The organism is Streptomyces sp. NPDC003042 (genome assembly GCF_053591315.1).
The window spans coordinates 55,456-166,924 of sequence record NZ_JBSFTP010000006.1; the positions used below are offsets into that span (position 1 = coordinate 55,456).

Annotated in this window: 107 protein-coding genes and 2 pseudogenes (2 of these 109 running past the window's edge); 64 read left to right on the plus strand and 45 right to left on the minus strand. The window is 70.8% G+C overall.

Annotated elements, in window-relative coordinates; genetic code table 11:
• Positions 1 to 228, plus strand: partial view of an OmpA family protein gene (locus tag ACWDYJ_RS05160; RefSeq protein WP_451564092.1) — the final stretch only. 405 nt of this gene lie to the left of the window's left edge; the window shows 228 of its 633 coding nt (coding positions 406-633); the start codon falls outside the window, past its left edge; its stop codon occupies positions 226 to 228.
• On the opposite strand, the gene ACWDYJ_RS05165 is transcribed toward ACWDYJ_RS05160, so the two are convergent.
• Positions 225 to 770, minus strand: a complete 546-nt coding sequence (locus tag ACWDYJ_RS05165) for a TetR/AcrR family transcriptional regulator (RefSeq protein ID WP_451564093.1) — start codon at positions 768 to 770, stop codon at positions 225 to 227. The two genes, ACWDYJ_RS05160 and ACWDYJ_RS05165, sit on opposite strands and share 4 nt — an antisense overlap.
• Before the next feature lie 111 nt (positions 771 to 881).
• Here ACWDYJ_RS05165 and ACWDYJ_RS05170 point away from each other — a divergent pair, with 111 nt between their 5' ends.
• Complete coding sequence (locus ACWDYJ_RS05170; RefSeq protein WP_451564094.1) at positions 882 to 1,310, plus strand: nuclear transport factor 2 family protein; 429 nt, start codon at positions 882 to 884, stop codon at positions 1,308 to 1,310.
• 36 nt (positions 1,311 to 1,346) lie between these two features.
• Here ACWDYJ_RS05170 and ACWDYJ_RS05175 read toward each other — a convergent pair whose 3' ends face one another.
• On the minus strand, positions 1,347 to 1,706 hold the full coding sequence (locus ACWDYJ_RS05175) for a Uma2 family endonuclease (protein WP_451564095.1): 360 nt from the start codon (positions 1,704 to 1,706) through the stop codon (positions 1,347 to 1,349).
• A gap of 833 nt (positions 1,707 to 2,539) precedes the next feature.
• On the opposite strand from ACWDYJ_RS05175, the gene ACWDYJ_RS05180 reads away from it, so the two are divergent.
• The 7 genes from ACWDYJ_RS05180 to ACWDYJ_RS05210 all read left to right on the plus strand — a co-directional run bounded on the left by ACWDYJ_RS05180 (position 2,540) and on the right by ACWDYJ_RS05210 (position 7,780).
• Entirely contained in the window at positions 2,540 to 3,958 is a 1,419-nt protein-coding gene (locus tag ACWDYJ_RS05180) for an endonuclease/exonuclease/phosphatase family protein (RefSeq protein ID WP_451564096.1), read from the plus strand.
• A 473-nt stretch (positions 3,959 to 4,431) separates the two neighbouring features.
• Positions 4,432 to 4,848: a WXG100 family type VII secretion target gene (locus tag ACWDYJ_RS05185; RefSeq protein ID WP_451564097.1), complete on the plus strand. Its 417-nt coding sequence runs from the start codon at positions 4,432 to 4,434 to the stop codon at positions 4,846 to 4,848.
• Positions 4,845 to 5,492: an RNase A-like domain-containing protein gene (locus ACWDYJ_RS05190; RefSeq protein WP_451564098.1), complete on the plus strand. Its 648-nt coding sequence runs from the start codon at positions 4,845 to 4,847 to the stop codon at positions 5,490 to 5,492. The genes ACWDYJ_RS05185 and ACWDYJ_RS05190 overlap by 4 nt, the downstream gene beginning before the upstream one ends.
• A gap of 12 nt (positions 5,493 to 5,504) precedes the next feature.
• Positions 5,505 to 6,074 (plus strand): hypothetical protein, encoded by a 570-nt coding sequence (locus ACWDYJ_RS05195; protein WP_451564099.1) that lies wholly within the window; start codon positions 5,505 to 5,507, stop codon positions 6,072 to 6,074.
• A gap of 22 nt (positions 6,075 to 6,096) precedes the next feature.
• Positions 6,097 to 6,795 carry a hypothetical protein gene (locus ACWDYJ_RS05200; RefSeq protein WP_451564100.1) on the plus strand — a complete coding sequence of 233 codons (699 nt, stop codon included), beginning with the start codon at positions 6,097 to 6,099 and terminating at the stop codon, positions 6,793 to 6,795.
• A gap of 22 nt (positions 6,796 to 6,817) precedes the next feature.
• Positions 6,818 to 7,117: an RNase A-like domain-containing protein gene (locus tag ACWDYJ_RS05205; RefSeq protein WP_451564101.1), complete on the plus strand. Its 300-nt coding sequence runs from the start codon at positions 6,818 to 6,820 to the stop codon at positions 7,115 to 7,117.
• A 12-nt stretch (positions 7,118 to 7,129) separates the two neighbouring features.
• On the plus strand, positions 7,130 to 7,780 hold the full coding sequence (locus tag ACWDYJ_RS05210) for a contact-dependent growth inhibition system immunity protein (protein WP_451564102.1): 651 nt from the start codon (positions 7,130 to 7,132) through the stop codon (positions 7,778 to 7,780).
• On the opposite strand, the gene ACWDYJ_RS05215 is transcribed toward ACWDYJ_RS05210, so the two are convergent.
• Positions 7,777 to 7,974, minus strand: coding sequence for a hypothetical protein (locus ACWDYJ_RS05215; RefSeq protein WP_451564103.1), 198 nt, complete (start codon positions 7,972 to 7,974; stop codon positions 7,777 to 7,779). The two genes, ACWDYJ_RS05210 and ACWDYJ_RS05215, sit on opposite strands and share 4 nt — an antisense overlap.
• 10 nt (positions 7,975 to 7,984) lie before the next feature.
• On the minus strand, positions 7,985 to 8,836 hold the full coding sequence (locus ACWDYJ_RS05220; protein ID WP_451564104.1) for a helix-turn-helix domain-containing protein: 852 nt from the start codon (positions 8,834 to 8,836) through the stop codon (positions 7,985 to 7,987).
• A 271-nt stretch (positions 8,837 to 9,107) separates the two neighbouring features.
• On the opposite strand from ACWDYJ_RS05220, the gene ACWDYJ_RS05225 reads away from it, so the two are divergent.
• Positions 9,108 to 9,602: an ATP-binding protein gene (locus ACWDYJ_RS05225; protein ID WP_451564105.1), complete on the plus strand. Its 495-nt coding sequence runs from the start codon at positions 9,108 to 9,110 to the stop codon at positions 9,600 to 9,602.
• Positions 9,603 to 9,621: 19 nt separating this feature from the next.
• On the opposite strand, the gene ACWDYJ_RS05230 is transcribed toward ACWDYJ_RS05225, so the two are convergent.
• Positions 9,622 to 10,200, minus strand: a complete 579-nt coding sequence (locus ACWDYJ_RS05230; protein ID WP_451564106.1) for a TetR/AcrR family transcriptional regulator — start codon at positions 10,198 to 10,200, stop codon at positions 9,622 to 9,624.
• A gap of 96 nt (positions 10,201 to 10,296) precedes the next feature.
• On the opposite strand from ACWDYJ_RS05230, the gene ACWDYJ_RS05235 reads away from it, so the two are divergent.
• Both ACWDYJ_RS05235 and ACWDYJ_RS05240 read left to right on the plus strand, forming a co-directional pair.
• Positions 10,297 to 11,895 carry an MDR family MFS transporter gene (locus ACWDYJ_RS05235; RefSeq protein ID WP_451564107.1) on the plus strand — a complete coding sequence of 533 codons (1,599 nt, stop codon included), beginning with the start codon at positions 10,297 to 10,299 and terminating at the stop codon, positions 11,893 to 11,895.
• A gap of 159 nt (positions 11,896 to 12,054) precedes the next feature.
• A complete protein-coding gene (locus tag ACWDYJ_RS05240; RefSeq protein WP_451564108.1) occupies positions 12,055 to 12,378 on the plus strand; it encodes a nuclear transport factor 2 family protein in 324 nt (107 codons plus the stop codon).
• Here the strand turns inward: ACWDYJ_RS05240 and ACWDYJ_RS05245 are convergent, their stop codons facing one another.
• On the minus strand, positions 12,379 to 13,542 hold the full coding sequence (locus ACWDYJ_RS05245; RefSeq protein WP_451564109.1) for a serine hydrolase domain-containing protein: 1,164 nt from the start codon (positions 13,540 to 13,542) through the stop codon (positions 12,379 to 12,381).
• A 184-nt stretch (positions 13,543 to 13,726) separates the two neighbouring features.
• On the opposite strand from ACWDYJ_RS05245, the gene ACWDYJ_RS05250 reads away from it, so the two are divergent.
• A complete protein-coding gene (locus ACWDYJ_RS05250; protein WP_451564110.1) occupies positions 13,727 to 14,350 on the plus strand; it encodes a hypothetical protein in 624 nt (207 codons plus the stop codon).
• 186 nt (positions 14,351 to 14,536) lie between these two features.
• Here ACWDYJ_RS05250 and ACWDYJ_RS05255 read toward each other — a convergent pair whose 3' ends face one another.
• The 3 genes from ACWDYJ_RS05255 to ACWDYJ_RS05265 form a co-directional block, all read right to left on the minus strand.
• Entirely contained in the window at positions 14,537 to 15,829 is a 1,293-nt protein-coding gene (locus ACWDYJ_RS05255; protein WP_451564111.1) for an extracellular solute-binding protein, read from the minus strand.
• A gap of 211 nt (positions 15,830 to 16,040) precedes the next feature.
• Positions 16,041 to 16,658, minus strand: coding sequence for an SMI1/KNR4 family protein (locus ACWDYJ_RS05260; protein ID WP_451564112.1), 618 nt, complete (start codon positions 16,656 to 16,658; stop codon positions 16,041 to 16,043).
• A 63-nt stretch (positions 16,659 to 16,721) separates the two neighbouring features.
• Positions 16,722 to 17,066 (minus strand): DUF192 domain-containing protein, encoded by a 345-nt coding sequence (locus tag ACWDYJ_RS05265; RefSeq protein ID WP_451564113.1) that lies wholly within the window; start codon positions 17,064 to 17,066, stop codon positions 16,722 to 16,724.
• Between the two features lie 139 nt (positions 17,067 to 17,205).
• Here ACWDYJ_RS05265 and ACWDYJ_RS05270 point away from each other — a divergent pair, with 139 nt between their 5' ends.
• A complete protein-coding gene (locus ACWDYJ_RS05270; protein WP_451564114.1) occupies positions 17,206 to 17,928 on the plus strand; it encodes a prepilin peptidase in 723 nt (240 codons plus the stop codon).
• Between the two features lie 131 nt (positions 17,929 to 18,059).
• Here ACWDYJ_RS05270 and mgrA read toward each other — a convergent pair whose 3' ends face one another.
• A complete protein-coding gene (gene mgrA, locus ACWDYJ_RS05275; protein ID WP_451564115.1) occupies positions 18,060 to 19,097 on the minus strand; it encodes an L-glyceraldehyde 3-phosphate reductase in 1,038 nt (345 codons plus the stop codon).
• 128 nt (positions 19,098 to 19,225) lie between these two features.
• Here mgrA and ACWDYJ_RS05280 point away from each other — a divergent pair, with 128 nt between their 5' ends.
• The 5 genes from ACWDYJ_RS05280 to ACWDYJ_RS05300 all read left to right on the plus strand — a co-directional run bounded on the left by ACWDYJ_RS05280 (position 19,226) and on the right by ACWDYJ_RS05300 (position 24,899).
• The gene (locus ACWDYJ_RS05280) at positions 19,226 to 19,987 is read left to right on the plus strand and encodes an isoprenyl transferase (RefSeq protein WP_451564116.1); all 762 of its coding nucleotides are present in this window, start codon (positions 19,226 to 19,228) and stop codon (positions 19,985 to 19,987) included.
• A 321-nt stretch (positions 19,988 to 20,308) separates the two neighbouring features.
• Positions 20,309 to 21,625 carry a PhoH family protein gene (locus ACWDYJ_RS05285; RefSeq protein ID WP_451564117.1) on the plus strand — a complete coding sequence of 439 codons (1,317 nt, stop codon included), beginning with the start codon at positions 20,309 to 20,311 and terminating at the stop codon, positions 21,623 to 21,625.
• A gap of 413 nt (positions 21,626 to 22,038) precedes the next feature.
• Positions 22,039 to 22,767, plus strand: a complete 729-nt coding sequence (locus tag ACWDYJ_RS05290) for an aggregation-promoting factor C-terminal-like domain-containing protein (RefSeq protein ID WP_451564118.1) — start codon at positions 22,039 to 22,041, stop codon at positions 22,765 to 22,767.
• A 124-nt stretch (positions 22,768 to 22,891) separates the two neighbouring features.
• Positions 22,892 to 24,247, plus strand: coding sequence for an AI-2E family transporter (locus ACWDYJ_RS05295; protein ID WP_451564119.1), 1,356 nt, complete (start codon positions 22,892 to 22,894; stop codon positions 24,245 to 24,247).
• A complete protein-coding gene (locus ACWDYJ_RS05300) occupies positions 24,231 to 24,899 on the plus strand; it encodes a hypothetical protein (protein WP_451564120.1) in 669 nt (222 codons plus the stop codon). Before ACWDYJ_RS05295 ends, ACWDYJ_RS05300 begins: the two co-directional genes overlap by 17 nt.
• A gap of 57 nt (positions 24,900 to 24,956) precedes the next feature.
• Here ACWDYJ_RS05300 and ACWDYJ_RS05305 read toward each other — a convergent pair whose 3' ends face one another.
• A complete protein-coding gene (locus ACWDYJ_RS05305; RefSeq protein ID WP_451564121.1) occupies positions 24,957 to 25,493 on the minus strand; it encodes an alkyl hydroperoxide reductase in 537 nt (178 codons plus the stop codon).
• Between the two features lie 3 nt (positions 25,494 to 25,496).
• Entirely contained in the window at positions 25,497 to 26,051 is a 555-nt protein-coding gene (locus ACWDYJ_RS05310; protein ID WP_451564122.1) for a peroxiredoxin, read from the minus strand.
• Positions 26,052 to 26,186: 135 nt separating this feature from the next.
• Between ACWDYJ_RS05310 and ACWDYJ_RS05315 the strand changes: the two genes are divergently transcribed.
• Positions 26,187 to 27,134 (plus strand): hydrogen peroxide-inducible genes activator, encoded by a 948-nt coding sequence (locus ACWDYJ_RS05315; RefSeq protein ID WP_451564123.1) that lies wholly within the window; start codon positions 26,187 to 26,189, stop codon positions 27,132 to 27,134.
• 27 nt (positions 27,135 to 27,161) lie between these two features.
• Here the strand turns inward: ACWDYJ_RS05315 and ACWDYJ_RS05320 are convergent, their stop codons facing one another.
• From ACWDYJ_RS05320 to ACWDYJ_RS05330, 3 genes are read right to left on the minus strand one after another with little or no spacing between them, the layout of a single operon-like run.
• Positions 27,162 to 29,534 carry an ABC transporter permease gene (locus ACWDYJ_RS05320; protein ID WP_451564124.1) on the minus strand — a complete coding sequence of 791 codons (2,373 nt, stop codon included), beginning with the start codon at positions 29,532 to 29,534 and terminating at the stop codon, positions 27,162 to 27,164.
• Positions 29,531 to 30,217 carry an ABC transporter ATP-binding protein gene (locus tag ACWDYJ_RS05325; protein ID WP_451564125.1) on the minus strand — a complete coding sequence of 229 codons (687 nt, stop codon included), beginning with the start codon at positions 30,215 to 30,217 and terminating at the stop codon, positions 29,531 to 29,533. The genes ACWDYJ_RS05320 and ACWDYJ_RS05325 overlap by 4 nt, the downstream gene beginning before the upstream one ends.
• Positions 30,214 to 30,738, minus strand: a complete 525-nt coding sequence (locus ACWDYJ_RS05330) for a PadR family transcriptional regulator (protein WP_451564126.1) — start codon at positions 30,736 to 30,738, stop codon at positions 30,214 to 30,216. Before ACWDYJ_RS05330 ends, ACWDYJ_RS05325 begins: the two co-directional genes overlap by 4 nt.
• A gap of 142 nt (positions 30,739 to 30,880) precedes the next feature.
• Here ACWDYJ_RS05330 and ACWDYJ_RS05335 point away from each other — a divergent pair, with 142 nt between their 5' ends.
• On the plus strand, positions 30,881 to 32,374 hold the full coding sequence (locus ACWDYJ_RS05335) for a DUF2079 domain-containing protein (protein ID WP_451564127.1): 1,494 nt from the start codon (positions 30,881 to 30,883) through the stop codon (positions 32,372 to 32,374).
• A 71-nt stretch (positions 32,375 to 32,445) separates the two neighbouring features.
• On the opposite strand, the gene ACWDYJ_RS05340 is transcribed toward ACWDYJ_RS05335, so the two are convergent.
• The 3 genes from ACWDYJ_RS05340 to ACWDYJ_RS05350 form a co-directional block, all read right to left on the minus strand.
• Positions 32,446 to 33,153: a peptidylprolyl isomerase gene (locus ACWDYJ_RS05340; protein WP_451564128.1), complete on the minus strand. Its 708-nt coding sequence runs from the start codon at positions 33,151 to 33,153 to the stop codon at positions 32,446 to 32,448.
• A 102-nt stretch (positions 33,154 to 33,255) separates the two neighbouring features.
• Positions 33,256 to 33,525, minus strand: a complete 270-nt coding sequence (locus ACWDYJ_RS05345; protein ID WP_451564129.1) for a hypothetical protein — start codon at positions 33,523 to 33,525, stop codon at positions 33,256 to 33,258.
• Positions 33,522 to 34,433 (minus strand): SPFH domain-containing protein, encoded by a 912-nt coding sequence (locus tag ACWDYJ_RS05350; RefSeq protein ID WP_451564130.1) that lies wholly within the window; start codon positions 34,431 to 34,433, stop codon positions 33,522 to 33,524. The genes ACWDYJ_RS05345 and ACWDYJ_RS05350 overlap by 4 nt, the downstream gene beginning before the upstream one ends.
• Positions 34,434 to 34,676: 243 nt before the next feature.
• On the opposite strand from ACWDYJ_RS05350, the gene ACWDYJ_RS05355 reads away from it, so the two are divergent.
• Positions 34,677 to 36,968, plus strand: a complete 2,292-nt coding sequence (locus ACWDYJ_RS05355) for a transglycosylase domain-containing protein (RefSeq protein ID WP_451564131.1) — start codon at positions 34,677 to 34,679, stop codon at positions 36,966 to 36,968.
• A gap of 86 nt (positions 36,969 to 37,054) precedes the next feature.
• On the opposite strand, the gene ACWDYJ_RS05360 is transcribed toward ACWDYJ_RS05355, so the two are convergent.
• The 3 genes from ACWDYJ_RS05360 to ACWDYJ_RS05370 form a co-directional block, all read right to left on the minus strand.
• Positions 37,055 to 39,352, minus strand: coding sequence for a SpoIIE family protein phosphatase (locus ACWDYJ_RS05360; RefSeq protein WP_451564132.1), 2,298 nt, complete (start codon positions 39,350 to 39,352; stop codon positions 37,055 to 37,057).
• 261 nt (positions 39,353 to 39,613) lie between these two features.
• Entirely contained in the window at positions 39,614 to 40,321 is a 708-nt protein-coding gene (gene fomD / locus ACWDYJ_RS05365; protein ID WP_451564133.1) for a cytidylyl-2-hydroxypropylphosphonate hydrolase, read from the minus strand.
• Positions 40,322 to 40,424: 103 nt separating this feature from the next.
• Positions 40,425 to 41,828, minus strand: coding sequence for a class II fumarate hydratase (locus ACWDYJ_RS05370; protein WP_451564134.1), 1,404 nt, complete (start codon positions 41,826 to 41,828; stop codon positions 40,425 to 40,427).
• Positions 41,829 to 41,935: 107 nt separating this feature from the next.
• Here ACWDYJ_RS05370 and ACWDYJ_RS05375 point away from each other — a divergent pair, with 107 nt between their 5' ends.
• Positions 41,936 to 43,477: a ricin-type beta-trefoil lectin domain protein gene (locus ACWDYJ_RS05375; RefSeq protein ID WP_451564135.1), complete on the plus strand. Its 1,542-nt coding sequence runs from the start codon at positions 41,936 to 41,938 to the stop codon at positions 43,475 to 43,477.
• Positions 43,478 to 43,602: 125 nt separating this feature from the next.
• Here the strand turns inward: ACWDYJ_RS05375 and ACWDYJ_RS05380 are convergent, their stop codons facing one another.
• Positions 43,603 to 44,376 carry a glycerophosphodiester phosphodiesterase gene (locus ACWDYJ_RS05380; protein WP_451564136.1) on the minus strand — a complete coding sequence of 258 codons (774 nt, stop codon included), beginning with the start codon at positions 44,374 to 44,376 and terminating at the stop codon, positions 43,603 to 43,605.
• A gap of 79 nt (positions 44,377 to 44,455) precedes the next feature.
• Between ACWDYJ_RS05380 and ACWDYJ_RS05385 the strand changes: the two genes are divergently transcribed.
• Both ACWDYJ_RS05385 and ACWDYJ_RS05390 read left to right on the plus strand, forming a co-directional pair.
• On the plus strand, positions 44,456 to 45,235 hold the full coding sequence (locus ACWDYJ_RS05385; RefSeq protein WP_451564137.1) for an SDR family NAD(P)-dependent oxidoreductase: 780 nt from the start codon (positions 44,456 to 44,458) through the stop codon (positions 45,233 to 45,235).
• Positions 45,236 to 45,259: 24 nt separating this feature from the next.
• The gene (locus ACWDYJ_RS05390) at positions 45,260 to 45,646 is read left to right on the plus strand and encodes a hypothetical protein (protein ID WP_451564138.1); all 387 of its coding nucleotides are present in this window, start codon (positions 45,260 to 45,262) and stop codon (positions 45,644 to 45,646) included.
• 27 nt (positions 45,647 to 45,673) lie between these two features.
• Here ACWDYJ_RS05390 and ACWDYJ_RS05395 read toward each other — a convergent pair whose 3' ends face one another.
• Positions 45,674 to 46,273, minus strand: a complete 600-nt coding sequence (locus ACWDYJ_RS05395) for a hypothetical protein (protein ID WP_451564139.1) — start codon at positions 46,271 to 46,273, stop codon at positions 45,674 to 45,676.
• Positions 46,274 to 46,472: 199 nt separating this feature from the next.
• Complete coding sequence (locus ACWDYJ_RS05400; protein ID WP_451564140.1) at positions 46,473 to 48,140, minus strand: fumarate hydratase; 1,668 nt, start codon at positions 48,138 to 48,140, stop codon at positions 46,473 to 46,475.
• 150 nt (positions 48,141 to 48,290) lie between these two features.
• On the opposite strand from ACWDYJ_RS05400, the gene ACWDYJ_RS05405 reads away from it, so the two are divergent.
• A complete protein-coding gene (locus tag ACWDYJ_RS05405) occupies positions 48,291 to 48,956 on the plus strand; it encodes a DUF1707 SHOCT-like domain-containing protein (protein WP_451564141.1) in 666 nt (221 codons plus the stop codon).
• A gap of 162 nt (positions 48,957 to 49,118) precedes the next feature.
• Positions 49,119 to 49,520: a WhiB family transcriptional regulator gene (locus ACWDYJ_RS05410; RefSeq protein ID WP_451564142.1), complete on the plus strand. Its 402-nt coding sequence runs from the start codon at positions 49,119 to 49,121 to the stop codon at positions 49,518 to 49,520.
• 149 nt (positions 49,521 to 49,669) lie between these two features.
• Here the strand turns inward: ACWDYJ_RS05410 and glpX are convergent, their stop codons facing one another.
• Positions 49,670 to 50,701, minus strand: a complete 1,032-nt coding sequence (gene glpX, locus ACWDYJ_RS05415; RefSeq protein ID WP_451564143.1) for a class II fructose-bisphosphatase — start codon at positions 50,699 to 50,701, stop codon at positions 49,670 to 49,672.
• A gap of 224 nt (positions 50,702 to 50,925) precedes the next feature.
• Here glpX and ACWDYJ_RS05420 point away from each other — a divergent pair, with 224 nt between their 5' ends.
• The 3 genes and pseudogenes from ACWDYJ_RS05420 (at position 50,926) to ACWDYJ_RS05430 (ending at position 52,151) form a co-directional block, all read left to right on the plus strand.
• Positions 50,926 to 51,453 (plus strand): DUF4245 domain-containing protein, encoded by a 528-nt coding sequence (locus ACWDYJ_RS05420; RefSeq protein ID WP_451564205.1) that lies wholly within the window; start codon positions 50,926 to 50,928, stop codon positions 51,451 to 51,453.
• A gap of 122 nt (positions 51,454 to 51,575) precedes the next feature.
• Positions 51,576 to 51,656, plus strand: a pseudogene (locus ACWDYJ_RS05425) (zinc-ribbon domain-containing protein); the annotation flags it as partial.
• Positions 51,657 to 51,686: 30 nt separating this feature from the next.
• Positions 51,687 to 52,151 carry a hypothetical protein gene (locus tag ACWDYJ_RS05430; protein WP_451564207.1) on the plus strand — a complete coding sequence of 155 codons (465 nt, stop codon included), beginning with the start codon at positions 51,687 to 51,689 and terminating at the stop codon, positions 52,149 to 52,151.
• Between the two features lie 112 nt (positions 52,152 to 52,263).
• On the opposite strand, the gene ACWDYJ_RS05435 is transcribed toward ACWDYJ_RS05430, so the two are convergent.
• The 4 genes from ACWDYJ_RS05435 to ACWDYJ_RS05450 all read right to left on the minus strand — a co-directional run bounded on the left by ACWDYJ_RS05435 (position 52,264) and on the right by ACWDYJ_RS05450 (position 55,984).
• A complete protein-coding gene (locus ACWDYJ_RS05435) occupies positions 52,264 to 52,854 on the minus strand; it encodes a malonic semialdehyde reductase (protein ID WP_451564144.1) in 591 nt (196 codons plus the stop codon).
• Positions 52,855 to 52,953: 99 nt separating this feature from the next.
• Positions 52,954 to 53,193 carry an exodeoxyribonuclease VII small subunit gene (locus ACWDYJ_RS05440; RefSeq protein WP_451564145.1) on the minus strand — a complete coding sequence of 80 codons (240 nt, stop codon included), beginning with the start codon at positions 53,191 to 53,193 and terminating at the stop codon, positions 52,954 to 52,956.
• A gap of 67 nt (positions 53,194 to 53,260) precedes the next feature.
• The gene (gene xseA / locus ACWDYJ_RS05445; RefSeq protein WP_451564146.1) at positions 53,261 to 54,499 is read right to left on the minus strand and encodes an exodeoxyribonuclease VII large subunit; all 1,239 of its coding nucleotides are present in this window, start codon (positions 54,497 to 54,499) and stop codon (positions 53,261 to 53,263) included.
• A gap of 33 nt (positions 54,500 to 54,532) precedes the next feature.
• On the minus strand, positions 54,533 to 55,984 hold the full coding sequence (locus ACWDYJ_RS05450) for an APC family permease (RefSeq protein ID WP_451564147.1): 1,452 nt from the start codon (positions 55,982 to 55,984) through the stop codon (positions 54,533 to 54,535).
• Between the two features lie 86 nt (positions 55,985 to 56,070).
• On the opposite strand from ACWDYJ_RS05450, the gene ACWDYJ_RS05455 reads away from it, so the two are divergent.
• Positions 56,071 to 57,075, plus strand: a complete 1,005-nt coding sequence (locus ACWDYJ_RS05455) for a 4-hydroxy-3-methylbut-2-enyl diphosphate reductase (protein WP_451564148.1) — start codon at positions 56,071 to 56,073, stop codon at positions 57,073 to 57,075.
• A gap of 21 nt (positions 57,076 to 57,096) precedes the next feature.
• Positions 57,097 to 57,843, plus strand: a complete 747-nt coding sequence (gene ppgK / locus ACWDYJ_RS05460) for a polyphosphate--glucose phosphotransferase (protein WP_451564149.1) — start codon at positions 57,097 to 57,099, stop codon at positions 57,841 to 57,843.
• Positions 57,844 to 57,889: 46 nt separating this feature from the next.
• Here the strand turns inward: ppgK and ACWDYJ_RS05465 are convergent, their stop codons facing one another.
• A complete protein-coding gene (locus tag ACWDYJ_RS05465; RefSeq protein WP_451564150.1) occupies positions 57,890 to 58,285 on the minus strand; it encodes a DUF6542 domain-containing protein in 396 nt (131 codons plus the stop codon).
• Positions 58,286 to 58,551: 266 nt separating this feature from the next.
• Here ACWDYJ_RS05465 and ychF point away from each other — a divergent pair, with 266 nt between their 5' ends.
• Positions 58,552 to 59,640: a redox-regulated ATPase YchF gene (gene ychF, locus ACWDYJ_RS05470; RefSeq protein WP_451564151.1), complete on the plus strand. Its 1,089-nt coding sequence runs from the start codon at positions 58,552 to 58,554 to the stop codon at positions 59,638 to 59,640.
• Positions 59,641 to 59,752: 112 nt separating this feature from the next.
• Here ychF and ACWDYJ_RS05475 read toward each other — a convergent pair whose 3' ends face one another.
• Entirely contained in the window at positions 59,753 to 60,334 is a 582-nt protein-coding gene (locus tag ACWDYJ_RS05475; protein ID WP_451564152.1) for a Uma2 family endonuclease, read from the minus strand.
• Positions 60,335 to 60,398: 64 nt separating this feature from the next.
• Here ACWDYJ_RS05475 and ACWDYJ_RS05480 point away from each other — a divergent pair, with 64 nt between their 5' ends.
• A complete protein-coding gene (locus tag ACWDYJ_RS05480) occupies positions 60,399 to 61,004 on the plus strand; it encodes a hypothetical protein (RefSeq protein WP_451564153.1) in 606 nt (201 codons plus the stop codon).
• 213 nt (positions 61,005 to 61,217) lie between these two features.
• Here the strand turns inward: ACWDYJ_RS05480 and ACWDYJ_RS05485 are convergent, their stop codons facing one another.
• Together ACWDYJ_RS05485 and ACWDYJ_RS05490 are read right to left on the minus strand one after the other, a co-directional pair.
• On the minus strand, positions 61,218 to 61,481 hold the full coding sequence (locus ACWDYJ_RS05485) for a type II toxin-antitoxin system RelE family toxin (protein ID WP_451564154.1): 264 nt from the start codon (positions 61,479 to 61,481) through the stop codon (positions 61,218 to 61,220).
• Entirely contained in the window at positions 61,474 to 61,743 is a 270-nt protein-coding gene (locus ACWDYJ_RS05490) for a type II toxin-antitoxin system Phd/YefM family antitoxin (protein WP_451564155.1), read from the minus strand. The genes ACWDYJ_RS05485 and ACWDYJ_RS05490 overlap by 8 nt, the downstream gene beginning before the upstream one ends.
• A 161-nt stretch (positions 61,744 to 61,904) precedes the next feature.
• Between ACWDYJ_RS05490 and ACWDYJ_RS05495 the strand changes: the two genes are divergently transcribed.
• Positions 61,905 to 62,186 (plus strand): type II toxin-antitoxin system Phd/YefM family antitoxin, encoded by a 282-nt coding sequence (locus ACWDYJ_RS05495; RefSeq protein WP_451564156.1) that lies wholly within the window; start codon positions 61,905 to 61,907, stop codon positions 62,184 to 62,186.
• Complete coding sequence (locus ACWDYJ_RS05500; RefSeq protein WP_451564157.1) at positions 62,183 to 62,437, plus strand: Txe/YoeB family addiction module toxin; 255 nt, start codon at positions 62,183 to 62,185, stop codon at positions 62,435 to 62,437. Before ACWDYJ_RS05495 ends, ACWDYJ_RS05500 begins: the two co-directional genes overlap by 4 nt.
• 136 nt (positions 62,438 to 62,573) lie before the next feature.
• Here ACWDYJ_RS05500 and ACWDYJ_RS05505 read toward each other — a convergent pair.
• A pseudogene (locus tag ACWDYJ_RS05505) lies at positions 62,574 to 62,681 on the minus strand (type II toxin-antitoxin system RelE family toxin); the annotation flags it as partial.
• A gap of 103 nt (positions 62,682 to 62,784) precedes the next feature.
• Here ACWDYJ_RS05505 and ACWDYJ_RS05510 point away from each other — a divergent pair.
• Together ACWDYJ_RS05510 and ACWDYJ_RS05515 are read left to right on the plus strand one after the other, a co-directional pair.
• Positions 62,785 to 64,458: a LuxR C-terminal-related transcriptional regulator gene (locus tag ACWDYJ_RS05510; protein ID WP_451564158.1), complete on the plus strand. Its 1,674-nt coding sequence runs from the start codon at positions 62,785 to 62,787 to the stop codon at positions 64,456 to 64,458.
• A 140-nt stretch (positions 64,459 to 64,598) separates the two neighbouring features.
• The gene (locus ACWDYJ_RS05515; protein WP_451564159.1) at positions 64,599 to 65,993 is read left to right on the plus strand and encodes an FAD-binding oxidoreductase; all 1,395 of its coding nucleotides are present in this window, start codon (positions 64,599 to 64,601) and stop codon (positions 65,991 to 65,993) included.
• A gap of 30 nt (positions 65,994 to 66,023) precedes the next feature.
• Here ACWDYJ_RS05515 and ACWDYJ_RS05520 read toward each other — a convergent pair whose 3' ends face one another.
• Positions 66,024 to 67,007: an SMP-30/gluconolactonase/LRE family protein gene (locus ACWDYJ_RS05520; protein WP_451564160.1), complete on the minus strand. Its 984-nt coding sequence runs from the start codon at positions 67,005 to 67,007 to the stop codon at positions 66,024 to 66,026.
• Between the two features lie 77 nt (positions 67,008 to 67,084).
• Here ACWDYJ_RS05520 and ACWDYJ_RS05525 point away from each other — a divergent pair, with 77 nt between their 5' ends.
• From ACWDYJ_RS05525 to ACWDYJ_RS05540, 4 genes are all read left to right on the plus strand, one after another.
• The gene (locus tag ACWDYJ_RS05525; RefSeq protein ID WP_451564161.1) at positions 67,085 to 67,522 is read left to right on the plus strand and encodes a MarR family winged helix-turn-helix transcriptional regulator; all 438 of its coding nucleotides are present in this window, start codon (positions 67,085 to 67,087) and stop codon (positions 67,520 to 67,522) included.
• 136 nt (positions 67,523 to 67,658) lie between these two features.
• A complete protein-coding gene (locus ACWDYJ_RS05530) occupies positions 67,659 to 68,801 on the plus strand; it encodes an alpha/beta hydrolase-fold protein (RefSeq protein ID WP_451564162.1) in 1,143 nt (380 codons plus the stop codon).
• 149 nt (positions 68,802 to 68,950) lie between these two features.
• The gene (locus ACWDYJ_RS05535) at positions 68,951 to 70,033 is read left to right on the plus strand and encodes an alpha/beta hydrolase (protein ID WP_451564163.1); all 1,083 of its coding nucleotides are present in this window, start codon (positions 68,951 to 68,953) and stop codon (positions 70,031 to 70,033) included.
• Positions 70,030 to 70,818: a trypsin-like serine peptidase gene (locus ACWDYJ_RS05540; RefSeq protein WP_451564164.1), complete on the plus strand. Its 789-nt coding sequence runs from the start codon at positions 70,030 to 70,032 to the stop codon at positions 70,816 to 70,818. The genes ACWDYJ_RS05535 and ACWDYJ_RS05540 overlap by 4 nt, the downstream gene beginning before the upstream one ends.
• A gap of 27 nt (positions 70,819 to 70,845) precedes the next feature.
• On the opposite strand, the gene ACWDYJ_RS05545 is transcribed toward ACWDYJ_RS05540, so the two are convergent.
• From ACWDYJ_RS05545 to ACWDYJ_RS05555, 3 genes are all read right to left on the minus strand, one after another.
• A complete protein-coding gene (locus ACWDYJ_RS05545; RefSeq protein WP_451564165.1) occupies positions 70,846 to 71,781 on the minus strand; it encodes an EamA family transporter in 936 nt (311 codons plus the stop codon).
• Positions 71,782 to 71,833: 52 nt separating this feature from the next.
• Positions 71,834 to 72,652 (minus strand): isocitrate lyase/PEP mutase family protein, encoded by an 819-nt coding sequence (locus tag ACWDYJ_RS05550; protein ID WP_451564166.1) that lies wholly within the window; start codon positions 72,650 to 72,652, stop codon positions 71,834 to 71,836.
• Between the two features lie 207 nt (positions 72,653 to 72,859).
• Positions 72,860 to 73,972 (minus strand): pyridoxal-phosphate dependent enzyme, encoded by a 1,113-nt coding sequence (locus tag ACWDYJ_RS05555; protein ID WP_451564167.1) that lies wholly within the window; start codon positions 73,970 to 73,972, stop codon positions 72,860 to 72,862.
• Positions 73,973 to 74,186: 214 nt separating this feature from the next.
• On the opposite strand from ACWDYJ_RS05555, the gene ACWDYJ_RS05560 reads away from it, so the two are divergent.
• From ACWDYJ_RS05560 to ACWDYJ_RS05590, 7 genes are all read left to right on the plus strand, one after another.
• On the plus strand, positions 74,187 to 75,758 hold the full coding sequence (locus ACWDYJ_RS05560; protein WP_451564168.1) for a S8 family peptidase: 1,572 nt from the start codon (positions 74,187 to 74,189) through the stop codon (positions 75,756 to 75,758).
• A 168-nt stretch (positions 75,759 to 75,926) separates the two neighbouring features.
• Positions 75,927 to 77,087 carry a DUF4190 domain-containing protein gene (locus ACWDYJ_RS05565; RefSeq protein ID WP_451564169.1) on the plus strand — a complete coding sequence of 387 codons (1,161 nt, stop codon included), beginning with the start codon at positions 75,927 to 75,929 and terminating at the stop codon, positions 77,085 to 77,087.
• Positions 77,088 to 77,225: 138 nt separating this feature from the next.
• Positions 77,226 to 77,978, plus strand: a complete 753-nt coding sequence (locus tag ACWDYJ_RS05570; protein ID WP_451564170.1) for a GntR family transcriptional regulator — start codon at positions 77,226 to 77,228, stop codon at positions 77,976 to 77,978.
• 262 nt (positions 77,979 to 78,240) lie between these two features.
• Entirely contained in the window at positions 78,241 to 78,435 is a 195-nt protein-coding gene (locus ACWDYJ_RS05575) for an SPOR domain-containing protein (protein ID WP_451564171.1), read from the plus strand.
• A gap of 39 nt (positions 78,436 to 78,474) precedes the next feature.
• Positions 78,475 to 78,897 (plus strand): (deoxy)nucleoside triphosphate pyrophosphohydrolase, encoded by a 423-nt coding sequence (locus ACWDYJ_RS05580; RefSeq protein ID WP_451564172.1) that lies wholly within the window; start codon positions 78,475 to 78,477, stop codon positions 78,895 to 78,897.
• 154 nt (positions 78,898 to 79,051) lie between these two features.
• Positions 79,052 to 79,480: an ATP-binding protein gene (locus tag ACWDYJ_RS05585; RefSeq protein WP_451564173.1), complete on the plus strand. Its 429-nt coding sequence runs from the start codon at positions 79,052 to 79,054 to the stop codon at positions 79,478 to 79,480.
• A gap of 204 nt (positions 79,481 to 79,684) precedes the next feature.
• Positions 79,685 to 82,267: a SpoIIE family protein phosphatase gene (locus ACWDYJ_RS05590; protein WP_451564206.1), complete on the plus strand. Its 2,583-nt coding sequence runs from the start codon at positions 79,685 to 79,687 to the stop codon at positions 82,265 to 82,267.
• A 20-nt stretch (positions 82,268 to 82,287) separates the two neighbouring features.
• Here ACWDYJ_RS05590 and ACWDYJ_RS05595 read toward each other — a convergent pair whose 3' ends face one another.
• The 7 genes from ACWDYJ_RS05595 to ACWDYJ_RS05625 form a co-directional block, all read right to left on the minus strand.
• Positions 82,288 to 83,007: a PspA/IM30 family protein gene (locus ACWDYJ_RS05595; protein ID WP_451564174.1), complete on the minus strand. Its 720-nt coding sequence runs from the start codon at positions 83,005 to 83,007 to the stop codon at positions 82,288 to 82,290.
• A 59-nt stretch (positions 83,008 to 83,066) separates the two neighbouring features.
• Complete coding sequence (locus ACWDYJ_RS05600; protein ID WP_451564175.1) at positions 83,067 to 85,187, minus strand: TPM domain-containing protein; 2,121 nt, start codon at positions 85,185 to 85,187, stop codon at positions 83,067 to 83,069.
• A gap of 42 nt (positions 85,188 to 85,229) precedes the next feature.
• Positions 85,230 to 88,337, minus strand: a complete 3,108-nt coding sequence (locus ACWDYJ_RS05605) for a protein kinase domain-containing protein (protein WP_451564176.1) — start codon at positions 88,335 to 88,337, stop codon at positions 85,230 to 85,232.
• 48 nt (positions 88,338 to 88,385) lie between these two features.
• The gene (locus ACWDYJ_RS05610) at positions 88,386 to 89,162 is read right to left on the minus strand and encodes a succinate dehydrogenase/fumarate reductase iron-sulfur subunit (RefSeq protein ID WP_451564177.1); all 777 of its coding nucleotides are present in this window, start codon (positions 89,160 to 89,162) and stop codon (positions 88,386 to 88,388) included.
• A complete protein-coding gene (locus tag ACWDYJ_RS05615) occupies positions 89,159 to 91,060 on the minus strand; it encodes a fumarate reductase/succinate dehydrogenase flavoprotein subunit (RefSeq protein WP_451564178.1) in 1,902 nt (633 codons plus the stop codon). The genes ACWDYJ_RS05610 and ACWDYJ_RS05615 overlap by 4 nt, the downstream gene beginning before the upstream one ends.
• 1 nt (position 91,061) lies before the next feature.
• On the minus strand, positions 91,062 to 91,886 hold the full coding sequence (locus tag ACWDYJ_RS05620; RefSeq protein WP_451564179.1) for a hypothetical protein: 825 nt from the start codon (positions 91,884 to 91,886) through the stop codon (positions 91,062 to 91,064).
• Between the two features lie 66 nt (positions 91,887 to 91,952).
• The gene (locus ACWDYJ_RS05625) at positions 91,953 to 92,177 is read right to left on the minus strand and encodes a hypothetical protein (protein ID WP_451564180.1); all 225 of its coding nucleotides are present in this window, start codon (positions 92,175 to 92,177) and stop codon (positions 91,953 to 91,955) included.
• A 363-nt stretch (positions 92,178 to 92,540) separates the two neighbouring features.
• On the opposite strand from ACWDYJ_RS05625, the gene ACWDYJ_RS05630 reads away from it, so the two are divergent.
• The 15 genes from ACWDYJ_RS05630 to mshB all read left to right on the plus strand — a co-directional run.
• Positions 92,541 to 94,877: an ABC transporter substrate-binding protein gene (locus ACWDYJ_RS05630; RefSeq protein ID WP_451564181.1), complete on the plus strand. Its 2,337-nt coding sequence runs from the start codon at positions 92,541 to 92,543 to the stop codon at positions 94,875 to 94,877.
• Between the two features lie 279 nt (positions 94,878 to 95,156).
• Entirely contained in the window at positions 95,157 to 97,061 is a 1,905-nt protein-coding gene (gene typA / locus ACWDYJ_RS05635) for a translational GTPase TypA (RefSeq protein WP_451564182.1), read from the plus strand.
• 415 nt (positions 97,062 to 97,476) lie between these two features.
• The gene (locus ACWDYJ_RS05640) at positions 97,477 to 99,099 is read left to right on the plus strand and encodes a peptide ABC transporter substrate-binding protein (protein ID WP_451564183.1); all 1,623 of its coding nucleotides are present in this window, start codon (positions 97,477 to 97,479) and stop codon (positions 99,097 to 99,099) included.
• A gap of 92 nt (positions 99,100 to 99,191) precedes the next feature.
• A complete protein-coding gene (locus ACWDYJ_RS05645) occupies positions 99,192 to 100,139 on the plus strand; it encodes an ABC transporter permease (protein WP_451564184.1) in 948 nt (315 codons plus the stop codon).
• Positions 100,132 to 101,097 (plus strand): ABC transporter permease, encoded by a 966-nt coding sequence (locus ACWDYJ_RS05650; RefSeq protein ID WP_451564185.1) that lies wholly within the window; start codon positions 100,132 to 100,134, stop codon positions 101,095 to 101,097. Before ACWDYJ_RS05645 ends, ACWDYJ_RS05650 begins: the two co-directional genes overlap by 8 nt.
• A 13-nt stretch (positions 101,098 to 101,110) precedes the next feature.
• Positions 101,111 to 102,166, plus strand: coding sequence for an ABC transporter ATP-binding protein (locus tag ACWDYJ_RS05655; protein WP_451564186.1), 1,056 nt, complete (start codon positions 101,111 to 101,113; stop codon positions 102,164 to 102,166).
• Complete coding sequence (locus ACWDYJ_RS05660; RefSeq protein ID WP_451564187.1) at positions 102,159 to 103,211, plus strand: ABC transporter ATP-binding protein; 1,053 nt, start codon at positions 102,159 to 102,161, stop codon at positions 103,209 to 103,211. The genes ACWDYJ_RS05655 and ACWDYJ_RS05660 overlap by 8 nt, the downstream gene beginning before the upstream one ends.
• A 126-nt stretch (positions 103,212 to 103,337) precedes the next feature.
• A complete protein-coding gene (locus tag ACWDYJ_RS05665; protein WP_451564188.1) occupies positions 103,338 to 104,279 on the plus strand; it encodes a GNAT family N-acetyltransferase in 942 nt (313 codons plus the stop codon).
• Positions 104,280 to 104,386: 107 nt separating this feature from the next.
• Positions 104,387 to 106,015 (plus strand): peptide ABC transporter substrate-binding protein, encoded by a 1,629-nt coding sequence (locus ACWDYJ_RS05670; RefSeq protein ID WP_451564189.1) that lies wholly within the window; start codon positions 104,387 to 104,389, stop codon positions 106,013 to 106,015.
• A gap of 67 nt (positions 106,016 to 106,082) precedes the next feature.
• Complete coding sequence (locus ACWDYJ_RS05675) at positions 106,083 to 107,006, plus strand: ABC transporter permease (protein ID WP_451564190.1); 924 nt, start codon at positions 106,083 to 106,085, stop codon at positions 107,004 to 107,006.
• Positions 106,999 to 108,006, plus strand: a complete 1,008-nt coding sequence (locus ACWDYJ_RS05680; RefSeq protein WP_451564191.1) for an ABC transporter permease — start codon at positions 106,999 to 107,001, stop codon at positions 108,004 to 108,006. The genes ACWDYJ_RS05675 and ACWDYJ_RS05680 overlap by 8 nt, the downstream gene beginning before the upstream one ends.
• 15 nt (positions 108,007 to 108,021) lie before the next feature.
• Positions 108,022 to 109,005 (plus strand): ABC transporter ATP-binding protein, encoded by a 984-nt coding sequence (locus ACWDYJ_RS05685; protein ID WP_451564192.1) that lies wholly within the window; start codon positions 108,022 to 108,024, stop codon positions 109,003 to 109,005.
• Complete coding sequence (locus ACWDYJ_RS05690) at positions 108,998 to 110,062, plus strand: ABC transporter ATP-binding protein (RefSeq protein WP_451564193.1); 1,065 nt, start codon at positions 108,998 to 109,000, stop codon at positions 110,060 to 110,062. The genes ACWDYJ_RS05685 and ACWDYJ_RS05690 overlap by 8 nt, the downstream gene beginning before the upstream one ends.
• A gap of 374 nt (positions 110,063 to 110,436) precedes the next feature.
• Positions 110,437 to 110,631: a hypothetical protein gene (locus ACWDYJ_RS05695; RefSeq protein WP_136213899.1), complete on the plus strand. Its 195-nt coding sequence runs from the start codon at positions 110,437 to 110,439 to the stop codon at positions 110,629 to 110,631.
• A 22-nt stretch (positions 110,632 to 110,653) separates the two neighbouring features.
• On the plus strand, positions 110,654 to 111,469 hold the 5' portion of the coding sequence (gene mshB, locus ACWDYJ_RS05700) for an N-acetyl-1-D-myo-inositol-2-amino-2-deoxy-alpha-D-glucopyranoside deacetylase (RefSeq protein WP_451564194.1). 102 nt of this gene lie beyond the right edge of the window; the window shows 816 of its 918 coding nt (coding positions 1-816); it begins with the start codon at positions 110,654 to 110,656; its stop codon lies off the right edge, out of view.

Sequence of the window (111,469 nt, forward strand, 5' to 3'; positions counted from 1 at the left end):
GTCTTCGGGTTCACCGATGACCAGGGCAGCTACGAGCACGGCAAGGAGCTGTCCAAGCAGCGTGCCGACGCCGTGCAGGCGGAGTTGGCCAAGACCGTTACCAACCCCGGTGTCACCTTCGACGTCCGGGGTTACAGCGAGGACTACCCGATCGCCGACAACGGCACCGAGGAAGGCCGCAAGAAGAACCGCCGCGTCGAGATCACCTTCCCCCGCAGCACGAACTAGGCAGCAGGGGCACGGCCCAAAAGGATCTGCGCCGCCTCGCCGGCGCGGTGGGCCGGGGTCGGGTCCGGGGTGGGGGACAGGGCGGCCACCACCGTCGCGCCCTCGACGAGGATCAGGAGCTGGTCGGCGAGCGCGGGGGTGTCGGTCAGGTCGGCCAGGAGCGCCCGTAGCTCCGCCTTGTGGCGGCGGACCACGTCGAGCACGCCCTCCGGGCCCGCGCCCAGTTCCCCGTAGGCGTTCAGGAACGCGCAGCCCCGGAAGTCCGGCTCCGCGAACCAGCCCGCCAGCCACTCGAAGACGGCCGCGACCGGGTCCGGCGCCCCGGTGACCGCGGTGCGCAGGCCGGCCGTCCAACGCCGGTCGCGCCGTTCCAGGTACGCCGTGAGCAGCGATTCCTTGGCAGGGAAGATCCGGTAGAGCCGCTTGAGGGGGACCCCCGACTCGGTGCGGATGCGGTCCATGCCGACGGCCTGGATGCCGTCGGCGTAGAACAGCGCCTCCGCCGCGTCGAGCAGGCGGGTGCGGGCCTCTTCGTCGTCCATGCGGGGAAGCGTAATCCAGAGTGCCTTGCGGTGAGAACGATCATTCTCTACGTTGAGAACGATCGTTCTCCGTATCGCGATTGCGAGAAGTTGAGGTTCACCATGCCCGCCATGTCCCACGTCGCCGCCGTACGCCCGCCCGTGCCCCCCTTCACCGAGGAGTCCGCCCGCGCCAAGGTGCAGGCCGCCGAGAACGCCTGGAACACCCGCGACCCCGAACGCGTCGCCCTCGCCTACACCGAGGACTCCGTCTGGCGAAACCGCGACCGCTTCCTCACCGGCCGGGCGGAGATACGGGACTTCCTCGCCGAGAAGTGGGAGCGCGAACTCGACTACCGGCTCCGCAAGGAGCTCTGGGCGTACACCGGCAACCGCATCTCGGTGCGCTTCGAGTACGAGTGGCACGACGCCTCGGGCCAGTGGTGGCGCAGCCACGGCAACGAGCAGTGGGAGTTCGACGACGCCGGCCTGATGCGCCGCCGCGAGGCCAGCATCAACGACGTGGCCATCCGTGAGGAAGAGCGGCGGCTCCGGGGATAGGGGCGGCGCCTGCGTGTGCCGCGCCGCGCCGCGCCTTCAGAGGTTGGAGGTGTAGATCTCGCAGTCGAACGGGTGCGGTACGGCCAACGGTGCACCGAACGAGACGGTCCTGCGGGCCCGGTACCCATGGGGCGACGGGTCGGCGAAGCAGGTGATCTCCCGGTCCTGCGTGTCCACCACGAGGTACACCGGCACGACTCGGCCGTACACGTCGAGTCCCTCGTGCCAGTCCGCGTCCTTCGTGGAGACGGAAGTGAAGTCGGCGACCAGTGACAACGCCTCACCATCGGCGTGTCGGCCGTCCGCATCGAAGGCGGATCCGTCCGCTACGAATAGATCGGGTCCGTAGGCCCGCCGGGCCTCCGGGAAGCGGAACAGGAAGGGCGCGGTCTCCACGATGTGCCCACCGGGCGTGACCCTCCAGCTGTCGACGCAGGGATCGCATCGGCTTCAGGAAGCGCAGCTTCGACCACGGTGATACGACGATCTTGCCCGGAGGGGCTCGGCCTTGAAGCCGTCTGGTGTGTCCATCTCCTCGGTAGTCCCAAGGAGCTCCTCGAGGCCGCTGCGGTGTGCTCACTGCTCTCTGCGCCTCACTCTCGTATCCTCGCGCCGAGGACGGTTCCGCCGTCACGCTAGGGGGCTGACAGGGCCATGGTCCGGGTGAGCGGCTCCCTCACCCGAATGGGGGTACGCAGGCTGCCGCCCCCCCGCACGGCTCTACGGCACCGGGGCGGTGGCGGCGCCGGGGGTCGGAGGCCGGGGGTCCACCTGGGCGGGGTGACGGGGGAACCCCGACGGCCCGGTCAGTCCGAGTGTCCTCCCGGGCCGGCGGCCGGCGTCAAGGGCGCTCACTGCGTTCGCGTCGCTACGCGATGGCCTGCGGCCACCCTTGACTCCGTCCCCCGTCCCGGAACGCCACAGACTGTCCGGTCCCCCGGGGGGAGGGGGAGGGCGGAGGCCCGTACCTACCTGGCCGCCGTGCTCGGTTCCGGCGCGTCAGATCGCCACACGGTCCCGGTCGGCTCGGCGGCTGCCGCCCGTCTGTGGTTGGTCAGCCTCGTCCTCGCCTCCGTTTCCGGGTGCCAGGGTCCCCGATCTGGTCCGACAGGCCGGAGGCGGGAAAACGTAGGCAGGCCTCGAAATATGCCTCAACCGTACGATGCGCTCCGTCGGCTTCCTGTCGGCGACGATCAGCCCAACAGCGCGCCCAGAGAGTGGTGTTGTCTTTGAACCACCGAATATTCGGCCTCCTCGTCACACTCACCGCCGTCCTCGCCGGCCTGCTGTTCCTCCCCGGGACACCAGCGCAAGCGGCTCCCGTCGAGTTCCCCGAGCTGGCCAAGTCCGCCGGACAGAAGTTCGCCATCAAGTCCCTGGCCAACAACAAGTGGGTCTCCGCGGAGATCAACGACTCCGGCAGCCAGGAAGGCAAGCTCCGAGCCCGCTCCGACAGCCATGCCGGATCGTGGGAGCAGTTCACCCTGCACACCATGCGGCGCACCGGAGAGGAGTACGGCCTCACGGGCACCCTGAGGTCGGAGGCGAACGGCCTGTACGTCTCAGCGGAAACAGAGGAGGCGCCGCCCCGCACCGGCATGCTGCGGGCCGGGAGCGCCGACCCCATCGGCTTGCGGCAGCGTTTCACTCTCGTACCTCTGGGCGGTGACATCTACGCACTGATGGACGACGTCGTCAAGAAATTCGTCTCCGCGCGCATCGACTTTCCCAAGGAGAGCCCCGACTACGGCCTTCTTCGGTCCAGTGCGACGAGCATCGAGCAGTGGGAGAAGTTCGAGATCAAGCTCATCCCCTCGAATCGGGTCCTCCCTCCGGCGCAGGCCGGAATGGCCAAGAACCTTGAGGTGATGTCCTGGAATGTCTGCACGAACAACAGCACATGCGACTTCTACAAGGACACGCCGACCGAGTTCGCCGACCGGGTCAAGGGTCAGATCCACGAGCTGCCGAACGGCGTGCCGGACGTGCTCGTACTCCAGGAGTTCTGCGAGAAGTACGCCAAGCCGCTGGAGTTGATGCTGGAGGGCATCAGCCCGGTCAAGTGGGATGTGCGGTTCGCCCCCATCACGTACAAGGTCAAGGACACGTCTCTGCAGGCCCAGAAATCCTGCGCCCGTGACACGCCCGGTGCGGACCGCGGCGCCTACGGCGTGGCCATCGCGGTGCCGGAGTCGAACACCTGGTTCGAGGCGTACCCGCTGCCCTCGCCCGACGCGATCAACGTCGAGCAGCGCACCGCGCTGTGCGCGATCGCCGACAACTGGGCGGTGAGCGTGTGCACGACGCACTTCACCTCTCGGAACGAGGACGACGTGGACGGGCGTGACATCCGTGAGGACCAGTCCGTCGAACTGAACCGGATCGTCAGCACCTTCGGGAACGCCGGTTACCGCACGGTCTTCGGCGGGGACCTGAACGCGACGCCGACCGAGTCCATTTCCCAGCGCTTCTACAGCGCGGGCCACAAGGAGTGCGACAGCGCATCGAACCGCGCCACGAACGACACGCAGGAGAAGATCGACTACATCTTCGGCCCGGCCAACGCCAGTTGGTCGTCCTGCTACGTGGACAGCTCCTCCTTCCCCTCCGACCATCGGGCGATCGCGGGAACCGTGAACCTGCCCTGACGTAGTCCTGGCACATGCCGACGCGCTCCGGTCCCTCGGCGGCCGGAGCGGGTCAGCTCATTCCGTCAGGAGGTGGTCCGCGTTGCCGGCCTTGATGTCGAGGATGAGCTGGCGTAGCGCGGCCTGTCGAACGATCCCGGGCGGAGCCCGTACCTCTCCGTCAGCTACGGGACGACTCCCTGCGGCTGATCGCCTACGACGGGCACGCCACCCACGCCTCGCCGCACACTGCGAGGCCCGGCGGCGGGCCGCGCTGCGGGTCATGGGGGCGGTGGTGCGGGAGTGCGGCGGGGCGTGGGGCTTCGGGGAGTCGCGCGAGCCCGGCGGCGGGACACGGACGTGGGCCAGCCTGCCGCGGGGCGGGGCCGCCGACTACCTCCCCGCCTGACGGCGGGGTCGCGTCGGCAACTAGAGTGATCTTCGGATGCGGGGAACGTACGTACGCGGTCGCGGACAAGGCGGACGGGGGCGGGATGCACAACGCTGATCTTTATGTGGCGGAGGACGAGCTGACCAAACTCGCCAACGCCCTCGACGCCATGCAGGGTTACCTGGAACGGCAGACCGAGCAGATGGATGCCGTCGTCGACAGCATCGGGGCGGGCTGGGGCGGACCCACGGCCACCGCGTACCGCAGCCTTCATCGAGGTGTGGCCGAGGACGCCGTCCGGATCCGGCAGGTCCTGGTGCTCCTTGAGGAGGCGACCCGGCTCAGTCGCGACGGCTTCACGGAACAGGAACTGGAGGTCCTGGCCTCGATGAAGCGAGTGCAGGGCAACCAGGACGTCTCGGCGCTGGCGCGAGCCATGGCGGAGCCGGGTCCGATGCCGGCATCGCCGCCTGTCGGCCCGCAGAGCCGGCTTGGCTCACGGCACGCTTCGAGGCCATGAAGGACCCCTTGGACGAGGCCCACCTCAGCGCCCCCAAGTTCGAGGCGGGAGTGGCCCGCGCTCACGGCTTCGGCGGCCGCGCGCTGGACGAGTTCAAGGACCCGCAGCGCTGGCTCACGGAGGACAAGCAGACCGGCAAGTACACGCTGGACCTGGCGAGCAACGAGTGGCTGGACAACGGCCATACGCTGGACAAGCACGTGGGCAAGACCGACGATCAGCTCGTACAGCGGCTCCGCGACCAGCAGAACAACCCCGGGCACACCACAGACGCCTGGCCCCACGGAAAGCCCAAGATCAGTGGCTCCTCCGCCTTCCCGAACTACGAGCGGGCGCAGGAACTCACTCAGTACAACCTCAACCGGAACGCCGCCGCGATCAAGGCCTGGCTGACGGGACCGCCACCACCGGCTCCGGGAGCGACCGAACCATTTGAGTCCGAGGCGCCGAATGGCGAGGTCAGCGGGCGAAGTGTGAGCAAGGCTGCGGACCCGAGCGTCCCCGGCACCGGATACAAGGAACACGGAATGGAGGCCAGGGTGGTCGACGTGACGCACGTCGAGACGAGAATCAAGTACACCCCGGGCCGGGATCCGGCGTTCACCGTGCTGACGTCCATGCCCGCTCCCGCGCCCACTCCTTAGAAGGTTTCGTACATGTCTGTGGAACAGGCCGCGTGGGAAGCCGCGCTGCACCACCTGCACGACAACTCGTTCGCGTACATGGCCACCGGGGCCCGCGAGCATTCAGACTGGCGGCTCGATGTCCTGGCCGTGATGAACCGGGCCGTGCCCGACGCCCGGGGATGGCTGGTCTTGGATGACCACCTGGCCCCGGAGGGCGGTGGACCGGCGGAAGGGTCCTCGTACCCGTTCCTGCCTCCCAGCCTGGAACAGCTTGCCGAGCAGCTCTACGAGATCGACCCAGAGGCCGCCGCACACCAGCTGGTCGCGATGACCGACGACAGCTGCTGGCTGCCGAGGGGACTTCGGTCCTTCGCGGAAGGTCTGGACGAGCTCCTGGAGATGGCGCGCACCGTCCTCGCCCGATTCGGCCCGCAGTTCACCTGCCTCACCAACGTCACCCTGGCGTACGACAACCGGAACCCGGATTACTCCTCCTCTAGCCTGGGCCGGCACGCGATGTCCGTCTACTCGGACGACAACGGGCTCGTCGTCGTCTCCGACACCGAGGTCGGCGTCTTCTGGACCTTCGCCGACTACTGACCCACCGCGAGAGAATGGCCCCATGCTCACCCGATCCGCCACGTACCCCAACCGGGAAACCGCCCACTGGGCCACCCAGCAGGTCGTGACCGCCAACGAGCAGGTCATCCGCAGAAGGCTTTCGTGCATGTCCGTGGAACAGGCCGCCTGGGAAACCGCCGTACAGCACCTGTACGGCTCCAACTTCGCCTACATCGCCACCGGCCCCCGCCGGCACGAGGACTGGCGGCTAGACGTGCTCGACGTCATGAACCGTGCGGTCCCCGACCCACGGGGCTGGCTCACCCTGGATGACAGCATCATCGAGTGGGAGGGCGAGGGAGGGAACCTGCCGGAGGAATCGGGCCGGCAGCCCGCCTGTCCGTTCCTGCCCCCGACCCCGGACATGCTCGCGGAGCGCCTCTACGAAATCGACCGGGACGCCGCTGCCGAACAGCTGATCGCCATGACGGCCGACGGGTGCATGTTGCCGAAGGCGCTGAAGGGATTCGCAGAGAGCCTGGACGAGCTGCTCGCGGTGACCCACACCCTGCTGTCCCGCTACGGGCTTCAGGCCACCTTCCGCACCAATGTCGCCCAGGCCTACGACAACAGGCATCCCGACTACAGCTCCACTTTCCGGAGCTGGCACCAGATGTCCATCTACCCGGAGGACATCGGACTCGTCGCGGTCTCCGACACCGAGGTCGGTCTCTTCTGGACCTTCGCCGCCGACTACTGACCCACCGCGAGAGAATGGCCCCATGCTCACCAGATCCGCCACCTACCCCGACCGGGAAACCGCCCACTGGGCCACCCAGCAGGTCGTGACCGCCAACGAGCAGGTCATCCACCGCTGGCTCGCCCAGGGCACCCGCGCGCGCCTGGCCGTCGAGGCTGCGTGGCCGTCGCGGGAGGAGCCCGTCGGGCGGGTGCTTCTTCAGGCCATGGCGCTCGCCGGGCGAGAGCCCGTCGACGTACGTTCCGCCCGCGTGGTCCTGCGCCGGGAGCCGGCCAGCCCCCACGGCTTCGTCGTGCAGACCTCCGTCCCGATCTACCTCTAGAGGCCCGCCACCGTGTCCATGAAGCCCCTCGAACACGACCGCCGCTACGGCGAGCTGGACCAGGTGATGCGCGCCTACCTCGGCCAGTCCGCCGACGACACCGCCGAGAAGCGCAGCGCGGCCCTGGACGCGTACCTGCGCCACACCTGGCACACCCGGCCGTGGGCCATCGCCGAGGCGGAGCGCCAGCTGCGCGAGTACAGCCGTACGCCCCCGGGCCGCCTTCGGCTGAGCCTCGGTGAGTTCTACGCGGTCCCCGACACGGGGCTGCCGGAGTCCGCGATCCAGGACTGGCTCCTCGTCCTCGCCGACCACCTCAAGCAGAGCGTCGAGGACGGCGCGGTCCCCGCGCCCGCGACCCCGGCCACCCACTGGGAGTGGCACGCCCGCTTCCCCGAGACTGCGCAGCTGCTCGGCGGCTGGTTCTCGCAGGACATCACCGACGAGTTCCCCGACCACGACGCCGCCGTGCAGGACTACGCCGCCACCACCGACCCGCAGCTCGTGGCGCGGCTGGTCGGGGAGCTCCACGAACTGCTCGCTCTGCCCCTCGGTGAGTCGGACTACGCCCTCGCGGCTGCGGAACTCGGCATGGAGGTCGAGCCGCCGGCGCCCTACTCGTACGGCGCGTGGCTCCAGTCGGTGGCCACCGGCCTGAGCTAGTCCGTCAGCAGGTGGTCCGCCTTGCCGGCCTTGATGTCCAGGATGAGCTGGCGTAGCGCGGCCGTGCTGTCCGTGAGGTACGTGGCCTCCGCGCCCGCGATGGCGATGTAGCTGTTGCCGTCCCCGTCCACCCCGATTCTGTAGCAGGCGCTGCCTTCGGCGCAGTACGGGTCTTCCCAGGAGATGTCCGGCATCGTTGCTCCCTCAGAGGTCCTGCGCAATGGAGTGGATGAGGTCCCGTGTCCCTTGTGGGGACAGCGCGATCTTCTGCATCCAGTCCAGGTGCGCCCGGTACTTGGCCAACTGTGCCTCACCGTGCAGGTATTCGGGACCGTGCGTGCTGTCGACCTGGACGGTGTCCAGCTGGGAGACAGGTCCCTCGGCGTAGGCCAGGGTCTGTCCCGATCCCGGGAAGGCGCCCGCGCCGAACGGGATGGCGAGGACGGTGATGTTGTCCTGTTCGGACTTGCGCAGCAGGTGTTCCAGCTGCGCCTTCGCCACCTGCGCTCCGCCGAACTGCATGCGCAGGGCGGCTTCGTGCACGATTCCCGTGTACCGGGCAGGCTCGGCGGAGTCGAGTATCTGCTGACGTTCGATACGGAACGCCAGCCGCAACGCGACCTCGTGCTCCGGAAGGGGCGGAACAGCGACGCGGAAGATGGCCAGCGCGTGGTCGGAGGTCTGGAGCAGCCCGGGAACGTGAACCGTCAGCGCGGTCCGCAGGTGGGGTGAGTGCGCCTCCAGCTCGGCGATGTCGAGCAGACCGGCAGGCAGGGAGCCCCGGTAACGGTCCCACCACCCGCGTTGGTTGGGCTGGGACATCGCGACGAGGGCGTCGATGTACGCCTCGTCTGCGCAGTCGCAGTTGCAGGCCAGGGTCCGTAGCCGGTCGGCGCCGATGGTCCGGAAGCCCTGCTCGATCTGTGAGAGGCGTGGCCGGTCGATGCCGAGCAGTCCGGCCACCTTCTCTGCGGAGAGGTCGGCGGACAGTCGCATCCGCCGTAGCTCTGCTCCCAGTCGGCGCTGCCGTTCCGTCGGGGCTGGTCTGGATCCCATGCGTCCTCCCTCTGGTTGCCGCTCGCAGTCTGCCCTGTTGGGCCTCTGGGCGGCCAGCGAGCCCATATTTTCACGTACTGGTGTAAAAATGTGCACCATCGCGCTACAGTGGGTAACGCACCGCTCACGCAGGGCAGTTGAAGTGCATCGCCGCAGCATGCCTCCGGCCTCGGCGACGAGCCACGCTCCCCGTCCGCGTCAGCCACCCGTGCGCGCCGAGCTCACCGCAGTCACGTCAGCCCACCAGCCACGTCACGCCAGGGAGTACGCGATGCCCGCCCCCTCCACCTCCTGCCCGGTGTCCCCGCCCGCTCCGGCGGGGGACGGGCCGCCGTCGCCCGAGTCGCTGAGTTGCAGCTTCACCGTGCCCGGGGCCCCGTACAGCGCGCAGATCGCGCGGAACGCCGTACGGTCCGTGCTGCACGTGTACCGGCTCGACCCGCTCGCGGACGCCGCCGTGCAGGTGACCGGGGAGCTCATGGCCGCCGCCTGGCAGCTCGATCCCGGGCGGAGCCTGTACCTCTCCCTCCGCTACCGGGACGACTCCCTCCGGCTGATCGCCTACGACGGGCACGCCGCCCACGCCCACCCCCGCCTCGCCGCGCACTGCGAGGCCCGGCGGCGGGCCGCGCTGCGGGTGATGGGGGCGGTGGTGCGGGAGTGCGGCGGGGCGTGGGGGTTCGGGGAGTCGCGGGAGCCCGGTGGGGGGACGCGGACCTGGGCGAGCCTGCCGCGGGGCGGTGCCGCCGGGTATCTGACGGGCTGACCGGTGGGCCGTCGGTGCGTTATGCCCCGTGGTGGGCCTGGGTGATGAGGTCCGTCGCGACCTCCAGGGCCGCCTGGCGGGTCTCCTCCGGGTCGCCCTCCACGTGCTGGAGGAACATCATCCCCGCGTGCAGCGTGAAGAGGGCGCTCACGCAGCGGACCTGGTCCGTCAGTGGGCCCTCCTCCGTGCGCAGCAGTTCCACCAGCGTGAAGAGCCGGCGCTTGACCGTCTCGCCGATGGTCAGCTCCCGCATGGTCGCCTGGTTCTCCTGCATGAAGCGGTACAGCTGCGCGCCCGCCGCCATGGCCTCGCTGTAGCGCCGCAGTACTTCCCGCTTCATCTCCAGCGTCGGCGGCTGCTCCTGCGCCCACTCGATCAGCTCGTCGATCGGGCGCGTCACGTCGTCGAAGACGCTGATGATGATGTCTTCCTTGGTCTTGAAGTGGTAGTACAGCGCCGCCTTCGTGACCTCCAGCCGCTCCGCGATCTCGCGCAGCGACGTCTTCTCGTATCCCTGTTCGGCGAACAGCTCCAGCGCGATGTCCTGGATGCGCTGGCGCGTGTTGCCGCGCCGCTGCTGCGGACCGCTGCTGGGCATGTTGCTCCCTACACGTACTTACTTGACGACCGGCTAGTTACGGGACTAACTTCCCCATGATAGTAACTAGCCGGGCGGCAAGTAAGTGGAGTGGACATGAGTGAGGCAGTCGAAGCGGCCGGGACCTCCCGGGAGGTGAAGCCGCGCAGCCTGCGCGTCGTCCTCATGGCGCTCATGATCGCGATGCTGCTGGCCATGCTGGACAACATGATCATCGGCACCGCGATGCCCACCATCGTCGGTGAGCTCGGCGGTCTGGAACACCTCTCCTGGGTGGTCACCGCCTACACCCTCGCCACCGCCGCCTCGACCCCCATCTGGGGAAAGATCGGCGACATGTACGGGCGGAAGGGCTCCTTCCTCACTTCGATCGTCATCTTCCTCATCGGCTCCGCCCTCAGCGGCATGGCCCAGGACATGGGCCAGCTGATCGGCTTCCGGGCCGTCCAGGGCCTGGGCGCCGGCGGTCTGATCGTCGGCGTCATGGCGATCATCGGCGACCTGATACCGCCCCGTGAGCGCGGCAAGTACCAGGGCATGATGGCCGGTGTGATGGCGCTCGCCATGATCGGCGGGCCCCTGGTCGGCGGCACCATCACCGATCACATGGGATGGCGCTGGTCCTTCTACATCAACCTCCCGCTCGGCGCCGTGGCGCTGGCGATGGTCACCGCCGTGCTCCACCTGCCCAAGAAGAAGGCGCAGGGGAAGATCGACTACTGGGGTGCGGGCCTGCTGACCCTCGCCATCACCTCGACCGTGCTGGTCACGACCTGGGGCGGCACCGAGTACGCCTGGGGCTCCGGCGAGATCATCGGCCTGGGCGCCGTCGGCCTGCTGGCCTTCGCCGCCTTCCTCTACGCCGAGACCAAGGCCGCCGAGCCGGTCCTGCCGCTGCACATCTTCCGCAGCCGCAACTTCACCCTCATGTCGGTGATCGGCTTCCTCGTCGGCTTCGCCATGTTCGGCGGCGTGCTCTACCTGCCGCTGTTCCAGCAGTCGGTGCAGGGCGCCTCCGCCACCAACTCCGGGCTGCTGCTCCTGCCCATGCTGCTCTCGATGATGGTCGTCTCGCTCATCGCGGGCCGGGTCACCACCAACAGCGGCAAGTACAAGGTCTTCCCGATCGTCGGCGGCGCCTGCATGGTCGTCGGGATGTTCCTGCTCGCGACGATGGACACCGGCACCTCGCGCCTGGTCTCCGGCGTCTACATGGCCGTCCTCGGCGCCGGTCTCGGCTTCCTGATGCAGATCACCATGCTGGTCGCGCAGAACAGCGTCGAGATGAAGGACATGGGTGTCGCCTCCTCCTCGGCCACCCTCTTCCGTACGCTCGGCGGCTCCTTCGGCGTGGCCCTGATGGGCTCGCTCTTCACCACCCGGGTCACCGACACCATGGCCGACCGGCTGGGCCCGGAGGCCGCCACCGCCGCGGGCTCCGCCCAGCTGGACGCGGCGAGCCTGGCCAAGCTGCCGGAGGCGGTGCGCGACGCGTACCAGCACGCGGTGGCCGCCGGTACGCACTCGGCGTTCCTGCTGGGCGCGGTGATCGCCGTACTGGGCTTCGCGGCCGCCTGGTTCGTCAAGGAGGTCCCGCTGCGGGGCGCGGGTCCCGGCGCGGACGCCGGTCCGGGTCCGGGTCCGGCCGAGGCCGCCAAGTCCGCCCCGGTGCAGCGGGATTCACTCGCCCACTAGCAACGCGGACGCGCGGGCGGGTCCGCGGCCCCCGGCTCCCCTGACACGCCGACCGGCGGCGAACGGGTGAGGGTCGGGGCCCCGGACCCGCCCGCGGTGTTCCCTGGTCGCGCGCGGCCCCGTACGCGCAGCCGACGTACGCCCGACCAGGAGGCTTCCGTGATCGACCCGGCCCAGCTGACCGACCCCGCCGTCCGCGCCTTCGTCACCGCCGTCAACGCCGGGGACCAGGACGCCTTCATGGCGGTCCTCACCCCCGACGCGACCATGTCCGACGACGGCTCCGACCGTGACCTCGGCCAGTGGGCGGACAAGGAGATCTTCTCCTCCGGCGGACAGATGGCGGTCGTCTCCGAGTCCGACGGCGGCCGCGCCCTGGTCGTCGACTACCGCAACGACACCTGGGGCGAGATGCGCACCGCCTGGCGCTTCGACGTCACCCCGGACGGCCGCGTCAGCCGCTTCGAGACCGGCCAGGCCTGACTACCGCTCCACGGGCCCGCCCAGGGGCCGGTCCAGAGCCCGCGCCACCTTCAGCACCGCCGCCGTCAGGCGCCCGTTCTCCGGTGCCTGGCCGCCCGGGAAGCCGAAACGGCGGCGCGTGTACCCGTACGCGATCCCCGTGACCGGGTCGGCGAAGCCCAGGCCGCCCGCCGCCCCGGAGTGGCCGAAGGCCTGCGGGCCCACCGCGTGCTGCTGCTCGAAGCCCAGCCCGAAGTGGTCCTTGTCCGGGGTGACCAGGTCCTGGCCGGGGGTGTGCAGCCGGGCGAACTCGGCCGCCGTGTCCGGCTTCAGCAGCGCGGCCCGGCCGCCCCGCTCGCCGATGGCCGCCGCGTACAGGGCCGCCACACCGCGCGCCGTGCCGATGCCGCCCGCCGAGGCGGGCCCCAGGGCCCGCACCATGGGGTGGTTGGCGTACGTGACGAGGTCCATCGGGGGTTCCCGGTGGGCGTTGAAGGCGATCTTCATCAGGCCGGACGGCGCCCCGAGCGCGGCCAGGGCCGCCGCCTGCCCCGGCGTCGGCAGCATCTCCAGGACCGGCTTCCACCGGGCCTCGTGCGCGGTCGGCAGCCCCATGTAGAGGTCCAGCCCGTACGGCGCCCGTACGCGCTCCTCATAGACCTCCTGGAGCGACCTGCCCGTCACCCGCCGCACCAGCTCGCCGGTCAGCGCGCCGATCACGAAGGCGTGGTAGCCGTACGCCGTGCCGGGCTCCCAGTACGGCTTCTGCGTGGCCAGGCGGGCCGCGATGAAGGCGTCGTCCGCCATCTCCTCGTAGGAGAACCCCTGGTCCGAGTTGATCAGCCCGGACCCGTGCGCGATCAGCTGCCGTACCGTCAGCCGCTCCTTGCCGTCCCCGGTGAACTCCGGCCAGTACGCCGTCACCGGACGCTCCAGGTCCAGTACGCCGTCCTGCACGAGCAGCGCCACCACCAGGTGCGCGGCGCCCTTGGTGATCGAGTAGACCCCGCTCAGGGTGTCGCCGTCGGTGTCCTCCCCGCCCCACAGGTCCACCACGGTCCGCCCGTGGTGACGTACCGCGAGCTGCGCCTCGGGCGGGTTCGGCTCGGCCGCCACGAAGGCCTCGAACTCCTCCCGGACCGACTCCCAGCCCGCCGCCACCGTGCCGTCCACCGTCACGCTCATGTCATCCCCCATGGCCGTACGACGGATCGTTTCCGTCGTCCGAAGCACAGCCAAGCAGGTGCGGTCGGGTCATATTCCTGGCGCGGCGGGGAGTTCGTCAGGTGTGCGTCGGCTGCCCGCTCCGTACGGGTGAACGCGCGCCCGGCGTCGTTCCGGCCCGCCGCGGGGGCCCGTTGGGCCGGGCATGAAGCCCACCCGTACCGCAGCCCTCGCCCTCGCCGCCGCCGCGGCCCTCCTTCCCGCCCTCGTCCAGGGGGCCGCCACCGCCGCGCCCGCGACGGCGTACCTCCAGGATCCGGCCGGCGGCGAGAAGGCCATGAAGTCGATGTGGACCAAGGACGACCAGCACAAGGTGGAGGCGCAGTTCCGCTTCCACCCGGGGGTGCAGTACAAGACGGTCACCCGGCCCGGTCCCGAGGGCGCCCAGGAGTGGGAGCGCGAGGTCCCCGACCCCAAGACGCTGGCGTGGCTGCCCTCGTACGAGTTCGCCTGGTCGGTGTCCGATTCGACGCTGGTCAAGAAGGCCCTGACCACCAAGGAGGGCAAGCACCCGGTCGCCCTGCACGCGGTGCTGCGCGACGCGAAGCGCGCGAAGGTGGCGGAGGTGCGCGAGGAACTGGCCGGTCAGCCGGCGACGGGGCGTCACCAGGTCGCGGGCGCCAAGCGGATCACATGTGACACCGGTGAGTACACGGTGGAATGGTCGGTTACACGCTCGGGCTTCGGGACGCTCACGGGCACCCTGCGCTGGGATTCCAGCTGCGCGGAGTACCGCACGGCGTTCTCCGCGAAGAACGGCCAACGCTGAGGGCGGGCCGGGGCCGGGGCCGGGGCCGGGCGGAGAGCGGGAGGGAGGAGGCCGGCCGCCCCGTGCACCTCGTGAGTGCTCGGCGGGCGACTGGGCCGGCGGCCTCGGATCAAGTGCCGTCACAGCCATACTGCCGCACGGGATGGGGTGCGGCAGGGAGGCGAAGGTCCCGTGTCGAGGGGTCCTTCAGTTCTTCTTCTTCTTGCCGGCCTCGGTCGCCTTCGTGGCGATGTCCTCCAGGACGGACTTGGGGTCGCCGGAAGGATCCACGGCGCGGCCGATGTTCCGCTTGATGGTGTCGCTGACCGTCACCCAGGACGGGTTGTTCACCGGGTACAGCTGGGCGCCGCGCAGGGCGGTCAGGAACTGCACGTCGGTACTGTCGAGTCCGCCGCCCGCGGGAGTGCGGGAGGCGGAGACCGTCGAAGGCAGCAGGTGGTAGCGGCCCGCGAAGTCCGACAGGGTCTTGTCCTGGTAGACGAACTCCAGGAACGTGCCGATCTGCTCGCGCTTGCCGTTCTGCTTGAACGCCATCATCCAGTCGGCGACGCCCACGGTCGGCGGCGTCTCCTCGCGGCCGAGGCTGTCCGAGACCGGCATCGACACGGCTTCCACGGTGATGCCCTTGGCACGCGCCTCGTGCAAGAGCGAGGGATAGCCGTTGAGCATGCCGACCTCGCCGCGCAGGAAGGCGGAGAAGGCGTCGGCGCGGTTGAGCTGCGACGGCGGCGTCGGGCCGAGCAGGCCCGGCGTGACCAGGTTCTCCCTGATCCAGCGGAACGTATAGACGTTCTGCTCCGACGCCAGGCTGAGGTTGCCGCTGCTGTCGACGTAGCCGCCGCCGTTGCTGAGCTCCCAGATCATCGCCTCCGCGTGCGCCTCCTCCGGGCCCAGCGGCATGGCGTAGGGGTACTTCACACCCTTGTCCTTCAGCGCCTTGGCGGCGGCCTTCAGATCCGACCAGGTCTTGGGCGCGGCGGAGACACCGGCCTTGGTGAACAGGGCCTGGTTGTAGAAGAGGAGGCGGCTGCTCGCCACGAAGGGCAGGCCGTAGAGGGTGCTGCCGACTGAACCGGCCTCGGCGAGGGGCTGGAGGAAGTTCGCCTCCGCGGTGACCGAGAGCAGCTCGTCGGCGGAATAGAGCTTGCCCTGCGCCGCGAAATCCGAATAGGAGCCCATGAGCGCCATGTCCGGCGCGTTGCCGGCCTTGACCATACGGGAGACCTCGCGGTCGATGTCGGCCCACGGGAGGAGCTGCACCTCGACCTTGATGCCGGGGTGGGAGGCGGTGAAATCGGCCGTCGCCTTGTCCCAGAAGGCCTTGGAACTGTTGGCCGAACTGTCGCCGTATTCGGCGGCGACCAGGCGCAGCGTGGTGCCGTCACCGTCGTCGCCCGCGGGACTCCCGCAGCCGGACAGCGGTACCAGCAGACCGAACACGACCGCCGTGGCGGCCGCGCCGAACATTCTTCGTCGCACGAGTGACTTCCCTGTTTTTGGGTACGTTGGCCGGAATTCTCTCCTGACGACAGGGCGATTGGTGCCATTGGGGCGGCAGTTGTGTTCAATGCTCCAACTGCGGCCTTTCCGGCTGGTGTTTTCCGATATGTGATCAACAAGCCGGACGCGCGTAGACATGCCGAAAAGCCCGTTTCCTGCCGGGAAACGGGCTGTAGGGCTCGGAGGCGCGTTAGTCGGCCAACTCGCCCGCGTAAGGGTCGGGCTCGCCCGTCTCGGGGTTCCGGCCCTCCTGCCAACGCCGCTGCGCCTTGCGCCAGTGCACGAAGCTGAGGTGGTCGCCGTCCCAGAAGGTGATGCTCACGGGGTTCACGTCGAACTCGTCGGAACACAGCAGCAGCAGGAATTCGGCCATGCCGTACGGATGCACCGCGAAGGAATCGGCGGTGTGCCGTCCGACCACCAGGACCGGCCAGCGCTCCGGGTCGGGATCGGAGGTGAGCCAGCACAGGATGTCGGACCCGCCGGCGACACCCCAGGCGATGATCGACTCCGGATCCACGTCGAAGGCGGCCCGGCCACCCCCGGCCACCCACGCCTGGCGGGCATTGGCGGTCTCCTCGGCCATCTCCGCCGGGTCCCACTGGAGCCCCGGCTTGGGCAGCGGCAGCAGGATGCTGGCCTCGCCGTTGATGGACCCCGCGCCGAAGCGCCCCATGAACGCGACGAAGTCGGCCGGGAACCTCGTCCCCCAGACGGCCTCCGCCGCCTGCCAGTCGATGTCCTCGTCGGCTCCATGCGTCGCCGGCATGATCTGCTCCAGCGCCTTGATGCGCGCGTTCTCCGTCATGCCGCTCCCCTGACACACACCCCAGCTCAACCGCCCCAACCTACCGCCCAGGGGCCCCACGACCTAGAGGATGTCCACCCGGCTTCCGGCGCGCAGCCCCCACCGCTCCATCGCCCCGGCCTCGGCCTCCAGCACGTGCCGCGCCCGCAGCCGCGGGCGGCCGAGCCTCCCCGGGACCATCGTCACGACATCCAGCACCCGCAAGCCGCGGTCCAGGTAGGCGACATCGATGGCGAACCCCATACGAAACGTGTGCACGCTCGCCGCGGGGGTCAGCAGCATCGCGCCCTCGATCCCGTCCCGCCCGAGCAGCCCCCGCGTCCGCGCCCGATACGAGGCGGCCACCTCCAATGCCACCACCAACCCGCCCACCCGCAGGATCCCCGGCCCATCGCGCCACTGCCTCATGGCGGCCACCCTAGGGCCGGGGCCGGGGACGACACCCCGCCCCGGCACCGGCACCGGCCCCCACCCGCACCCCCGCCCGGCCAGGGCTTGGGCCCCCGGGCCCATCCCGCCACCGCCCGCCCGCGCCTACCGTCACCGGATGAGCCTGGTCCTGATCACCCTCGCGGCCGCGTACGGCATCGCCGCCGGCCTGCTGCTGCCCCGCCCCGCGTACCGGCTCTCCGTACCGCCGGAGGACCCCTGGCAAGGCCGCTGCCCCGACGGTCACCCCCTCGCCGGCTGGCTCGGCCCCGCCCGCTGCCCGGGGCGGGGCCCCACCTACGGCCCCCGGCCCGCGCTCGCCGCCGCCGTCACCGCCGCCGCGACAACGGCCCTGGGCGCAGCCGTCGGCCCCCGCCCCGAGGCAGTGGTCTTCGTCGTCCTCACCCCGGTGCTCGTCCTGCTCTCCCTCGTCGACCTCGCCGTGCACCGGCTGCCCGACGTCCTGACCCTCCCGCTCGGCGCCGCCGCCGCCGCCCTCCTCGGCGCGGCCGCCCTGCTCCCCGGCTCCGCCGGGTCCTGGCGGCTGGCGCTGCTGGGCGGGGGAGCGCTCTGGGCCTCGTACCTGCTCCTGCACCTGATCAACCCCGCCGGCCTGGCGCGCGGCGACGTCAAGCTGGCGCTGCCCCTCGGCGTCGCTCTTGGGTGGTACGGGTGGGGGGTATGGATGGCGGGGGCGTTCCTGGGGTTCCTCTACGGGGCCGTATACGGTCTGGCCCTTGTGTTGCGGGGCCGGGCGACATCGAGGACCGGATTCGCCTTCGGGCCCTTCATGGCCGCCGGAACGCTCACCGGATTGCTGCTCGGTGGATTCGGAGCGTAATCATCGCGCGGTGTTGCACGCAGCACGCTTTACGAAGGGTTATGGTGGAACCCCCCCCTCGGGCCGGTCCGTATCCCCCCCACGGACCGGCCCGTTTTTTGTTTCCGCCGCCACAGGGGGGAACGCGCAGGTCAGCCCCGCTGGGCCCAGATGTTGGTGCCGGGGGTGGAGACCGCGAAGGAATCGATCTCCTTCAGTTCCTGCTCCGACAGCGGCGCACCGGACAGCGCGGCCACATTCTCTTCCAGCTGCTTCACGCTCGACGCGCCGATCAGCGCCGACGTCATCCGGTCGTCCCGCAGCACCCACTGCAGCGCCAGCTGCGCCAGCGACTGCCCGCGCCGCGCGGCGATCTCGTTCAGCCCGTTCAGGCGGCGGACGACCTCCTCCGAGAGCAGGTCGGGGCTCAGGGACTTGCCCTGCGTGGCCCGCGAGCCCGCCGGGATGCCCTGGAGGTACTTGCCGGTCAGCAGCCCCTGGGCGAGCGGCACGAAGGAGATGCAGCCCATGCCGGCCTCCTCCAGTGTGTCCAGCAGGCTGTCCTCTTCCGTCCAGCGGTTGATCATGGAGTACGAGGGCTGGTGGATCAGCGGCCGCACCCCCATGTCGACGAGGATCCGCGCCGCCTCGGCCGTCTGCTCGGCCGTGTACGAGGACACGCCGACGTACAGCGCCTTGCCCTGCCGCACCGCGGACGCGAGCGCGCCCATGGTCTCCTCCAGCGGGGTGTCCGGGTCGAAGCGGTGCGAGTAGAAGATGTCGACGTAGTCCACTCCCATCCGCTTCAGCGAGGCGTCGAGCGAGCCGAGCAGGTATTTGCGGCTGCCCCACTCGCCGTACGGGCCGGGGTGCATCAGGTAGCCGGCCTTGGTGGAGAGGACCAGCTCCTCGCGGTGGGCCGCGAAGTCCTGGGCGAAGACCTTGCCGAAGTTGAGCTCGGCCGAGCCGGGCGGCGGGCCGTAGTTGTTGGCCAGGTCGAAGTGGGTGACGCCGAGGTCGAAGGCCCGGCGCAGGATGGCACGCTGGGACTCCAGCGCCGTGTCGTCACCGAAGTTGTGCCACAGGCCGAGGGAGACGGCGGGGAGCCTCAGGCCGCTGTGGCCGGTGCGCCGGTACTCCATGGAGTCGTAGCGCGAGGGGTCTGCCCGATAGGGATTGTTATCAGTCACGATGTCCTCCCTATCACGTACGTGTGACGGACCGAGTTGGGTACCCGATCCCGCCGCGCAGTAATGTGGCGGCCTCGGGGGAGGACCGCAATTCGCACGGGGGCTTTGCACGGAGGGGCTGGAAGATCGTGAAGCTGCGCGACCTGGTGTACAGGCTCTATGCACGCCGGGTGGAAGGCCGCCTCGACCATGACGCGGCGCCCAAGCACATCGGCGTCATCCTGGACGGAAACAGGCGCTGGGCCAAGGCGTCCGGAGGTACGACGGAGCAGGGCCATCAGGCCGGAGCCGACAAGATCTCCGAGATGCTGGGCTGGTGCACCGAGACGGACGTCGAGGTCGTCACCCTGTGGATGCTCTCCACGGACAACCTCGACCGGCCGGAGGTCGAGCTCCGCCCGCTGCTCAACATCATCGAGAACACCGTCCGCGGCCTCGCCGCCGACGGCCGCTGGCGCGTCCACCACGTCGGGAACCTGGACATCCTGCCCGGCCGGACCCAGTCCGTGCTGAAGGAGGCCGAACAGGCCACGCACGACGTCGAGGGGATACTGGTCAACGTCGCCGTCGGGTACGGCGGCCGGCAGGAGATCGCGGACGCGGTCCGCTCGCTGCTCCTGGAACACGCCGAGAAGGGCACCTCCTTCGAGGAGCTCGCCGAGGTCCTGGACATCGACCACATCGCGGAGCACCTCTACACGCGCGGCCAGCCCGACCCGGACCTCGTGATCCGCACCAGCGGCGAGCAGCGCCTGTCCGGATTCATGCTGTGGCAGAGCGCCCACTCGGAGTACTACTTCTGCGAGGTCTTCTGGCCGGCCTTCCGCAAGGTCGACTTCCTGCGCGCGCTGCGCGACTACGCCGCCCGTCACCGGCGGTACGGAACCTGAGCCCCCGGGGGCCGTATTCGCCCCCACGCCCCCGCCGTCCCCCCTCGCGAGGCCTTCACCAGGGGTTCACCGAGCGTCCGTCATATGCCATGGCATGGCGGCGCTTGTTCGAGGGCATACCCCTAGCAGGTCGACGTCCGATCCACGGGTGTCGAGTCTCAGCGGACGGCACAGGGCCGTCCGCCCGGGAGGCCCTTTGCACCAGGACGCGCGTGCGGTTCGCACGGACGGATTGGAGGGCCGGAAAGCGGCCCTTGCATTGGCGCCGTTGACCGGTCCGGTCTTCATGGCCCGACCTCTTCCGAGGGGGTACGTCCTTCCGTGGTGACCAGCACAAAGCGCCGCCTGCCCGACAGGCGGACCTACGTCCTCGACACCAGCGTCCTGCTGGCAGACCCCAACGCGATCACCCGCTTCGACGAGCACGAGGTCGTGCTCCCGATCGTGGTGATCACCGAGCTGGAGGCAAAGAGGCACCATCCCGAACTCGGCTACTTCGCGCGTCAGGCCCTGCGCCTGCTCGACGACTTCCGGGTCCGCTACGGTCGCCTCGACGCACCCATCCCGTTGGGCGATCTGGGCGGGAGCCTGCGTGTCGAGCTCAACCACTCCGACCCGGGTGTCCTGCCCCAAGGCTTCCGGCTGGGGGACAACGACTCGCGGATCCTCGCCGTCGCCCGCAACCTCCAGGCCGAGGGCTACGACGTCACGGTTGTCTCGAAGGATCTCCCCCTGCGGATCAAGGCCTCCTCCGTGGGGCTGCTCGCGGAGGAGTACCGCGCGGAGCTCGCCATCACCGATGCCGGCTGGACCGGCATGAGCGAACTCTCCCTCTCCGGCGAACAGGTGGACCTCCTCTACTCCGAGGAGCGGCTGTACGTGGAAGAGGCCGCCGAACTGCCCGTCCACACCGGGCTGGTCCTGCGGTCCGAGCGCGGCAAGGCGCTGGGCCGGGTCACGTCCGACGGCAACGTGAAGCTCGTACGGGGTGACCGCGAGGCCTTCGGGCTGCACGGCCGCAGCGCCGAGCAGCGCATCGCCCTCGACCTGCTGCTCGATCCGGAGATCGGGATCATCTCGATGGGCGGCCGGGCCGGTACCGGCAAGTCGGCGCTCGCGCTGTGCGCGGGCCTGGAGTCGGTGCTGGAGCGGAGGCAGCATCAGAAGGTGATGGTCTTCCGGCCGCTGTACGCGGTGGGCGGGCAGGAGCTCGGCTATCTGCCCGGGGACGCGTCCGAGAAGATGAGCCCCTGGGCGCAGGCGGTCTTCGACACCCTCTCGGCGGTCGCCGGGCGGGAGGTCATCGAGGAGGTGCTGGGCCGCGGGATGCTGGAGGTCCTGCCGCTGACGCACATCCGCGGACGCTCGCTGCACGACGCCTTCGTGATCGTCGACGAGGCGCAGTCCCTGGAACGCAACGTCCTGCTGACCGTGTTGTCCCGTATCGGCACCAACTCGCGCGTCGTGCTCACCCACGACGTCGCGCAGCGGGACAACCTGAGGGTCGGCCGGTACGACGGAGTCGTGGCCGTCGTCGAGAAGCTGAAGGGGCATCCGCTCTTCGCCCACGTCACGCTGACGCGCTCGGAGCGCTCTCCGATCGCCGCGCTGGTCACGCAGATGCTGGAGCAGCTGTAATCCAGAAAGGGTCAAAAACCCCATAGCGGAATGAAGAGTTGGCGCCGCCCGGCAAAGGCCCAGAGCCTAGCCGGGCGGCGCCGCGACGCACAGGCCTTTTTCGAAAACAACCGCGACATCCCAGGTGTGACCTTTCCCACGCAACGCAGAATTGCCCTTCGGCGTCGAGGTCCGGCAGAGTCTGGTTTCCGTCAGGCCCCCGCATACGGCACACCTGTATCCCCCGTGGGATGCGCGCAGCACCACAACTCCACAGCCGATGGCCGTATGCCGCCCGAGTTTCACGCGGCAGCCCCCGCAAGGGAGTTGCCCACGGGCCCGCGCCTCCAGTGACCGCATCACCACGGAGGCCAGTGTCCAGGGGCACTCTCGCGCCCGCGCGGTCACTGCGGACGCTGCTGGAAGGACACCGTGTGAGCCGGATTTCGGTCCGGGGGTTCGCAGTGGCTTCGGCCACCGCGGTCACCACCGTCGGCGCAGTCGTAGGCGTTGCCACTGGTGACGCCTCCTCGAACGACCTCGAGACGACCGCGTCCGGCGCGACGCTCCTCGCGGACATCCCCGTCGGCGAACAGGTCGATGTCCAGAGCGGCACCCTGACGCAGCAGGCCGACGCCATCGCGCTCGCCGCCGACGCCGACGCCAAGCGCTCGACGGAGGAGGCCGCCCGCCTCCAGGCCGCCGAGGACGCCAAGGCCAAGAAGGCCGAGGCCGAGAAGGCCGCCGCGGACGCCAAGGCGAAGAAGGCCGAAGCCGACGCGAAGGCCAAGGCGGAGCGCGAGGAGCGGGACGAGGTCGCCAGCCGGTCCTCGACCCGCGACGCCGACGCGTTCGCACCGCAGTCCTCGTACACGGTCGCGCAGGTCAAGGCCATCGCCCAGCAGATGGTCCCGGCCAGCCAGTTCCAGTGCTTCTCCAACATCATCAACGCGGAATCCACCTGGAACTACAAGGCCGTGAACTCGTCCTCGGGCGCCTACGGTCTGGTCCAGGCGCTTCCCGGTACGAAGATGGCCTCGGCCGGAGCCGACTGGCGCACCAACCCGGCCACCCAGATCAAGTGGGGCCTGGGCTACATGAACGAGCGCTACGGCAGCCCGTGCGAGGCCTGGACCTTCCACCAGGGCAACGGCTGGTACTAGAGCCGGCCCACTCAACCTCGAGGAGCCCCGCACCGTCCTACGGTGCGGGGCTCCTCGCGTGTACGGTCTTTCGAGGTGTGACCGTACGAGGCGCACGGCACGGCGGGCGGGGGAAGGGAACGACATGGCGAAGAGAGCGGGCTGGCTCGGCCGGCTCGGGAGCAGGCTGAGCCGGATGGAGGCCCGCCTCCAGGAGCGGCGTGCCGAGGTCGAGGCGGAGGCTTCCGAGCCGCCGCCGCTGCTGCCCCCTTCCACCGTGGCTGCCGCCGAGGCGGGGGGCCCCCTACCCCCGGTCGCGCGCGCGGACGTCGCGCTGCCCGAGCGGCCCGACCCGGTGGCCGTGATCCCGTGGGGGGTGCGGGTCGCCGCCGAGGCCAGCTGGCGGCTCCTGCTGCTCGCCGGACTGCTCTGGGTGCTGATGAAGGTGATCAGCGAAGTACGCCTGGTCGTCCTCGCCTTCGCCGCCGCCCTGCTGGTCACCGCGATGCTCCAGCCGTTCGTGGTCCGGCTGCGCCGGCTCGGCCTGCCGCGCGGGCTCGCGACCGCCGTCACCGCCTTCCTCGGCTTCGTCGTCATCGGACTGGCCGGCTGGTTCGTGGTCTGGCAGGTCATGGAGAACCTCGACGACCTCTCCGACCGGCTCCGCGACGGCATCGACGAACTCAAGCGCTGGGCACTGGACAGTCCGTTCCACGTGACCGAGAAGCAGATCAACGACATCGCGAAGAACCTCAGCGAGACGATCGGCACCAACACCGAGCAGATCACCACTGCCGGACTGCAAGGCGTGACGGTGCTCGTCGAGGTGATGACGGGCATGCTGCTCGCGATGTTCTCGACGCTGTTCCTGCTCTACGACGGCAAGCGCATCTGGACCTGGGTGCTCGGCCTGGTCCCCGCGGCCGCCCGCCCCGGACTCGCGGGCGCCGGTCCGCGCGCCTGGCGCACCCTGACCGCGTACGTGCGCGGCACGGTGCTCGTCGCGCTCATCGACGCCGTCTTCATCGGCCTGGGCCTCTACTTCCTCGACGTGACGATGGCCGTGCCGCTCGCCGTCTTCATCTTCCTGTTCGCCTTCATCCCGCTCGTCGGCGCCGTGGTCTCCGGCGCCCTCGCGGTGGTCGTGGCCCTGGTGACGCAGGGTCCGTTCATCGCGCTGATGGTGCTGCTCGTGGTCCTGGCGGTGCAGCAGATCGAGGGACACGTGCTCCAGCCGTTCATCCTGGGCCGGGCGGTACGGGTCCACCCGCTCGCGGTGGTCCTCGCGGTGGCCGCGGGCGGGATGATCGCGGGCATCGGCGGCGCGGTGGTCGCCGTACCCCTGGTGGCCGTCACCAACACGGCGGTCGGCTACCTGAGGGCGTACTCGCGCGAGCAGTACGAGGGAGCCGCGGCCCCGGTCGCGGCCGGTCCCGCGCCGCACGGGGCCACCGCCGTCGGTGGGACGCCGGGGGAGGCCGGGGATGATCAGCGAGCCTGAGCTGGAGGGCGAGTGGTCCTCGGACCGCCCGGCCGAGTTGGCTCGGCCGCCCGCGCCGGGGGAGCGGTTACGGGGACCGCGTGCGCCCTGGCTGTGGGCCCTGGGCGGGGCGGTGCTGGCCTCGGCGGTGTGGGCGGGGGCGCTGGTCGTGCGGGAACGTTACGCGGACGCCGGCCCGCCGATCGCCTACCGGCACGCCGAGGACCTGTGCAAGGAGGAGCCGCTGAAGGCACTCGGCGGGCTGGCCGGGGGGTTCGAGTCGGGCAGACCGATTCATGGTGAAAGTCCCGCCCCCGACTGGTCGTACTGCGAGCTCGACACGCAGACGTCCGGGGTCTCCTACCATGCCCAGCTGCTGGTCGAACTGCACAAGAAGACCGACCCCGAGCCGGAGTTCGGGGCCGGCCCCGGGTTCGATGTCGGCGGTGGCCGGGCGCTCGTCGAGGTGCGGCAGGTTCCCGGGCTGGGGGAGCGGGCGTTGTTCTTCCCGCACATCGTGGTGCCCCGGCTCCAGGTGGTCGACGGCGGGGCGGTCTTCACGCTCACCGCCCAGACGTGGGCGGACGACGGGGAGCCCGAGCCCGACGAGGACGCCGTCACGGCGGCGATGATCGAGGACATGCGCGTCCTGATGGCCCGGCTGCGGAAGTGAACGACCGTGCCCCCGCCGCCGGGAAGGCTGCGGGGGCACGGAGGCTCGTACGCGTGACTACTCGGCGGCGAGGGCCGCTTCGGCGTCGAGGGTGACGGCGACGGCCTGGATCACCGAGGCGATCTTGAAGGCCTCCTGGACCGTCTCGCGGTCGACGCCCGCCTTGCGCAGGACCTGCTCGTGCGAGTCCAGGCACTGGCCGCAGCCGTTGATGGCGGAGACCGCGAGCGACCACAGCTCGAAGTCGACCTTCTCCACGCCCGGGTTGCCGATGACGTTCATCCGCAGGCCCGCGCGCAGCGTGCCGTACTCCGGGTCGGAGAGCAGGTGGCGCGTGCGGTAGAAGACGTTGTTCATCGCCATGACCGCGGCCGCGGACTTGGCGGCCGTGTACGCCTCCGGCGAGAGGTTCGCCTTCGCCTCCGGCTCCAGCTCACGCAGCACGCGCGGGGAGCGGGCGGCGATGGCGCAGGACAGGACCGTGCCCCACAGCTGCTGCTGCGGGAGGTCGCTGTTGCCGATGACCGAGCCGAGGTTCAGCTTCAGGTCCTTGGCGAAGTCCGGTATGGCGGACTTGAGGGAGTCGAGGGACATCCGTCACTCACCGGCCAGCAGTGCGCCGGCGTCGAGGGTGTTCTCGCCCTTGGTCCAGTTGCAGGGGCACAGCTCGTCGGTCTGCAGGGCGTCGAGGACCCGCAGGACCTCCTTGGGGTTACGGCCGACGGAACCGGCGGTCACCATCGAGAACTGGATCTCGTTGTTCGGGTCGACGATGAACACGGCGCGCTGGGCGAAGCCGTCGGCGCCCTGGATGCCGCAGTCCGTCATGAGCTCGTGCTTGGAGTCGGCCAGCATCGGGAAGGGCAGGTCACGCAGGTCTGCGTGGTCCTTGCGCCAGGCGTGGTGGACGTACTCGGAGTCGCCGGAGACGCCGAGGATCTGGGCGTCGCGGTCGAGGAACTCGTCGTTCAGCTTGCCGAAGGCGGCGATCTCGGTCGGGCACACGAACGTGAAGTCCGCCGGCCAGAAGAACACCACGCGCCACTTGCCCTCGTAGGACTTGTGGTCGATCTGGGCGAACTCGCTTCCGGCGTCGAGCGAGACGCAGGCGGTCAGATCGTAGGTGGGGAACTTGTCGCCGACAGTGAGCACGTGCTCTCCTTCGCGGACAGGAAAGTGGCCCTTTTGGGGGCTTTCCAGGGGGTTGGACGGATCTCACATGCTGACACAGCTGCATTGATTAAGGAAATAGCTAGTCTTGTGGCGGGTGATCGGAGGTACCTATCAGTGGCTCTCGGTAGTAGGGGAACGAAGCAGCCGACGCTGGCGCAGCTGCGCGCCTTCGTAGCCGTCGCCGAGCATCTGCACTTCCGCGACGCCGCGGCGGCCATCGGGATGAGCCAGCCCGCGCTGTCCGGGGCCGTGTCCGCGCTGGAGGAGGCCCTCGGGGTGCGGCTGGTGGAGCGCACCACCCGCAAGGTCCTGCTCTCCCCGGCCGGCGAGCGGATCGCCGTACGGGCACAGGGGGTGCTCGACGCGATGGGCGGGCTGCTGGAGGAGGCCGAGGCCGTACGGGCGCCCTTCACCGGGGTGCTGCGGCTCGGGGTGATCCCCACCGTCGCCCCGTACCTGCTGCCGACCGTGCTCGGGCTGTTCCACCGGCGCTACCCCCGCATGGACCTCCAGGTGCACGAGGAGCAGACGGCCTCGCTGCTGGAGGGGCTGGCCGGCGGGCGGCTCGACCTGCTGCTGCTCGCGGTGCCGCTGGGGGTGCCGGGGGTCACCGAACTGCCCGTCTTCGACGAGGACTTCGTCCTGCTGGCGCCCCGGGAGCACCCGCTGGCCGGGCGGCGCGACATCCCGCGCGAGGAACTGCGCGGACTGCAACTGCTGTTGCTCGACGAGGGACACTGCCTGCGTGACCAGGCCCTCGACATCTGCCGCGAGGCGGGACGCACGGCCGGAGCGGACGTCACGACCACCGCCGCCGGGCTGTCCACCCTCGTACAGCTGGTCGCCGGGGGGCTCGGGGTGACGCTGTTGCCGCGTACCGCGCTGCGGCTGGAGACCGCCCGCAACGAGTACCTGGCCACCGGGTACTTCGCCGAGCCCGCCCCCTCCCGGCGGATCGCGCTCGCCATGCGCACCGGAACCGCCCGCCAGGAGGAGTTCCGGGCGATCGCCGCCGCGCTGCGCGAAGCCGTACGCCCGCTCCCGGTATGGCCCACCGACTGAGCGGACGTACGTGCGCACCGCGGGACTTCACTCCGTACGCAGGCCGTCCGGACGCATCAGGCGCAGCAGCGGCGGCAGGCTGAGCAGGGTCACCAGGACGACCACACCCGCGCCGACGCCCGTCATCGCGGCGACCGAGGCCCAGTCGACGCGGAGGGGGCGGCTCGCCATCCGGAGCAGGACGACGCCCAGCCCCGTTCCCACCAGCGCGGCCAGGCCCAGGCCCAGTCCGACCGGCAGGGCCGACTGCCAGAGCACCGACAGGCCCAGCGTGGAGCGCTTGGTGCCGAAGGCGACCAGGGAGGACAGCAGCTTCTTGCGCTCGCGCAGCTGCTCCAGCTGCGCGACCAGCAGGCTCGCGCCGATCAGGATCAGCACGCCGGTCGCGCCGAAGAACAGCCCGGTGCGGATCGCGGAGTATCCGGACTCCCGCACGGTGGACTTCAGCGTCATCGCGGTGGCGAACGGATCCGCCTTGAAGGCGGCCGTCCGGGCCCGGTCCAGGGCGTCGGGCACCGATTCGTCGAGCTGGACGAACACCTGGGCGGACTGGGAGTCGCCCATGCCCTTCGGCGCCGTCGAGGGCGTCAGCAGCAGGCCGTCGCGCAGATAGCCCGTCGGGTCTTCGCGGGAGGCGACCGTACGGGCGCCGGCCGGGACGGTCCAGCGGACCGGCTCGCCGCTGACGAGGTCGTGGACGGGGCCGGCGAACAGCTTCTCGCCGGGGGCGGCCGTGCGGCCGTAGTTCGCGCGGCTGTTCGCGGGCGCGCCGGTCAGGACGAAGGCGTCGCCGTCCACGCACGCGTCCAGCACCGCGACCTCGCGCAACGCCTCACAGGTGCCGATGGTGAGCTGGATCGTGTTGTCCACCTCCGGGACGGTGCGGGCGGCCCTCGCCGAGGCCAGTGGGACGGTCTTGGTGATGCCCTTGGTCCCGGAGAGCTGCTGGGCGAGTGCGTCGAGGCGTCCCTCCTCGCCCCTCGGCAGCAGGATCGAGACGGCGGCCCGGGACGGGTCCATGCCGGTGTCCTCGGTGTATTCGGTCTCGACGCCCGCGAAGACCATCTGCAGGGCGATGGCCCCGGCGACGGCGACCGCGATGCCGCTGACCGGCCGGGCGGCGGCGCCGCTGTCGACCTGGAGGCGGCGGACGGCCAGCTGCCAGGAGACCGGTCCGCCGGACATCCCGCCGACGCATCGTTCCAGCAGCCACGGCAGCAGCGCGGTGATACCGACCAGCAGCAGCACCACACCACCGCTGACCTGCCACTCGTTGAAGTTGGCGTGCCCGTCGTCGCGGCCCGGCACGAGCGTGAGCAGTGCGAGTCCGCCGAGCGGCAGCAGCAGCCGCCACCAGATGCGGCGCCTGCGCGGCCCGGTCGTACGGACCACGCCCAGCGGCTCGATGACGACCGCGCGCAGCGCGAACAGGGTCACGACGACGGCCGCCGCGGGCACGGCGACCGCGACGAGCGCGGCCAGCCACACCGTCGGGTCGAGGTCGGCGGGGAAGACACTGCGCTGATTGAAGGTGAAACCGCCGACCAGTTCCCGTCCGGCGAAGAAGAAGCCGACGCCCAGGACGAGCCCGGCCAGGGACCCGGCGAGGGCCTCTCCGGCGGCGATCCGGCGGACCATGCGGCTGTCGGCGCCGACCAGGCGCAGGGCCGCGAGGCGGCGGTCGCGCCGCTCTCCGCCGAAGCGGACGGCGGCGGCGATGAGCACGGCGACCGGCATCAGCAGCGCGACGAAGGTCAGCACCACCAGGAGCAGGAGGACCGGGTCGAACCTCTGGTCCGGAAGGGTGTTGGCGAAGCCGGTGACGCGCAGGACCCGGTAGTCCTCGGAGCCGCCCTTGGCGAGCTCGCCGTGGCCCGCGTAGAAGAGCAGCTCGCCGGGACCGGTCAGGCCGGCGTCGCCGACGACCTCGGTGATCTTCCCGTCGAGGCGTTCGCGCAGCAGCTTGCCGTCGGCGGACTTCAGCAGCTCGGCCAGGGCGGGGGAGACGGCCATCTCACCCGGGCCGGGGATCTTCTTCAGGCCCGGCGGACGCGGTGCGTCGGGTCCCTCGGCCCTGACGAGGCTGCCCCCGATGTCCTGGTGGTGGTACGTCTGGTCGGCCCTGGCGATGAGCAGCGTGTTCCGGCCGGGCGCCTCGGCGGTCGGCGCGGTCAGCGTCGAGCGGGCATCGCCCCGTTCGCTGCGGGCGGCGAGGGCGCTGGGGAGTCCGGTGGTGATCAGCAGCAGCGCGACGCCGAGGCCGACGCCCACGCCGGTCAGGACGGTGCGGGTCCAGCCCTCGCGGCCGCCGCCGAAGGCGAAGCGGGCGCCCATGGCGAGGTCGCGGGCCCATAGGCGCGGGGTGCTCATCCGCGGGGTGCGCACTCGCGGTGTGCTCATACGACGCGCTCCATGTCGCGGGACTTGCCGTCGCGTACGACGATCTCCCGGTCGGAGTACGCGGCCACGCGGGTCTCGTGGGTGACGAGGACGACGGCGGCGTTCGCGGCGCGGGCGGCCTCGGTGAGCAGCTGCATCACCAGTTCGCCGTTGAGGGAGTCGAGGGCGCCGGTGGGCTCGTCGGCGAAGATCACCCGGGGCCGCGTGACCAGGGCGCGGGCGACGGCCACGCGCTGGCCCTGGCCACCGCTGACCTCGCCGGGCCGCTTGGCGCCGACGTCATCGACCTGGAGCCGTTCCATCCAGTGCAGGGCGGTCCGCTCGGCCTCCTTGCGCTTGACGCCGGTCAGGCGCAGCGGCAGGGCGACGTTCTCCACGCAGGTCAGTTCGGGGACGAGCTGCCCGAACTGGAAGACGAAGCCGAACTCGCTGCGACGCAGGGCGCTGCGCCGGCTGTCGTTCATCGTGGACAGCTCGCGGCCGGCGTAGGTGATGGTGCCGGAGTCGGGCGGGACGATGCCGGCGAGGCAGTGCAGCAGGGTCGACTTGCCGGAGCCGGAGGGGCCCATGACGGCGACGACCTCGCCGGGGTGGATGGAGAACTCGGCCCCGTCGAGGGCCTTGGTGGGCCCGTACGCCTTGCGCAGGTCCGTGGCGGTGAGCAGGGATCCGGCCGGGGTCATCGGCGTACCTCCTGGGCGAGCTGGTCGAGGCGGGCGGCGGCGAGTTCGAGCCATCGCAGGTCTGCTTCGAGGTGGAACAGGGCGTGGTCGCAGATGAGTTGGTCGGCGAGGTCGCCCGTGCGCTTGCGCCGCGTCAGGACGCGCATGAGGCGCAGGTGCTCGGCGCGCTGGGTGTCCAGCAGCTCGTCCGCTCTGCGGCCGGTGAGCAGGGCCAGGACGACCTTGGTGTAGAGGGTGGACTGGAGGTACGGCTCGGGCTTCTCGGGCTGGGCGAGCCAGCTCTCGACGTCGGTGACGCCGGCGTCGGTGATGGCGTACCGCTTGCGGTCGGGGCCGCCGCCGCTCTCGATGCCGTCGACCTCGACGAGGCCGTTCTTCAGGAGGCGGGACATGGTCGAGTAGACCTGGCCGTAGGCGAGGGGCCGATCGTGGCCGAACGTCTCGTCGAAGGCGCGCTTGAGGTCGTAGCCGTGGCGCGGACCGGTTTCCAGGAGGCCGAGGAGTGTGTGACCGATGGACATGGGCGTGACTATACACACGGTGTATACCCGAGATGTATAGATGGGGCGGCGGAGACGGTGTCGTGCGCCATTCGAAGGAATCTGCCCAGCTGCGACGCAACTACGGGGCCCGGCCGTGGCGTTGCTGGCATCTTGAGGCTTCATGCAAGAACCCACCGGCAACGCCGCCACGCTTCCACCGCAACACACCGGCATCGAGGAACGGACGGCGCCCGAGCCGTCCGCGGAGAGCGTCCCCGAAACCACCTGGTGGATCTGGGCCCTGGCGGGGGTGCTGTTCTTCGCCTACCTGGCCCTGTCGCTGAGGATCCACGAACGGCTGCTCTCCCGCAGTTTCGATCTGGGCATCTTCGTGCAGGTCGTGCGTTCCTACGCGGAGGGCCACCTGCCCGTATCCGAGATCAAGGGGCCGGACTTTCCCGTCCTGGGAGACCACTTCTCGCCCATCCTGGCTCTGATGGGACCGCTGTACTGGCTGTGGCCGTCGGTGAAGGTGCTGTTGGTGGCGCAGGCCGCACTGGTCGCCGGGAGCATGCTCCCGCTGGCCTTCTGGGCCCGCCGGACGCTGGGCTCCGCGGCCGCCGCGGTCATCGGTGTCTGTTACGGCGTCTCGTGGGGCCTCGCGAGCGGGGTCTCCTCCGACTTCCACGAGTGGGCCTTCGCCCTCCCCCTGCTCGCCCTCTCCCTGACCGCCCTCAGCAGCGGGCGGCTGCGCGCCGCCGCGTGCTGGGCGCTGCCGCTCGTGCTGGTGAAGGAGGACCTCGGCATCACGGTGGCCGTGATCGGCCTGGTCATCGCGTGGCGTGGCGGGCGGGGTGGCCGCAGGCTGGGGATCCTCACGGCCGTGGCCGGAGTGGTCGCGTCGGCGCTGGCCGTGCTGGTGGTGCTGCCCGCCTTCCATCCGGGCGGGTTCGACGGCTACGTCGGGTCGCACAATCCCGTATACCCCGGTGTGGAAAGGGAGTCGGGGGGCGGAGTGCTGGACCTCCTCCACCAGGGGACGCTCGGTCTCATCACCCCGCAGGAGAAGGTCACGACCCTCATCCTGGTGCTGGCGCCGACCCTGTTCCTGGCCCTGCGTTCTCCGCTCGTTCTGGTCGCCCTGCCGACCGTGGTGTGGCGCTTCGCCTCGGACTACCCGCCCTACTGGGGCACTGGCGCTCACTACTCGCTCCTGCTCATGCCGATCCTCTTCGCGGCGTTCATCGACGCCCTGCACCGGCGGGGTGCGAGCGGCCGCAGCCTGTACCGCTACCTGGCGGGTTCCGCGGCGGTCGCCCTGCTGCTGCTCCCGCACTACCCGCTGTGGCAGTTGGTCCAGCCGCAGACGTGGCAGAACGATCCCCGTGTCGCGGTGGCGCACAGTGTGATGCGTGACATCCCGGACGACGCCACGGTCCAGGCGTCGACCCATCTGGTGCCGCACCTCACCGACCGCACCAGCGTCAGCCTCTTCGGCTGGGGGGACAGCCGCCCCAATCCCGAGTGGATCATGGTGGACACCATGGTGCCACCGCACCTGCGGTGGCCGATGTCGGCCTTCCGGGAGCGGGACGCCCTGGACGCCGCCCGCGCCCGGGGATACCGCACGGTGACCGAGAGGGACGGCTTCGTCCTGCTGAGCCGCACGGGATAGCCGACCGGCGCCGTGGCAAGCCTGTGGGGCGCCGACCCCGGTCGGCGCCCCACAGGGCCGTCAGTCGGCGGTCATTCGACCGGGCGCTGCACCGTGACCGACTTGATGACGACGGGCTCCTTGGGCTTTCCGTCGCTCGTTCCGTTCGCCGTCCCCTTCGAGGCGATCTTCCGCAGGACGTCCAGCCCGCTGACGACCCTTCCGAACGGGGTCCAGTCGGGCGGCATCCGCAGGAGGGGGTCGGCGTAACTGATGAAGAACTGGCTGCCGTTCTTTCCCGGTGTCGCCTTGGACATGGCGACGGTGCCGGCCGGATAGGAGGCTCCGGCCAGATTTTCATCCTTGAAGTAATAGCCGGGGTCGGCCGAGCCGTCTCCCGCGGGGTCACCACATTCCAGTACGAAAATCCCGCGAGTGGTGAGGCGGTGACATTTGGTGCCGTCGAAGTATTTCTTCCCGGCCAGGAAAGAGAACGAGTTGGTCGTGCACGGAGCCTTGGTCGTCAGGGCCTCGATGGTGACCCGTCCCATGTCGGTGACGATTTCGGCCGTGTACGGCCGAGCCGCGGCCACGGCGTCGAAGGCCGGGACCCCTACAGACTCCGGGATGCCGGTGGCCGTGTAGGCGCATGTGGCCCGCGGTTTGGAATCGGCGGATCCGCCCGTGAGGGAGAGTGCCGTCCAGGTGAGTCCGGAACACGCGGCGAACACCGCGATCACGGTGGCCGCTTTCCGGCCCGCCCGTCGCCCGCCGGAATTCGCCCCGCTGGTCAGTTTCATACGCGCCTCGAATTCGGTGAGCGGCCGTATATGACGCGGCGAGCGTATCGAGATGTGCGGAGGCGGGCGGGCGACACACGCCGTGCGATTGCGCCGGAAGCCTCAGGATTCCGGGGAGTTACGGGGCCGGCCGCGGGGCGGGATCGGCGAGGCGCCGCCCGGGAGGCGGCCCGACTCGGACAGGGCGCGGCGGAGCAGGAACTCGATCTGGGCGTTCGCGCTGCGCAGTTCCTCGCCCGCCCAGCGGGCCAGCGCGTCGTAGACCTGTGGGTCCAGCCGCAGGAGTACCTGCTTGCGCGCCTGCCGCCCGGCGCGGGCGGGCTGCTCCCCACCCGGCTCGCGGTCCGGCCCCCCGGTGCCGGCGGGGCTCACTGGTAGAGGGTGCCCGTGTTGATGACCGGCTGGGCCGCGCGGTCGCCGCAGAGCACCACCATCAGGTTCGAGACCATGGAGGCCTTGCGCTCGGGGTCCAGGTCCACGATGTCCTCCTCGGCGAGCCGGGTCAGGGCCAGTTCCACCATGCCCACCGCGCCTTCGACGATCTGCTTGCGGGCCGCCACGACCGCGCCGGCCTGCTGGCGCTGGAGCATCGCGGAGGCGATCTCCGGAGCGTACGCGAGATGCGTGAAGCGGGACTCGATGATGTGCACGCCGGCCGCCTCGACCCGGGTCGCCAGCTCGACCGCCAGCTTCTCGGTGATCTCCTCGGCGTTGCCGCGCAGCGACAGCCCGCCCTCCTCGTGCGCGTCGTACGGGTACTCGATCGCGATGTGCCGTACGGCCGCCTCGGTCTGCGTCTCGACGAACTCGGTGAAGTCCTCCACCTCGAACACCGCCCGCGCGGTGTCGGCGACCCGCCACACCACGACCGCGGCCAGCTCGATCGGGTTGCCGTAGGCGTCGTTGACCTTCAGGACGGCCGTCTCGTGGTTGCGGACCCGGGTGGAGATCTTCTCGCGCGAGGTCAGCGGATTGACCCAGCGCAGGCCGTCCGTGCGGATCGTTCCCCGGTAGCGGCCGAACAGCTGGACCACCCGAGCCTCGCCCGGTGCCACGGTGTTCAGTCCGGTCATCATGATCAGCGCGGCGATGATCACCAGGATGCCCAGCGGGATCAGGGTCGCCTTGGCCGCCACTCCGTCCGCCACCGCGGCGACGGCGAGCAGCCCGCCCCCGGCCACCACGCCCGCCAGTCCGAGCAGCAGCGCCAGCCCGCCGCCGACGCTGCGCGCGGTGAACTCCCGTACCTGGCTCGCCTCTGTGCCTGCCATGATCGTCATGTGGTTCCCCCGTTTGGCCGGTGGGCTCCGGTCGCGGTCGACCGGAACGCCCTATCAAAGTGATATCACTTTTTGGGGTGGCCGCAACCCTTCGGACCTGGGTAGCGTCGGTTCCTTTGGTGTGGGTGCTGATTCTCACGTCCGAAATGACCGGTATTGATAAGAGATAGTCAACGTTTGTCACAGCCTGCGGTGTTAGTTTTCTGAGCTGACGTCGGGGGGTTATCGAGCGGAGCGGGAGCGATGGGCCGAGCAGAAGCGCGACGGGCGCAGCAGCAGCGCGGTGCGCGAAGAGCACCTGGCGGGCGCTCCAACGGGAGCCCGGGCAGGACGACCGGCAAGCGCAGCGGTATACGCCGCGTCTTCAACTGGAAGACGATCCTCGGGACCTTCCTCGGGTTCATCCTGCTCGGCATGGCCGCGGCGGTCATCATCTACTTCATGGTCGACGAGCCGACCGACCCGAACAAGCAGGCGACGCTCCAGAGCAACGTCTACGAGTACTCCGACGGTACGGTCATGGCCCGCGTCGGCGAGGCGAACCGCACGATCCTGCCGATCGACAAGATCCCGGAACACGTCCGGACCGCGTTCATCGCCATCGAGAACAAGTCCTTCTACAAGGACCGCGGCGTCGACCTGATGGGTGTGGGCCGAGGCCTGTTCAACACCCTCAGGGGCAAGGGCACGGCCGGTGGTTCGACGATCACCCAGCAGTACGTCAAGAACTACTACCTGACCCAGGACCAGTCGCCGACGCGCAAGATCCGGGAACTCGTGATCTCCCTCAAGGTCGACCAGCGCATGGAGAAGGACGACATCCTCGCCGGCTACCTGAACACCAACTTCTACGGCCGCAACGCGTACGGCATCCAGGCCGCGGCCCAGGCCTTCTACGGCGTCGACGCCGAGAAGCTGACCCTGGAGCAGGGCGCCTACCTCGCCTCCGTCATCCAGGCCCCCAGCCAGTACGACCTGGCGACCGCCGGCCCGAACGGCACGCGGCTGGTCAACATCCGCTTCAACGCCGTCCTCGACAACATGGTCGAGATGGGGAAGCTGGACGGGGCCAAGCGCAAGGAGCTGCAGCTCCCGCCGCCCATCAAGCCCAAGCCGACCCCCGGCATGGACGGCCAGAAGGGCTACCTGGTCCAGGCCGCCAACGCCGAGCTGAGGAAGCAGGGCATCGAAGACCCGATGATCTCGGCCGGCGGCTGGACGATCACGCTCAACGTCGACAAGAAGAAGCAGGCGGCGCTGGAGAAGGCGGTCCAGGACGAGCTGGAGTCCCAGCTCGACCGCAAGGACACCAAGAACCGGCCCCAGGACCAGAGCGTGCAGGCCGGTGCCACTTCCGTGGACGCCAAGACCGGCGCGATCGTCGCGATGTACGGCGGTACGGGCCTGCAGGACAAGGACCGGAGCAACGCCCTGCGCACCGACTACCAGCCGGGATCGACCTTCAAGCCGATCGTGCTGGCCTCCGCGCTGGAGAACGGGGCGAAGACCCAGGACGGCCGCCCGATCACCCCGAGCACCCTCTACGACGGCACCAGCAAGCGCCCCGTGGTCGGCAGCGACACCGCCTTCGCCCCGCAGAACCAGGACGACAAGGACTACGGCGACCCGATGGTCACGGTCCAGGAGGCCACCAACTCCTCCGTGAACTCCGTCTACGCCCAGATGATCGTCGATGCCAAGCCGACGAACGTGAAGAAGACGGCCCTCGCCCTCGGCATGCAGGACCGTGAAGGCTGGCCCGCTGACCGGCCCGCCATGTCGCTCGGCACCATGAGCGCCAACACCGTGGAGATGGCCGGCGTCTACGCCACCCTCGACAACCACGGCAAGAAGGTCACGCCGACCATCATCAAGAGCGCCACCCACAAGGACAACACCGACTTCAAGCCGGCCGCCCCCATCGGCAGCCAGGTCATCACCAGCGAGACCGCCGACACGGTCACCAAGGTGCTCACCGGCGTGGTCAACGAGGGCTCGGGCAGCGCCGTGCAGAGCTCGGCCTACGCCGCCGCCGGCAAGACCGGTACCACCGAGTCCAACGTGGCGGCCTGGTTCACCGGGTACACCCCGGAACTGGTCACCGTCGTCGCGATGTTCGGCGAGGACCCCACCACGCACAGCCAGGTCACCCTGACCGGTACGGCCGGCAAGGGCCGCGCGGGCGGTTCCAGCTTCCCGGCCCAGATCTGGAAGGCGTACACCCTGGCCGCGCTCAAGGGCCAGACGACCAGCCAGTTCAAGCTGCCGGACGCGGAGATGGGCACGCCGGAGACCTCGCCCCGCACCGCGTCCCCGTCGGCCACCCAGTCCCCGTCCTCCACCCCGTCGCCGTCCACCAGCAACAGCGGCCGGCCGTCGAACACCCCGGACCCGTCGGGCAGCTCCGGCAAGCCGAACCCGTCGAACAGCAAGGACCCGTCGAAGACCCCCGACCCGTCGAAGACCCCCGACCCGTCGAAGACCCCGGACCCGACGAAATCCTTCCCGTTCCCGAAGCCGAACCCGCCGCAGTAGCGGGGGGATCCGCACCGCACACCGCCGCCCCGCAGCGATCACGCTGCGGGGCGGCGGTGCGTTCGTACGCCCTCAGGCGCCGCTGCTCAACGTCGCTCCTGCGCCCCCGGCAGCGCGAGCTCGAACCAGACCACCTTCCCGCTGCTGAGGCGGGTCGCGCCCCAGCGCCGGGCCAGCCGGTTGACCAGGAACAGGCCGCGCCCGCCCTCGTCGGTGTCCCGGGCCCGGCGCTGGCGCGGCAGCTGCGGGGAGTCGTCGCCGACCTCGCACCGCAGGACGTCCGTACGCAGCAGGCGCAGGGTCACGGGCCGCTCGGCGTACCGGACGGCATTGGTGACCACCTCACTGACCAGCAGTTCCAGCGAATCGCTCAGCTCCTCCAGACCCCAGCGGACCAGCGCGCGGCGGGCGAACCGGCGGGCCCGGCCCGGCGCGGTCTCCTCCGGATCCAGGAACCAGTACGCGACGTCACTCGGCGCGATGCCCTCGAAGCGGGCCGCCAGCAGGGCGATGTCGTCGTCGCGGTCGCCCGGTCCCAGCATGTCCAGGACGTCGTCGCACAGCGCTTCCAGCGGCGGCGGGTGGTCCAGCCCGGTCAGCTGCGCGGTGGTCGCGAGCCGCTCGCGCAGCTGCTCGATGCCGGTCCACACGTCCCGCAGCCGCGATTCGACCAGCCCGTCCGTGTACAGCAGCAGGGTGGCCCCGGCGGGCGCGTCCAGCTCCACGGCCTCGAAGTCCACGCCGCCGACCCCGATGGGGGCGCCGGACGGTACGCGCAGCACCTCGGCGCGGCCGCCCAGGTGCAGGAGCACCGGCGGCGGATGGCCGGCGTTGGCGATGGTGATCCGGTGGGAGACCGGGTCGTAGACCGCGTAGAGGCAGGTGGCCATGCGGTCGGAGCCGAGCCGCTGGGCCTGCTCGTCCAGATGGTGCAGCACCTCGGCCGGCGGCAGGTCCAGCTGGGCGAGCGTCTGCGCGGTGGTGCGGAGCTGGCCCATGATCGCGGCGGAGGTCATGGAGTGGCCCATGACGTCGCCGACCACCAGCGCGACCCGGCTGCCGGGCAGCGGTATGGCGTCGTACCAGTCGCCGCCGACCCGGGCCGTCTCGGCGGCGGGCAGGTAGCGGGAGGCGAGCCGGACCCCGGTGGGCTGGGGGAGGCTGTCGGGCAGCATGGTGCGCTGGAGTTCGTCGGCGATGTACGCCTCACGGCCGTACAGCACCGCCTTGTCGATGCCGAGCGCGGTGTGGGTGGCCAACTGCGCGGCGACCAGCAGGTCGTTCTGCTCGAAGGCGTCGCGGTCGGGTGTACGCAGGAACACCGCCGCGCCGATCACGCGCCGGCGGCCCCGCAGCGGGGCCAGGATGGCCCGCTGGCCGCCCGGGACGGGATGGTCGGCGCCCAGCAGCTCCGGCAGGGCGTCCTTGGCGCCGGCGGCCGATCCGAAGACCGGCCGTACGCCGCGCAGCACCTCGGCGAGCGCCCCGCCGGGCCGGATCTCGCACAGCTCGGCCGCGGGCAGGTCACCCTGCGGGCCGACCAGGGCGAGCTGGCTGAAGTCGAGTTCGCCGGTGGCCCCGGTGGCCCCGGCGAGCTCGACGCCTCCGCCCGTCGTCCCCGTCGTCGCCGAGGCGCCCGAGGCCCCGGCATCGGTGAGGTCGTCGATCGGCCGGAGGCGGTCGGTGCGCCGCAGCCTTAAAACGACCGGTCCGACGGGCCGCTCGTCGCCGACGGGCAGCGGGTCGCGCAGGTAGACGAGGATGGCGTCGGAGAAGGTCGGCACGGTCGCCCGGCACAGGCCGAGCACGATCTCGTCGAGGTCGATGCCGCGCGCGATCCGGCGGGTGGCGGCGCCGACGAAGCGCAGCCGGTCGCCCTCGCGGCGGGCCGCCGTCGCCTCTCCGGGCCCGGAGCCCTGTGCCACCGCTCCGCCGCCGTGCCGCCCGGCCCCCGCGCCCGGCGCGGTGTGACCGGGCTGCGGGGCGCCGGTCCCGTATCCGTCGGCGGCGTGTGCGTCGGTGGCGGTGTGGCCGGGGCCGGGGGCGGCGCCCTCGTGCCCGGAGGCGTCGGCCTCCGCGCGCATCCGTACCGCCGCCGCGGCCTGCTCGGGGGCGCCGCGGCCCGCGTTGCGCGCCGCCTCGGCGTCCCGCGGGCGCGCGCGTACGGCTCCCTCCGGGCCGCTGCGGGCCGCCGGGATCTCGGGCCGGGTGGCCTCGGCCGCCGGGACGGGGGCCTTGCCGTGGTGTCCGAGCTCGTCCGCACCGCGGCCGGAGGCATCCGCACCCCCGCCGGTGGCGACGGGCAGGCCGGAGCCGCCCGGGGCCGGTGTCGCGGCGGCCGCGGCGGGCTGCGGGCCCTCCTGAGAGGTGGGGTACTCCGTCACGCGTGGAATTCCGTCCGTTTGCGCTCGATGTGCGCTGCACTCAACTCGGTCAGTCGCGGTATACCCGCTCAGCGGCGGGGGCACCATCGCCCCCGGTTCCGCGTCCCGCTCGTTATCTCCTCGTACTGCGCCGCCCCGGTCGAGTCGCGGTCAAGTACCGGTCACAGCAGGTCATTTGCGGCCCCTGGGCCTCACGGTGGAACCGCGTACGACGGGCGGAGGACGATCCTACGTTTGAACCCCGGGGGCGCATCAAGGGTCTCATGAGGTCATATGCGCCGGGGTGCGGTCCCAGTCCTCCGGCAGAACCGGAACTCCCCATGCCGGATCCGGCCGCCAGTCCTCCCAGCCGTCGCGGAACGGGGACCCCCACGCCTTGATGACCTCCACCGCCGCGCGCCCCGCGTCCTCCACGCGCCGCGCCCGCTCCGGGTCCATCAGCCCGATCCGCTGCGCCTGCGCGAACTCGTCCTCGTCCCGCCACTTCCAGCTGCGGTCCGGGTACACGGAGATGTCGAGGAAGTGGTCCTCGGAGTCGACCCCGCCGGCCCACCGGGCGCGGGGCTCCTCCAGATTCACGTACCAGCTCCTGAACCGCCAGCCGTGGTCCCAGAACAGCCACACCGACCAGGGCTCCCCGGGCCGCGCCAGCTTCAGCACCCCGGCTCCGAACCAGCGCGACCGTACGGTGGTCCGCGGCGCGGTGTACCGGGTGGCGAGGGGCTCCTCGTGCACGGAAGTGCCGTCGGTGAGCACCGGTTTGACGCACTCGGTGCCCGGGGCCATCCACACCGCCAGCAGTTCGTCGGTGTCGCGCACCACCGTCACCGGACGGCAGATGTGGACGGGGCCCTTCAGGCCGGGGCCGTGGTCGCGGTAGCGCCACAGGATCTGCTCCCCGGGCGCCCAGCGCGTCCCCGGCGCGTGCTCGCGCGCCCCACCGCCCCCGCGCCCTCCGGTACCTGTCATGCGCAGATCTTAGGGTGGGGTGCCCCCGCGGTGGCTGCGGTGCAGGTCACGGAGGGGTCCGGGGACGGTAAACGACCGGATTCGGCCCCTGTCGGGGGTTCTTTCAGGGCCGGGTCATCCGCAGCACGTCGAGCGCCTCGTCCAGCTGCTCCATCGTCAGGGCGCCACGCTCGACATGCCCGGCCTCCAGTACGGCCTCCCTGATCGTCATGCGTTCCGCGAGTGCCTTCTTGACGACCTTGGCGGCCTCCTCGTAGCCGATGTACCGGTTCAGCGGGGTCACCACGGAGGGCGAGGATTCGGCGTACTCCCTGGCCCGCTCGGCATTGGCGGTGATCCCGTCCACGGTGCGGTCGGCCAGCAGGCGGCTCGCGTTGCCGAGCAGGCGGACCGATTCGAGGAGGTTGCGGGCCATCACGGGGAGCATCACATTGAGCTCGAAGTTGCCGGCGGCGCCCGCCACGGCGACGGCGGCGTCGTTCCCCATCACCTGTACGGCGATCATGAGGACGGCCTCCGGGACGACCGGATTGACCTTCCCGGGCATGATCGAGGACCCCGGTTGGAGATCCGGGAGATTGATTTCGGCCAATCCCGTACGCGGGCCCGAGGCCATCCAGCGCAGATCGTTGGAGATCTTGGTGAGTGAGACCGCGATCGTACGGAGCATCCCCGAGGTCTCCACCAGAGCGTCCCGCGCTCCCTGGGCCTCGAAGTGGTTGCGGGCCTCGGTCAGCGGCAGCCCGGTGGCGCCGGCCACCTCGGCGATCACGGCGGCGGAGAAGCCCGGCGGGGTGTTGACCCCGGTGCCGACGGCCGTGCCGCCGAGCGGCAGCTCGGCCAGCCGGGGCAGTGCCGCGCGCAGCCGCTCGACGCCGTAGCGGATCTGGACGGCGTAGCCGCCGAACTCCTGGCCCAGGGTGACCGGGGTGGCGTCCATCAGGTGCGTACGCCCGGCCTTGACCACCTCGGCGAACTCGTCCGACTTGCGCTCCAGCGCGGCGGCGAGGTGCTCCAGGGCCGGGATCAGCGCGCCGGTGACGGCGGCGGTGGCGGCGATGTGGATGGAGGACGGGAAGACGTCGTTGGAACTCTGCGAGGCGTTGACGTGGTCGTTGGGGTGGACGTCCCGACCCAGCCGCTCGGTGGCGAGAGTGGCGATCACCTCGTTGGCGTTCATGTTGGACGAGGTTCCCGAGCCGGTCTGGAACACGTCGACGGGGAAGTGCTCGTCCCAGCGGCCGTCGGCGACCTCGTCCGCCGCGGAGCGGATCGCCTCGGCGATGTCCTTGTCCACCACCCCGAGCCGCGCGTTCACCACGGCGGCCGCTGCCTTGACGCGGGCCAGTGCCTCGATGTGGGCGCGCTCCAGCCGCTGTCCGGAGAGGGGGAAGTTCTCCACCGCGCGCTGGGTCTGAGCACGCCATTTGGCGTGCGCGGGCACCTGTACCTCGCCCATGGAGTCGTGCTCGGTCCGGAACGCTTCGCCCTGCTGATCGTCTGTCATGTTCGTGACCTCCTCTAAAAGTTGAGCAATTGTCTTGTTCGAAGTGTTCCCAACTCACCTACTGACCAGTAAATACCGTGGGTAACACCAATCTCGGGGAGGCGTTCATGGCACGTGCGCGTACGAAGCCCAGGCTCAGATCTACCTTCGCCGCCGTCGCGGCGATCGCGGCCGCCCTCGGGGGCGTCACCGCCATCACCCCCATGGCCCAGGCGGCCCCCGCCGCCACCGGATCCGCCGCAACCTCGGCCACACCCCTCTCACCGGAACTGGAGGCGATCCGGGCCGCCGAGGCCACCAGGATCTACGGAGACCCGGCGATCCGGCCGCTCAGCCAGCGCAAGTCCGGACTCATCTCGCTCGGCGACAGCGAGATCTCGGGCGAGGGCGTCGGCAACTACGACCCCGCCACCAACACGCCGGACAACCAGTGCCACCGCTCGCCGGACTCGGCGATCCACCGCACCGGCATCCAGGCCGACCTCACCTTCAACGTAGCCTGCTCCGGCGGTTACACGGGCAACATCAGGATCGGCGGCAGCAAGCAGTACGCCGACGAACTGGTGCAGAGCGACAGCCTGGCCATCAAGGCCCGCAACACGAAGATCAAGATGGTGGTGCTCGTCGCCGGAGCCAACGACGACCTCCAGTTCGGCCCCGTCATGACCGACTGCGTGACGCGCTGGGTGCTCAGCCAGGGCACCTGCGAACCGAAGTACGCCCCCGGCTGGCAGGCGCGCGTCGACGGCCTGCGGCCCAAGGTGGAATCCACGGTCGCCGACCTCAAGACGGTCATGCGCGACGCGGGCTACGCCGACTCCGACTACAAGCTCGTCGTCATGGGCTACCCCAGCCCGATCGGCCCCGACTTCTACGACAACCCGAACTTCCCCGGCAAGCTCCCCGGAGGCTGCGCCGGCTACGACTCCGACGCCACCTGGGGCCGCAACTACGCGGTGCCCACCTTCGAGAAGGGCATGCGCGAGGCCGCCCGCAACTCCGGCGCGCTCTACCTGGACAACTCGCGGCTCTTCCACGGCCACGAGGTGTGCATGGAGGACGCCTGGGCCCGCGGGCTCTACCTCGACCTCGGGGACCACTTCCCTTGGGACGAGAACACCGCCCGGCAGTCCTTCCACCCCAACTACCGCGGCCACGGCGCCTTCGCGTCCTGCCTGACCCAGCTCTACGACTCGGGCCTGCGCGAGGCCTCCTGCGCCGACCCGGCCAGCACGGGCACCCCGGTCCTCCAGGCCGGCGCCTGGGACGACCACTACAAGCCCCTGAAGAACGAGGCGACTGGCAGCTGCCTCGACACCTTCGGAGGGTCCAGCGCCAATGACACCAAGGTCGTCGGCTGGGACTGCCACGGCGGCCGCAACCAGGGCTGGTGGTACGACGCGGCCCGCAAGTCGGTCCACGTGGAACTGACCCAGGACCGCTGCCTGGACGTCCCCGGCGCCCGTTACGGCGCGGGCACCGGCCTGATCGTCTACAACTGCCACGGCGCCGCGAACCAGAAGTTCGTCCGCGACGGCGCCACCATCCGCCCCGCCGCCGCCCCGGGCATGTGCCTGACGGTGGCCGCCGCCCACGAGCAGCTGCGCCTCCAGCCCTGCAACGGCTCGGCTCAGCAGCGCTTCGTGTAACCGGCACAGCGTGTAGAGGGCACAGCGCGTAATCGGCACAGCGCGTAATCGGCACAGCGTTTAGCCGCCCGGTTCCATCCGACCCCCCACGCCCGGCCGGCGCACCCCGGCCGGGTGTTCACATGTCACCGTGCGGTGTCAACGTACTCCCGTACCGCTCGCGGCCGGTTGGTGATGATCGTGTCCACCCCGAGCCGCAGGCACAGGTCCACGTCCTCCGGCTCGTCCACGGTCCACACCCGTACGGACAACCCCTTGGCCTTGAGCCGCCCCACCAGCCCCGGATCGGCCCGCACGAGGTCGATGCCCGGCCCCGCGTGGGTGGCGTACGGAGGCCGTACCGGCCGGATCCTGCGCTCCATCAGGTACACGGCGGGCAGACCGGGAGCGAGCCGGTGCAGCCGCGTCAGGGCGCCGCGCGAGAAGCTCATCACCTCGACGCGCCCGGTCGATCCGTCGGCGAGCCCGTACTGCCGCAGCATCCGCACCAGTTCCGCCTCCAGGCGCCCGCCCGCACGGGTCGGATGCTTGGTCTCGACGGCCAGCCCGACCGGCCGTGGGGCGGCCAGCGCCTCCCGGAGCAGGTCCTCGAAGAGCAGCACCCGCGCCCCCGCGTGCGCGGCCCCCTTCCACCCCCCGAAGTCGAGGGCGCGCAGCTCCTCGTAGGTCATCCCGGAGACCACGCCCCGCCCGTCGGAGGTCCGCTCGACCCGCCGGTCGTGCACGCACACGAGCCGCTGGTCGGCGGTGAGCCGCACATCGCATTCGAGGGCGTCGGCCCCGTCCGCGATGGCCTGCCGGTAGGCGGCGAGGGTGTGCTCGGGATGCTCGTGGGAGGCCCCGCGATGCGCGACCACCCGCACGGCGCGGGCGGTACGGAGGGAGGACGTCACTGTCATTCGGATAACCTCGCAAACCGGGGTGAACGGGAAGATGCCTCCCTGTATCCCCGACGTTAACGCCGTCTAGGGTGCGGACATGATCTCGAACAGCTATCTCTCCCAACTGTTCTCGCTGGACGGCCGGGTCGCCGTGGTGACAGGTGGCAGTTCCGGCATCGGCCGAGCCATCGCCGGGGCGCTCGCGCGCGCGGGGGCGAGCGTCGTCATCGTGGCGCGCAAGGAGTCGGAACTGGCCGCCACGGTCGACGAGTTGACGGCGGACGGCTGCCGGGCGGCCTGGGTGAGCGCCGACCTGAGCACCCGCGACGGGGTGCGCGCGGCGGCGGAACGGGCGGCCGAGGCGTTCGGTGAACCCGACATCCTCGTCAACAGCGCCGGGATCAACCTGCGCCCGCCGATGGGCGAGCTGGGCGAGGACGTGTGGGACGCCACGATGGCGGTGAACCTGGAGGCGCCCCACTTGCTGGGCCGGCGGTTCGGGCCGGGCATGGCCGAGCGGGGCTTCGGGCGGATCATCCACATCACCTCCCAGCAGGCGCACCGGGCGTTCGTCCAGAGCGGCGCCTACGGCGTCTCCAAGGCGGCGCTGGAGGCGCTGGCCCGCTCCCAGGCCGAGGCGTGGTCGCCACACGGCGTCACCTGCAACACGCTGGTGCCCGGCTTCGTCATGACCCCGCTCAACGCACGGCTGTCGTCCGACCCGGAGAAGGTGGCGGCGCTGGCCGCGCGCACGATGGTCGGGCGCAACGGCCTGGCCGAGGACTTCGCCGGAGCGGCGGTATTCCTGGCCGGCCGCGCCTCCGGCTACGTCACCGGGCAGTCGATCTTCGTCGACGGCGGCTTCTCCGTCCACTGAGCCCACGCCATGCATGATGGTGCAGTGCCACAGGTGAGCCTGTACTGCGAACCCTGCCCGCGCTGCGTCTTCCACGCCTGGCAGCGGATCGAGGACGGCCGGCTGCACTGGGCGTGTGAGTGGGAGTGCGACACCTGCGGGTTCGGCGCCCCTGACGTCTGCAACCGCGAGCACGGGCAGGGTCCGGCGCCCGCCCACGTCCGCGCGGCCGTCGTCGCCCGCGAGGGCACGGTCCTGCTGCGCGTGGACGGCTCCGGCGGCGCGGCCCTGAAGGTCTTCCGCGATGCGCTCGGCATGACGATCCCCGAAGTACTCGCCGCCGCCCGCGAGGGCTACCGGGCCACCCCCGTGGAGGCCCGGTACCTGACGGACCTGCTGGGCGAGGCCGGATTCTCCACGCGAACGGAATAGGCCTTCCGGCCTTACACCTCTACGGCTTTACGGCTTCGGGGCCAGTGGGGCCGGGGTGACCTTGAAGCCGCCCTTCGTGACCTCCGTGAAGGGGGCCGGGGCCATGCAGGTGCCCACGCGGGGCTCGGAGGCCGAGCCGTCGGGCTTCACGTCGACGTTGGCGATGCCCCACGAGAAGCCCACGCGGTCGGGCCCGCCGCGCTCGCCGTCCTGGACGCTGATCCCGATCCGCTTGCCCTCCCAGCCGACGTTCGACGACGTGACCACCGCGGTGATCGTGGCCGTCTTGCCGCCGGTGACCATGCAGTCCACCTCCGCCTCGGCGACGCCGGTGAAGCCGGCCTCGGGCATGGCGTGGTAGACGGTCACCCGTCCGCGGGCATCGGTCGGCATGCCCTGCTCCCCGCCCTCGGCCGGGAAGGGCCTGCTCCACGGGACGGCGTCGGCGTCGACCGTGAACCGGATGTCGTGCGCGGCGGGAACGTAGGGGTAGGCGATCGTCCCGCCGCCGTGCACCGAGGCGAGCTTCGTCGCGGCCGGCGCCGCCGGGGCCGGCGCCACGCCGACCAGGGTCGCGACCAGCGCGGCGGATCCGACCAGGGCGAGGGCGCGCGTGCGGTTCTTCATGGTGAACTCCCGTTCTGCAAGGGCTCTTTGGTTACGGGTAAAGCCTCGCCGAGCGGTAGCCGCCTGCCATCTCCCGAGAGTCGGACATGCGGTGAGGGCCTCTCCCCCGAACGGGTGAGAGGCCCTCAACCTTCCACACTACGGACGGAGCCCCCGGCCCCGTTCCCGAGGGTCGGTCCGACGCGGCGGACTCGACCCGCTACGCCAGGCCCGGGCCGCGGACCGGGATGTGGGTGAACGTCGGCTCCGGGGCCGGGTCGACGAAGAAGTCGTTGCCCTTGTCGTCCACCACGATGAAGGCCGGGAAGTCCTCGACCTCGATCTTCCAGACCGCCTCCATGCCGAGCTCCTCGTACTCCAGGACCTCGACCTTCTTGATGCAGTCCTGCGCGAGCCGCGCCGCCGGGCCGCCGATCGAGCCGAGGTAGAAGCCGCCGTGCGTGCCGCACGCGTCGGTCACCTGCTGCGAGCGGTTGCCCTTGGCCAGCATGACCTTCGAGCCGCCCTCCGCCTGGAACTGCTCGACGTACGAGTCCATGCGGCCGGCCGTGGTCGGGCCGAAGGAGCCGGAGGCGTAGCCCTCGGGGGTCTTCGCGGGGCCGGCGTAGTAGACCGGGTGGTCCTTCAGGTACTGCGGCATGCCCTCGCCCGCGTCCAGCCGCTCCTTGATCTTGGCGTGCGCGATGTCGCGCGCCACGACCAGCGGGCCGGTCAGGGACAGGCGGGTCTTCACCGGGTGCTTGGTGAGGGTGGCGAGGATGTCGTCCATCGGCTGGTTGAGGTCGATGGAGACGACGTCCGCGGACGAGTCGAGGTGCGAATCCGTGGTCTCGGGGAGGAAGCGCGCCGGGTCCGTCTCCAACTGCTCCAGGAAGACGCCCTCGGCGGTGATCTTCGCGGTGGCCTGGCGGTCGGCCGAGCAGGACACGGCGATCGCGATGGGCAGCGAGGCGCCGTGGCGCGGCAGGCGCACGACCCGCACGTCGTGGCAGAAGTACTTGCCGCCGAACTGCGCGCCGATGCCGATCTTCTGGGTCAGTTCGAAGACCTGCTGTTCGAGATCGAGGTCGCGGAAGCCGTGGCCCAGGGCCGAGCCCTCCGTCGGCAGCTCGTCCAGGTAGTGGGCGGAGGCGTACTTGGCGGTCTTGAGCGCGTGCTCGGCCGAGGTGCCGCCGACCACGATCGCCAGGTGGTAGGGCGGGCAGGCCGCCGTACCCAGCGAACGGATCTTCTCCTCCAGGAACTTCATCATGGAGGCCTCGTTGAGGACCGCCTTCGTCTCCTGGTAGAGGAAGGACTTGTTGGCCGAGCCGCCGCCCTTGGCCATGAAGAGGAACTTGTACGCGCCGCCGTCGGTGGCGTACAGCTCGATCTGCGCGGGCAGGTTCGAGCCGGTGTTCTTCTCCTCCCACATGGTGAGGGGGGCCATCTGCGAGTAGCGCAGGTTCAGCCGCGTGTACGCGTCGTAGATGCCGCGCGAGAGGGCCGCCTCGTCCCCGCCGTCCGTCAGGACGTTCTGGCCGCGCTTGCCCATGACGATCGCGGTGCCCGTGTCCTGGCACATCGGCAGGACGCCGGCCGCCGCGATGTTCGCGTTCTTCAGGAGGTCGAGGGCGACGAACTTGTCGTTCGCGCTCGCCTCGGGGTCGTCGATGATGCGGCGCAGCTGGGCGAGGTGCGCGGGGCGCAGGAAGTGCTGGATGTCGTGGATGGCCTCTTCGGCGAGCTTGCGCAGCGCCTCGGGCTCGACCTTGAGGAACGTACGGCCGTCGGCCTCGAACGTCGAGACGCCCTCCGAGGTCACCAGTCGGTAGGGGGTGGCGTCCTCGCCCAGGGGCAGCAGGTCGGTGTACGCAAACTCTGGCATGACGGCAGTCATTCCTCACTCGGCAGACGGCGCTGGCGACCAATTGGCAGCGCGGTTAACCAGCGTAGGACCTCTTCCGCGCGCTGTGTCTGTGAGGTAAGGCTCACCCAGCAGTATCGCGATCTATCGTGTCTCGCTATGCTGGCCCGCGTGGACTTGGAAAAGCACCCCGCCGCCCCTGCCGCTCCCGCGGCCGCCGCCCCCGCCGAGCTGCGCGCCTCCGACGCCGACCGGGACCGGATCGCACAGATCCTCTCCGACGCCCTCGCCGAAGGCCGGCTGACCGCCGAGGAGCACTCCGAGCGCCTGGACTCCCTCTACGCCTTCAAGACGGTGGGGGAGCTGGACGTACTCGTACGCGACCTCCCGGCCGCCCCGGGGACGGCCGCCCCGCACCCGGCTGCCGTCGCCGCCGCCCCCGGGACCGCCGAGAACGTGGTCGCCGTGTGCAGCAGCTCCGCCCGCAAGGGCCGCTGGCGCCCCAGCGCGCACACCCGGGCCGTCTCCGTCATGGGCGATATCACCATCGACCTCACCGAGGCGGTCTTCGAGCAGCAGGTCACCGAGATCAACGTGACCTGCGTCCTGGGCAACGTCGAGGTCCTGGTACCGGAGAACGTCACCCTGCGCGGCTACGGCAGTGGCGTCCTCGGCAACTTCGAGGTGCGCGGCCAGAGCCGCGGCGAGAGCGATCCGCAGGCACCGGTGGTGATCGTGCGCGGCTTCTCCCTGCTGGGCAACATCGAGGCCCGGCCCAAGCTCGGCGCCCGCCTGGTGGACCTGGCCCACAAGCTCCGCAAGCGCCTCGACGGCTGACGGCGTGCTGCCGAAGGCGTGCTGCTGACGGCGTTCCGCTGACGGCGTGTTTCGGACGAACCTCCGGCCCCCCGCGGCACACGGTGCATAGGGACACGCACAGCGGGTAGGGACTGGTGCGTCGTCACTCGCTCGCCGCGTACACGTCGTCAGGAGTAGACCGTGCCGCTTCCGCCGCATCAGTCCCTGCAGGCAGCCGCCGTCCAGAGTCTTCAGACGCGCCCGGCCGCCGTGCCGAAGCCGCGGGTGCCGGCCAGGGAAGAGGACGGCCCGTGGCACGCGGAGGCAGTGTGCCGCAGGGACGAGGCGGGGCTCTTCTTCGCGCCGTCCAAGGAGCCCACCGCGGCCCGCATCGCCCGCGAGGAGGCCGCCAAGCGCGTCTGCGCCCGCTGCCCGGTGATGGTGGCCTGCCGGGAGCACGCGCTGCTCCAGCCCGAGCCCTACGGCGTCTGGGGCGGACTCACCGCCGCCGAGCGGCGGGTCGTACTGGGCCGGCGCAGGCGGCGGGCCGCCGAGCTGCTCCCGGGCGCCGGGGCGCCGGGCCCGATCGCCGCGGCGGGCTGAGGTCCGCCCGGCCGGCGCGCCGTGCCGTGCCCTGCCGTCGCAGCATCGCGTGCGCGTGGCACGCGTGAGGGGCGAGGCATACGTGAAGGGGCGGCCTGCCGCACGCAGGACCGCCCCTTCACGCCGTTCCGCCTTCCGGCGGCCGTCTCCTACTGCGCGCGGTCGAAGTCGATCGCGCTGTACGCGCGCAGCTTCGCCAGGCGGTGGGTGGAGTCGATCTGCCGGATGGTGCCGGACTTCGAGCGCATGACCAGCGAGGACGTGGTCGCGGTCTCCGAGCGGTAGTGGACACCGCGCAGCAGCTCGCCGTCCGTGATGCCGGTCGCGACGAAGAAGACGTTCTCGCCCGACACCAGGTCGTCCGTCATCAGGACGCGGTCGAGGTCGTGACCGGCGTCCAGCGCGCGCTGGCGCTCGGCGTCGTCCTTCGGCCACAGCTTGCCCTGGATCGTGCCGCCGAGGCACTTTATGGCGCAGGCCGAGATGATGCCCTCGGGGGTGCCGCCGATGCCCAGGAGCAGGTCCACGCCGGTGCCCTCGCGGACCGCCATGACCGAGCCGGCGACGTCGCCGTCCGAGATGAACTTGATCCGGGCGCCGGTCTCGCGGATCTCCTTGACGATGCCCTCGTGGCGGGGACGGTCCAGGATGATCACCGTGACGTCTTCGACGGCCATGTTCTTGGCCTTGGCGACCCGGCGGATGTTGACCGAGACGGGGGCGTTGATGTCGACGAAGTCGGCGGCCTCGGGGCCGGTGACGAGCTTGTCCATGTAGAAGACCGCGGACGGGTCGAACATGGTGCCGCGGTCGGCGGCGGCCAGGACGGCGATGGCGTTCGGCATGCCCTTGGCGTTCAGGGTCGTGCCGTCGATCGGGTCCACGGCGATGTCGACCTCGGGACCGGTGCCGTCACCGACGCGCTCGCCGTTGAAGAGCATCGGGGCCTCGTCCTTCTCCCCCTCGCCGATGACGACGACGCCGTTCATCGAGACGGTGGAGATCAGGGTCCGCATCGCGTTGACCGCGGCACCGTCCGCGCCGATCTTGTCGCCGCGCCCGACCCACCGGCCCGCGGCCATGGCGGCGGCCTCGGTGACCCGGACGAGTTCCAGGGCGAGGTTGCGGTCGGGGGCTTCGGGAGAGACTTCGAGCTGGGGCGGCAGGTTGTGCTCGGTCATCGGAGCGCACCTTTCTGTACGGCGACGGCCGGGAGTGAGGGTGCTGGAACTCTATCGGTACGTCGACAAATTGAGCAGAGCGGGTCACGTATGAGCGGATTATCGGTCAGCGGATTGGCCTGAGCGGACGTCTTGCGGCCCCCGGGCGTCCCTGGCGGGGGCCGCCACGCCCACCCCGGCGGTGATCGCCCCCGGCCATGCGGGACGATGGTGCCGTGGCAGGTATGAAGGGCAAGCAGACGGTCTGGGACATGGTCCGATCGCTGGCGGTGATCGGCGTCGTCGTCGCGGGGATCTACATCTTCGTCCCACATGACGAGAAGGCCGATCCGACGCGCACGGTCGACTACCGGGTGGAGACGCTCACGGCCCGGCGCGCGGCGCCGTATCCGGTGGCGGCGCCCGTGGGGCTGCCGCAGGAGTGGCGAGCGACCTCGGTGACGTACGAGCGCCAGAACGGTGCCTCCTGGCACCTGGGCTTCCTCGATCCGCAGCGGCAGTACGTGGGGGTGGAGCAGTCCACCGACACCTCGGCCAAGTACATCGGCAAGGTGACCCAGCAGGCCAAGGCCACCGGGCAGACGCAGCAGGTCGGCGACCGCACCTGGGAGCGCTGGGACGGGGAGAAGTACGACGCGCTCGTGCGGCAGGAGCGGGGATACGTCACGGTGGTGACCGGGACGGCGTCCTTCGAGCAGCTCACGGCGATGGCGGCGGCGCTGGAGTTCAAGCAGGGCGCGGACGTGCCGTAGGCCCGCGGCTCCCCGATCCCGGGCCCCGACGCTGCCCGCGCGGGGCGCTCGCCCGGCGAACAAAATGGTGCGGAACCGGCCAAACGACCCAAGGGGGGCCTCGGGCGGGGCAGGCGGCAGCCATGGGTGACCTCAGGGCAACGTGCGGGCAGTGCGGGGCGCAAGCCCTGCCCGACGCCCAGTTCTGTTCGGACTGCGGGAGCCCGCTCCCCGGCAGTGCGGATCCGGCCCGCGTGCCCCGACGCCCCGACCACCCCCCACGCCGGGAGGAGCCGCCGCCCAGGACGGTCGTGCGGCCGGGCGAGACGGTGGAGGGACAGGTCCGCGGCCTCCAGACACGCGCGGAGCAGCGCGGGCAGTCGGATTACGAGTCGGTGTGGACCTTCCGTCTGGAGCGTTACGACGACGCGGGACGCCGGGTGGCGCTCGTACCCGTCGAGATGCGCGGACTGACCTTCGAGGGCGCACTCGGCGAAGGCGACTGGGTTCGGGCCCACGGCAAGATGAAGTCCGGCACGTTCCGGGTCGCCCGGGTCGACAACCACACCACCGGCGCGGTCGTGCGCGCCAAGGGAATCTCGAAGCCCGCCCTGATCGTCGCCGGCATTTTCATCCTCTGCATCGTGGCGTTCATGGCCTGGGGGTTCTTCCAGATCATCACCATGGAGACAGGACCGCCTCCTGACTGGCCACCCTGAAGACGCCGAGACCTGGAGACCTAGAGACCTAGAGACCTAGAGCGCGAAACACCGCCGCCCGCCCCGGGGTTCCGGGCGGGCGGCGGTGCTTCGCGTGTCCGGCCGCGCGGGCTCAGACGGTGGTGATGACCTGGTCGAAGTCCAGGCGCGGGGAGCGCGGGAACCAGGCGTCCTCGCCCGGCTTGCCGATGTTGACGACCATCAGCGGGGTGTGGTCGGCGTCCAGGAACTCCTTCTGGAGGCCGGCGAAGTCCAGACCGGTCATCGGGCCGGCGGCCAGGCCGGCGGCGCGGACACCGACGATGAAGTAGGCGGCCTGGAGCGCGGCGTTGACCAGGGCGGAGTGCTCGCGGACCGGGCGCTCGGAGAAGAACATGTCCTTGACCTGCGGCCAGTGCGGCAGCAGCGTCGGGAGCTCCTCGTGGAACTCGTTGTCCGCGGACAGGATCGCGACCAGCGGGGCGGCGGCGGTCTTGGCCTGGTTGCCCTCGGCCAAGTGCTTCACGAGGCGCTCGCGGGCCTCGGGGGAGCGGACCAGGGTGATGCGCAGCGGCGTCTGGTTGAAGGCGGTGGGGCCGAACTTCACCAGGTCGTAGATGGCCTGGACCTGCTCGTCGGTCACCGGCTCGTCGGAGAACGTGTTGGCGGTGCGGGCCTCGCGGAACAGCAGGTCCTGAGCGGCGGCGTCGAGAACGAGAGACATCGGAAAGCCTTCTTCTGTACGGAGGTGAAGCGCGACGTCTCCGACTCTAGAACGAAAGTAGATGAAATTTCAACTAAACTGGTGAGCGGGTGAGCCGGATCACTCCCCGCGGCCGCCCTCGCCCTCGCCGGCCGCCGCGTCCCGGGCGGCCAGCGCCGAATCCAGCCGGGCGCGGGCCCCCTCCAGCCAGTGCCGGCACACCTTCGCCAGCTCCTCGCCGCGCTCCCAGAGCGCGAGCGACTCCTCCAGCGAGGTTCCACCGGCTTCCAGCTTGCGCACGACCTCGACGAGTTCGTCGCGGGCCTGCTCGTACCCCAGCGCCGTATCGGTTTCAGTCATTCCCCATCCTCACCTTGAACGTCGTCTCCATCGAATGTGCTGCCGGAGTGTGTCACCTTCGTCCGGTTCACTCGGCGGCGACCTCGGCGACAGCGGCGGCCTCGGCGACCTCCACGGAGAACGTGCCCGCCGCCACGCGCGCCCGCAGCACATCACCCGGCGCGACCTCCTCCGGCGCCCGCACCACGTGCCCGTCGGCCCGCTGGAGCACCGCGTACCCGCGCTCCAGCGTCGCCGCGGGGGACAGCGCCAGCACCCGGGCGCGGGTGTGCGTCAGCTCCGAGTCCGCCCGGTCCAGGAGGTGCCCGAGCGTGCGCCGGCTGCGCGCCAGCAGTGCGTCCAGCTCGGCCTCTCTCGTCTCCACCATCCGCTGGGGATGGACGAACACCGGCCGCGCGAGGGCGTGCGCGAGCCCCCGCTCCTCCCGGTCGAGCATCCCGCGCAGTGCCCGCAGCCCCCGGCCCTGCAACTGGCTCACCCGCTCCAGCTCCTCGCCGACGTCCGGGACGACCTTCTTCGCCGCGTCCGTGGGCGTGGAGGCCCGCAGGTCAGCGACCAGGTCCAGCAGCGGGGAGTCCGGCTCGTGCCCGATCGCCGAGACCACCGGAGTACGGGCGGCCGCGACCGTCCGTACGACCTCCTCGTCGGAGAAGGGCAGCAGGTCCTCCACGCTGCCGCCGCCGCGCGCCACGATGATCACGTCGACCTCGTCGAGGGCATCCAGCTCCTTGACCGCCTGGATCACCTGCGGCACGGCGTGTATCCCCTGGACGGCGACGTTGCGCACCTCGAAGCGGACCGCCGGCCAGCGGCGCCGGGCGTTCTCCAGTACGTCGCGCTCGGCCGCCGAGGCCCGCCCCACCACCAGCCCGATCAGCTGCGGCAGGAAGGGCAGCGGCTTCTTGCGGTCCAGCGCGAACAGCCCCTCGGAGGCCAGGGACCGCTTGAGCCGCTCCAGCCGGGCCAGCAGCTCGCCGATGCCGACCGGCCGGATCTCCGTGACCCGCAGGGACAGCTGCCCGCGCGGCGCGTACCACTCCGGCTTGGCCAGTACGACGACCCGCGCGCCCTCCGACACCACGTCCGCGACCTCCTCGAAGACCTGGCGGAAGCAGGTCACGCTGACGGAGATGTCGTGCGAAGGGTCGCGCAGCGTCAGGAAGACCACCCCCGCCCCCGGCCGCCGGGAGAGCTGCGTGATCTGCCCTTCCACCCACACCTGGCCGAGCCGCTCGATCCAGCCCCCGATGAGCCGGGAGACCTGGCCGACCGGCAGCGGCGCGTCCGCGGACGTATTGAGACCCATGCACGCAGGCTAACCGGCCGGGCTGACAGCGTCTCAGGCCGCGGCGCCGGTGTCGGCGCCCGACCGGCGGTCCGGGCCACCGTCCGCGCCGGCGTCCGGGCTCCCGTCCGGGCCGCCGCCGGGGCCGTTGCCCCCGCCGCGCCGCCCGCGCTGGGCGAACAGCACGCCCAGTCCCACCACCAGCCACACCGCGCCCACCACCTGAGCCGTCCACGAAGCTTCCACGATCACGGCGACGGTCACCGCGGCCCCCAGCACCGGGACCAGCAGGTGCTTCCACCACACCGGGACGCCCCCTTCCCGCCTGACCACGAACCAGCCGACCACCGAGGCGTGCAGCAGCGTGAAGGCCACCAGCGCACCGACGTCCACGACCGAGACCAGGTGGTCCAGCCCGTCGTCGCGCCGGGCCGCCCACACCGCCGCGATCAGCGTGATGGCGGCCGCCACCAGCAGCGCGGGCCGCGGCGTGCCGTCCGAGGTGCGCGCGAGCGCCCGCGGCAAACGCCGCTCCCGGGCCATCGCGAACACCAGCCGTCCGGCCGCGGCCTGCCCGGCCAGCGCCGCGAAGGCCGCCCCGATCGCCTTGCTCACCGCCACCAGGTCGTGCAGCCAGGGCCCCACCGACGCCTCGACGGAGGTGTAGAAGGCGGGACCCCGCAGCGCCGGGTCCGCCGCCAGCTCCGCCGAGGAGACCGGGGTCAGCAGCGCCACCAGGTAGGTCTGGGCGATGAACAGCACCCCCGCCAGCGCCAGGCAGAACAGCACCGCGCGGGCCACCTTCGCGCTGCCGCCCGTCACCTCCTCGGCGAAGGAGGCGATGGCGTCGAAGCCCAGGTACGACAGGACCGCGACCGACACCGCGCCCAGCACGGCGGCCGTCGAGAAGCTGAGCGAGCCGTCGCCGGTCAGCGGCGAGAGCCAGCCCCGCTGGGCCCCGCCCCGCAGCAGGACGGCCACGGCGGCGGTCAGGAAGACCAGCAGGACCAGGATCTCCATGGCCAGCACGGCGAAGCCCACGCGCGCGGCGGCCCGTACGCCCCACAGGTTCAGCGCGGTGGTGACCACGACGGCCAGCGCCGTCCACACCCACCGCGAGACCTCCGGCACCAGGGCGTTCATCGCGATCCCGGAGAACAGGTACGCCACCGCCGGGATCAGCAGGTAGTCGAGCATCGCCATCCACCCGGCGATCAGCCCCGGCCCCTCGCCCAGCCCCTTGCGGGCATAGGTGAACACCGAGCCGGCCTGCGGGGCCACCCGCACCATCTGCGCGTACGAGAAGGCCGTGAAGGCCATCGCGACGGTCGCGACGAGGTAGACGAGGGCGACCGCGCCGTGCGACTTCGCGTCGAGGGTGCCGAAGACTCCGACCGGGGCCATGGGCGCGATGAAGAGGAGACCGTAGACGACCAGGTCCCGGAAGCCGAGGGTGCGCCGCAGTGCCGGGGGCGCGGCCGTAGGGGAATCCGTGGCGGACGCCATCGTTCCTCCGGGGGATCGCCGGGACGGACATTCGACCAAGTTTCTGCCGAACGGGCGACGTCCGGCCTCCTGGAGACCCCCGTACGATGGAGCCCATGACTGCTCCCGCCCCTGCTCCCGCATCCCGCCGCGTCCTGCTCGCCGCCCCCCGCGGCTACTGCGCGGGCGTGGACCGAGCCGTGATCGCTGTCGAGAAGGCCCTCGAGCAGTACGGCGCGCCGGTCTACGTCCGCCACGAGATCGTGCACAACAAGTACGTCGTCCAGACGCTGGAGAAGAAGGGCGCGATCTTCGTCGAGCGGACGGAGGAGGTGCCGGAGGGCTCCATCGTGATGTTCTCCGCGCACGGCGTGGCGCCGGTGGTCCACGAGGAGGCGGCGCGCGGCAAGCTCGCGACGATCGACGCGACCTGCCCGCTGGTCACCAAGGTGCACAAGGAAGCGATCCGGTACGCGAACGAGGACTTCGACATCCTCCTCATCGGCCACGAGGGCCACGAGGAGGTCATCGGCACCTCCGGCGAGGCACCGGACCACATCACCATCGTGGACGGTCCGGACGACGTCGCCAACGTCGAGGTGCGCGACGAGTCGAAGGTCGTCTGGCTGTCGCAGACCACCCTCTCGGTCGACGAGACGATGGAGACGGTCGACGCGCTGAAGACCAAGTTCCCGCTGCTGGTCTCGCCGCCGAGCGACGACATCTGCTACGCCACCTCCAACCGCCAGGCCGCGGTCAAGGTGATGGGCGCGGACTCCGACCTGGTCATCGTCGTCGGGTCGAAGAACTCCTCGAACTCCATCCGGCTGGTCGAGGTCGCTCTGGACGCCGGCGCGCGCGCCGCGTACCTCGTCGACTTCGCGAGCGAGATCGACGAGGCCTGGCTGGAGGGCGTCACCACGGTCGGCCTGACCTCGGGTGCCTCGGTGCCGGAGGTGCTGGTCGAGGAGGTCCTGGAGTGGCTGGCGGTACGCGGTTACGCGGACGTCGAGCTGGTCAAGACCGCCGAGGAGTCGATCATCTTCTCGCTGCCGAAGGAGCTGCGCCGCGACCTGCGTGCGGAAGCCGCCGAACTGGTCGCCGACAAGTAACTCGTTTCGTACCGTATGTCCATGCAGATCTTCGGCGTGGACATCGGCGGTTCCGGGATCAAGGGCGCACCCGTGGACCTGGACCGTGGCGAACTGGCCCAGGAGCGACACAAAGTACTGACACCGCAGCCGGCCACCCCCGAGGGGGTGGCCGACCGCGTCGCGGAGGTCGTCAGCGCCTTCTCCTGGTCGGGGCCGGTCGGGGTCACCTTCCCGGGCGTGGTCACCAACGGCATCACGCGCACGGCCGCCAACGTCGACCGGGGCTGGGTGGGCCTCGACGCCGCGGCGCTGCTCTCCGCCCGGCTGGACGGCAGGCCGGTCACGGTCCTCAACGACGCGGACGCCGCGGGGATCGCGGAAATGACGTACGGCGCGGGGCGCGGGCACGGCGGCACGGTCATCCTGCTCACGCTCGGCACCGGCATCGGCAGCGCCCTGTTCACGGACGGGCGGCTGGTCCCCAACACGGAGCTGGGCCATCTGGAGCTGAAGGGCCACGACGCGGAGACGCGGGCGTCGGTGAAGGCCAAGGAGGACGGCGACCTCAGCTGGGAGCGCTGGGCGCGCCGCCTGCAGAAGTACCTCGCGCACGTGGAGATGCTCTTCTCCCCGGACCTGTTCATCATCGGCGGCGGCGTCAGCCGCAAGCCGGAGAGGTTCCTGCCGCTGATCGAGGGCGTCCGCGCGGAGATCGTCCCGGCGGAGCTGGAGAACGGCGCCGGGATCGTGGGCGCGGCGATGGCGGCGCGGGGGAACCGGGGTTAGGCCCGGCTGGCCCTGCTCAGGCCCGGCTGGCCCTGCTCGGCCCTGGTCAGGCCGCCGTCCGTCGCGGGGGCAGCCGGCGCCTGCCGATCAGCGCGGCCTTGCGTACGAGGGCGATCAGCGCGGCGATCACGGTGCCCGCGTACAGCCAGCCGGCGTGCAGGGAGAGCGCGGACACGACCCCCATGAGCTCACCGCCGAAGCCGCCGGAGCCGCCGGACACCGGCCACACCCCGGCGGCGAAGGCGATGGGTGCGGAGACCGGCGCGGTGACCAGGTCGGCGGGGCGCACCCACAGGGCGGTCGCGGCGGCGACGGGCAGGAAGAGCAGCCCGTACGCGAAGAGGGAGGAGCCGAAGAGCAGCCAGCAGATCCCGGCGACCAGCAGCATCGCGGCGCAGGCGAACAGTCCGCCGCCGAGCCCGGTCAGCCGCGGGCGGGGCATCCGGCGGGCCAGCGGGGGTCGGGGGCGCGGCCGCGGCCGCCGCCCCTGTGCGGGTACGCCGCCGCCCCCGCCCGTGACCTGGCGCCGTAGCGCCTGAGGGTGACCTGCCGAACGCATCCTGTATTGCTCCACCCCACCAAACTAGGCGGGGACCCTCCCGTAGGGGCGCCTGGACACGCGTACATCCACCGCCACTCAACGGAAAGTAAACTGTCCGATGGCCCACCTCCGGGCCGCCGCCCCTCCAGCTACGGGAAGTCGCCAACGTGTCGCTCACGATCGGAATCGTCGGCCTGCCGAATGTCGGCAAGTCGACCCTGTTCAACGCCCTGACCAAGAACGACGTGCTGGCGGCCAACTACCCGTTCGCCACCATCGAGCCGAACGTCGGCGTCGTCGGCGTCCCCGACCCGCGCCTGGCCGTCCTGGCGGGCATCTTCAACTCGCAGAAGATCCTCCCGGCGACGGTCGACTTCGTCGACATCGCGGGCATCGTGCGCGGCGCGTCGGAGGGTGAGGGCCTCGGCAACAAGTTCCTCGCCAACATCCGCGAGTCCGACGCCATCTGCCAGGTCATCCGCGCCTTCAAGGACGAGAACGTCGTCCACGTCGACGGCAAGGTCTCGCCCAAGGACGACATCGAGACGATCAACACCGAGCTGATCCTCGCCGACCTCCAGTCCATCGAGAAGGCGGTGCCGCGCCTGACGAAGGAGGCCCGCCTCCAGAAGGACAAGGTCGCCGTCCTGGCGGCGGTCGAGAAGGCGCAGAAGCTCCTCGAAGCGGGCGACACCCTCTTCTCGCACGGCATCACCAAGGGCACGGAGCAGGGCGACCTCCTCCACGAACTCCACCTGCTCACCACGAAGCCGTTCCTCTACGTCTTCAACGTGGACGAGGACGAGCTGACGGACGACGCCTTCAAGGCGGAGCAGTCCGCCCTGGTCGCCCCCGCCGAGGCCATCTTCCTGAACGCGAAGCTGGAGCAGGACCTGTCGGAGCTGGACGACGAGGAAGCCCTCGAACTCCTCCAGTCGGTCGGCCAGGAGGAGCCCGGCCTCGCCACCCTCGGCCGCGTCGGCTTCACCACCCTCGGCCTCCAGACGTACCTGACGGCCGGCCCGAAGGAAACCCGCGCCTGGACCATCAAGAAGGGCGCCACGGCCCCCGAGGCGGCCGGCGTCATCCACACCGACTTCCAGCGCGGCTTCATCAAGGCCGAGGTCATCTCCTTCGCGGACCTGGTCGCCTGCGGCTCGGTCGCCGAAGCCCGCGCGAAGGGCAAGGCCCGCATGGAGGGCAAGGACTACGTCATGCAGGACGGCGACGTGGTGGAGTTCCGCTTCAATGTGTAGTTGTCTCGTTACTGCATGTTAGTTGGTTTCGTCAAACGTGCAGGTCAGAAGGGGTCGGACCCGTCAGGGTCCGACCCCTTCTGCATTCCCGTGCTGACTTGGTGCTGACTTTTCAGCTGCTTCGGGGCGGCGTGAGCTTGTCGAGGTCCAGGGTGACCTCGAAGGGCACCGGGCGCTGGAGGGTGCCCCGGAAGATCCCGGCGGGCGCGTATGCGCCAGTGGGTTCGTCGAGCTCGTAGACGTGGACGACGGGTGCCCCGTCCTCGTCCTCGATGCACCAGTAGTGCGGGATGCCGGCCTCTGCGTACTTGCGGAGTTTTACTGTGCGATCGCGATGGGCGGACTCCGGGGAGACGACCTCGATGACGAGCTGGACGTCCTCCGGTGCGAACCAGGTACGGTCGCCGTCGAAATCGGCCGTCGTCACCAGCAGGTCCGGTTCGGGACGGTTGCGCGGGTCGAGCTTGATGGTCATCTCGCGGCCGACTCTGGTGTCGGCGGGAACCTGCTCCATGAGTGCGACGGTGAGCATGGTGACGAGGTGGCCGTGCCACCACCTCTGGGGCGACACCATGAAGACGAGGGCTCCATCGATCAGCTCGGTGTGGCGGGGTGCCTCGGGGAGGCGGTCGAGGTCCTCCGCGAACCAGCCTTCCGCGCGCGGCGGGCGCATCCAGTCGGGCAGTGCGGTCATGAGCCAACCCTAGCGATTGCGGCCGCCAAGAGGGGGCGTTGTGCTGCTGATCCATAATCGGCGCATGGATGTCGTCGGGATACTTGAGGCCGCCTCGCTGCTGGTGCCCGAAGGGGCAGCCACCGAGAAGGACGTCACGGTGTCCGATGTCTGGGAGTACCTCGCGCACGACGAGTGGGAGGTCGCGCTCGACCTGCTGGAAGAGCTGGGTGACGAGTGGTCGGCGCCGTCGGGTTTCTGGGAGGAGCTGGAGCGTGCGGCCGGGATGCTGGGGCTCGAACGGAGCCGGGAGTGGTGCCGGTGGCGGGGGGTCGAGGCGCGAGTGGGCGTCATCCGGGCCGAACTCGTGCTCCGACCGGCTGGTGAGACGTTCCGGCGTACGTCGATTCCTGGAGCAGGGGTGCTGCGGCCGATGTGGGACATCGGCAACCGGAGGGACGACGGAGCGAGTGAACTGGACATCGCTCGGCTGTGGGTCGAGTTCGCTGGTGACCTCGCGCCCGGCGCTCGGGCTCCGGTGCGGCTCCTGCCCCTGACCGCGGCGCGGTGGAGGCACCTCGCCCCGGGCGACCGGATCACGCTGCACGAGACCGCGGTGGCCGGCGGGACGGCGACGATCCTGGAGGTTCGGCCTCCGTCGGTGGACGAGGAACACGCGCCAGGGTGCTGATTCTGTGCTGACTTGAGCGCCCCAGAACGGTGTTTCCGCAGGTGGGAGCTTTGTAGTGCACGTTCCGCTTCAACGTCTGAGCGGGTGAATCAACACCACGTCGCTCACTCGGCAAACATGTAGGTCAGAAGGGCCCGCCTCCTCCGGGAGCCGACCCCTTCGTCATGCCCGTGCTGGATGGGTGCTGGATATTCTGACGTGAGGTCAGCGAGGTCAGGTGTCGTAAACCGTGGAGCGATGTCCGACGTGCACGACCCACACCACCAGTTCTCCGTTGTCGATGGTGTAGACGACCCGGTAGTCCCCGACTCGCAGGCGGCGGCGCTCCGGCTCGGACACGAGTGCGGTGGTGTTGAAGCCGAGAGGGTCGCTCTCCAGTTCCGTCAGTTTGGCGAGAATGCGGAGGGCCATGTCCCGGGGGATCTTCCGGAGCTCGGCCTGGGCCTCCGGCCGGAAGACGGTGCGGTACTCACTCACCGCGCGCCAGCGTCTCCCTCATGATGTCCTCGATCGGGATGCCGGGTGCCTGGCTGGCCATGCGCTCGTCGATGATCCGGTTGATCTCGCGCTCTTCCCATTCCTGGTACTTCCGCAGCACCTCGATGGACACCACGGCGGCGACCTCCTTACCTCGGCGAGTGATAACCGTGGGCACGTCGTCGCGGTCGGCTCGCTCCACGACTTCAGCCAGGTGCGCGCGGACATCGCGGATGGACTCTATGGGTAGCGGCTGTGTCATGCGCCCAAGCGTACCGGGTGTCCCATGTGTACACAACGCCTGTTTGCTCTCCCGTGCTGGGATGGTGCTGGAATAGCTGACCATCCATCAGTTGCTCGCCCCGCCTGAAAGTGCCAAGGCTGGTACGTTATTAGGTACCACTTGATGAAAGGGGTCAGGTCATGTCCATAACCGCGAGCGAAGCCCGCAAGGCTCTCTTTCCGTTGATCAAGAAGGTCAACGACAACCACGAGGCCATCGAGATCGTCTCCAAGCACGGCAACGCCGTGCTCGTCTCGGCCGAGGACTACGCGGCGCTGCGCGAGGGCTCGTACCTGCTCCGCTCCCCGGCGAACGCTCGTCGGCTGCTCAAGGCGTACGAGAATGCCCTGGCCAACATCAATGTGTCGGAGCGCGAACTGATCGATCCCGACTCGGCGGACGCTGGTGCGGGTGCCGCGTGAGGCTCGTCTTTGAGGATCAGGGCTGGGAGGACTACACGTCCTGGCTCAAGAACGACCGCAAGGTGCTCGCCCGGATCAACAAGCTCATCGAGGACGTCAGGCGCGACCCCTTCTCGGGGATCGGCAAGCCCGAGTCGCTGAAGTACCACCTGCCTGGGGCGTGGTCGCGGCGGATCGACGACGAGCACCGCCTCGTCTACCTGGTCACGGACAAGGAGATCGTCATCCTTGCGGCTCGGTACCACTACTGACTGCCCTGGCCTTGGGATGTCTGTCCCGTGCTGGGACGGACCCTTCAGGACGGCGTTTTCGCACGTCGCAGGCCTGACCCTTTCGCCGTCTCCGTGCTGATGGGCGCTCGATGTTCTGACGCGGGATCAACGGCGATCAGGTCTCGTAAACGATTGAGCGATGTCCGGTCCGCACGACCCAGATCACCAGTTCGCCGTTGCCGATCGTGTAGACGAAGCGATAGTCCCCGACCCACAGGCGGCGCTACTGATCGCTGAGCCGGGCCTCATCATCGTGCCCGTGCCGGCTGGGGCGGCGCTTCTATCCTGGTGAGTGGGGGTGGGCAGGCTCGCGAAGGGAGCCGTGCGTGGGTGAGCGGAGCAGCGGTGGGTGGCGCGGGTCGGCCGTCGACCGGGTCAGGGAGGCCGTCTCGCGCGAGGCGTGGGCCGAGGTCTACGACACCTTGCACGGCATCGGGCCGGACCTCCTCGACGCCGACGACTTCGCCGCCCTCGCCGACGCCGCCTGGTGGACCAGCCGTGTCGACGAGTCGGTCGCGGCGCGGACGAAGGCGTACGCCGGCTACACGGCGCGGGGTGACGCACGGCGGGCCGGGTACTGCGCGTGGATGCTCTTCTACGAGCACCAGCTGGCCGGACGCGGCGCCGCGTCCGCGGGCTGGTTGCGTCGCGCACGGCAGCAGCTCGGCGGCGAGCCCGAATGCGTCGAGCAGTGCTACCTCGCCTGGGTCGACGCGGAGGAGGCGCAGGCACGCGGCGCCTTCGGCGAAGCCATGGACCACGCCCGCCGGATGGCGGACACCGCGCGACGCTGCGGCAGCGCCGATCTCCTCGCCATGAGCACGCAGGCCCAGGCGGGCGTGCTGATGGCCGAGGGCCGGGTCGCCGAGGGGCTCGGGCTGCTCGACGAGGCGATGTGCGCGGCCACGGCGGGCGAGCTGAGCGCGTTCTTCACCGGCTGGATCTACTGCCTCGGCCTTCAGCGGTGCATGGCCTCCGCCGACCTCTCACGCGCCGCCGAATGGACCGACGCGGCCATGGCCTGGTGCGCCACCATGCCCGCGGAGAACAACTTCCGCGGGCTGTGCCGCGTACACCGGGTGGAGGTGCTGGAGCTGCGCGGCTTCTGGCCGCAGGCCGTCACCGAGGCGGCCCTGACCTGCGAGGAGTTGCTGCCGTACGAGGCGCGGATCGCCGCGGAGGCGGTGTACCTGGTGGGCGAGATCGAGCGTCGGCGCGGTGATCCGGGGGGCGCCGAGGCCTCGTACGCCCGTGCTCACGAACTGGGCCGGGACCCGCAGCCGGGCCTCGCTCTGCTGCTTCTCGCCCAGGGCAAGGCCGACGCCTCGCAAGCCGCTCTGCGCGTCGCCCTGGCGGCGACGGCGGAAGGCGGCGGGCAGGGGCCGGGAAGCGTCGGCCGGAGTCGACTGTTCGCGGCCCAGGTGGAGATCTCCCTCGCCCTGGGACGGCTCGACGAGGCCCGTACGGCGGCGGACGAGCTGGCGGCGATGGCGCGCGCGTGGCAGCGGCGGAGGCAGTCCGAGCGCACCCCGCTCCACGCGACCGCGGCGTGGGCGGGCGGCGCCGTCGCCTTCGCCGATCGCGACCTGCGGCGCGCGCTGCCGCTGCTGCACCGGGCGCTGGCGCTGTGGCTCGAACTCGGGGTCCCGTACGAGGCCGCGCAGGTCCGGATGACCCTGGCCGCCGCGGACAGGGCCGCCGGGGACGAGGAGAGCGCGCGGCTGGAGCTGCGGGCCGCCCACACGGCCTTCGAGGCACTGGGCGCGGTGCCCGACGCGCGCAGGGCGGCGGCCCTGCTCCGGCTTCCGGGCGCGCTCACCGCACGAGAAGTCGACGTGCTCCGCCTGGTCGCCGCCGGAAGGACCAACCGGGCCATCGCCGCCGAACTCACCATCAGCGAGCACACCGTCGCCCGGCACCTGAACAACATCTTCGCCAAGACCGACGTGTCCTCGCGGGCCGCCGCCACGGCGTACGCGTACACGCACGGCCTGATGTGACAGCGCGCATGGGCCGTTCTGCCCAGCCGCCCGTCCGGCGCGATGGGCGGTTCCGGCGATGAGCGCCGTTCGCTCGCGCGCCTACAACAGAGATACGGAGCTGAACTCGAACCTCACACGACGGGAAGGCGGTGGCGGCCGTGAGCACCTTCGCACCAGCCCTGGACGGCTCCCTCACGGAGCAGCTGCGCGCAGCCGTGCACGGCGACATCGTCCAGCCCGGCGAGCCCGCCTACGACGAGGCGCGCAGGGTCTACAACGCGATGCACGACAAGAGGCCCGCGGTCGTCGTCCGGGCCGCCGACGCGGGCGACGTCATCGCCACCGTGAACTTCGCCCGGGAGCGGGACCTGCTCCTGGCGGTGCGCGGCGGCAGCCACAGCGTCTGCGGCTACGGCACCTGCGACGGCGGCGTCGTACTCGACCTCTCGGGGATGCGCGGCATCCGGGTCGACCCCGCGACCCGCACGGCCCGGGCCGAGGGCGGCTGCACGTGGGCCGGTTTCAACCACGCCACGCACGCCTTCGGCCTGGCCACCACCGGGGGAGTGGTGTCGACCACCGGCATCGGCGGGCTGACCACCGGCGGCGGCATGGGGCATCTGGCCCGGCGCTGCGGGCTGGCCTGCGACAACCTCCTCTCGGCCGATGTCGTCACGGCCGACGGATCCTTCGTGACCTGCGGGGAGGAGCAGCCTGGCGAGAACGCCGACCTCTTCTGGGCGGTGCGCGGCGGAGGCGGCAACTTCGGAGTCGTCACGTCCTTCACCTACCGGCTGCACCCGGTGGCCGACATCCTGGGCGGCCCGACGTTCTACCCGCTGGACGGCGACGTACTGCGGCGATACCGGGAACTCATCGCCGAGTCCGACGAACGACTCGGCGCCCTTCTCGTCGTAGGACTCGGGCCGCCGGTCCCCTTCCTGCCCGAGCGGTGGCACGGCCGGCCCCTGTGCGGTGTCCTGGCCTGCTGGAGCGGGCCCGAGGAGCAGGACGACGAGATCCGCGCCCGCCTCGCGCGTCTGGGCCCGATCGTCGGGCAGCACGTGGGACGCATGCCGTACCCCGTGATCAACACCCTCTTCGACGAGCTGCTCCCCCCGGGGCTCTTCCAGTACTGGAAGGGCACGTTCAGCAAGGGGCTGCCGGACGGGGCCGTCGACGCGTACATGGAGTACGGCGCCACGACCCCGTCGATCCAGAGCGCGACCGTGGTGTTCCCCATCGACGGCGCCTGCCACCGGGTGGCACCGGAGGCGACGGCGTTCGCCTACCGCGACGCCGACTTCTCGACCGCCCTCAATCCCACGCTCACCACGCGCGGCGAGTGCGAGGCGAGCAGGGACTGGGTGCGCCGTTTCGCCGACGCGCTGCGGCCGCACTCGATGGAGGGCGCGTACGTCAACTTCATGGACCAGGACGACCAGGACCGGGTCGGGGCCAACTACCGGCAGAACTACGACCGGTTGAGGGCGGTCAAGCGGCGGTACGACCCCACGAACCTGTTCCGTCTGAACCACAACATCGCCCCTTGACGCAGGACCGCAGGACCGCAGGACCGCAGGTCACAGGCCGCGGACCGAGGCGATCGTGAAGGTCGTCGGGCTGCCCGTGGAAGGGGTCAGGGGGCCGTCCTTGTCGAACTGGGACCGGACCACCAGGGTGCGGCCGGGCGTGTGGGCCAAGGTGGTGGGGATCTGGAGGGAGGTGTCGGTGAGGGTACGGGTCAGGCGGGCGCGGGTGCCGTCGGCGGACACGTGCCAGCGGGTCAGGGTGTTCGAGGTGTTGTGGGCCACGCGCAGGGTGCCGCCCGGGGTGAGGTCCAGGCCGTCGGCGGCCTTCAGGTCGCCGCCGGTGAGGGCGACACGGCTGACGGCGCCGCCGCGCAGGTCGACGCGGAAGAGGTCGCCCGTCGGCATGTCGACGGTGAGGAGGTAGCGGCCGGCCGGGTCCGAGGCGATGCCGTTGAGGCTGAAGGAGGACCCCGCCGGCCGGGGGCGCAGCGAGGGCGTCAGGTCGTAGGCCGGGAGCAGCGGGCCGCTGCCGGTGGCCAGTTGGGCGGGGGTCACGCGGTAGACCACTCCGCGCACGCTGTCCGTCAGGTACGCCGTGCCGTCGGGGGTGATCGCGAGGTCGTTGACGAAGTACGGCGCGCTGCCGGTGACCTCGAAGTGGGCCAGGCGGGAGCCGGTCCGGGTGTCGTACACGGCGACGCCGGTGGTGGAGTCGGTGACCCACAGGCGGCCCTGGCGGTCGACGCGCAGGCCGTTCGCCGTGTCGCGGCCGTCGGCGTCGGCGGGCAGGAACACCTCGGCGCTGCGGGCGCCCGGGCGGGCGCGGTAGACCGTGCCGTCCGCGTACGAGCCGACGTAGACCGTGCCCGTGGCGGCGTCGGTGGCTATGCCCTCCGGGTAGACCTTCGCGCCGGGGAGCGTGAACGCCGTCGAGACGCGGGCCTGGGCGGCCTGGGCGGCCTGGGCGGGGGTGGCTGAGAGGGTGAGTGCGGCGGCCAGCAGGGAAACCCGTACGGCCTTCGACCACATTGACATGGGTGACCTCTTTCGATCAGGTGAATCCGAAGAGTAGTTAGGGCTCTAATGATTGGCAAGGGTCGTAGGATGCCGCAATGACCTCCATGCCCGCCGAGGAGCGCATCGGCTCGCACATCAAGCGCGCCGAGCAGGCGCTCCTCGCGGCGAAGAACACCGCGCTCAAGCCGGCCGCAGTAACGGTTCCGCAGTACGCGGCCCTGCTGTGGCTCGCGCAGAAGCCGGGCATCTCCGCCGCCGCCCTCTCCCGGCTCTGCGGGGTCACGCCGCCGACCATGAACACCGTGCTGAAGAACCTCCAGGACCGCGGGCTCATCGAGCGCACGCCGCACGAGTGGCACCGCAACGTGCTGGAGACCCGCCTCACGCCCGAGGGTCGCGCCGTGATGGAGCAGGCGGACACCGGGGCGGTACGGGTGGAACGCGCCCTCGCCGCCGCCTTCTCCGCAGAGGAGCGGGAGCGGCTCATCGAGCTGCTGGGGCGGTGTGCCGAGGTGCTCGACACCCTCAGGTGACCCCCCGGAGACATTGCGTTCAGCCAAGTTTTCGCAGGCAATCGGAACTCTCCGGGGGCTTTCGCCCCTCAGGACTATGGAGATGTCCAGCGTTCTGTCCCGCCCGGGGCAGTCATGACCGTTCGGAGCGAAGTTCGTGCACCAGTCCCCGCAGCAGCCGTCCAGCCGCGACCCCGAGCGCACGCCCAAGCGGTCGCGGCGCGCGATATGGATCAGCGCGGGCGTCGCCTGCGCACTGCTCCTCGGCGGCGGTGGTTTCGCCGCGTGGAAGTACGAGTGGCTCTCCGGCAACGGCGAGGCCGTCAGCTTCGGCAAGAACACCCCGCCCGCGGGAAGCGCCGGGAGCGCCGGTGGCGGGAAGGCCTCCCCGGGCACCTCCCCGGCCGCCTCCGCGAGCCCGCCCGAGCCGACCGGTGACCCGGACGTGCTCCTGCCCGCCGGCCCGAAGGCCGAATTCAAGCAGACCGCCAAGCTCGACGACGGCACGATCATCGCCAAAACCCGCCTCGCGGGCGCCAAGTCCGGCTTCGAGGGCGACGTCTGGGTCTGGGCGCCCAAGGAGTACGACGACCCGAAGTACGCCAAGAGCGCCTTCCCGGTCCTCATCGCGCTCCCCGGCGGCAACGGCTTCCCGACCAACTACTGGGCCGACCGCAGCCTGGGCCTCCAGAAGGCCGTCAGCGAGGGGGTCAAGGCCGGTACGAGCCTGCCCTTCATCGTGATCATGCCGGTGCTCAACCCGGACGCCAAGTACTACTACGACGGCGCCGACATCCCCGGCCGGCCCAAGATGGGCACCTGGATCGCCGAGGACGTGCCGGACTTCACCCGCGCCAATTTCCGTACGTACAAGTCCCGCGACGGCTGGGCCTTCATGGGCAACTCCTCCGGGGCCTTCGTCGGCCTCAAGCAGGTCATGCAGCACCCGGACAAGTTCAAGGCCGTGATCGCCAACGGCGGCGAGCTCGTTCCCGACTCGCCCCTGTGGAAGGGCCACCAGGCGGAGATGGACGCCAACAACCCCGAGAAGCTCGCGCAGAAGCTGATCGACGCCAAGGGCCCCGCGGTGCACGTCGCCTTCCAGTACGGCACCAAGGAAGGCGGCCGGGCCCTCCTGGAGAAGTTCCGCCAGCAGTACGGCAAGGGTCCCGTCACGGTCACCATCCACGAGATCAAGGGGGGAGACCACAACGGCTGGGACTACGTCCGGGGCATGAGGGAGAGCGCCCTCCAGGAGGTCAGCAAGGTGCTGAAGGCCCCGAAGCCCGAAGCCGGCTGACCGGCACGGCTCCCACGTGGCGTCCGCCACGTCCCCGCGGTCCCAGGCAACCCATCCGGTCGTTGACACCTCTGTCAGGGATGTAAGGGGGACCTATCGGTCCGACCCGCGCTCGCCCAGGGCGCCGGAGAAGGAGCGGGAACAAGACCGTGCAGTATGACCAGCAAGGCGACGGCAGCCCCACGACCCAGGGCAGCGGCCGTCCTCGGCGCACGCGGCTGATTCTGATCGGCGGCGTCCTCACGCTCGCCCTCACCGCCGGGGGCGGCGCGGCGGCGTACAAGTACGGGCTCTTCTCGGACATCGGGGATCCCGTGTCCTTCGGGAAGATCCAGGAGTCGGCGGCGGTCGAGGACATCCGGCCCGGGATGCTGATGCCCGCCGGCCCGAAGGCGGTCTTCGAGCGGACCAGCAGGCTCCCCGACGGCACGCAGATCGGCAAGACCACCGTGACCGGGAAGAAGTCCGGCTTCACCGGTGACGTGTGGGTGTGGGTGCCGAAGGAGTACGACGACCCGAGGTACGCCAAGAGCGGCTTCCCGGTCCTGATCTCCCTGCCCGGCGGTCGCGGCTACCCGACGAACTACTGGGGGACGGGTCCCGGCCTCGGCCTCCAGCAGGCCGTGATCGACGGGGTCCAGGCCGGCACCAGCCTGCCCTTCATCCTCGTCATGCCGGTGATCAACGCCGACACCAAGCACCACTTCGACGGGTCCGACATCCCCGGCCGGCCCAAGATGGGCACCTGGATGGCCGATGACATCCCGGATTTCGTGAAGGCCAATTTCCGCACCTTCACCTCCCGCGACGGCTGGGGCTTCATGGGCTCCTCGTCCGGCGGATTCGGTGCCTTGAAGCACGTCCTGAAGTACCCCGACCGCTTCAAGGCGGTCATCGCCAGCGGGCCCGACATCGTCCCGGACTCCCCCCTGTGGAACGGGAATCGGCAGGCCATGGACGAGAACAACCCCGAAAAGCTCGCCGAGAAGCTGATCAAGGCGGGCGGGCCGGACGTCTACGTCAACTTCCAGATCGGCACCAAGGAGGACGGCCGGGACCTGGCCGAGAAGTTCATGAAGCAGTACGGGAAGGGCCCCGTGCACACCCGGCTCCAGGTGATCCAGGATGGTGAGCACAACGGAAAGTCGTACGTACGCGGCATGAGGGAGGGCTCGCTGGAGTGGATCAGCAAGGTGATGCAGGCACCGATACTCGACCCCGCCGTGCGATGAGCCCGGTGGTGAAGGGGGCGTCGGCGGCGGCCGCCGCCGGGCTCGCGGCGATGTGCGCCGTCGCGTTCCTCGAAGCACCCGGCGACCGGCCGGTGCACCCCTTCCCCACCGTCGGCGTGCTCATGGCCAACGGGGAGCACTGGTGCACGGCGAGCGTGGTCGACAGCCCCCGGGGCAACGTCGTCGCCACCGCCGCGCACTGCGTGGCCCCGGCGGGCGAGGCCGGACAGCCGGGCGAGGTCGCGCACGACGGCCTCGCCATCGGCGAGCTGGCCTTCGCGCCCGCCTTCTCCGGCGAGGGGGCGGGCACCCATCCCCTCGGCGTCTGGAAGGTCCGCTCGATCCACGTCGACGAACGCTGGACGAAGTGGGGCGAGGACACCGCCGACTTCGCCTTCCTCACCGTCGAGCGGGACGAGGACGGGCGCAGCGTCCAGCAGCGGGTCGGGCGGGGCGAGGCGCCGAAACCCGACTGGACCTCCGGCTACGAGCGGGAGGTGACCGTGGTCGGCTACCCCGAGTCCGAACACAACCCGCAGAACAAGCCGGTCTCCTGCACGACGCAGACCGGCCACGACCTGGACGACCCCGACATGCTCCACATCAGCTGCTCGGGCTTCTGGACGGGCACCAGCGGAAGCCCCTGGATCGCCGACCGGGGCGGCACGGGGCAGCCGGGCCGGCTGATCGGCGTACTGAGCGGCGGGGACACGGACGTGGACTCCACGGCCGCGCTCTACGACGAGCGGGCCAAGGCCCTGTACGACCGAGCCGCCCGCGGCTGAGCGCCGCCGCTGCCCTCCGCCGCCCGGCTACTTCCGGCGCTCGGTGCTGACGATCACGCCCACCCCCGCCACGACGATCCCGCCGCCGACCAGGATCGGCCAGGTCAGCGCCTCGTCGAGGATCAGCGTGCCGAGTGCGACGGCCACGACCGGATTGACGTACGCGTACGTGGACACCAGCGACAGCGGCGCCGCCTGGAGCAGCCACGCGTACGCCGTGAAGCCGACGACCGACCCGATCAGCACGAGGTAGCCCAGAGCCAGCCAGGAAGCGGTGGAGAACGCCGCCGGATCCAGGCCGCGCTGCTCGCCGCGCAGCAGCCCGACGATGATCCCGGCGGCTCCGCCCGCGAGCATCTGGTACGCGCTGCCGGTGAAGGGATTGCCCGGCAGCGGCAGCTTCCCCGCCGTGAACGAGCCCAGCGACCACAGCACCGACGCCGCCACCACCAGCAGGACGCCCGACATCCGGACCGCGCCACTGAGCCCGGGGCCGGTCAGCACCGCCAGCCCGACGAGGCCGACCAGGACTCCGGCCAGCGTGCGCGCCGGCGGCCGGTCACCGGTACTGGCCCGCAGCACCACCACCCACATCGGCACCGACGCCACCAGCAGCGCCGCCAGGCCGGACGGCACCGTGGTCTCGGCGAGGACGACCAGGCCGTTGCCGCCGAGGATCAGCAGCAGACCGACCAAGGCGGCCGAGCCGAGCTGCCCGCGCGTGGCCTTGAGCGCGGCCGGGCCGAACCGCCAGGCGACGCCCCCGGCCAGCAGCAGTCCGGCGGCGATGAAGCGGGCCCCGGCGGAGAGGAAGGGCGGCATGGTCTCGACGACGATCCGGATGCCGAGGTAGGTCGAGCCCCAGACGACGTACACGAGGCCGAGGGCGGTCCACACCGCGCCGCCGATCTTGCGGGGCGGGGCGGTCACGGCCGGGCTCTTGACCGGAGTTGAGGTGCTCATGGCCGGATCCTACGGTCGTTGGCCTATACAGGCTTCGGGTTTTCTGCCCGTCTCACCCCTTGAGCAGGCCGTTCAGCTCGCCGTACGGGAGGGAGCGGGCGAGCGATCCGTACGTACCGCCGGAGAGCAGCTCCTCGGTGGCGCGGCGGGCCACGGCGTACGCGGCCTCCGCCACCCAGGAGCCGAGACTGACGCGGCAGACGCCGAGGGTGCCGAGAGCGGCGACGGTCGGAGCGCCGGGGCCGACGAGGACGTTGAGCGGGGCGTCGATGCCCTTGGCGAGCTCGGCGACGGTGGCGGGGTCGAGGACGCCGGGCACGAAGATGCCGGTGGCCCCGGCTTCGAGATAGGCGGCGGCGCGGGCCAGGGTCTCGTCGAGGCGGGTCTCCTGCTCGCCGAGGCCGAAGAGGTACGTGTCGATGCGGGCGTTGATGAACAGCGGGACCCCGACGGCCTCGGCGGCGGCGCGCGCCGCGGCCAGGCGCTCCGCGTGCTCGGCGGGGGCGCGGGTGCCGTCCTCGATGTTCACGCCGACCGCACCGGCGGCCAGGACTCCGGTGACGGTCTCGGCGACGCCGGCGGCGTCGGCGCCGAAGCCGCCTTCGATGTCGGCGGTGACCGGGACGGAGACGGCGCCGGCCACGCGGGCGACGAGGTCGAGGGCCCGGTCACGGGCGAGGGCGTCGCCGTCGGGCGACCCGAGAGACCAGGCCACGCCGGCGCTGGTGGTGGCGACGGCGGCCGAGCCGGCGGCCTCGACGATGCGGGCACTGGCCACGTCCCACGCGTTGGCGAGGGCCAGGGGGGCGGAGGGGGTGTGCAGGTCCGCGAACGCGGTGGCCTTGGCGGCGAGTTCAAGGTGGGTCGTCATGGACGTCAGTCCACCAGAGCGGCGGGGCCGGTGCTGGCGGGTTTCCGACAACGACGCCGCCCGCCGGCCGCCGGTGGCACGGGTCCGTGTGCGGCGCCGTTGCCGGGGCCGCTGCCCCGGACCCCCGCGCCTCAATCCCCCCGGACTCCGTCCGGGGATACCCCCTGGCGGGGCTGGACGCGGCCGGGGTTCGCAGCCCGGTCGGGCCTAGGTGGCCAGGCCGGTCTTGGCGCCCGCGCCGCACAGGGGGATGACCGCCGTGCGGCCGTGGAGGGGGTTGTCGGGGGCCGAGGGGCCCACCGCCGCCCAGCAGGCCGCGGCCGTCGGTTCGACGAAGAGGCCGCGGCGGGCCAGGTCGTGCTGGGCCTCGCGGAGCCGGGCGTCGGGGACCGTCAGGAAGGTGCCGCCGGACTTGCGTACCGCCGCCAGGATCTGGCGGGCGCGCGGCGGGGCCGGGATCGCGATGCCCTCGGCCAGGGTGGGCCGCTGCGCCACCGGAGCGGCGTCCTCGGTACCCGCCGCGAAGGCCGCCGCCAGCGGGGCCACCGCCTCGGCCTGCACCGCGATGAGCGCGGGCGGGCGTACGCCGCGCCGGGCCAGCTCCTCGACCGCCAGCGCGGCACCCAGCAGCAGTGTGCCGTTGCCGACCGGGACCACCAGCGCCTCGGGCAGCCGGCCGGACAGGGCTTCCCAGATCTCGTACACGTACGTCTTCGTGCCGTGCAGGAAGTAGGGGTTGTGGGCGTGGCTCGCGTAGAAGACGCCGGGGGTGTCCGCGGCGGCCCTGGCGGCGGCGGCCGTGGCCTCGCGCCCGCCCGGCACGAGGCGTACCACGGCCCCGTGCGCCCGCATCTGCTCCGTCTTCTTCTCCGAGGTGCCCTCGGGCACGAAAACTTCACAACTCAGCCCCGCCCGCGCGCAGTACGCGGCCACGGCGGTCCCGGCGTTGCCGCTGCTGTCGGCGACCACCCGCTCCGGACCCAGCCGCCGGGCCAGTTCCGCGAGCATCACGGCGCCCCGGTCCTTGAAGGACAACGTCGGCATCAGGAAGTCGAGTTTGGCGTGAATCAGCTCCGTCAGCGGCACCATCGGAGTGTTCCCCTCCCCGAGGGAGACCGACAACGCCCCTGGCAGCGGCAGCGCGGCCGCGTACCGCCACAGCGAGGCGGGTCCGGCCGCCGGTTCCAGCGCGATGGCCGGATCCGGTGTGAAGTCGAGGTCCCACGGGCCGCCGCAGGAGGGGCAGCACCACGGGGCGGTGTGCGCGTCCGCGCGGGTGCCGTCCTCGGCACAGAGGTAACCAGGGAGTGCGTGCGACATGTGCGGAACGCCTTTGCTCAATCATGGCTGTCGTATGGCACGGATGTTACGCATCCGTTGTCCTCTTGTGGGATGGCGTACCGGTGGGTCAACCTTTCGGTGGCGACGGCCAGTTGGCACACCCAGCTACTGGCGATTGTCATGAGCATGCCTTGAATGCGAGTGCCGTCGCTCCACCCCCCGCAACGCACCGCCAACGAGGAGGACCCCTCACATGTCCGCCACGCGTCCCACCCGCCGGAAGATCGCCGGCATCAGCGCGACCGCCGTCGTCGCCCTCGCACTCGGCGCGGCTGCCGCCCTACCCGCCTCGGCAGCCGACCGCGGACCGATGGGCGTCATCGAGAACGCCGGTGCCGCCGGGTCCATCTCCGGCAGCTACATCGTGACCCTGAACGACTCCGCCGCCCGCTCCACCGACGCCCGCGGCAAGGCCGTCGCCCAGCGGTACGGCGCGAAGATCGACAAGACCTACAGCGCCGCCCTCAACGGCTACTCCGTCGAGGTCTCCGAGGCGCAGGCCAAGAGGCTCGCCGCCGACCCGGCGGTCAAGTCGGTCGCGCAGAACCGGACGTTCACCGTCGACACGACCCAGCCCAACCCGCCGTCCTGGGGCCTGGACCGCATCGACCAGCGCGGACTTCCGCTGAACCAGAGCTACACCTACCCGGACACGGGCGGAGAGGGCGTCACGGCGTACATCATCGACACCGGTGTCCGCATCACCCACAGCGACTTCGGCGGTCGCGCCTCCTACGGCTTCGACGCCGTCGACAACGACAACACCGCCCAGGACGGCCACGGCCACGGCACGCACGTCGCCGGCACCGTCGGAGGCGGCGCGTACGGCGTGGCCAAGAAGGCGAAGATCGTCGGCGTGCGCGTGCTCGACAACAACGGCTCCGGTACGACGGCCGGTGTCGTGGCGGGCATCGACTGGGTGACCCGCAACGCGGTCAAGCCGGCCGTGGCGAACATGTCGCTCGGCGGTGGCGCCGACGCCACGCTGGACGCGGCCGTACGCAACTCCATAGCCGCCGGCATCACGTACGCGGTCGCGGCGGGCAACGAGTCCACGAACGCGAACACCAAGTCCCCGGCGCGCGTCGCCGAGGCCATCACCGTCGGTGCCACGACCAGCACCGACGCCAAGGCGAGCTACTCCAACTACGGCACCATCCTGGACATCTTCGCGCCGGGTTCGTCGATCGTGTCGGCGTGGAACAGCAGCGACACCGCCACGAACAACATCTCCGGTACGTCGATGGCCTCGCCGCACGTCGCGGGCGCGGCCGCCCTCTACCTGGCGCAGAACCCGGCCAGCACCCCGGCGCAGGTCTCCACGGCCCTCGTGAACGCCTCGACGCCGAACGTGGTCACCAGCCCGGGGACCGGCTCCCCGAACCGCCTCCTGTACGTCGGCGGCGGCACCACCACCCCGCCCGGACCGCGCTTCGAGAACACCGCGGACTACGCGATCAACGACAACGCGACCGTCGAGTCGCCGATCACCGTCAGCGGTGTCGCCGGCAACGCCCCGGCGTCCCTGAGCGTGCCGGTGAACATCGTGCACACGTACATCGGTGACCTGAAGGTCGACCTCGTCGCCCCCGACGGCACCGTCTACACGCTGCACAACCGGTCCGGCGGCAGCGCCGACAACATCAACCAGGCCTACACCGTCAACGCCTCCTCGGAGGTCGCGAACGGTGTCTGGAAGCTGCGGGTGAACGACAACGCGAACATCGACACCGGCAGGATCGACTCCTGGGCGCTGCAGTTCTGAGCCACAGGTTCGTCCAGTGAGCCCCGCCCGGTCAACTGGGCGGTGAGGGGCGCGATAACAGGCTGGATCGCGCGATGAACGCGGGGGCGACCGACTACTCGGTCGCCCCCGCTGCGTACTATTCGCGCATTCGTTCGCGCCACCCCCTGTGATGGAGTACCTCACCCTGTGAGCAATCCGGCCCCGCCGCAGCCGCCCAACGGCCCCGGGCACTACTGGCCCCCGCCGTCCCCGCCGCCGGTGTGGGGTCCGCCCGCGCATCAGCACCCGCCCGCCCTCAACGGCTTCGCCCTGGCCTCCCTGCTGGTCGGGCTGCTCTGCTTCCCCCCGCTCGGAATCGTCTTCGGCGGCGTGGCGATGGTGCAGATCGCGCGCAAGCGGGAGCGCGGCCGGGCCCTGGCCATCGTGGGAGTGAGCGTCTCCATGGTGATGACCGTCGCCCTGGTGTTCGGCATCGAGCGGTACGCCGAGCCGTTCTTCGACCGGCTCGGATCGGACCAGGCGTTCGAGGAGACCGAGGGCCAGCTGGCCGACATCGAGGAGCTGCGCGAGGGCGACTGCTTCAACGTCCCCGGCGGCGACCTGCTCGCGGACGACCCCTTCGTCTACCGGATCGGCTGCGCGCGGACGCACGACGCCGAGGTGACCTCCTCGAACCAGCTCGACCTTCCGGGCTTCCCCGGCATGCCGAAGCTGAAGGAGACCGCCACGGACCTGTGCTGGAAGGCGCAGGACGCGTACGCCATGGACACCTGGGCGCTGCCCTCGTACGCGGAGATGTTCTACTTCGCCCCCACCCGGGAGTCCTGGCGCGAGGGCGACCGGCGGCTGGTGTGCGTGATCGGCACGGCGGAGGAGGACCACGAGGGCAGTCTGCGCAAGGACGCCGCGATGCTGACGCCGGACCAGGTGGCCCTGCTCCGCGTGCTGAACGAGGCGGACCACGTGCTCGGGGGAGGACCCGACGCGGAGGTCGAGGAGGCGCTGGCGGACTACCGGACCTGGGCGCGGGAGGTGGACGCGGCGCTGGCCGCGGAGGCGCGGCTGCTCCAGGGCGTGGCGGCGCGGCCGGAGGTGGGTGCGGCGGCGCGGGCGCAGCTGAGGGAGGTCGAGGCGGCGCGCAAGGAGTGGCAGCGGGCGTCCCGGGCGACGAAGCCGGCCGACTTCGAACAGGCGTGGGACCGGGCGCTGGCGGCGATCAACCTGGACACGGAGAAGGCACTGCGCGGCGCGTACGGGCTCGCGACGGAGGTTCCGCAGTGGCTGGAGGAGTACCCCGGACCCTCGGGCGGTGGCGCGGGAGGCGGGCCGTCGTCGGAATCGGCGTGAGGCCTTGGTGGGTAACGCACGGTAACGGGTTTGAGTGACCTGGCTTCATCACTTCGAGTGAAACTCTGGCCCGTGCTTGCGTAGTTCAACCATGGGTTGCCAGGCTGTAGCTGTCTGTCAACCTGATGGGAGTGGCCAGTGACTTTCGGTGAGCAGCCGGCCTATCTGCGCGTCGCCGGGGATCTGCGACGGAAGATCGTCGATGGGTCCCTGCCCCCGCACGCCCGGCTCCCTTCCCAGGCCCGGATCCGCGAGGAGTACGGGGTATCGGACACCGTGGCGCTGGAGGCCCGCAAGGTCCTCATGGCGGAGGGGCTGGTCGAAGGCCGTTCCGGGTCGGGTACGTACGTCCGCGAGCAGCCCGTACCGCGCCGGGTCGCCCGCTCCGGCTTCGGCACGGGCGGTTCGTCGACGCCGTTCCGGCAGGAACAGGCGGAGACGGGCGCGCGCGGCACCTGGGAGTCGAACAGCGAGCAGGCGGGGGCGCCCGCCGAGATCGCGAAGCGGCTCGGCATCGAGCCGGGTGACCGGGTCATGCGTACGCGGTACGTCTTTCGCGACGCGGGGGAGGCCATGATGCTCTCCACTTCCTGGGAACCCCTCGCCGTGACCGGCCGGACCCCGGTCATGCTCCCGGAGGAAGGCCCCCTCGGCGGCTCCGGGGTGGTCGACCGGATGGCCGCCATCGACGTCGTCGTGGACAACGTGATCGAGGAGGTCGGCGCGCGGCCGGGCCTGGCCGAGGAGATCATGTCGCTCGGCGGGGTCCCGGGGCACGTGGTCCTCGTGGTGAGCCGTACCTACTTCGCGTCGGGCCGCGCCGTGGAGACGGCCGACGTGGTCGTCCCGGCGGACCGCTACCGCCTGGCGTACCACTTGCCGGTTCGGTAGGCCTGGCCGGCCGGCTGAGGTTTGATCCGGCCTTTTCGAGGGGGCTCCGGCGTGCGCGCCGGGGCCTTCTTCGTTGGGCCGGCTCCCGCGCGTACCTGCGGCGACGTCTGTGCGGGGGCCATTCGTACGCCTGGCCGGATGCTACGCCCCTGAGGTACCTCTTCGTGAAAAACCGTATCCGCTCAGTAAAGGTCGGGCGTAAGCTCCGGCATATGCGCAATGCGGTTTCCTGGGCAGGTACATCGGCGGAGGGTGAAGCGCGATGAACGACAGCGGTGCCCTGCTCCCATGGCTGGTCATACGTCAGGACGACAACGGCAACCGCTACCGGGTGGGCCGCTATCCCAGCCGGGCCGAGGCCCAAAAGGTCGTCGACAGCCTCGATGACCGGGGACACGAGCAGCTCTACTGGGTCGAGCGGATCGGACAGGGCAGCCAGACCGCGACGGCGAACTGACCGTCGGGGCCGGCCGGCCGCTGACATAGGCTCCGCCCCATGACGGTACGCGTGGTCGTGGGCGGAGCCCTTTGTCGTGACGGGCGCCTGCTGGCCGCCCGGCGCAGTGCGCCGCCCGAGCTGGCCGGCCGGTGGGAGCTGCCCGGAGGGAAGGCCGAGCCGGGCGAGTCCGTCCCCGCGGCGCTCGTGCGCGAACTGCGCGAGGAGCTCGGCGTCGAGACGGAGGCGCTGGAGCGGATCCCGGGGGAGTGGCCGCTGAAGCCCGGTCTCGTCCTGCACGTGTGGACCGCCCGGCTGGTGTCCGGGGAGCCCGCGCCGCTGGAGGACCACGACGAACTGCGCTGGCTCGGACCGGAGGAGCTGGACTCGGTCGACTGGCTCGACCAGGACCGGCCCGCGGTCGCGCTGGCCGGGCGCCTCCTGCGCGGTCCGCGGCACGGCGGGGCGCACCGGGGCGCGTGAAGCGCGCGCTGTAGGCCGTCCGCGCCACAGTGCGCCGGTGCGTGGGGGATCGAGTGGTACGACGCCTCGAATATCGGGTATGTCGCTATTAATCCCAATCTCGTCCCTCTTTCGTCCCCGACGAACCGGACTGGGGTCGCTGCTGGCCCGGGAAGTGATCGGCGTGATCGACGCAGACGGTGAATGTGCCGAGTGGGCCTTCCCCGCCGAGCCCGGTGCCGTCCGCACCGCCCGCCATGCCGTGCGCGGCGCCCTGCGCTCCTGGGGCCTGGACTCCGTCGGTGACGTGACCGTCCTGCTGGTCAGCGAGCTGGTCACCAACTCCCTGCGCTACGCCTCCGGCCCCATCGGGGTCCGCCTCGAACGGCGCGAACCAGCCGAGGGTCAGCCGGCCGGCAGTGCGGCGCTGCTCGTGGAGGTGTCCGATCCGCTTCCGGATCCGCCCCGCGAGCGGCTCGCCGAGGCCGACGACGAAGGCGGACGAGGGCTGCACCTCGTGGCGGTCTCGGCGCAGCGCTGGGGGACCCGGCACGGGAAATCGGGCAAGACGGTGTGGTTCGAGTTGGCTCTTCCTGGTCAGTAACAAGGTGAAGGGGGGACGGGGGGTTCCCCTCGGACGGAGCCTTGGGGTGAATGGCCGGAAACTAACGGGACCTTTTTGTGATCGTGAACGCCGTGCCGTCAGGGGCCGTGGTGCTGAATACTTCGGTCATGGCCGGTCCGGTTGCGGTGAGCTGGAGGGGACGGTCGCGTGAGCGAGATACCTGCGCAGGCACATCAGGCCCGAATGCCCGGGGAGACATGGCACGACTCCTTGTGGCACAGCAGCCCGCCTGGCTCGATATATGAGTACATAAAGGTCGCTTCGTTCTCGATCGGTCCGGACGGGCTCGTCGATCAGTGGAGTCTGCGCGCCGAGGAGCTGTTCGGGCTCACGGCGGTCCAGGTGGTCGGGCGCGATCCGGTCGATGCCTTCATGCCGCCGGAACTGCGCGCCGGCGGCCACCGCAAGGTCGCGGAGATCCTCGACGGCAAGGAGTGGACGGGCCTGGTCCCCTTCCGGATCCCCGGCGGGAACGGCGCGCACGGTGTGGCCGAGATCTATGTGATGCCGACCCGGACCGAGAGCTCGGAGCGGGCCGCGCTGTGCGTCGTGGTCGACGTACGCGCGCTGCGGCGCATCGAGTCCGACCTTGCCGCCTCTCAAGCCATATTCGGCCAATCTCCCTTCGGGTTCCTGCTCTTCGGCACCGACTTCACCGTGCAGCGCGCCAACCGCCGCTTCGCGACCGTCTTCGGCGGCGGGGTGGAGGAGCACCGCGGCCGGACCGTGCACGACTACCTGCCGCCGCACGAGGCCGAGCGGATGACCGAGGCCCTGCGCCGGGTGCTGGAGACCGGCGAGGCCGTCACCGACCTGCGGATCACCGGCGCGGCCCCGGGCAGCCGCGACAACCGCCACTGGTCCATCAACCTCTACCGGGTGCACGGCGGTACCGGCCGCCCGGTCGGCATCGCGGGCCTCGGCACCGACGTCACCCGCCGCCACCTCGCCGCCCGCGAGGCGGCCGGCGTCCGGCGCAACCTCGCCCTCCTCAACGAGGCCGGGCACCGTATCGGCAACTCCCTCGACCTGGAGACCACCGCCCGGGAGCTCCTCGACGTCACCGTCCCCGGCTTCTGCGACCTGGCCGCCGTCGACCTGTACCAGGGGCTGCTGCTCGGCGACGACGACCGGCCCGCCCGGCCACAGGGACCCGGGGTGCCCTCCCTGCCCGGACAGGGCGCCGGGCGCGCGCCGTCCGCGCCGCTGCGGCGGGTGGCCTTCGCCTCCGCCGTCTCGGACGCCCCGCTGTCGGGACCGGGCGCGCTGGTCTCCGTAGGGGAGATCCACCGCTACCCGGCCGCTTCACCGGGGGCTCTCGCCCTGCGTACGGCGCGGACCCGGCTGATCGAGAGCGGCGCGGTGGACGACCTCGTGCAGTCCACGCTGGTCGTGCCGATGGTCGCCCACGACACGGTGGTGGGGCTGGCCCAGTTCTCCCGTACGAAGGGCAGCGAGCCCTTCGGCGAGCGCGACCGGGCCGTCGCCGTGGAGCTGGCCGCACGGGCGGCCGTATGCATCGACAACGCGCGCCTGTACCGGCGCGAGCACGAGCGGGCACTGATACTCCAGCGGAGCCTGCTGCCGCCCGGCGACCCGGAGGCGGCGGGCCTGGACATCGCCTGCCGGTACCTGCCGGGGAACGCGGCGACCGAGGTGGGCGGCGACTGGTTCGACGTCATCGAGCTGCCGGGCCATCGCACGGCGCTGGTCGTCGGCGACGTGATGGGCCGGGGCCTGCGGGCCGCCGTCGCGATGGGCGAACTGCGGACCGCCGTACGGACCCTGGCGCTGCTGGACCTCGAACCGGCGGAGGTGCTGACCGCCCTCGACGAGGTCGCCCGGGGCCTCGGGGCGCCCGGCGGCTCCCAGCAGGCGTCCCGGGCCGCGCTGCACTCGCGGGACGCCGACCGGTCCGAGGTGTACCTCGCCACCTGCGTGTACGCCGTCTACGACCCGGTGACGCGGCGCTGCACCATCGCCAACGCCGGCCACATGCCGCCGGTGCTCGTCGAACCGCCCGAGGAGGGCGCCACGCCGCGCCCCGGACTGCTGCTGGAGGTGCCGCCCGGGATGCCGCTCGGCGTGGGCGGCGAGCCCTTCGAGGAGGTCGAAGTGGAACTGCCCGAAGGAGCCCTGCTGGCCCTCTACACCGACGGGCTGGTCGAATCCCGCGACCATCCGCTGGAAGAGGGGCTGCGCGGACTCCGCGAGGCCCTCGCCGATCCGGTGCGCCCGCTGGAGGACGTCTGCGACCACGTGCTCAACACCCTGCACACGCGGCACGGCGAGGACGACATCGCCCTGCTCATGGCGCGGGTGCAGGGCCTGCCGGTGGACGCGGTCGGCGACTGGCAGCTCCCGCGCGAGGCCAGATCCGTCGGCCGCGCGCGGGAACTCGCGCGGACGAAGCTGCCCGCCTGGGGGCTGGAGGGGCTGCTCGACACCACGGAACTGCTCGTCAGCGAGCTGGTGACCAACGCCCTGCGGTACGGGGAGGGCGAGATCCGGCTGCGGCTGCTGCTGGACCGGACCCTGGTGTGCGAGGTGTGGGACGGGAACCTGGCGCAGCCGAGGCGCCGCCGCGCCCGGGACACCGACGAGGGCGGGCGGGGCCTGCAACTGGTCGGGCTGCTGTCCGCCGGGTGGGGCACCCGGCGCACCCACCGGGGGAAGACGGTCTGGTTCGAGCTTCCGCTGCCGGGGGCTGCCGCCCAGTCGGTGACGGGGCTGTCGGAGGAGCAGCTGCTGGGCATGTACGGGTGAGAGCGCCGTCTCCTGGAGGGTCAGGCCGCGCGGCCTGATTTGAGGGCGGCGAGGCGGGCCTCGATCTCGCTCGTCCTGCCGAGGTCGTCCAGGGATTCGAACTGGGCGTCCAGCGAGGACGCCGCCAGTTCCTGCTTGCCCATCGCCATGGCCTCCTCCCGCCGGACCTTCTCCTCGAAGCGGTGCAGGTCGCTGGTCGGGTCCATGACGTCGATGTTCTTCACCGCGTCCATCATCGTGTTCTGCGCCTGCGCGGTCTTGGCCCGGGAGACCAGCTCGTCCCGCTTGGCCTGGAGCTCGGTCAGCTTGTTCTTCATCGAATCCAGGCCCGTCTTGAGCCTGTCCACGACCTCCGTCTGGGCGGCGATCGTCGGCTCCGCCGTCTTCGCCTCCTTCTCCGACTGCATCTGCCGCCCCAGGGCCACCTTCGCGAGGTTGTCGAACTTGTCCGCATCCGCCGTCGCGCCGGAACCGCGCAGCTCGTCGGCCTTCTTGCTCGCCGCGAGGGCCTTGTCGCCCCATTCGGCGGCCGCCTCCACGTCCTCCTTGTGGTCCGCCTCCAGCATCCGCAGGTTGCCGATGGTCGTGGCCACCGCCTGCTCGGCCTCCGAGATGTTGTTGGAGTAGTCGCGGATCAGCTGGTCGAGCATCCTCTGCGGGTCCTCCGCGGAATCCAGCAGCGCGTTGATGTTGGCCTTGGCGAGCTGGGTGACGCGACCGAGGATGGTCTGCTTGCTCATGGTGGGCTCTCCTGGTGAGGGATGGTCGTCGTCCGGTGTCGTCGTCCGGTGTTCGGGGGTCAGAAGCGGCCGCCACCGCCCATGCGGCCGCGGGTGCCGCCGCCGCCGAAGGAGCCCGGGCCGCGGCCGCCTCCGCCGAAACCGCCCCCGAAGCCGCCTCCCCCGAAGCCGCCTCCGCCCCGGCCGCCGCGCAGGATCTCGCCGAGGATGATCCCGCCGAGTACGGCGCCACCCCGGCCGCCGCCCGCCCGCCGGCCGGCGTACGGGTTCTGGTACGTCCGTACGTCCTGTTCGGCCAGCTGCTGCGCCTGGCGTGCCAGCGAGTCCGCCTGCCGCGCCTCCGCCAGCGCGCCCGCCGGGTCCGTCCCGGTCAGCGACACCGACCGCTCCAGGTGCCGATGGGCCTCGGCCAGCCGGGTGCGGGCCTGGCTGCCGACCGCGCCCCGGCTGGTGGTGACGTAGTCCGTCGCCGCGCCGATCGCGCTACGGGCCGACAGCAGGGCCGGGTCCAGCAGGGCCACCGCGCGGCGGCGGCCCGTCTCCTGCTCCCGCGCCGCCGCCAGCGCCTCGTCGAGGGTCGCGTCGGCCTCCTCGACCCGCCGCAGGGCGTCGATCGGGTCGTACCGGCCGGCGCCCTGCTCCCGGGCCACGTCGGCCACCACGGCCTCCGCCCGGCCGATCCGGCCGCGCAGGTCCGCCGTGGAGGAGCCCTCCGCGGTGCCGGTGAGCAGGCCGTGCGCGTCGGCCAGGTCGGTCTGCGTCTCGGTGACGGCGCCCGGCAGCTTCCCGGCGGCCTCCGCCAGTTCCCGCGCCCTTCGCTCGACCGCGTCCACCAGGGTCGCCGCCTGGTCCACCGCGCTCTCGGCGGCCCGTACGTGGACGGCCGCCCTGCCGTTGTCCCCGGCGTCGATCGCGGCCCGCGCCTCGCCGAGGCTGGTGGTCGCGAAGAGCAGCCGGTCCTCGGCCTGTTCCGGGTTGGAGGCGACCGGCGCGGACGCGGAGTCCGCGTACCGGCCCACCAGCGCCGTCAGCGTCGCCTTCGCCGTGGTCGTACGCCCGGTCAGTGCCCGGAAGTGCGCCTCCACCGTGGCCAGGGCCTGGGGGGCGTTCTTCTCCAGGTCCCGCAGCCGGTCGAAGTCCGCCGACTCGGCGTCGAGCCGCCGGTTCGCCTCGGTGCACCGGGCCACGATCTCGTCCAGCATCCGGCGCCGGGTGGCGTCGTCCTCCGGGTAGGCGTCGTCGAGCTGCTGGCGCAGCCGGAAGGCGTGTGTCAGCTCGTCGCGGGCGTACTCCACCGCCTCGGTGAACGTCCCGACGGCCGCCTCGCCGAACTGGGCCGTGGCGAAACCCAGTTCCTCGGTGCTGGTGCGCACGGCGTCGTCGGTCTCCACCAGCAGCGCCTTCGCCCTGGCATCGAGTTCGGGCAGCGGGGTCGCCCCCGCCCGGCCGTCCCCCCAGCCCGTGGGGGTCTTCGTACCGGCGCCCGCGACCCAGCGCTTGCGGCGGCTGTACGCGTACGCCGCGAGGGCCCCGGCCGCGCCGACGGCGACCACGGGGAGCACGTAGTCCCCCGCCCCGACGCTCTCGCCGCCCGCCCGGTCGTCGCCCGGGTCGGCCTCACCGGGGGTGATGGCGGGCGTGGGGACCGGCAGCCCGCCGAGCACGGCGTCGTAGCCCCTGGCCGCGCCGATCGCCGCGCCCGCCCAGTCGTTCTGTCTCAGCGCGGGCTCGATGGCGTCCCGGGCGACGGCCGCGAGCTGCTCCTCGGTGAAGCCGGAGTCCACATCGGCCGAATAGGCGTACTGCCGGTCGCCGGTCGCCACCGCGAGCAGCAGGTCGTTCTGGCCCAGGCCGTTCTTCTGCGCGGTGGCGTCCGCCCAGCTCTGGGCGGAGCGCCCGGAGAAGTCGTGCACGTACGCGACGAAGAGCTGGATCCTGCGGTCGGCGTAGAGCTCGTCCAGCGCGGCCGTGACGGCGGGCGCGCGGCCGCCCAGGGCCCCCACGCGGTCGGTGATCTGCCCCTGCCGGGACAGGGTGACGGGATCCTCGGCGCGGGCCGGCGGTGCCCCGGCCACGCCCCAGCCGCCGAGCGCCAGCAGCGCGGCGGCGAGGGCCAGTCCGGTGCGCGCGGCTATCCGGGCGGTGGCGCGGGCCTGCGTCCTGCTCGTCGGCGCAATCACAATTGGGAGGTTATGGGCGGTTTCCCGTCCCCGCACCCGGAGTCACGGCAGGGCGATCGCCGTGAGGGCGGGCAGCGGGAGGACGAGGTTGTCCCCGGCGAGCACCGCGCCGAGGTCGCCGACCGCCGGGTCCTCCCAGTGCCAGAGCGGCCTTCCGGTGGCCGCGTCCAGCCCGCTCACGAACGGCTGCGCCGGCCGGCCCAGCAGTCCCCGCCGGCCCCCGCGGGCGGACTTCACGTACAGCACGCCCTGGCGTGTGCCCAGCAGTTCCAGGGCGCAGACGGTCCCGTCCCGCCGGGTCATCGGCCGCTGCCAGCGGACCTCGCCGGTGGCCGAGTCCAGCGCGAACACCATGTCCCAGCCCTGCTCCGGGCGGTACGCGGCCGCGTACACCGTCCCGGCCGAGGCCAGCAGCCGCGGCGCGGTGGTGCCCGCCTCGAAGCGCCACAGCTCGCGGCCGTCGCGCCGGTGCAGCGCCCGTACGCAGTCCCCGTCCAGTACGTGCACGGGACCGCCCGGCAGCTGCGGGCCGCCGGCGTATTCGTTGCGCGGCCAGGACCACAGGGCCTGCCCGGTGCTCAGGTGCAGCCCCGTCAGCAGCAGCCCGTCCGCCAGGACCAGGCAGTCCCCGGCCACCGTCAGCCTCCCGGAACCGCCGCCCTGGACCGGGCGCCGCCAGACGGCCTCCCCGGACGCCGCGTCCACCGCCGTCAGCTCGCCGCGCGACCCGAGCAGCACCATCCCGTCCGCCACGGTCAGCGCCGCCACGTCGCGCGGCCGGGCCTCGGGCAGGTCGAGCCACCAGCGGACCCGCCCGTCCTGCGGCTCCCGGGCCAGCAGCCGGACCCCGGGGCGCTCACGGCGCTCCACGGCGACGTACACCGCCCCCGCGTCCGCCGCGCAGGACACCGCCGTCGCCCCGGACAGCGGCGGGGCGGGGACGCCCTCGTCGGCGAACGCCGTCCAGCACGTCGCCCCGGTGTCCGCGCGTACGGAGCCCACCTCCTCCCCGACCCGCCACACCACGCTGTCACCGGCCGCGTGCAGCGAGGCCGGGCGGGCGCCGGTGTGCCAGCGCTCCCTGCCCGGGGCCACCACGGCCACCGTCCCCGGCCGCGCCGACTCCGAGCTGACCGCCACCGCCGTTCCCCGGGGCGGCGGGGTGCCCGGGTCGGCGGCCGCCTCCGCGAGCCACGGCGCCCGTCCTGTGGCCACGCTGTCCCGGGCGATGTGCGCCAGCGCCCGCGCCCGGTCGGCCGGCTCGGCCAGCGCACGGGCGTCGGCCGCGCGCTCCCGCGCCCGCGCCGGATCGAGCAGGGGCTCGGCACCCCGCTCGACCCGCATCCGGGCCGTCGCCAGCGCGGCGAGAGCCTGGTCGGTCTCCGGGTCCCCGGTGTCCTCGGGACGGCCGCCCAGCAGACCGGCCGCCTGGGTCCGCAGCCGCTCGGCCGCTGCGATGCTTCCCTGCCGGGCGTGGAGGGCCGACTCCTCCCGCAGCCGCCCCGCCCGCTCCTCCAGGAACGGCGGCAGGCTCCGCTCCGCCCGCTCCAGCGCCTGGGCCGCGCCCGCGGTGTCCCCGGCGGCGGCCCGCTCGCCCGCCACCCGGCACAGGGCCGTCAGCCGGTCCGCCGCCGAGCCGGCGCTCTCCCCGATCCGCAGCGCGGCGGGCAGGTCCCGCCGGGCGACGGCCACGGCGAGGTCGGCCGCGACGGCCACGCGCAGCGCGGGGTCCTCTATCCGCCCCAGCCGCTCACCGGCCCCCTCGGGATCGGCGGCGGCGAACGCCGTGCTGATGCCGACCCGCAGCCGGTCGCCCAGGGGATGGCCCGCGAAATGACGCTCGGCCAGCCGCGCGGCACGCTCGGGGGACAGCTCGGACAGCTCCTCGGCGACCGCCCGCAGCGGGGCCTGCCGGTTGGACCCGAACACCGTGAACAGCGCCTGCTCGGCGTCGGTCAGCAGCCGTTCGGCGCGGGCGGGCGCGTGGCGGGAGATCTGCCGCGCCAGGAAGGCCAGCCGGTCCGCCACGCGGGCGCCGTTGCCCTCGGCGTCGGTCCAGGCCGCGTGCTCGGCCGCCGCGAGGAGCCGCCCGGCGAGCCCGGCGTCGAAGCGTGCCGCGACGTCCGCCGCGACGGCCAGGGCCTCGACGCGTACGTGTTCCCGGCCGGGCGAGGCGCCGCGCAGTGCCTCCTCGGCCTCCAGCAGCAGTTCCCGTACGAGGTCCGGTACGGCTTCCGCCCCGGCCGCTTCCCCCCATGCGGGCGTGGCCGCTTCCACCACCGTGGGTACGTATACGGGCAGCTCCCCGGCCCCCGCGGATCCCGCCCCCATCAGCCCCCGCAGGACCTTGCCCACCGCCTGCGCCGACTCCGGCCGGTCCGCCGGGTCCTTCGCCAGCAGGGCCAGCACCAGCCGGTCCAGCTCGGGGGCCAGGCCCAGCGGGCGCGGGGAGTCCTCGACGTGGCGGCGCATCAGCACGTACAGCGTCTCGGCCGCCCCGAACGGCGGCTGCCCGCTGAGCAGGGCGTAGAGCACGCACCCCAGCGCGTACAGATCGCACCGGGCGTCGACCCGCTCGCCCCGCCACTGCTCGGGTGCCATGTACGGCGGGCTGCCGAAGACCCGGCCCGTGACCGTCCAGCCCGCCGTCGCGTCGGCGGAGTGCGCGATGCCGAAGTCGCAGATCTTGAGCCGCCCCGCGGGCAGCAGGAAGAGGTTTCCGGGCTTCAGGTCCCGGTGGACCACGGCCTGTTCGTGGGCCGCGGCCAGGGCCTCCGCCGTCTGGGCGGCCAGAGCGAGCGCCTCGTCGACCGGCAGGCCGCCCGGGACGCGGGCCAGGACCGAGGCCAGATCCTCGCCGGCGAGCAGCTCCATCACGATGAACAGCCGGCCGTCGTGCTGCCCGACGTCGTGCACCACCGTGATCCCGGGGTGCTGGAGCCGCGCCCCGATGGTGGCCTCGCGCCGGAAGCGGGCGACCAGCTCCTCGTTCGTCGCCGCTTCCAGCACCACCTTCACCGCCACGGCCCGCTCCAGGTTGAGGTCGTGGCCGCGCCACACCTCGCCCATGCCGCCCGCCCCGAGCCGCTGGTCCAGCCGGTACCGGTCCGCCAGTAGATCCCCCACCCGCACCGCGAAGCCCCCTGACATCACGTCGATCGACGAAGCACCAGGGGGCATTCTGTCCTGCGGAGGCGGCTACTGGGGTTCCGAACGGCGCCGGATCTTGCTGCCCAGCCAGACCAGCGGGTCGTACTTGCGGTCCACGGCCCGCTCCTTCAGCGGGATCAGGGCGTTGTCGGTGATCTTGATGCCCTCCGGGCAGACCTCCGTACAGCACTTGGTGATGTTGCAGTAGCCCAGCCCGTGCTCCTCCTGGGCGGTGCGCTTGCGGTCCAGGCCCGCCTCCGCCGCCGCGTCCAGCGGGTGCATGTCCAGCTCCGCCACCCGCATCAGGAAACGCGGCCCGGCGAACGCTTCCTTGTTCTCCTCGTGGTCACGCACCACATGGCAGGTGTCCTGGCACAGGAAGCACTCGATGCACTTGCGGAACTCCTGCGAGCGCTCCACATCCACCTGCCGCATCCGGTACGCGCCCGCCGCGACCCCCTGGGGCGGCACGAAGGACGGCACCTCGCGGGCCTTGCGGTAGTTGAAGGACACGTCCGTGACCAGGTCCCGGATCACCGGGAAGGCCCGCAGCGGGGTGACGGTGATCGTCTCCTCGCGCGTGAAGGTGGACATCCGCGTCATGCACAGCAGCCGCGGGCGCCCGTTGATCTCCGCGCTGCACGAGCCGCACTTGCCCGCCTTGCAGTTCCAGCGCACCGCGAGGTCCGGGGTCTGGGTCGCCTGGAGGCGGTGGACGATGTCCAGGACCACCTCGCCGTCGTTCACCTCGACGGTGAAGTCCCTTAGCGATCCGCCCTCCGCGTCGCCCCGCCAGATCCGGAAGCGGGCGTCGTAGGTAGTCACTCTGAGAGCTCCTCTTCGGCGAGGTACTTGACCAGCTCTTCCTTCTCGAACAGCCCGAGCAGGTCGGCACGGATGGGTTCGGTCCGGGTGCGGACGAGAGCGATCCGGTCGGCGGCCGGATCCGCGGGTGCGGGGTCCACCGGCCGGCACAGCAGGTTCACCGGCCGCCAGTCCCGCTCCATCGACGGGCAGTCCTCGCGGGTGTGCCCGCCCCGGCTCTCGGTGCGCTCCAGGGCCGCGCGGGCCACGCACTCGCTGACCAGCAGCATGTTGCGCAGGTCCAGCGCCAGGTGCCAGCCGGGGTTGAACTGCCGGTGCCCCTCGACCCCGGCGCGGGCGGCCCGTACGCGCAGCCCCGCCAGCCTCTTGAGGGCCTCGGCCATCTCGGCCTCCCGGCGGATGATGCCGACCAGGTCGTTCATCGCCGTCTGGAGTTCCTGGTGCAGGGTGTACGGGTTCTCCGCGCCGTCGGCGGCGTGGAACGGGGCCAGCGCCTCCTCGGCCGCCGCGTCGATCTCCCGCTGCGCGACCGAAGGCCGCTCCTCGGGGGCCGAGGCGTACTCGGCCGCGTGCAACCCGGCCCGCCGCCCGAAGACCAGCAGGTCGGAGAGGGAGTTGCCGCCGAGCCGGTTCGAGCCGTGCATCCCGCCCGCGACCTCGCCCGCAGCGAAGAGCCCCGGTACCCCGACCGTGGCGGCGGTGTCCGAGTCGACCGCGATGCCGCCCATCACGTAGTGGCAGGTCGGGCCGACCTCCATCGGCTCCGCCGTGATGTCCACGTCCGCCAGCTCCTTGAACTGGTGGTACATCGACGGGAGCCGCCGCTTGATCTTCTCCGCCGGCATCCGGGTGGACACGTCCAGGAACACCCCGCCGTGCGGGGAGCCGCGGCCCGCCTTCACCTCGGAGTTGATGGCCCGCGCCACCTCGTCGCGGGGCAGCAGCTCGGGCGGGCGGCGGTTGTGGTCCGGGTCCTCGTACCAGCGGTCGCCCTCCTCCTCGGACTGGGCGTACTTCTCCTTGAAGACGTCGGGGATGTAGTCGAACATGAACCGCTTGCCCTCGCTGTTGCGCAGCACCCCGCCGTCGCCGCGCACCGACTCCGTGACGAGGATGCCCTTCACCGAGGGCGGCCAGACCATCCCGGTCGGGTGGAACTGCACGAACTCCATGTTCAGCAGGGGCGCGCCCGCGAGCAGCGCCAGCGCGTGCCCGTCGCCGGTGTACTCCCAGGAGTTGGACGTGGTCTTGAAGGACTTGCCGATCCCGCCGGTGGCCAGCACCACCGCCGGGGCCTCCAGGACGAAGAAGCGGCCCGTCTCGCGCTCGTAGCAGAAGGTCCCCGAGACCTTGTCGCCGTCCTTCAAGACCCGGGTGACGGTGCACTCCTGGAAGACCTTGAGCCGGGCCTCGTAGTCCCCGTACTCCTTGAAGTCCTCCTGCTGGAGCGCGACGATCTTCTGCTGGAGGGTGCGGATCAGCTCCAGGCCGGTGCGGTCGCCGACGTGCGCGAGGCGCGGGTACTCGTGCCCGCCGAAGTTGCGCTGGGAGATCTTCCCGTCGGGCGTCCGGTCGAAGAGGGCGCCCCAGGTCTCCAGCTCCCAGACCCGGTCCGGGGCCTCCTTCGCGTGCAGCTCGGCCATCCGCCACTGGTTGAGGAACTTCCCGCCGCGCATGGTGTCGCGGAAGTGGACCTGCCAGTTGTCGCCCTCGTTGACGTTGCCCATGGAGGCGGCGATCCCGCCCTCCGCCATCACCGTGTGCGCCTTGCCGAAGAGGGACTTGCAGATCACGGCCGTACGGGCGCCCCACTCGCGGGCCTCGATCGCGGCCCGCAGTCCGGCGCCGCCCGCGCCGACCACGACCACGTCCCACTGCTGCCGGTCTACTTGGGCCATCTCAGAAGATCCTCAGGTCGGTGATGGTGCCGGTGGCCAGCAGGTACACGTAGAAGTCGCACAGGGCCACGCTGATCAGGGAGGCCCAGGCCAGCTCCATGTGGCGGGTGTTGAGCCGGCTGACCCAGCCCCACATGCGGTAGCGCACCGGGTGCTTCGAGAAGTGCTTGAGGCGGCCGCCCATGATGTGCCGGCAGGAGTGGCAGGACAGGGTGTAGGCCCAGATCAGCACGATGTTGACCAGGAACACCAGGGTTCCCAGACCCATGTGGCCCCACGCGTACTGCTCGTCTCGGAAGGTCAGCACGGTGTCGTAGGTGAGGATCCCGGCGACCGGCACGGCGGCGTAGAAGAAGTACCGGTGCATGTTCTGGAAGACCAGCGGGAAGCGGGTCTCACCCGTGTAGCCGGTGTGCGGCTCGGCGACGGCGCAGGCGGGCGGCGAGGCCCAGAAGCCCCGGTAGTACGCCTTGCGGTAGTAGTAGCAGGTCAGCCGGAAGCCGAGCGGGAAGACCAGGATCAGCAGGGCGGGGGACAGGCCCCACCAGCTCCCGAACAGGTCGGCGTTGGGGCCGCCGCGCATCGTCTCGCAGTTCTCCGCCAGGCACGGCGAGTAGAACGGCGAGACGTACGGGGCCGCGTAGTAGTGGGCGTTCGCGAACGCCCGCCAGGTCGAGTAGACGATGAAGGCGAGCAGCCCGGCCGCGGTGGCGGCGGGCGACAGCCACCACCGGTCGGTCCGCAGGTGCCGGGCGGCGATCGCGGCCCGCGAGGGGCCGTGGACGCCGCCCGGCCGTTGCTGGGGTGGTTCCGTGCCTGTGGCCAAAGGGAACTCCGGGTGGAGTGATGCCGGAAGACGGGACGGGTGCGTAGGGCGTACGGCCGGTGGGTGTCAGGGGGCGTGGCGGTCGCGGGCGCCGAGGCCCTCGTCGTCGGAGTCCGTCCACAGCGAGCTGTCGTACGGGGTGTCCGGGACGGTGACCATCTCGCTCGGACCGGCCGTCTTGGGCGCGGCGGATGACTTCTGACGTGCGATGTCCTGCTCCAGCCGTTCGACGGAGCGGACCAGTTCGTTCAGATTGCGTCGTACGGCGGTCAGATCGTCTTGCAGGGACATGTCGTGCCCTCATTTCCGCGGGTGCGATGGCAACGCTCACGGGCGCCTGCGAGTGTCGCGCCTCCCGTCCCCGCTTGTGAAGGGACGTGCAGCGATTCCGGGCGCGCAGGCGCAAACCGTGCGCCCCCTCCCTGAGCCCATTTTCATCCCTCTCCCGGGGGAATGCCCGTTCGCAACGCAAGCGGGATTGGTCCGCACGGGTGGGGTTCGCGGCGTGGCGCGGGTCCGCTCCGGGAGACCCGGGGGGCTGTCTATTTCAGTGGGTTTCGGCACCAGTGTGATCAGCTCCATATACCGCCGAACGTGATCAAGACCGCCCTTTCACGCCCCACCCGCCACGCCCCGCCCCGGAGGTACCAACCCATGTCCCAGAGAAGGCGCAGGTCCTTGGCGCTCCTGACCTCGGGAGTCCTCGCACTGCCGCTGCTCGCGGGCTGCGGCGCGGGTGACGACGAGGGCGGACCGGCCGCCGCAGGGCAGGACATCGCCGCCACCGCCCGCGACAAGGTCACAGACGGCGGCGTGCTGCGCTGGGCCGTGGACGCCCTCCCGGCCACCTTGAACACCTTCCAGGCCGACGCGGACGCCGCCACCGCCCGGATCGCCGGGGCGGTGCTGCCGCACCTGTTCGTGCTGGACGGCAAGGGGCGCCCAGTGGCCAATCCCGACTACCTGGAGAAGGCCGAGGTCGTCGAGCGCGAGCCCAAGCAGGTCGTCCTGTACAAGCTGCACCAGCAGGCGGTGTGGAGCGACGGCCGTGAGATCGGCGCGGCCGACTTCGTTGCCCAGTGGAGGGCCCTGAGCGGCAAGGACTCGGCGTACTGGACGGCCCGCAACGCCGGCTACGAGCGGATCGAGAAGATCGAGAAGGGCAAGACCGACCTGGAGGTCAAGGTCACCTTCGTCAAGCCGTACGCCGACTGGCGCTCCCTGTTCAGCCCGCTCTACCCGAAGCAGGTCACGGGCACCCCGGACGCCTTCAACGAGGGAGCCCGCGGCACCCTCAAGGTCACCGCCGGGCCCTTCGGCCTCGGGACCATCGACAAGAAGGCGGGCACCGCCGCGCTGACCCGCAACCCCCGCTGGTGGGGTCAGCCCGCCAAGCTGGACACGCTCGTCCTGACCGCGGTGCCCCGCGCCGAGCGCCCCTCCGCGCTGGCCGCCGGGAAGGTCGACCTGGCGGAGATCGACCGGGCGGGCGCCGACCGGATCGCCCTCGCCCAGCGCGACGCGGAGCGCGCGGCGGGCGCGCACGGCCCCGCGACCGCGCAGACCCCCGCACAGGCCACGCTGTCGTGGGCGCTGGCCCACGGCGCCGACCAGGGCAAGGCCCAGGCCGAACAGGAGATCCGCCGCAAGAACGCCGAGGCGGCGGAGAAGTACGCAGCCGAGCAGGCGGCCCTGCGCACCTTCGTGGTCCGCAGGTCCCTGGAGCCGGCCTACACGCAGCTCGCCATGAACGGCGCCTCCGGCCCGCTGGCGGACGAGCGGGTCCGCCGGGCGCTGGCCCGGGCCCTGGACCGCAAGGAACTGGCCGAGATCGTACTGAAGCCCGTGCGCCTGCCCGCCAAACCGGTCGGCAGCCACCTGGCGCTGGCGGGGCAGCGGGCGTACGCGGACAACAGTGGCGCTCTGGGCGGCCAGGACACCCAGGCGGCGCAGGCCCTGCTCGCGGACGCGGGCTGGCGCCGGGGCGGCAAGCTCAGCGAGCCGGCCGGGGCCAAGGCGGGCGCCGAGAGCGCGCCGCAGGACGACTCCAAGAGCCCGTCGGGCCCCGGCACCGGCAACGACGGCCTCTACATCGTGGGCCAGGAGAACGGGCGCAACGGCGATCCGCGCTCCGCGACCGCCAACCTGGCCGCCCGCCTCCAGGCCCGCCCGGCGCGGGCCCCGGGCGACGGGGAGATCGTCGACGCCGACGCCTTCGTCCCGGGCGCCGCCCGCCAGGACCGGCCATCCCCGGCCCTCGCCCCCGGCTCGCTCGCCGACCAGCAGGAGAACGTACTGCTCGCCCAGGCGCGGACCATCGCCGACGGCAAGGCCACCGGGGCCACCGAGGACACCGAGGACGGCAAGGAGCCCGCCCGGGCCAGCCAGCCCCCCGCCCCGGTCAAGCAGGCCGCCCGCACCTCGGGCGCCATGCTCGCCAAGGACGGCAAGCCGCTCACCCTGCGCTTCGTCCTCCCGTCGGGCCCCGGATCGGAGGCGCTGCGCACGGTCGGCGAGCGGATCTCCCGGATGCTCCGCGAGATCGGCGTCAGCACCGAGATCAGCAAGGTCGCGGACGAGAGCTTCTTCAAGGACCACATCGCCTCGGGCCAGTACGACCTGGCCCTCTACTCCTGGCCCGCGACGGCCTACCCGGCCACCGACGCCCGCCCCATCTTCGCCAAGCCCGAGCCCGCCGCCGACGGCTCGCTCCTCGTCGAACAGAACTACACCCGGGTCGGCACCGACCACATCGACCAGCTCTTCGACCAGGCGGCCGGCGAGCTGGACGAGAAGAAGTCCCGCGAGCTGATGCGCAAGGCCGACGCCCGGATCTGGGCCGCCGCCGGCTCCATCCCGCTCTACCAGCGCCCCGAGCTGGTCGCGGCCAAGCCGAACCTGGTCAACGCCGGCGCCTTCGGCCTCGGAGCGCCCCGCTTCCAGGACATCGGCTGGAAGAAGCCGGCCGACGCCAAGACCAAGAAGAAGTAGGAAGCTCAGATGTGACTCAATTCCCTTGCCCGCCGGACACCCGGCGGGCAAGGTCGTGCGTACCCGTTGACCCGCATGAACACTGGCCGGACGCACGACCGAGGCACCCCACCCCGCACTCGGCCGTCCTCATTCGTCCGGCCCCTTGACAGACCCCCGGCAGGCGTTTCCCGCTGCGCGACGTACCATGGGGTAAGGCCGTGGCAGGTTTCCGCCCGGTCGAGGCGCGCGTGCCGGACCGTACGCGTCGCCATCCACAACCCCGGGAGAAGCGCCGAAGTGCCCACGCGCCACGACATCCGTAACGTCGCCATCGTCGCCCACGTCGACCATGGCAAGACGACCATCGTCGATGCCATGCTCAAGCAGGCCGGTGCCTTCGCCGCCCACCAGCACCTCGACGACCGCATGATGGACTCGAACGACCTGGAACGTGAGAAGGGCATCACGATCCTCGCCAAGAACACGGCGGTGAAGTACCACCCGAAGGACGGTGGAGCCCCGATCACGATCAACATCATCGACACCCCCGGCCACGCCGACTTCGGTGGTGAGGTCGAGCGCGGCCTGTCGATGGTGGACGCCGTCGTTCTGCTGGTGGACGCCTCCGAGGGTCCCCTGCCCCAGACCCGCTTCGTCCTGCGCAAGGCCCTGCAGGCGAAGATGCCGGTCATCCTGTGCATCAACAAGACCGACCGTCCGGACTCCCGGATCGACGAGGTCGTCAACGAGACGTACGACCTCTTCCTCGACCTGGACGCGGACGAGGAGCAGATCGAGTTCCCGATCGTCTACGCCTGTGGCCGTGACGGCGTCGCCTCGCTGACCAAGCCGGAGGACGGCACCGTCCCCGCGGACAGCGACAGCCTGGAGCCCTTCTTCTCCACCATCCTGGCCCACGTCCCCGCGCCGGTGTACGACGAGGAGGCCCCCCTCCAGGCCCACGTCACCAACCTGGACGCCGACAACTTCCTCGGCCGCATCGCGCTGGTGCGCGTCGAGCAGGGTGAGCTGCGCAAGGGTCAGACCGTCGCGTGGATCAAGCGTGACGGCACGATCTCGAACGTCCGCATCACCGAGCTGATGATGACCGAGGCGCTCACCCGCAAGCCGGCCGAGGTGGCGGGCCCGGGTGACATCTGCGCGGTCGCCGGTTTCCCCGACATCATGATCGGCGAGACCCTGGCCGACCCGGAGAACCCGATCGCCCTGCCGCTGATCTCGGTGGACGAGCCGGCGATCTCCATGACCATCGGTACGAACACCTCCCCGATGGTCGGCCGCGGCGGCAGCGGCAAGGGCGCGGACGCCAAGTCCGCGGTCAAGGACCGCAAGGTCACCGCCCGCCAGGTCAAGGACCGTCTCGACCGCGAGCTGGTCGGCAACGTCTCGCTCCGCGTCCTCGACACCGAGCGCCCGGACGCCTGGGAGGTCCAGGGCCGCGGTGAGCTCGCGCTCGCCATCCTGGTCGAGCAGATGCGCCGCGAGGGCTTCGAGCTGACCATCGGCAAGCCGCAGGTGGTCACGCAGGAGATCGACGGCAAGGTCCACGAGCCGGTCGAGCGCATGACGATCGACGTCCCCGAGGAGCACATGGGCGCGGTCACGCAGCTCATGGGCGTCCGCAAGGGCCGCATGGACAACATGTCGAACCACGGCTCCGGCTGGGTCCGCATGGAGTTCGTCGTCCCGTCGCGCGGCCTCATCGGCTTCCGTACGGAGTTCCTGACGGGCACGCGCGGTACCGGTATCGCCCACTCCATCCACGAGGGTCACGAGCCGTGGTTCGGCCCGCTGGTCACCCGTAACAACGGTTCGCTGGTCGCGGACCGCGCGGGTTCGGTCACGCCGTTCGCGATGATCAACCTCCAGGAGCGCGGTGTGCTGTTCACCGAGCCCGGCACCGAGGTGTACGAGGGCATGATCGTCGGTGAGAACTCGCGTTCCGACGACATGGACGTGAACATCACCAAGGAGAAGAAGCTCACCAACATGCGTGCGGCTTCGGCGGACAACACCGAGAACGTGGTGCCGCCGCGCAAGCTCTCCCTGGAGCAGTCCCTGGAGTTCTGCCGCGACGACGAGTGCGTCGAGGTGACCCCGGAGGCCGTGCGTATCCGCAAGGTCGTCCTGGACCAGAAGGAGCGCTCGCGCACCGCGTCGCGCGCCAAGTCCGGTAAGTAAGGCCGCCGCCTGACGGGCAGACAGCCGAAAACAGCCCCTCCCCACGCCGGCGACGGCGAGGGGAGGGGCTGTTCGCTTTTGTCAAGCGGATTGTTGCGTTCTGGTGTCCGCATATCGACCGTGACACTCCGGATGGTGAGCTAACCGTCCGTTTCGCACGTGTCTGTCTCCTATCCGTTTGTCCGGATTTCGGGTTTTCGCCATGCGGTGATGTTGTGAAAACGAGACCACTTAAGTGTGGTTTACGGCCTGAGTGTCCCCGAGGATGGCTCCATTGAGCTCGGGTCAATGGGTCACACGCTGTGGGGAGCGTCGACTCACGAGCACACACGATGGGACCGGATTTCGCTGTCAGGGGTGTCAGCGAGCCGGGTCCTTCACGAATCGACAGTGACTCCTGAGGAGGCAATTACCCATGCGCGGAGCAACGAGCGCCAAGTGGGTCGCGGGTGCCGTCATCGTGGCGATGGCTGCCACGGCTTGCAGCACCAGCAAGGACAACGCGGGCGCGGCGGGTGGCAACATCACCGTGCTGCTGGGCGAGCCCCAGCACGGCCTGATCGGTCAGAACACGGCCGAGTCCGAGGGCGCCGAGGTCCTCAACGCGCTCTTCACCGGTCTGGTTTCCTACGACAACAAGACCAACGAGCCCAATCTCGCGGTCGCGGAGTCCATAGAGACGACCGACTCGAAGACCTGGACCATCAAGGTCAAGGACGGCTACACCTTCCACAACGGTGAGAAGGTCGACGCCAAGTCCTTCGTCCGCGCCTGGAACTGGGGCGCCAACCAGGACAACGCGGCTGAGGGCATGCCGTTCTTCGCCAAGATCGAGGGCTCCGAGGAGCTCGCGCCGGGCAAGGACAAGAAGCCCACCTCCAAGGAGCTCAAGGGCCTCAAGGTCGTTGACGAGAAGACCTTCACCGTCACGCTGAAGGAGCCCTTCTCCCAGTTCAAGACCATGCTGGGCTACAACGCCTTCTACCCGCTGCCCGAGGCCTTCGAGAAGACCGACCCGAAGAAGTTCGGCGAGGCCCCGATCGGCAACGGCGCCTTCCAGATGGACGGCGCCTGGGAGCACAACAAGCAGATCAAGATCAAGAGGTACGACAAGTACCCGGCCGAGGGTCGCGCCAAGCTCGCGGGCGTCACCTTCAAGGTCTACGACAACCTGGACACGGCGTACAACGACCTGCGCGCCGACAACCTCCAGATCGTCGACAAGCTCCCGATCTCCGCGATGGCCAACGTCTCGCAGGAGTTCGGCGACCGCTACCTGTACAAGCCCGAGTCGGGCGTGGGCTACCTCGGTCTCCCGCTGGCGCAGAACCCGGAGACGTTCGGCAAGCTGGAGATCCGTCAGGCCATCTCCATGGCCATCGACCGGGACGCCATCACGAAGACCATCTTCAACGGCACCCGCAAGCCGGCCGACGACTTCATCAGCCCGATCATCCCGGGCTACCGCAAGGGCGCCCTGGGCGAGTTCGGGACGTACAACCCGACCAAGGCCAAGGAGCTCTTCGACAAGGCCGGCGGCGTTCCGGGCAACAAGATGGAGCTCGGCTACAACTCCGACGGTGGTCACAAGGAGTGGATGGAGGCCGTCGCGAACCAGCTGAAGGCCAACCTGGGCGTCGACGTCTCCATCAAGCCGTACGCCAAGTTCGGCGACATGCTCGACGACCTGGGCGCCTCGAAGTACAAGGGCGCGTTCCGCATGGCGTGGTCCATGGACTACCCGGCGGCGGAGAACTACCTCCGTCCGATCTTCTCGAAGGTCGCGATCGAGAACGGTTCCAACTACGGCCACTACACGAACGAAGAGTTCGAGAAGGTCATGGCGGAGGCCGACAAGGCCACCGACGCCGCCGAGGGCCTGAAGCTGTACCAGAAGGCCGATGACATCATCATCAGGGACCTTCCGTACATCCCGATCTTCACCTACATGTCTTCTTCGGCCTACTCCAAGTCCGTGAAGAACGTCGAGGTCGACGCCCAGGGCCGCATGGACCTGGCGAACGTCGAGCTCAACTAACACCCCTCTTCACTTAGGGGAACCCGGGGGCGGGCAGACGGAATCAGGTTTCCGTCTGCCTGCCCTTTCCCCCTGTTCTTGCTGGAGGTCTGATGGGCCGCTACCTCATCCGCCGACTCATACAGGCGATCCCTGTACTGCTCGGTGCCACGTTCCTGATCTATGCGCTGACCTTCTGGATGCCCGGTGCTGACCCGATCCAGCTCCTCGCGGGTGAAAAGAAGGCCGACCCCCTCGTCGCGGCGATGCTGCGCGAGAAGTACCACCTGGACGACCCGTTCCTGCTGCAGTACTGGAACTACATCAGCGGCGTGTTCCAGGGTGACCTCGGTGAGACCCTCACCGGACGCAAGGTCATCGACATGATCGGCGAGGCGTTCCCGTACACGGTGAACCTCGCGGTCTTCGCCTTCGTCATCGAGGCCGTCGTCGGCGTCCTGGCCGGCATCATGGCCGCCCTGCGCCGCGGGAAGTTCCTGGACCAGCTGGTCCTCATCTCCACCCTGATGGTCATCTCCATCCCCGTCTTCGTCACCGGCTTCGTGCTGCAGCTCACCCTCGGCGTCCAGCTCAAGACCAACTGGGGCGTGGACCTCTTCTCCGTCTCGTTCAACGAGAACGACGGCCTGCGCGCGTACCTGCTCCCGGCGTTCGTCCTCGCCTCGACCTCGCTGGCGTACGTGGCCCGACTGACCCGTACCAGCATGATGGAGACCATGCGCGCGGACTACGTGCGCACCGCCACCGCCAAGGGCCTGCCCCGCCGCCGCGTCGTGGTCAACCACGCGCTGCGCAACGCGCTGATCCCGATCGTCACCTTCCTCGGTGCCGACCTCGGTTCGCTCATGGGCGGCGCCGTCATCACCGAGCGCATCTTCAACATCCACGGCATCGGTGGTCTGCTCGCCCAGTCCGTGTACCTGAAGCAGGGTGCGGTCGTGGTGGGCGGTGTGACCCTCCTGGTCCTCATCTATCTCGTCGCCAACCTGATCGTGGACCTGCTCTACGCCGTGCTCGACCCGAGGATCCGCTATGCGTGACACAACTACGGTGGAGGACTCGATGACCGACACCCAGACCGCCGGAGCCTCCTCCACCGGCGCTCAGGTCGGCAAGGGCCACGGAAAGAACAGGAAGAAGAAGGACCGCGAGGCCAGCCTCTGGTCCGACGCGATCGACGACCTGCGCCGCAACCCGGTCTTCATCATCGGCGGCGCCCTGGTGGTCTTCCTGCTGATCGTCGCGGCCGTGCCGCAGGTGTTCACCACCGGCACCCCCTTCGACGCGGGCGTCTGCCGGCTCGAGGACTCCCTGAAGAAGCCGAGCGCCGACCACTGGTTCGGCTTCGACGTCCAGGGCTGCGACGTCTACACGCGTACCGTGTGGGCCGCCCGCAACTCCGTGATCGTCGGCATCCTCACCACGTCGCTCGTCGTCTTCGTCGGCGGCTCGCTGGGCCTGCTGGCCGGCTGGGTCGGCGGAGTCGTCGACAGCGTGCTGTCCCGCTTCACCGAGATCTTCTTCGCGATCCCGCTGATCCTCGGCGGCATGCTGATCATGTCCGCCCTGCCGGGCAACGCGTGGACGGTCTCGCTGGTGCTCGCCATCCTCGGATGGCCGCAGATCTTCCGCATCATGCGGTCCTCGGTGCTCCAGAACAAGAACAACGACTACGTGGTGGCCGCCCGCGCCCTGGGCGCCGGCACGCTGCGCATCACGCTGCGGCACATCCTGCCGAACGCCATCGCGCCGGTCATCGTCGTCGGCGCGATCAGCCTCGGTGTATACATCTCCGCCGAGGCGGCCCTGTCCTACTTGGGCATCGGAGTCCAGCCCCCGCAGATCTCGTGGGGCCTGATGGTCAGTGACGCTTCCGTCCGCTGGCTCCAGGCACCGCACGTGCTCCTGTTCCCGTCGGCCGCGCTGAGCATCACCGTGCTCGCGTTCATCATGGTCGGCGACGCGGTGCGCGACGCCCTCGACCCGAAGCTGCGCTGAGGAAGGGCGTACGTTGACCATCATCGACAAGACCTCGAACGTCCCCGCGCCCCGTTCGGCGCCGGAGGGGACCCCCCTGCTCGAAGTGCGCGACCTGCACGTCGAGTTCCACACCCGCGACGGTGTCGCCAAGGCCGTCAACGGTGTCTCGTACTCCGTGAACGCCGGCGAGACCCTCGCCGTCCTCGGCGAGTCCGGCTCGGGCAAGTCCGTGACGGCGCAGGCCATCATGGGCATCCTCGACATGCCCCCGGGCAAGATCCCGCACGGCGAGATCCTGTTCCAGGGCACCGACCTGCTGAAGCTGCCGGCCGAGGAGTTCCGCAAGGTCCGCGGCCAGAAGATCGCCATGATCTTCCAGGACGCGCTGTCTTCGCTGAACCCCGTGCACACCGTCGGCGCCCAGCTCGGCGAGATGTTCCGCGTGCACCGCGGGATGTCCAAGAAGGACGCCACGGCCAAGGCCGTCGAGCTCATGGACCGGGTGAAGATCCCCGCCGCCAAGGCGCGCGTGGGCGACTACCCGCACCAGTTCTCCGGCGGTATGCGCCAGCGCATCATGATCGCCATGGCGATGGCCCTGGAGCCGGACCTGATCATCGCCGACGAGCCCACCACGGCTCTCGACGTGACGGTCCAGGCCCAGGTCATGGACCTGCTCGCGGAGCTCCAGCGCGAGATGAACATGGGCCTGATCCTGATCACCCACGACCTCGGCGTCGTCGCCGACGTCGCGGACAAGATCGCCGTCATGTACGGCGGCCGGATCGTCGAGAACGCCCCGGTCCACGAGATCTACAAGCGCCCGGCGCACCCGTACACCCGCGGCCTGCTCGACTCGATCCCGCGCCTGGACCAGAAGGGCCAGGAGCTCTACGCGATCAAGGGCCTGCCGCCCAACCTGCTCAACATCCCGCCGGGCTGCGCCTTCAACCCCCGCTGTCCCAAGGCGCAGGACATCTGCCGCACCGACGTGCCGGTCCTGCACCAGGTGTCCGAGCAGGACGGCACCGAGCTGCCCGGCCGCGGCAGCGCGTGCCACTTCTGGAAGGAGCAGATCCATGGCTGAGCTCACCAAGAACGGCACCGAGCGCGAGCCGATCCTCCAGGTGCGCAACCTGGTCAAGCACTTCCCGCTGACCCAGGGCATCCTGTTCAAGAAGCAGGTCGGCGCGGTCAAGGCCGTGGACGGGGTCTCCTTCGACCTGTACCAGGGCGAGACCCTCGGCATCGTCGGCGAGTCCGGCTGTGGCAAGTCCACCGTCGCCAAGCTGCTGATGAGCCTGGAGACGGCCACCGCTGGCGAGGTCTTCTACAAGGGCCAGGACATCACCCGGCTGTCCGGCAAGGCCCTCAAGGCCGTGCGCCGCAACATCCAGATGGTGTTCCAGGACCCGTACACCTCGCTCAACCCGCGCATGACGGTCGGCGACATCATCGGCGAGCCCTACGAGATCCACCCCGAGGTGGCTCCCAAGGGAGACCGGCGCCGCAAGGTCCAGGAGCTCCTGGACGTCGTGGGTCTGAACCCGGAGTACATCAACCGCTACCCGCACCAGTTCTCCGGCGGCCAGCGCCAGCGCATCGGCATCGCCCGCGGCCTCGCGCTCAACCCGGAGATCATCATCTGCGACGAGCCGGTCTCCGCGCTCGACGTGTCGGTGCAGGCACAGGTCATCAACCTGATGGGCAAGCTCCAGGACGAGTTCAACCTGTCCTACGTGTTCATCGCGCACGACCTCTCGATCGTCCGGCACATCTCGGACCGCGTGGGCGTCATGTACCTGGGCAAGATGGCCGAAATCGGCTCCGACGCCGAGATCTACGAGCACCCCACCCACCCGTACACGCAGGCACTGCTCTCGGCCGTGCCGCTGCCGGACCCGGACGCCCGCGAGGGCCGCGACCGCATCATCCTCACCGGTGACGTGCCCTCGCCGGCCAACCCGCCGTCGGGCTGCCGCTTCCGCACCCGCTGCTGGAAGGCCCAGGACCTCTGCGCCACCGAGGAGCCGCTGCTGGCCATCCCGCAGCGCTTCAAGGGCGTGGACTCCCCGGCCGCGCACGAGTCGGCGTGCCACTTCGCGGAGGAGCGGGCCGTCCTGGCCGTCTGATCCCCCGTAAGGACCGTCGTCAGGGCGGCCCGGTGCCGGAGTTCCGGCACCGGGCCGCCCTGACGTATGCCCGCGCGGTCCGAAAGCCGGTTGCGGCCGCGCCCCGGCCCGGCCGACAGTGGGCGGATGACCGCCATGCTGACCGTCCGGCCCGCCGGGCCCGGGGACGCGTCCGACATCTGCGCCCTGCTCAACGCCGTCGACGTCATCGAGATCGGCAGACCCGAGACCGACCTGGGCACCGTCGAGGCGGACCTCCACCACCCCGAGGTGAACCTCGCCACCGACTCCTGGGTCGCCTTCCAGGGCGGCCGGCTGGTCGCCTACGCCCTGGTCTGGGCCGACTCCGGACCGGGCAGGGTCGACGGCGACCACTACGTCCTGCCCGACCACCCCGAAGCCGCGCTGCGGCTGCTGCACCTCATGGAGACCCGGGCCCGCGCGATGGCCGCCGGGGCCGCGGGAGCCCGGCTGCGGATCCAGCTCAACGTGGCACCCACCCTCGACCTCGGCCTCCTCACCGGACGCGGCTACCGCACGGTCCGTCGCTACCAGGTGATGACCCGTTCGCTCGGCCCCGCCGGCGCCCTGCCCCCCGCCGATCCGCCAGCCGGGCTCACCCTGCGCCACTGCGCCGCCGACGAGGCCGACCGCCGCCGCGCCCACGCCCTGGTCGAGGAGACCTTCGCCGCCCACTTCGGGCACGTGGAGCGCGCGTACGAGCCCTGGCTGGACCACCTCGACGCGCGCGGCCTCGACTGGTCGCTGGTCTGGATCGCGAGCCTGCCCGACGAGCGCGACGCGGCCATCCTGCTCACCCGCGACGACCGCACCAGCATGGGCTGGATCAGCCACATCGGCGTACGCGAGGACCTGCGCGGCCGGGGCATCGGCGGCTTCCTCCTGCGCCACGGCTTCGCCGCCTACGCGGCCCGCGGCCGGGACACCGTCGGCCTGGGCGTCGACACCCACAACGAATCCGGCGCACTCGCGCTCTACGAGGCGCACGGCATGTCCCTGCACTACGCGGTCGACACCTGGGAGCTGCCTTTGCACTCGCAGGGGTGACAGGCGCGTGACGCGCGGGTCCAATCGGGCCAAGGAGGCGTGTGCGGGACTCCGCATGGGGTGACATAGGGCTCTGAGCGAGACCGGGATTCCCTAGGAGGCACTCCATGCGCGGAGCCACCCACGCCAAGTGGGCCGCATGTGCGGTGGTCGTCGCCCTCGCGGCGACGGCCTGCGGCGGCGGAAGCGACAGTGGCGGAGGCGACGGCGCGGGAATCGTCAGCTCCTCGTGGGGTGACCCGCAGAACCCGCTGGAGCCCGCCAACACCAACGAGGTGCAGGGCGGCAAGGTCCTCGACATACTCTTCCGGGGCCTCAAGCGGTACGACCCGAAGACCGGCGAGGCCAAGAACATGCTCGCCGAGAAGATCGAGACCGCCGACAGCCAGAACTTCACCGTCACGCTCAAGGACGGCTGGAAGTTCAGCAACGACGAGCCGGTCACCGCGAAGTCCTTCGTCGACGCCTGGAACTACGCGGCGGACGTGCGCAACAAGCAGAACAACGCGACCTTCTTCGCGGACATCGTCGGCTACGACGACGTCCACCCCACGTCCGGTGAGCCCAAGTCGAAGACCATGAGGGGCCTGGTCGTCAAGGACGCCAAGACCTTCACCGTGGTGCTGAAGGAGAAGTTCTCCACCTGGCCCGAGACCCTCGGCTACCAGGCCTTCTCCCCGCTGCCCCAGGCCTTCTTCACCGACCACGCGGCCTGGCTGGACAAGCCCGTCGGCAACGGCCCGTACACGGTGGACTCGTACACCAAGGGCACCGGCATGAAGCTGCGCGCGTGGGACGGGTACCCCGGCGAGGACAAGGCGCAGAACAGCGGTGTGGACCTCAAGGTCTACACCGACAACAACACCGCCTACACGGACCTGATCTCCGGCAACCTCGACCTCGTCGACGACATCCCGGCGCAGCAGCTGAAGAACGTCCTGGACGACCTCGGCGACCGCTACATCAACCAGCCGGCGCTGATCATCCAGACCCTCACCTTCCCGCTGTACGACCCCCGGTGGGGCAAGGAGGGCATGGAGAAGGTCCGCCGGGGCATCTCGATGGCGATCAACCGCGACGAGATCACCGACCAGATCTTCCGGGACACCCGCACCCCGGCGAAGGACTGGACCTCTCCGGCCCTCGGCGAGAAGGGCGGCTTCTCCTCCAGCGCCTGCGGCGACGCCTGCCTCTACAACCCGGCCGAGGCCAAGAAGCTCATCCAGGAGGGCGGCGGGCTCCCCGGCGGCAAGGTCACGCTGACCTCCAACGTCGACACCGGCTCGCACCGCGACTGGATGGACGCCGTCTGCAACAGCGTCAACAACGCGCTCGCCGAGGGCCCGGTCTGCACGGTCAACCCCATCGGCACCTTCGCCGACTTCAGGAACCAGCAGAGCTCCTTCAAGCTGACCGGCCCCTTCCGCTCCGGCTGGCAGGCCGACTACCCGCTGATCCAGAACTTCCTGGAGCCGCTGTACTACACCGGCGCCTCCTCCAACTACGGCAAGTTCAGCAACCCGGAGTTCGACCGGCTCATCGACGAGGCCAACCGGGAGAGCGAGCCGGACAACGCCGTGCGGAAGTTCCAGGACGCCGAGAAGATCCTCGCCGAGCAGATGCCGTCCATCCCCCTCTGGTACCAGAACGGCAGCGCCGGGCACTCCGAGCGGATCTCCGACGTGGCCCTGAACCAGTTCAGCGTCCCCGTGTACGACCAGATCAAGGTCAGCTGAACCACTCCGACGGATCGATCCGGGCCCCCTGCGCACCAGGGGGCCCACGGACGCACAGGGGCCCTCCATGGGACGTTATGTGATCCGGCGGCTGCTCCAGATGATCCCCGTGTTCATCGGCAGCACCTTCCTGATCTTCTTCATGGTGTACGCGCTCGGCGACCCGGTCGCCGCCCTCTTCGGCGACAAGGCCCCCGACCCCGCCACCGCCGCGCGGATCCGCAAGGACCTCTACCTCGACCAGCCCCTGTGGAGGCAGTACCTCCACTACATGGGCCAGATCTTCCAGGGCGACTTCGGCACGGCCTTCAACGGCCAAAAGGTCACCGAGCTGATGGCCACTGCCTTCCCCGTCACCCTGCGCCTGACCATCGTCGCGATCGCCATCGAGATCCTCGTCGGCATCACCCTCGGCGTGGTCAGCGGCCTGCGCCGCGGCAAGGCCGTCGACAGCTCCGTCCTGGTGATGACCCTCGTCGTGATCTCGGTGCCCACCTTCGTGACCGGCTACCTGCTCCAGTTCGTCTTCGGCGTCAAGTGGGGCTGGGTCCGGCCCACCGTCTCCCCGGACGCCCCCTTCAGCGAGCTGATCCTGCCCGGCGTCGTCCTCGCCCTGGTCTCCCTCGCCTACGTCACCCGGCTCACCCGGACCTCGATCGCCGAGAACGTCAAGGCCGACTACGTCCGTACCGCCGTCGCCAAGGGGCTGCCGCGCCGCCGGGTCATCACCCGGCACCTGCTGCGCAACTCGCTGATCCCGGTGGTCACCTTCATCGGCACCGACATCGGCGCCCTGATGGGCGGCGCGATCGTCACCGAGCGGATCTTCAACATCCACGGCGTCGGCTACCAGCTCTACCAGGGCATCCTGCGCAACAACGCCCCCACCGTGGTCGGCTTCGTGACCATCCTCGTCATCGTCTTCCTGCTCGCGAACCTGCTCGTCGACCTGCTCTACGCGGTCCTGGACCCGAGGATCCGTTATGCCTGAGCCCGAGCTTCCCGACGGCCCCGAGCGCTACGACCCCGTCGGCCCCCGCCCGCGCGAGGCGATGTCACCCACCGGCCAAGGCGGCGCCATGGATCTCGCACTGGAGGAGGCTGAGAGCCTCGAACAGCCCCCGGGACCGGGCGCGCCCTCCGAGCGGGCCCGCTCGCTGTGGTCCGACGCCTGGCACCAACTGCGCCGCAACCCCGTCTTCCTCCTCTCCGCGCTGCTGATCCTCTTCCTCGTCCTCATCGCCGTCTGGCCCCAGCTGATCGCGAGCGGCGACCCGCTGCACTGCGAGCTGTCGAAATCGCAGCAGGGCTCCGCCCCCGGCCACCCCTTCGGCTACGACACCCAGGGCTGCGACGTCTACACCCGTACCGTCCACGGAGCCCGCGCCTCCATCACCGTCGGCATCTGCGCCACCGTCGGAGCCGCCCTGCTCGGCTCCGCACTCGGCGGGCTCGCCGGATTCTTCGGCGGCTGGTGGGACGCGCTGCTCTCCCGGATCGCCGACATCTTCTTCGGCATCCCGGTCGTCCTCGGCGGCCTGGTCTTCCTGTCCGTCGTCACCAGCACCACCGTCTGGCCGGTGGTCGGCTTCATCGTGCTGCTCGGCTGGCCGCAGCTCGCCCGCATCGCCCGCGGCTCGGTGATCACCGCCAAGCAGAACGACTACGTCCAGGCCGCCCGGGCGCTCGGCGCCGGCAACGCCCGGATGCTGCTGCGGCACGTGGCGCCCAACGCCGTCGCCCCCGTCATCGTCGTCGCCACCATCGCGCTCGGCACCTACATCGCGCTGGAAGCCACCCTGTCCTTCCTCGGTGTGGGCCTGCGCCCGCCCACCGTCTCCTGGGGCATCGACATCTCCAACGCCGCCTCGCAGATCCGCAACGCCCCGCACATGCTGCTCTACCCGGCGGGCGCGCTCAGCCTGACCGTGCTCGCCTTCATCATGCTCGGCGACGCGGTGCGCGACGCCCTCGATCCCAAGCTGCGCTGAGGAGTGAGCCGGCAGATGCTGCTCGAAGTCCGCGACCTGTACGTGGAGTTCAAGACCCGCGACGGCGTCGCGAAGGCCGTCAACGGGGTCGACTACTCGGTCGACGCCGGCGAGACGCTCGCCGTGCTCGGCGAGTCCGGCTCGGGGAAATCGGTGACCGCCCAGGCTGTGATGGGCATCCTCGACATGCCCCCGGGCCGCATCGCGGGCGGCGAGATCCTGTTCAAGGGCAAGGACCTCCTGAAGATGAAGGAGGACGAGCGGCGGGGGATCCGCGGCGCCGAGATGGCCATGATCTTCCAGGACGCCCTCTCCTCCCTGAACCCCGTCCTCAGCGTGGGCGCGCAACTCGGCGAGATGTACGAGGTCCACCGCGGGGCGTCCAGGAAGGAAGGCCTCGACAAGGCCGTCGAGCTCATGGACCGGGTGAAGATCCCCGCCGCCGCCGCGCGGGTGAACGACTACCCGCACCAGTTCTCGGGCGGCATGCGCCAGCGCATCATGATCGCCATGGCGATGGCGCTGGAGCCCTCGCTCATCATCGCGGACGAGCCGACCACCGCCCTGGACGTCACCGTCCAGGCCCAGGTGATGGACCTGCTCGCCGAGCTCCAGCGCGAGCTCAACATGGGCCTGATCCTGATCACCCACGACCTCGGCGTTGTCGCCGACGTCGCGGACAAGATCGCCGTCATGTACGCGGGCCGGATCGTCGAGTCGGCTCCCGTCCACCAGATCTACAAGGCACCCGCCCATCCGTACACCCGCGGCCTGCTCGACTCCATCCCGCGCCTGGACCAGAAGGGCCAGGAGCTCTACGCCATCAAGGGGCTGCCGCCGAACCTCACGGCCATCCCGCCCGGCTGCGCCTTCAACCCGCGCTGCCCCATGGCGCGGGACGTGTGCCGCACCGACGTCCCGCCGCTGTACGAGGTGACCGAGTCGCCGGTGCCCCGCAGGAGCGCCTGCCACTTCTGGAAGGAGTGCCTCCATGCCTGAGCCGATCCTGGAGGTGCGGGACCTGGTCAAGCACTACCCGCTCACCCGGGGCATCGTCTTCCGCAAGCAGATCGGCGCCGTCAGGGCCGTCGACGGGGTCTCCTTCGAGCTGAGCGCCGGGGAGACGCTGGGCATCGTCGGCGAATCCGGCTGCGGGAAGTCGACCGTGGCCAGGATGCTGGTCAACCTGGAGCGGCCGACGTCCGGCTCGATCTCGTACAAGGGCGAGGACATCACCAAGCTGTCCGGCAAGGCCCTCAAGGCCGTGCGCCGCAACATCCAGATGGTGTTCCAGGACCCGTACACCTCGCTCAACCCGCGCATGACGGTCGGCGACATCATCGGCGAGCCCTACGAGATCCACCCCGAGGTGGCCCCGAAGGGCGACCGGCGCCGCAAGGTCCAGGAGCTCCTGGACGTCGTGGGTCTGAACCCGGAGTACATCAACCGCTACCCGCACCAGTTCTCCGGCGGCCAGCGCCAGCGCATCGGCATCGCCCGCGGCCTCGCGCTGCGGCCGGAGGTCATCGTCGCCGACGAGCCCGTCTCCGCGCTCGACGTGTCGGTGCAGGCCCAGGTCATCAACTTGCTGGAGCGCCTCCAGAACGAGTTCGGCCTGTCCTACGTGTTCATCGCGCACGACCTGTCCATCGTGCGGCACATCTCCGACCGGGTCGGCGTCATGTACCTGGGCCGGATCATCGAGATCGGCTCCGACAGCCAGATCTACGACCACCCCACCCACCCCTACACCCAGGCCCTGCTCTCCGCCGTACCGGTGCCCGACCCGGACGCCCGCGCCCACCGCGAACGGATCATCCTGACCGGCGAGGTCCCCTCCCCGGCCCACCCGCCCTCGGGCTGCCGCTTCCGCACCCGCTGCTGGAAGGCGGAACCGCGCTGCGCCCTGGAGGTCCCGCCGCTGGCCGTCCCCTCCTGGCTCCCGGCGGGCCCGACGGCCCATCCCTCGGCCTGCCACTTCGCGGCCGAGAAGCAGGTGGTCCCGGCCGAGGGGGAACTCCCGCCGCCTCCGGCCCCGCTGACGAAAGAGAACTAGCTCACTTCCGGCCGCTCCGTCCGGGCATCGGACCGATCAATTCACGCCACCCCGCGCACGGAGTCCCGTAAGCGCCGCTGCCTCCCCAACGCGCGTAACACGGGGGCAACTTGACCGTTTCTGCCCCGAGATCTGAGCCGGGCATCCTGGAGCGAGTGCGGCCGTGCGGGTGCCGACAGCCGGCCGGGGAGGCGCAACGCCGCCCCGGCCGGTCTTTCCGTGCCCCCGGGTGTGCGCGCCGTGCGCCCCTCGTGCTGCCGGAATTCGATCGATGCGCTGGTACGGATAGTTATGATCCGTAGCGCACGGTGGGTATGACTTCGCCGAGCACGAGTACGCGTACCGATGTCCGCTCGACGTGGAGGTGAAACGCCGTGGCACTCTCGATCTCGGCCGTGGTGCTGCTGGCGATCGTCGTCTTCCTTCTGGTCCGGAAGTCGGGGCTGAAGGCGGGGCACGCCTTTGTCTGTGTGCTGCTCGGTTTCTACCTGGCGAGCTCTACGATCGCTCCCACCCTCAGCCAGCTCACGTCCAACGTGGCGAGCATGATCAGTGGCCTCAAGTTGTAGGTCCGCCTCGTAGGGTGAGTCCATGAACGGTCTTCCCGCCCGTCGACTGCTCCTCGTGCACGCGCACCCGGACGACGAGTCGATCAACAACGGCGTCACCATGGCCAAGTACGCGGCCGAGGGCGCCCATGTCGCGTTGGTGACCTGCACGCTCGGCGAGGAGGGCGAGGTCATCCCACCCGGGCTGGCCCACCTGGCCGCCGACCGCGACGACACCCTGGGCGCCCACCGGGTCGGCGAACTCGGCGCCGCGATGAAGGAACTCGGGGTCACCGACCACCGGTTCCTCGGCGGCCCCGGCCGCTTCCGCGACTCCGGGATGATGGGCGCCCCGCAGAACACCCGCCCCGGAGCCTTCTGGTCCGCCGACGTGGACGAGGCCGCCGGGTACCTGGTGGAGGTGATCCGGGAGCTGCGGCCGCAGGTCCTCGTCACCTACGACCCCGACGGCGGCTACGGCCACCCCGACCACATCCAGGCCCACCGGGTCGCCATGCGCGGCGCGGAACTGGCCGGGCGGGACGGGTACCGGCCGGAACTCGGCGCGCCGCACGCGATCGGCAAGATCTACTGGAACCGGGTCCCGCGCTCGGTCGTCGACGAGGGCTTCGCGCGCCTGCGCGCCGCCGGCGGCAAGGCGCCCTTCCCGGGGCTCGCCAGTCCGGACGACGTTCCGGGAGTGGTCCCCGACGAGCAGATCACCGCCGAGATCGGCGACGACGACGCCGAAGGCGGCGGCGGGCAGCGTTTCGTGGCCGCCAAGAGCGCCGCCATGCGGTCCCACGCCACCCAGATCGCCGTGGACGGCCCCTTCTTCGCCCTGTCGAACGAGCTGGCC

Bases quoted from the DNA above. Each gene is read 5' to 3' on its own strand.
- ACWDYJ_RS05330 (WP_451564126.1), bottom strand. From the start codon at position 30,738: ATGTCCATCGGTCACACACTCCTCGGCCTCCTGGAAACCGGTCCGCGC.
- ACWDYJ_RS05680 (WP_451564191.1), top strand. From the start codon at position 106,999: ATGCCTGAGCCCGAGCTTCCCGACGGCCCCGAGCGCTACGACCCCGTC.
- ACWDYJ_RS05560 (WP_451564168.1), top strand. From the start codon at position 74,187: ATGTCCGCCACGCGTCCCACCCGCCGGAAGATCGCCGGCATCAGCGCG.
- ACWDYJ_RS05650 (WP_451564185.1), top strand. From the start codon at position 100,132: ATGCGTGACACAACTACGGTGGAGGACTCGATGACCGACACCCAGACC.
- ACWDYJ_RS05605 (WP_451564176.1), bottom strand. From the start codon at position 88,337: ATGTCAGGGGGCTTCGCGGTGCGGGTGGGGGATCTACTGGCGGACCGG.
- ACWDYJ_RS05520 (WP_451564160.1), bottom strand. From the start codon at position 67,007: ATGTCAATGTGGTCGAAGGCCGTACGGGTTTCCCTGCTGGCCGCCGCA.
- ACWDYJ_RS05190 (WP_451564098.1), top strand. From the start codon at position 4,845: ATGAAGGACCCCTTGGACGAGGCCCACCTCAGCGCCCCCAAGTTCGAG.
- ACWDYJ_RS05325 (WP_451564125.1), bottom strand. From the start codon at position 30,217: ATGACCCCGGCCGGATCCCTGCTCACCGCCACGGACCTGCGCAAGGCG.
- ACWDYJ_RS05440 (WP_451564145.1), bottom strand. From the start codon at position 53,193: ATGACTGAAACCGATACGGCGCTGGGGTACGAGCAGGCCCGCGACGAA.
- ACWDYJ_RS05455 (WP_451564148.1), top strand. From the start codon at position 56,071: ATGGAGCCCATGACTGCTCCCGCCCCTGCTCCCGCATCCCGCCGCGTC.
- ACWDYJ_RS05665 (WP_451564188.1), top strand. From the start codon at position 103,338: ATGACCGCCATGCTGACCGTCCGGCCCGCCGGGCCCGGGGACGCGTCC.
- ACWDYJ_RS05370 (WP_451564134.1), bottom strand. From the start codon at position 41,828: ATGACAGACGATCAGCAGGGCGAAGCGTTCCGGACCGAGCACGACTCC.
- ACWDYJ_RS05645 (WP_451564184.1), top strand. From the start codon at position 99,192: ATGGGCCGCTACCTCATCCGCCGACTCATACAGGCGATCCCTGTACTG.
- ACWDYJ_RS05465 (WP_451564150.1), bottom strand. From the start codon at position 58,285: ATGCCCCGCCCGCGGCTGACCGGGCTCGGCGGCGGACTGTTCGCCTGC.
- ACWDYJ_RS05400 (WP_451564140.1), bottom strand. From the start codon at position 48,140: ATGCCAGAGTTTGCGTACACCGACCTGCTGCCCCTGGGCGAGGACGCC.
- ACWDYJ_RS05690 (WP_451564193.1), top strand. From the start codon at position 108,998: ATGCCTGAGCCGATCCTGGAGGTGCGGGACCTGGTCAAGCACTACCCG.
- ACWDYJ_RS05630 (WP_451564181.1), top strand. From the start codon at position 92,541: ATGTCCCAGAGAAGGCGCAGGTCCTTGGCGCTCCTGACCTCGGGAGTC.
- ACWDYJ_RS05350 (WP_451564130.1), bottom strand. From the start codon at position 34,433: ATGACGATCATGGCAGGCACAGAGGCGAGCCAGGTACGGGAGTTCACC.
- ACWDYJ_RS05205 (WP_451564101.1), top strand. From the start codon at position 6,818: ATGCTCACCAGATCCGCCACCTACCCCGACCGGGAAACCGCCCACTGG.
- ACWDYJ_RS05540 (WP_451564164.1), top strand. From the start codon at position 70,030: ATGAGCCCGGTGGTGAAGGGGGCGTCGGCGGCGGCCGCCGCCGGGCTC.
- ACWDYJ_RS05555 (WP_451564167.1), bottom strand. From the start codon at position 73,972: ATGTCGCACGCACTCCCTGGTTACCTCTGTGCCGAGGACGGCACCCGC.
- ACWDYJ_RS05375 (WP_451564135.1), top strand. From the start codon at position 41,936: ATGGCACGTGCGCGTACGAAGCCCAGGCTCAGATCTACCTTCGCCGCC.
- ACWDYJ_RS05170 (WP_451564094.1), top strand. From the start codon at position 882: ATGTCCCACGTCGCCGCCGTACGCCCGCCCGTGCCCCCCTTCACCGAG.
- ACWDYJ_RS05185 (WP_451564097.1), top strand. From the start codon at position 4,432: ATGCACAACGCTGATCTTTATGTGGCGGAGGACGAGCTGACCAAACTC.
- ACWDYJ_RS05335 (WP_451564127.1), top strand. From the start codon at position 30,881: ATGCAAGAACCCACCGGCAACGCCGCCACGCTTCCACCGCAACACACC.
- ACWDYJ_RS05395 (WP_451564139.1), bottom strand. From the start codon at position 46,273: ATGAAGAACCGCACGCGCGCCCTCGCCCTGGTCGGATCCGCCGCGCTG.
- ACWDYJ_RS05270 (WP_451564114.1), top strand. From the start codon at position 17,206: ATGAGCCTGGTCCTGATCACCCTCGCGGCCGCGTACGGCATCGCCGCC.
- ACWDYJ_RS05670 (WP_451564189.1), top strand. From the start codon at position 104,387: ATGCGCGGAGCCACCCACGCCAAGTGGGCCGCATGTGCGGTGGTCGTC.
- ACWDYJ_RS05215 (WP_451564103.1), bottom strand. From the start codon at position 7,974: ATGCCGGACATCTCCTGGGAAGACCCGTACTGCGCCGAAGGCAGCGCC.
- ACWDYJ_RS05380 (WP_451564136.1), bottom strand. From the start codon at position 44,376: ATGACAGTGACGTCCTCCCTCCGTACCGCCCGCGCCGTGCGGGTGGTC.
- ACWDYJ_RS05220 (WP_451564104.1), bottom strand. From the start codon at position 8,836: ATGGGATCCAGACCAGCCCCGACGGAACGGCAGCGCCGACTGGGAGCA.
- ACWDYJ_RS05245 (WP_451564109.1), bottom strand. From the start codon at position 13,542: ATGAGCGTGACGGTGGACGGCACGGTGGCGGCGGGCTGGGAGTCGGTC.
- ACWDYJ_RS05675 (WP_451564190.1), top strand. From the start codon at position 106,083: ATGGGACGTTATGTGATCCGGCGGCTGCTCCAGATGATCCCCGTGTTC.
- ACWDYJ_RS05640 (WP_451564183.1), top strand. From the start codon at position 97,477: ATGCGCGGAGCAACGAGCGCCAAGTGGGTCGCGGGTGCCGTCATCGTG.
- ACWDYJ_RS05385 (WP_451564137.1), top strand. From the start codon at position 44,456: ATGATCTCGAACAGCTATCTCTCCCAACTGTTCTCGCTGGACGGCCGG.
- ACWDYJ_RS05420 (WP_451564205.1), top strand. From the start codon at position 50,926: ATGAAGGGCAAGCAGACGGTCTGGGACATGGTCCGATCGCTGGCGGTG.
- ACWDYJ_RS05595 (WP_451564174.1), bottom strand. From the start codon at position 83,007: ATGAGCAAGCAGACCATCCTCGGTCGCGTCACCCAGCTCGCCAAGGCC.
- xseA (WP_451564146.1), bottom strand. From the start codon at position 54,499: ATGGGTCTCAATACGTCCGCGGACGCGCCGCTGCCGGTCGGCCAGGTC.
- ACWDYJ_RS05475 (WP_451564152.1), bottom strand. From the start codon at position 60,334: ATGACCGCACTGCCCGACTGGATGCGCCCGCCGCGCGCGGAAGGCTGG.
- ppgK (WP_451564149.1), top strand. From the start codon at position 57,097: ATGCAGATCTTCGGCGTGGACATCGGCGGTTCCGGGATCAAGGGCGCA.
- ACWDYJ_RS05575 (WP_451564171.1), top strand. From the start codon at position 78,241: ATGAACGACAGCGGTGCCCTGCTCCCATGGCTGGTCATACGTCAGGAC.
- ACWDYJ_RS05615 (WP_451564178.1), bottom strand. From the start codon at position 91,060: ATGGCCCAAGTAGACCGGCAGCAGTGGGACGTGGTCGTGGTCGGCGCG.
- ACWDYJ_RS05250 (WP_451564110.1), top strand. From the start codon at position 13,727: ATGAAGCCCACCCGTACCGCAGCCCTCGCCCTCGCCGCCGCCGCGGCC.
- ACWDYJ_RS05305 (WP_451564121.1), bottom strand. From the start codon at position 25,493: ATGTCCCTCGACTCCCTCAAGTCCGCCATACCGGACTTCGCCAAGGAC.
- ACWDYJ_RS05260 (WP_451564112.1), bottom strand. From the start codon at position 16,658: ATGACGGAGAACGCGCGCATCAAGGCGCTGGAGCAGATCATGCCGGCG.
- ACWDYJ_RS05550 (WP_451564166.1), bottom strand. From the start codon at position 72,652: ATGACGACCCACCTTGAACTCGCCGCCAAGGCCACCGCGTTCGCGGAC.
- ACWDYJ_RS05235 (WP_451564107.1), top strand. From the start codon at position 10,297: ATGAGTGAGGCAGTCGAAGCGGCCGGGACCTCCCGGGAGGTGAAGCCG.
- ACWDYJ_RS05660 (WP_451564187.1), top strand. From the start codon at position 102,159: ATGGCTGAGCTCACCAAGAACGGCACCGAGCGCGAGCCGATCCTCCAG.
- ACWDYJ_RS05450 (WP_451564147.1), bottom strand. From the start codon at position 55,984: ATGGCGTCCGCCACGGATTCCCCTACGGCCGCGCCCCCGGCACTGCGG.
- glpX (WP_451564143.1), bottom strand. From the start codon at position 50,701: ATGACCGAGCACAACCTGCCGCCCCAGCTCGAAGTCTCTCCCGAAGCC.
- ACWDYJ_RS05480 (WP_451564153.1), top strand. From the start codon at position 60,399: ATGGATGTCGTCGGGATACTTGAGGCCGCCTCGCTGCTGGTGCCCGAA.
- ACWDYJ_RS05355 (WP_451564131.1), top strand. From the start codon at position 34,677: ATGGGCCGAGCAGAAGCGCGACGGGCGCAGCAGCAGCGCGGTGCGCGA.
- ACWDYJ_RS05340 (WP_451564128.1), bottom strand. From the start codon at position 33,153: ATGAAACTGACCAGCGGGGCGAATTCCGGCGGGCGACGGGCGGGCCGG.
- ACWDYJ_RS05495 (WP_451564156.1), top strand. From the start codon at position 61,905: ATGTCCATAACCGCGAGCGAAGCCCGCAAGGCTCTCTTTCCGTTGATC.
- ACWDYJ_RS05200 (WP_451564100.1), top strand. From the start codon at position 6,097: ATGCTCACCCGATCCGCCACGTACCCCAACCGGGAAACCGCCCACTGG.
- ACWDYJ_RS05435 (WP_451564144.1), bottom strand. From the start codon at position 52,854: ATGTCTCTCGTTCTCGACGCCGCCGCTCAGGACCTGCTGTTCCGCGAG.
- ACWDYJ_RS05195 (WP_451564099.1), top strand. From the start codon at position 5,505: ATGTCTGTGGAACAGGCCGCGTGGGAAGCCGCGCTGCACCACCTGCAC.
- ACWDYJ_RS05295 (WP_451564119.1), top strand. From the start codon at position 22,892: ATGGCGAAGAGAGCGGGCTGGCTCGGCCGGCTCGGGAGCAGGCTGAGC.
- ACWDYJ_RS05580 (WP_451564172.1), top strand. From the start codon at position 78,475: ATGACGGTACGCGTGGTCGTGGGCGGAGCCCTTTGTCGTGACGGGCGC.
- ACWDYJ_RS05590 (WP_451564206.1), top strand. From the start codon at position 79,685: ATGCCCGGGGAGACATGGCACGACTCCTTGTGGCACAGCAGCCCGCCT.
- ACWDYJ_RS05230 (WP_451564106.1), bottom strand. From the start codon at position 10,200: ATGCCCAGCAGCGGTCCGCAGCAGCGGCGCGGCAACACGCGCCAGCGC.
- ACWDYJ_RS05300 (WP_451564120.1), top strand. From the start codon at position 24,231: ATGATCAGCGAGCCTGAGCTGGAGGGCGAGTGGTCCTCGGACCGCCCG.
- ACWDYJ_RS05625 (WP_451564180.1), bottom strand. From the start codon at position 92,177: ATGTCCCTGCAAGACGATCTGACCGCCGTACGACGCAATCTGAACGAA.
- ACWDYJ_RS05545 (WP_451564165.1), bottom strand. From the start codon at position 71,781: ATGAGCACCTCAACTCCGGTCAAGAGCCCGGCCGTGACCGCCCCGCCC.
- ACWDYJ_RS05225 (WP_451564105.1), top strand. From the start codon at position 9,108: ATGCCCGCCCCCTCCACCTCCTGCCCGGTGTCCCCGCCCGCTCCGGCG.
- ACWDYJ_RS05525 (WP_451564161.1), top strand. From the start codon at position 67,085: ATGACCTCCATGCCCGCCGAGGAGCGCATCGGCTCGCACATCAAGCGC.
- ACWDYJ_RS05685 (WP_451564192.1), top strand. From the start codon at position 108,022: ATGCTGCTCGAAGTCCGCGACCTGTACGTGGAGTTCAAGACCCGCGAC.
- fomD (WP_451564133.1), bottom strand. From the start codon at position 40,321: ATGACAGGTACCGGAGGGCGCGGGGGCGGTGGGGCGCGCGAGCACGCG.
- ACWDYJ_RS05320 (WP_451564124.1), bottom strand. From the start codon at position 29,534: ATGAGCACACCGCGAGTGCGCACCCCGCGGATGAGCACCCCGCGCCTA.
- ACWDYJ_RS05490 (WP_451564155.1), bottom strand. From the start codon at position 61,743: ATGACACAGCCGCTACCCATAGAGTCCATCCGCGATGTCCGCGCGCAC.
- ACWDYJ_RS05265 (WP_451564113.1), bottom strand. From the start codon at position 17,066: ATGAGGCAGTGGCGCGATGGGCCGGGGATCCTGCGGGTGGGCGGGTTG.
- ACWDYJ_RS05165 (WP_451564093.1), bottom strand. From the start codon at position 770: ATGGACGACGAAGAGGCCCGCACCCGCCTGCTCGACGCGGCGGAGGCG.